General features: G+C 41.9%; 100 protein-coding genes, 4 tRNA genes, 3 rRNA genes and 2 pseudogenes (1 of these 109 cut by a window edge). 51 read left to right on the top strand and 58 right to left on the bottom strand.

Annotated features, from left to right (window positions below):
• Positions 1-288, top strand: the 3' portion of a protein-coding gene (gene eif1A, locus PBV53_RS01425) for a translation initiation factor eIF-1A (protein ID WP_270095404.1). Its footprint begins 33 nt before the window's first position; only the last 288 of its 321 coding nucleotides appear in the window; its start codon lies off the left edge, out of view; its stop codon occupies positions 286-288.
• Between the two features lie 264 nt (positions 289-552).
• On the opposite strand, the gene thrC is transcribed toward eif1A, so the two are convergent.
• The 3 genes from thrC to PBV53_RS01410 form a co-directional block, all read right to left on the bottom strand.
• A complete protein-coding gene (gene thrC / locus PBV53_RS01420) occupies positions 553-1896 on the bottom strand; it encodes a threonine synthase (protein WP_270095403.1) in 1344 nt (447 codons plus the stop codon).
• Positions 1897-2390: 494 nt separating this feature from the next.
• Positions 2391-3956, bottom strand: a complete 1566-nt coding sequence (locus PBV53_RS01415; RefSeq protein WP_270095402.1) for an SIR2 family protein — start codon at positions 3954-3956, stop codon at positions 2391-2393.
• Positions 3957-4039: 83 nt separating this feature from the next.
• Positions 4040-4177 (bottom strand): hypothetical protein, encoded by a 138-nt coding sequence (locus tag PBV53_RS01410; RefSeq protein WP_270095401.1) that lies wholly within the window; start codon positions 4175-4177, stop codon positions 4040-4042.
• 957 nt (positions 4178-5134) lie between these two features.
• Here PBV53_RS01410 and PBV53_RS01405 point away from each other — a divergent pair.
• The 3 genes from PBV53_RS01405 to PBV53_RS01395 are packed head-to-tail and all read left to right on the top strand — an operon-like array spanning position 5135 to position 6954.
• On the top strand, positions 5135-5656 hold the full coding sequence (locus PBV53_RS01405; protein WP_270095400.1) for a DUF4116 domain-containing protein: 522 nt from the start codon (positions 5135-5137) through the stop codon (positions 5654-5656).
• 54 nt (positions 5657-5710) lie between these two features.
• Entirely contained in the window at positions 5711-5980 is a 270-nt protein-coding gene (locus PBV53_RS01400) for a winged helix-turn-helix domain-containing protein (protein ID WP_270095399.1), read from the top strand.
• A 41-nt stretch (positions 5981-6021) separates the two neighbouring features.
• Positions 6022-6954, top strand: a complete 933-nt coding sequence (locus PBV53_RS01395; RefSeq protein WP_270095398.1) for a nucleoside recognition domain-containing protein — start codon at positions 6022-6024, stop codon at positions 6952-6954.
• Between the two features lie 38 nt (positions 6955-6992).
• Here PBV53_RS01395 and PBV53_RS01390 read toward each other — a convergent pair whose 3' ends face one another.
• Positions 6993-8177: a hypothetical protein gene (locus tag PBV53_RS01390; protein ID WP_270095397.1), complete on the bottom strand. Its 1185-nt coding sequence runs from the start codon at positions 8175-8177 to the stop codon at positions 6993-6995.
• Positions 8178-8469: 292 nt separating this feature from the next.
• Here PBV53_RS01390 and epsC point away from each other — a divergent pair, with 292 nt between their 5' ends.
• The 3 genes from epsC to PBV53_RS01375 are packed head-to-tail and all read left to right on the top strand — an operon-like array spanning position 8470 to position 10722.
• A complete protein-coding gene (gene epsC / locus PBV53_RS01385) occupies positions 8470-9429 on the top strand; it encodes a serine O-acetyltransferase EpsC (protein ID WP_270095396.1) in 960 nt (319 codons plus the stop codon).
• 46 nt (positions 9430-9475) lie between these two features.
• A complete protein-coding gene (gene cysK / locus PBV53_RS01380; protein WP_270095395.1) occupies positions 9476-10405 on the top strand; it encodes a cysteine synthase A in 930 nt (309 codons plus the stop codon).
• A gap of 5 nt (positions 10406-10410) precedes the next feature.
• The gene (locus tag PBV53_RS01375) at positions 10411-10722 is read left to right on the top strand and encodes a cupin domain-containing protein (protein WP_270095394.1); all 312 of its coding nucleotides are present in this window, start codon (positions 10411-10413) and stop codon (positions 10720-10722) included.
• A gap of 58 nt (positions 10723-10780) precedes the next feature.
• Here the strand turns inward: PBV53_RS01375 and PBV53_RS01370 are convergent, their stop codons facing one another.
• The 4 genes from PBV53_RS01370 to PBV53_RS01355 all read right to left on the bottom strand — a co-directional run bounded on the left by PBV53_RS01370 (position 10781) and on the right by PBV53_RS01355 (position 16101).
• Complete coding sequence (locus PBV53_RS01370; protein ID WP_270095393.1) at positions 10781-10987, bottom strand: hypothetical protein; 207 nt, start codon at positions 10985-10987, stop codon at positions 10781-10783.
• A 310-nt stretch (positions 10988-11297) separates the two neighbouring features.
• Positions 11298-11418: ribosomal RNA gene (rrf, locus tag PBV53_RS01365) — 5S ribosomal RNA — on the bottom strand.
• 69 nt (positions 11419-11487) lie between these two features.
• A 23S ribosomal RNA gene (locus PBV53_RS01360) occupies positions 11488-14413 on the bottom strand.
• Positions 14414-14625: 212 nt separating this feature from the next.
• A 16S ribosomal RNA gene (locus tag PBV53_RS01355) occupies positions 14626-16101 on the bottom strand.
• The 16S, 23S and 5S rRNA genes sit together here, the layout of an rRNA operon.
• A 665-nt stretch (positions 16102-16766) precedes the next feature.
• On the opposite strand from PBV53_RS01355, the gene hisS reads away from it, so the two are divergent.
• The 15 genes and pseudogenes from hisS to PBV53_RS01280 form a co-directional block, all read left to right on the top strand.
• A complete protein-coding gene (hisS, locus tag PBV53_RS01350) occupies positions 16767-18002 on the top strand; it encodes a histidine--tRNA ligase (RefSeq protein ID WP_270095392.1) in 1236 nt (411 codons plus the stop codon).
• A gap of 7 nt (positions 18003-18009) precedes the next feature.
• Complete coding sequence (locus tag PBV53_RS01345) at positions 18010-18492, top strand: hypothetical protein (RefSeq protein ID WP_270095391.1); 483 nt, start codon at positions 18010-18012, stop codon at positions 18490-18492.
• Positions 18489-19085, top strand: coding sequence for a hypothetical protein (locus tag PBV53_RS01340; RefSeq protein WP_270095390.1), 597 nt, complete (start codon positions 18489-18491; stop codon positions 19083-19085). Before PBV53_RS01345 ends, PBV53_RS01340 begins: the two co-directional genes overlap by 4 nt.
• Positions 19072-19557, top strand: a complete 486-nt coding sequence (locus PBV53_RS01335; RefSeq protein ID WP_270095389.1) for a hypothetical protein — start codon at positions 19072-19074, stop codon at positions 19555-19557. The genes PBV53_RS01340 and PBV53_RS01335 overlap by 14 nt, the downstream gene beginning before the upstream one ends.
• 4 nt (positions 19558-19561) lie before the next feature.
• Entirely contained in the window at positions 19562-20569 is a 1008-nt protein-coding gene (locus PBV53_RS01330) for a DUF7284 family protein (protein WP_270095388.1), read from the top strand.
• Positions 20570-20725: 156 nt separating this feature from the next.
• Complete coding sequence (locus tag PBV53_RS01325) at positions 20726-21184, top strand: 30S ribosomal protein S15 (protein WP_270095387.1); 459 nt, start codon at positions 20726-20728, stop codon at positions 21182-21184.
• A gap of 268 nt (positions 21185-21452) precedes the next feature.
• Positions 21453-22670: a bifunctional sugar-1-phosphate nucleotidylyltransferase/acetyltransferase gene (gene glmU, locus PBV53_RS01320; protein WP_270095386.1), complete on the top strand. Its 1218-nt coding sequence runs from the start codon at positions 21453-21455 to the stop codon at positions 22668-22670.
• A gap of 11 nt (positions 22671-22681) precedes the next feature.
• Positions 22682-24526, top strand: coding sequence for a glutamine--fructose-6-phosphate transaminase (isomerizing) (gene glmS, locus PBV53_RS01315; protein ID WP_270095385.1), 1845 nt, complete (start codon positions 22682-22684; stop codon positions 24524-24526).
• Between the two features lie 19 nt (positions 24527-24545).
• Positions 24546-25847 carry a phosphoglucosamine mutase gene (gene glmM / locus PBV53_RS01310; protein WP_270095384.1) on the top strand — a complete coding sequence of 434 codons (1302 nt, stop codon included), beginning with the start codon at positions 24546-24548 and terminating at the stop codon, positions 25845-25847.
• Entirely contained in the window at positions 25844-27034 is a 1191-nt protein-coding gene (gene glmU, locus PBV53_RS01305) for a bifunctional sugar-1-phosphate nucleotidylyltransferase/acetyltransferase (protein ID WP_270095383.1), read from the top strand. Before glmM ends, glmU (PBV53_RS01305) begins: the two co-directional genes overlap by 4 nt.
• Positions 27035-27089: 55 nt before the next feature.
• A complete protein-coding gene (gene recJ, locus PBV53_RS01300) occupies positions 27090-28403 on the top strand; it encodes a RecJ family nuclease (protein ID WP_270095382.1) in 1314 nt (437 codons plus the stop codon).
• Between the two features lie 9 nt (positions 28404-28412).
• A complete protein-coding gene (locus PBV53_RS01295; RefSeq protein ID WP_270095381.1) occupies positions 28413-28652 on the top strand; it encodes a KEOPS complex subunit Pcc1 in 240 nt (79 codons plus the stop codon).
• Positions 28649-29203 (top strand): uracil-DNA glycosylase, encoded by a 555-nt coding sequence (locus PBV53_RS01290; RefSeq protein WP_270095380.1) that lies wholly within the window; start codon positions 28649-28651, stop codon positions 29201-29203. The genes PBV53_RS01295 and PBV53_RS01290 overlap by 4 nt, the downstream gene beginning before the upstream one ends.
• A 173-nt stretch (positions 29204-29376) precedes the next feature.
• Entirely contained in the window at positions 29377-30885 is a 1509-nt protein-coding gene (locus tag PBV53_RS01285) for a serine--tRNA ligase (RefSeq protein ID WP_270095379.1), read from the top strand.
• Between the two features lie 169 nt (positions 30886-31054).
• Positions 31055-31657 (top strand): annotated as a pseudogene (locus tag PBV53_RS01280) (30S ribosomal protein S3ae); the annotation flags it as partial.
• A 240-nt stretch (positions 31658-31897) separates the two neighbouring features.
• On the opposite strand, the gene PBV53_RS01275 reads toward PBV53_RS01280, so the two are convergent.
• From PBV53_RS01275 to PBV53_RS01245, 7 genes are all read right to left on the bottom strand, one after another.
• Positions 31898-32230 (bottom strand): hypothetical protein, encoded by a 333-nt coding sequence (locus tag PBV53_RS01275; protein ID WP_270095377.1) that lies wholly within the window; start codon positions 32228-32230, stop codon positions 31898-31900.
• Between the two features lie 63 nt (positions 32231-32293).
• Positions 32294-34003, bottom strand: coding sequence for a glutamate--tRNA ligase (locus tag PBV53_RS01270; protein ID WP_270095376.1), 1710 nt, complete (start codon positions 34001-34003; stop codon positions 32294-32296).
• Between the two features lie 67 nt (positions 34004-34070).
• Positions 34071-34370: a hypothetical protein gene (locus tag PBV53_RS01265; RefSeq protein WP_250868443.1), complete on the bottom strand. Its 300-nt coding sequence runs from the start codon at positions 34368-34370 to the stop codon at positions 34071-34073.
• Positions 34370-35107, bottom strand: a complete 738-nt coding sequence (locus PBV53_RS01260) for a fumarylacetoacetate hydrolase family protein (RefSeq protein WP_270095375.1) — start codon at positions 35105-35107, stop codon at positions 34370-34372. The genes PBV53_RS01265 and PBV53_RS01260 overlap by 1 nt, the downstream gene beginning before the upstream one ends.
• A gap of 121 nt (positions 35108-35228) precedes the next feature.
• Positions 35229-36152, bottom strand: coding sequence for a mechanosensitive ion channel family protein (locus PBV53_RS01255; RefSeq protein WP_270095374.1), 924 nt, complete (start codon positions 36150-36152; stop codon positions 35229-35231).
• A 55-nt stretch (positions 36153-36207) separates the two neighbouring features.
• Positions 36208-36624, bottom strand: coding sequence for a hypothetical protein (locus tag PBV53_RS01250; protein WP_270095373.1), 417 nt, complete (start codon positions 36622-36624; stop codon positions 36208-36210).
• A 104-nt stretch (positions 36625-36728) separates the two neighbouring features.
• Positions 36729-37064 carry a Rieske (2Fe-2S) protein gene (locus PBV53_RS01245; protein ID WP_270095372.1) on the bottom strand — a complete coding sequence of 112 codons (336 nt, stop codon included), beginning with the start codon at positions 37062-37064 and terminating at the stop codon, positions 36729-36731.
• Positions 37065-37241: 177 nt separating this feature from the next.
• On the opposite strand from PBV53_RS01245, the gene msrB reads away from it, so the two are divergent.
• Positions 37242-37670, top strand: a complete 429-nt coding sequence (gene msrB / locus PBV53_RS01240; protein ID WP_270095371.1) for a peptide-methionine (R)-S-oxide reductase MsrB — start codon at positions 37242-37244, stop codon at positions 37668-37670.
• Between the two features lie 12 nt (positions 37671-37682).
• Positions 37683-38144, top strand: coding sequence for a peptide-methionine (S)-S-oxide reductase MsrA (gene msrA, locus PBV53_RS01235; RefSeq protein WP_270095370.1), 462 nt, complete (start codon positions 37683-37685; stop codon positions 38142-38144).
• Positions 38145-38219: 75 nt separating this feature from the next.
• Here the strand turns inward: msrA and PBV53_RS01230 are convergent, their stop codons facing one another.
• From PBV53_RS01230 to PBV53_RS01220, 3 genes are all read right to left on the bottom strand, one after another.
• Positions 38220-38387, bottom strand: coding sequence for a hypothetical protein (locus tag PBV53_RS01230; RefSeq protein WP_172368414.1), 168 nt, complete (start codon positions 38385-38387; stop codon positions 38220-38222).
• A gap of 246 nt (positions 38388-38633) precedes the next feature.
• The gene (locus PBV53_RS01225) at positions 38634-39017 is read right to left on the bottom strand and encodes a hypothetical protein (RefSeq protein ID WP_270095369.1); all 384 of its coding nucleotides are present in this window, start codon (positions 39015-39017) and stop codon (positions 38634-38636) included.
• A 140-nt stretch (positions 39018-39157) separates the two neighbouring features.
• Positions 39158-39481, bottom strand: a complete 324-nt coding sequence (locus tag PBV53_RS01220) for a DMT family transporter (protein WP_270095368.1) — start codon at positions 39479-39481, stop codon at positions 39158-39160.
• A 172-nt stretch (positions 39482-39653) separates the two neighbouring features.
• Here PBV53_RS01220 and PBV53_RS01215 point away from each other — a divergent pair, with 172 nt between their 5' ends.
• The 3 genes from PBV53_RS01215 (at position 39654) to PBV53_RS01205 (ending at position 41887) form a co-directional block, all read left to right on the top strand.
• Positions 39654-39953, top strand: coding sequence for a carboxymuconolactone decarboxylase family protein (locus PBV53_RS01215; protein WP_270095367.1), 300 nt, complete (start codon positions 39654-39656; stop codon positions 39951-39953).
• A 100-nt stretch (positions 39954-40053) separates the two neighbouring features.
• Positions 40054-40284 carry a ferredoxin gene (locus PBV53_RS01210; RefSeq protein ID WP_270095366.1) on the top strand — a complete coding sequence of 77 codons (231 nt, stop codon included), beginning with the start codon at positions 40054-40056 and terminating at the stop codon, positions 40282-40284.
• A gap of 178 nt (positions 40285-40462) precedes the next feature.
• Positions 40463-41887: a ribulose-bisphosphate carboxylase gene (locus PBV53_RS01205; RefSeq protein ID WP_270095365.1), complete on the top strand. Its 1425-nt coding sequence runs from the start codon at positions 40463-40465 to the stop codon at positions 41885-41887.
• A gap of 139 nt (positions 41888-42026) precedes the next feature.
• On the opposite strand, the gene PBV53_RS01200 is transcribed toward PBV53_RS01205, so the two are convergent.
• Positions 42027-42104: transfer RNA gene (locus PBV53_RS01200), tRNA-OTHER, on the bottom strand.
• 242 nt (positions 42105-42346) lie between these two features.
• Here PBV53_RS01200 and PBV53_RS01195 point away from each other — a divergent pair.
• On the top strand, positions 42347-44014 hold the full coding sequence (locus tag PBV53_RS01195) for an Ig domain-containing protein (RefSeq protein WP_270095364.1): 1668 nt from the start codon (positions 42347-42349) through the stop codon (positions 44012-44014).
• A gap of 340 nt (positions 44015-44354) precedes the next feature.
• Here the strand turns inward: PBV53_RS01195 and PBV53_RS01190 are convergent, their stop codons facing one another.
• Positions 44355-44945, bottom strand: coding sequence for an ATPase (locus PBV53_RS01190; RefSeq protein ID WP_270095363.1), 591 nt, complete (start codon positions 44943-44945; stop codon positions 44355-44357).
• Positions 44946-45073: 128 nt separating this feature from the next.
• Positions 45074-45307 (bottom strand): hypothetical protein, encoded by a 234-nt coding sequence (locus tag PBV53_RS01185; protein ID WP_270095362.1) that lies wholly within the window; start codon positions 45305-45307, stop codon positions 45074-45076.
• Between the two features lie 451 nt (positions 45308-45758).
• On the opposite strand from PBV53_RS01185, the gene PBV53_RS01180 reads away from it, so the two are divergent.
• Positions 45759-46889, top strand: coding sequence for a site-specific integrase (locus PBV53_RS01180; RefSeq protein ID WP_270095361.1), 1131 nt, complete (start codon positions 45759-45761; stop codon positions 46887-46889).
• 113 nt (positions 46890-47002) lie between these two features.
• Here PBV53_RS01180 and PBV53_RS01175 read toward each other — a convergent pair whose 3' ends face one another.
• Entirely contained in the window at positions 47003-47734 is a 732-nt protein-coding gene (locus PBV53_RS01175; protein ID WP_270095360.1) for a hypothetical protein, read from the bottom strand.
• 243 nt (positions 47735-47977) lie between these two features.
• Between PBV53_RS01175 and PBV53_RS01170 the strand changes: the two genes are divergently transcribed.
• The 5 genes from PBV53_RS01170 to PBV53_RS01150 all read left to right on the top strand — a co-directional run bounded on the left by PBV53_RS01170 (position 47978) and on the right by PBV53_RS01150 (position 52929).
• Positions 47978-48166 (top strand): hypothetical protein, encoded by a 189-nt coding sequence (locus PBV53_RS01170; protein ID WP_270095359.1) that lies wholly within the window; start codon positions 47978-47980, stop codon positions 48164-48166.
• A gap of 29 nt (positions 48167-48195) precedes the next feature.
• Positions 48196-48411, top strand: a complete 216-nt coding sequence (locus PBV53_RS01165; RefSeq protein ID WP_270095358.1) for a hypothetical protein — start codon at positions 48196-48198, stop codon at positions 48409-48411.
• A 202-nt stretch (positions 48412-48613) separates the two neighbouring features.
• On the top strand, positions 48614-48967 hold the full coding sequence (locus tag PBV53_RS01160) for a hypothetical protein (RefSeq protein WP_270095357.1): 354 nt from the start codon (positions 48614-48616) through the stop codon (positions 48965-48967).
• A 132-nt stretch (positions 48968-49099) separates the two neighbouring features.
• Positions 49100-50974, top strand: coding sequence for a DUF927 domain-containing protein (locus PBV53_RS01155; RefSeq protein WP_270095356.1), 1875 nt, complete (start codon positions 49100-49102; stop codon positions 50972-50974).
• Positions 50975-51975: 1001 nt separating this feature from the next.
• The gene (locus PBV53_RS01150; protein ID WP_270095355.1) at positions 51976-52929 is read left to right on the top strand and encodes a hypothetical protein; all 954 of its coding nucleotides are present in this window, start codon (positions 51976-51978) and stop codon (positions 52927-52929) included.
• Between the two features lie 134 nt (positions 52930-53063).
• Here PBV53_RS01150 and PBV53_RS01145 read toward each other — a convergent pair whose 3' ends face one another.
• Positions 53064-53849 (bottom strand): Abi-alpha family protein, encoded by a 786-nt coding sequence (locus PBV53_RS01145; protein ID WP_270095354.1) that lies wholly within the window; start codon positions 53847-53849, stop codon positions 53064-53066.
• Between the two features lie 306 nt (positions 53850-54155).
• Between PBV53_RS01145 and PBV53_RS01140 the strand changes: the two genes are divergently transcribed.
• Complete coding sequence (locus tag PBV53_RS01140; RefSeq protein WP_270095353.1) at positions 54156-54794, top strand: recombinase family protein; 639 nt, start codon at positions 54156-54158, stop codon at positions 54792-54794.
• Positions 54795-54976: 182 nt separating this feature from the next.
• Here PBV53_RS01140 and PBV53_RS01135 read toward each other — a convergent pair whose 3' ends face one another.
• A complete protein-coding gene (locus PBV53_RS01135; protein WP_270095352.1) occupies positions 54977-55735 on the bottom strand; it encodes a hypothetical protein in 759 nt (252 codons plus the stop codon).
• A 1760-nt stretch (positions 55736-57495) separates the two neighbouring features.
• On the opposite strand from PBV53_RS01135, the gene PBV53_RS01130 reads away from it, so the two are divergent.
• From PBV53_RS01130 to PBV53_RS01110, 5 genes are all read left to right on the top strand, one after another.
• Complete coding sequence (locus tag PBV53_RS01130; protein ID WP_270095351.1) at positions 57496-60282, top strand: DUF499 family protein; 2787 nt, start codon at positions 57496-57498, stop codon at positions 60280-60282.
• Positions 60279-61235, top strand: a complete 957-nt coding sequence (locus PBV53_RS01125) for a PglZ domain-containing protein (RefSeq protein ID WP_270095350.1) — start codon at positions 60279-60281, stop codon at positions 61233-61235. Before PBV53_RS01130 ends, PBV53_RS01125 begins: the two co-directional genes overlap by 4 nt.
• Entirely contained in the window at positions 61142-64792 is a 3651-nt protein-coding gene (locus PBV53_RS01120) for a hypothetical protein (protein WP_270095349.1), read from the top strand. The genes PBV53_RS01125 and PBV53_RS01120 overlap by 94 nt, the downstream gene beginning before the upstream one ends.
• Before the next feature lie 66 nt (positions 64793-64858).
• A complete protein-coding gene (locus tag PBV53_RS01115) occupies positions 64859-65359 on the top strand; it encodes a hypothetical protein (RefSeq protein ID WP_270095348.1) in 501 nt (166 codons plus the stop codon).
• Positions 65340-68126, top strand: coding sequence for a DEAD/DEAH box helicase (locus PBV53_RS01110; protein ID WP_270095347.1), 2787 nt, complete (start codon positions 65340-65342; stop codon positions 68124-68126). The genes PBV53_RS01115 and PBV53_RS01110 overlap by 20 nt, the downstream gene beginning before the upstream one ends.
• 339 nt (positions 68127-68465) lie before the next feature.
• On the opposite strand, the gene PBV53_RS01105 is transcribed toward PBV53_RS01110, so the two are convergent.
• The 8 genes from PBV53_RS01105 to PBV53_RS01070 form a co-directional block, all read right to left on the bottom strand.
• Positions 68466-68553: transfer RNA gene (locus tag PBV53_RS01105), tRNA-Leu, on the bottom strand.
• A 224-nt stretch (positions 68554-68777) separates the two neighbouring features.
• A complete protein-coding gene (locus PBV53_RS01100; protein ID WP_270095346.1) occupies positions 68778-70142 on the bottom strand; it encodes an MATE family efflux transporter in 1365 nt (454 codons plus the stop codon).
• Positions 70139-70570: a MarR family winged helix-turn-helix transcriptional regulator gene (locus PBV53_RS01095; RefSeq protein ID WP_270095345.1), complete on the bottom strand. Its 432-nt coding sequence runs from the start codon at positions 70568-70570 to the stop codon at positions 70139-70141. Before PBV53_RS01095 ends, PBV53_RS01100 begins: the two co-directional genes overlap by 4 nt.
• 52 nt (positions 70571-70622) lie before the next feature.
• Positions 70623-72026 carry a cryptochrome/photolyase family protein gene (locus tag PBV53_RS01090; protein ID WP_270095344.1) on the bottom strand — a complete coding sequence of 468 codons (1404 nt, stop codon included), beginning with the start codon at positions 72024-72026 and terminating at the stop codon, positions 70623-70625.
• Positions 72023-72607: an SOUL family heme-binding protein gene (locus tag PBV53_RS01085; RefSeq protein ID WP_270095343.1), complete on the bottom strand. Its 585-nt coding sequence runs from the start codon at positions 72605-72607 to the stop codon at positions 72023-72025. Before PBV53_RS01085 ends, PBV53_RS01090 begins: the two co-directional genes overlap by 4 nt.
• Before the next feature lie 126 nt (positions 72608-72733).
• A tRNA-Gly gene (locus tag PBV53_RS01080) sits at positions 72734-72805 on the bottom strand.
• 130 nt (positions 72806-72935) lie between these two features.
• Positions 72936-74918: an excinuclease ABC subunit UvrB gene (gene uvrB, locus PBV53_RS01075; protein ID WP_270095756.1), complete on the bottom strand. Its 1983-nt coding sequence runs from the start codon at positions 74916-74918 to the stop codon at positions 72936-72938.
• Between the two features lie 190 nt (positions 74919-75108).
• Positions 75109-75945: a hypothetical protein gene (locus tag PBV53_RS01070; RefSeq protein WP_270095342.1), complete on the bottom strand. Its 837-nt coding sequence runs from the start codon at positions 75943-75945 to the stop codon at positions 75109-75111.
• Between the two features lie 568 nt (positions 75946-76513).
• Here PBV53_RS01070 and PBV53_RS01065 point away from each other — a divergent pair.
• Positions 76514-77761 carry a proteasome-activating nucleotidase gene (locus PBV53_RS01065; protein ID WP_374708543.1) on the top strand — a complete coding sequence of 416 codons (1248 nt, stop codon included), beginning with the start codon at positions 76514-76516 and terminating at the stop codon, positions 77759-77761.
• Positions 77762-77846: 85 nt separating this feature from the next.
• Positions 77847-77924 (top strand) — tRNA-Glu (locus PBV53_RS01060).
• Between the two features lie 338 nt (positions 77925-78262).
• Here PBV53_RS01060 and PBV53_RS01055 read toward each other — a convergent pair.
• From PBV53_RS01055 to mtbC, 8 genes and pseudogenes are all read right to left on the bottom strand, one after another.
• Positions 78263-78430 carry a hypothetical protein gene (locus tag PBV53_RS01055; protein WP_270095341.1) on the bottom strand — a complete coding sequence of 56 codons (168 nt, stop codon included), beginning with the start codon at positions 78428-78430 and terminating at the stop codon, positions 78263-78265.
• A gap of 211 nt (positions 78431-78641) precedes the next feature.
• On the bottom strand, positions 78642-78797 hold the full coding sequence (locus tag PBV53_RS01050; protein WP_270095340.1) for a hypothetical protein: 156 nt from the start codon (positions 78795-78797) through the stop codon (positions 78642-78644).
• A 139-nt stretch (positions 78798-78936) separates the two neighbouring features.
• Positions 78937-79113, bottom strand: coding sequence for a hypothetical protein (locus PBV53_RS01045; protein WP_270095339.1), 177 nt, complete (start codon positions 79111-79113; stop codon positions 78937-78939).
• Positions 79114-79420: 307 nt separating this feature from the next.
• A complete protein-coding gene (locus tag PBV53_RS01040; protein ID WP_270095338.1) occupies positions 79421-79825 on the bottom strand; it encodes a response regulator in 405 nt (134 codons plus the stop codon).
• Between the two features lie 66 nt (positions 79826-79891).
• Positions 79892-80797: a GAF domain-containing protein gene (locus PBV53_RS01035; protein ID WP_270095337.1), complete on the bottom strand. Its 906-nt coding sequence runs from the start codon at positions 80795-80797 to the stop codon at positions 79892-79894.
• Between the two features lie 120 nt (positions 80798-80917).
• On the bottom strand, positions 80918-82426 hold the full coding sequence (locus PBV53_RS01030; protein ID WP_270095336.1) for an APC family permease: 1509 nt from the start codon (positions 82424-82426) through the stop codon (positions 80918-80920).
• 98 nt (positions 82427-82524) lie between these two features.
• Positions 82525-83928: pseudogene (mtbB, locus tag PBV53_RS01025) on the bottom strand ([dimethylamine--corrinoid protein] Co-methyltransferase).
• Positions 83929-83946: 18 nt separating this feature from the next.
• A complete protein-coding gene (gene mtbC, locus PBV53_RS01020; RefSeq protein WP_270095335.1) occupies positions 83947-84627 on the bottom strand; it encodes a dimethylamine corrinoid protein MtbC in 681 nt (226 codons plus the stop codon).
• 281 nt (positions 84628-84908) lie between these two features.
• Between mtbC and PBV53_RS01015 the strand changes: the two genes are divergently transcribed.
• From PBV53_RS01015 to PBV53_RS01005, 3 genes are read left to right on the top strand one after another with little or no spacing between them, the layout of a single operon-like run.
• A complete protein-coding gene (locus PBV53_RS01015) occupies positions 84909-85697 on the top strand; it encodes a helix-turn-helix transcriptional regulator (protein WP_270095334.1) in 789 nt (262 codons plus the stop codon).
• Positions 85698-85716: 19 nt separating this feature from the next.
• On the top strand, positions 85717-88224 hold the full coding sequence (locus PBV53_RS01010) for a histidine kinase dimerization/phosphoacceptor domain -containing protein (protein WP_270095333.1): 2508 nt from the start codon (positions 85717-85719) through the stop codon (positions 88222-88224).
• A gap of 13 nt (positions 88225-88237) precedes the next feature.
• Positions 88238-88630 (top strand): response regulator, encoded by a 393-nt coding sequence (locus tag PBV53_RS01005; RefSeq protein ID WP_270095754.1) that lies wholly within the window; start codon positions 88238-88240, stop codon positions 88628-88630.
• Positions 88631-88726: 96 nt separating this feature from the next.
• Here the strand turns inward: PBV53_RS01005 and PBV53_RS01000 are convergent, their stop codons facing one another.
• The 11 genes from PBV53_RS01000 to PBV53_RS00950 all read right to left on the bottom strand — a co-directional run bounded on the left by PBV53_RS01000 (position 88727) and on the right by PBV53_RS00950 (position 97595).
• Entirely contained in the window at positions 88727-88876 is a 150-nt protein-coding gene (locus tag PBV53_RS01000; protein WP_011500280.1) for a 30S ribosomal protein S27ae, read from the bottom strand.
• A 2-nt stretch (positions 88877-88878) separates the two neighbouring features.
• Entirely contained in the window at positions 88879-89187 is a 309-nt protein-coding gene (locus tag PBV53_RS00995) for a 30S ribosomal protein S24e (RefSeq protein WP_270095332.1), read from the bottom strand.
• A complete protein-coding gene (locus PBV53_RS00990; protein ID WP_270095331.1) occupies positions 89177-89758 on the bottom strand; it encodes a GTP-dependent dephospho-CoA kinase family protein in 582 nt (193 codons plus the stop codon). Before PBV53_RS00990 ends, PBV53_RS00995 begins: the two co-directional genes overlap by 11 nt.
• A gap of 1 nt (position 89759) precedes the next feature.
• The gene (gene spt4, locus PBV53_RS00985) at positions 89760-89945 is read right to left on the bottom strand and encodes a transcription elongation factor subunit Spt4 (protein ID WP_250868498.1); all 186 of its coding nucleotides are present in this window, start codon (positions 89943-89945) and stop codon (positions 89760-89762) included.
• 16 nt (positions 89946-89961) lie between these two features.
• A complete protein-coding gene (locus tag PBV53_RS00980; RefSeq protein WP_270095330.1) occupies positions 89962-90540 on the bottom strand; it encodes a DNA-directed RNA polymerase in 579 nt (192 codons plus the stop codon).
• Between the two features lie 61 nt (positions 90541-90601).
• A complete protein-coding gene (locus tag PBV53_RS00975) occupies positions 90602-90967 on the bottom strand; it encodes a PIN domain-containing protein (protein ID WP_270095329.1) in 366 nt (121 codons plus the stop codon).
• A complete protein-coding gene (locus PBV53_RS00970) occupies positions 90964-92190 on the bottom strand; it encodes a translation initiation factor IF-2 subunit gamma (protein ID WP_270095328.1) in 1227 nt (408 codons plus the stop codon). The genes PBV53_RS00975 and PBV53_RS00970 overlap by 4 nt, the downstream gene beginning before the upstream one ends.
• Before the next feature lie 221 nt (positions 92191-92411).
• Positions 92412-93548: a COG1361 S-layer family protein gene (locus PBV53_RS00965; RefSeq protein WP_270095327.1), complete on the bottom strand. Its 1137-nt coding sequence runs from the start codon at positions 93546-93548 to the stop codon at positions 92412-92414.
• A gap of 42 nt (positions 93549-93590) precedes the next feature.
• On the bottom strand, positions 93591-94694 hold the full coding sequence (locus PBV53_RS00960; RefSeq protein WP_270095326.1) for a COG1361 S-layer family protein: 1104 nt from the start codon (positions 94692-94694) through the stop codon (positions 93591-93593).
• Complete coding sequence (locus tag PBV53_RS00955) at positions 94694-97024, bottom strand: hydrophobe/amphiphile efflux-3 (HAE3) family transporter (protein ID WP_270095753.1); 2331 nt, start codon at positions 97022-97024, stop codon at positions 94694-94696. Before PBV53_RS00955 ends, PBV53_RS00960 begins: the two co-directional genes overlap by 1 nt.
• Positions 97025-97091: 67 nt before the next feature.
• Positions 97092-97595 carry a MarR family winged helix-turn-helix transcriptional regulator gene (locus tag PBV53_RS00950; RefSeq protein ID WP_270095325.1) on the bottom strand — a complete coding sequence of 168 codons (504 nt, stop codon included), beginning with the start codon at positions 97593-97595 and terminating at the stop codon, positions 97092-97094.
• A gap of 505 nt (positions 97596-98100) precedes the next feature.
• Here PBV53_RS00950 and PBV53_RS00945 point away from each other — a divergent pair.
• From PBV53_RS00945 to PBV53_RS00935, 3 genes are read left to right on the top strand one after another with little or no spacing between them, the layout of a single operon-like run.
• Positions 98101-98901 carry a mechanosensitive ion channel family protein gene (locus PBV53_RS00945; RefSeq protein ID WP_270095324.1) on the top strand — a complete coding sequence of 267 codons (801 nt, stop codon included), beginning with the start codon at positions 98101-98103 and terminating at the stop codon, positions 98899-98901.
• 30 nt (positions 98902-98931) lie between these two features.
• Complete coding sequence (locus tag PBV53_RS00940; RefSeq protein ID WP_270095323.1) at positions 98932-99567, top strand: CDGSH iron-sulfur domain-containing protein; 636 nt, start codon at positions 98932-98934, stop codon at positions 99565-99567.
• 25 nt (positions 99568-99592) lie between these two features.
• Positions 99593-101371 carry a thiamine pyrophosphate-dependent enzyme gene (locus PBV53_RS00935; protein ID WP_270095322.1) on the top strand — a complete coding sequence of 593 codons (1779 nt, stop codon included), beginning with the start codon at positions 99593-99595 and terminating at the stop codon, positions 101369-101371.
• On the opposite strand, the gene PBV53_RS00930 is transcribed toward PBV53_RS00935, so the two are convergent.
• The 4 genes from PBV53_RS00930 to PBV53_RS00915 form a co-directional block, all read right to left on the bottom strand.
• Positions 101368-101652 carry a DUF427 domain-containing protein gene (locus PBV53_RS00930; RefSeq protein ID WP_270095321.1) on the bottom strand — a complete coding sequence of 95 codons (285 nt, stop codon included), beginning with the start codon at positions 101650-101652 and terminating at the stop codon, positions 101368-101370. The two genes, PBV53_RS00935 and PBV53_RS00930, sit on opposite strands and share 4 nt — an antisense overlap.
• Positions 101653-101753: 101 nt before the next feature.
• Positions 101754-102341, bottom strand: coding sequence for a Maf family nucleotide pyrophosphatase (locus tag PBV53_RS00925; protein ID WP_270095320.1), 588 nt, complete (start codon positions 102339-102341; stop codon positions 101754-101756).
• Position 102342: 1 nt separating this feature from the next.
• On the bottom strand, positions 102343-104823 hold the full coding sequence (locus PBV53_RS00920; protein WP_270095319.1) for a U32 family peptidase: 2481 nt from the start codon (positions 104821-104823) through the stop codon (positions 102343-102345).
• A gap of 77 nt (positions 104824-104900) precedes the next feature.
• A complete protein-coding gene (locus tag PBV53_RS00915) occupies positions 104901-110036 on the bottom strand; it encodes a tetratricopeptide repeat protein (protein WP_270095318.1) in 5136 nt (1711 codons plus the stop codon).
• 132 nt (positions 110037-110168) lie between these two features.
• Here PBV53_RS00915 and larB point away from each other — a divergent pair, with 132 nt between their 5' ends.
• The 3 genes from larB (at position 110169) to PBV53_RS00900 (ending at position 112888) form a co-directional block, all read left to right on the top strand.
• Positions 110169-110948 (top strand): nickel pincer cofactor biosynthesis protein LarB, encoded by a 780-nt coding sequence (larB, locus tag PBV53_RS00910; protein WP_270095317.1) that lies wholly within the window; start codon positions 110169-110171, stop codon positions 110946-110948.
• Between the two features lie 11 nt (positions 110949-110959).
• Positions 110960-112150: a nickel pincer cofactor biosynthesis protein LarC gene (larC, locus tag PBV53_RS00905; protein WP_270095316.1), complete on the top strand. Its 1191-nt coding sequence runs from the start codon at positions 110960-110962 to the stop codon at positions 112148-112150.
• A 600-nt stretch (positions 112151-112750) separates the two neighbouring features.
• The gene (locus tag PBV53_RS00900; RefSeq protein ID WP_270095315.1) at positions 112751-112888 is read left to right on the top strand and encodes a hypothetical protein; all 138 of its coding nucleotides are present in this window, start codon (positions 112751-112753) and stop codon (positions 112886-112888) included.
• 113 nt (positions 112889-113001) lie between these two features.
• Here the strand turns inward: PBV53_RS00900 and PBV53_RS00895 are convergent, their stop codons facing one another.
• From PBV53_RS00895 to mreA, 3 genes are all read right to left on the bottom strand, one after another.
• A complete protein-coding gene (locus tag PBV53_RS00895; protein ID WP_270095314.1) occupies positions 113002-113214 on the bottom strand; it encodes a DUF8180 domain-containing protein in 213 nt (70 codons plus the stop codon).
• Positions 113215-113236: 22 nt separating this feature from the next.
• Positions 113237-114469 (bottom strand): 3-isopropylmalate dehydratase large subunit, encoded by a 1233-nt coding sequence (locus PBV53_RS00890; protein WP_270095752.1) that lies wholly within the window; start codon positions 114467-114469, stop codon positions 113237-113239.
• A 159-nt stretch (positions 114470-114628) separates the two neighbouring features.
• Positions 114629-115009 carry an MreA family transcriptional regulator gene (gene mreA, locus PBV53_RS00885; protein WP_309741271.1) on the bottom strand — a complete coding sequence of 127 codons (381 nt, stop codon included), beginning with the start codon at positions 115007-115009 and terminating at the stop codon, positions 114629-114631.
• Positions 115010-115343: the final 334 nt, after the last annotated feature.

Here is a 115343-nt window from a genome sequence, read left to right as displayed (position 1 = left end):
ACAGATGCTCCAGCTGTCACAAGAGTTAGGACTCCACGAAGAGAGAACAATGAGATACTTGCAACCGTAAGTGCCCTCCTCGGAGGAAAAAGAGTTACCCTCCAGTGTATGGACGGTATCGTAAGAATGGGACGTATCCCTGGTTCAAAGAAAAAGCGAATGTGGGTACGTGAAGGCGATATTGTTATCATCACACCATGGTCCTTCCAGGATTCAAAAGCAGAAGTAATATGGAAATACACAAGACCACAGGTCGAGTGGCTTGAGAGAAAGGGTTTCCTGAAATAAGTATATGAATAGCAATTTTTGCTTTTCATATCATCTTATTTTTTCTTAAATTTATTTTTGAGTATATTTTTCCATTTGTTGTTTTCGATACACAGAATACGTTTATTTGAGCTAGAGAACATATTCTTGTAAAACTGTTGATGCATATCTCTGAATAGGTAATTTGCTTAAAAAAGTGCTAGAAAATATTGGGATCTGACCAATCCAGAACTGTTCTGTTTCTAAAAGTAATAAAAAAAGAAAAGGAGAGAAAAAAGGAGAAGCTTAGTCAAGCTTTTCCTTCAGGTAGTTCTTGAACTGCTCATAGTCAGCTTCCAAAAATTCCACGAACTCTTCCCTTGACTCGACATCCTTGAGTGTCTGGGGTGGTTCAGGATCGACACCTATTGCAGACATCACTTCTTTAGGGAACTTTGCCGGATGAGCTGTCTCGAGCGTTACAGCCAGTGTATCGTCATTAGAAACTGCCCTGTAATCCAGAAGTCCTTTTATTCCGACTGCTCCATGGGGTTCAATGAAAATGCCATATTCCTCATAGAATTCCCTGACAATAGCCGTTGTTTCCTCATCGGTAACTGATGTAGAGAAGATATCATTGTTGAGAATATCCATATTTGGCATCTTATTTATGTGGCCGGTCTCATCCATTTCACCACCATATATCATCACCAATCTGGCAAGATTGCTTGGATGACCGACATTCATTGCATTTGAGATACAATTTCTGGAAGGTTCGATCTTGGAGTACTCACCTGTGTTGAAGAAAACAGGCACTTCATCGTTCTCGTTCACAGAAGCAAGGATCTTCTTAATTGGCACACCCATTTTCTTTGCGAACACACATCCCATCATGTTACCGAAATTTCCTGAAGGAATGGAATAGATGATCTCTTCCGGGAACTCCCGAAGCTTAAGGTAGGCATAGAAATAATAAATGGATTGTGGGATAAGTCTGCCTATATTGATCGAATTTGCTGATGAAAGGTTCAGGTGCTTAAGGTCAGGGTCTGCAAAAGCCTGTTTGACCAATGCCTGGCAGTCATCGAACTTCCCGTCCATTGCAATGGCAGAGATGTTGCCATCGAGGGTGGTCATCTGCTTTCTCTGACGGTCTGATACTTCGGTCTCAGGGAATAGCACGATCACCTTTATGTTGTCAAGACCGTAGAATGCATGGGCTACAGCACTGCCGGTATCTCCAGAAGTAGCCGTTAGAATTGTCAGTTTCTTGTCCTCTTTTTTGAGGTAGTACTGCATCAACCTTGCCATCATACGGGCTGCAAAGTCCTTGAATGAAGCAGTGGGTCCACGATCAAGCCTCATTATGTAAGTGTTCTCATCCACTTCCTCCAGAGGAACATCGTAGTTGTAAGCATCATATGTGATCTCTTTTAATGATGCTTCATCTATCTCACCTTCAAGGATCCTGCTGAGCAGCTTAAAGGCTATCTCAGGATATGGCTCATCTTTAAGGGAAGTAAGCTCTTCCTCTGAGAAATGGGGGAGATCTTTTGGCATGTAAAGGCCTTTATCCGGAGCAAGACCTTTAATAAGAGCAGTTTCGAAGGATACTTCGTCTGCTTTGAGATTGGTACTATAGAGTTTCATGTTGATCAGATCTCAATTTGATTGGCGAATATTATGTTCTTATGTTCTTTAAAGGTGTATGAAGTATGAAAAGCTTCCTTTTATAATTAATATTTCGATGGGATAGTGCCGACCATTTGAACATGCAATAGAAAATTTCTTATCATTCTAACATTTCGAGAAATGTACCAGAATCGTTATTATACCACGTCAGATAGTACCCTTTTCGATTTCCTTCTTGTTGTAAGAAATAAATGGTACATCTATCGAAACAAACATTGTGCAAATCACAACAATCGTTTCCCTCTCCTGAATCCCCAAGGATGTATTTTCACTTCTTCTGAAATATGCTGAGTTGAGATCTCAATATCCGGAAGTGTTTGAGGAGATTGAGAATCTTAATGATCGCTGACAATTTATGATACATTAAATAGATACTGGAAATGATCAATTTAACAATGTATGCCGAATTTATTAGACACGGGAAGCCAGATTAAAAAAAAAGAAGTATTAAATTACTCATCTGCCGGCACATTATCCCAACCATATTTCAGATAGTCTGCTAAGCATATTGACTTTCTATAATATGTTTTATATGAGGAGTCATTCAACAAATACTGATTGATGGATATGAAGTCTTCTAGAATAGGCAAATCGATTTCAGAAAGTGATAATAGTGGGATATAACCACATGCTTTCGAGAAAGTAAACTCATCGAGTATTTTATGGAACGTTTTTCCGTCAGCATGTAATTCATAAGACCTTTTCAATGAATTTGATTGATACTTCATGTGGTCTTCAGCAAGAAGCGTATCAAAATTAAGACCCGACATTTCATAATCTGCTTGTGAAGATATACCCATGTCTTGTAAATACTTATAGATTGGTAAATAGGACCTTCCTTTTCGTAGTTCTGGCAGAGTCTTCTCAATAATCAGAGTCGAATCATATAGGTTTGAATCATTAATCCAATCTAAAAATAAATCTTCAGCAGTAATTGACGTATAACCCAACGTGGAAACTTTGTCTGAAACAACTCCAATACCCGCAAAAAATTCAATATCATTCTCATCATCAATTAAGTCATAATCAACGACCGATAAATGACCATGTGGATCGTTTTCTTTCACAAGAGTATAAAATTGATCCTTACAATGCCGCAGAATACTTGCAGGAATTTTTCTTTCCACGGAAGCAATTGCTTCATAAACGGGGATGAAGCTATTTGTAGTAACCAATTTTATAGGAATGTGCCCATCGGGGAAAGTCATGATACTATCAGAAATACCTTCAGTCCGACCGGCTTTTAAGCGCTGAACAAAAATTAAATTTTTTCTTACTTTGTCAATGCCTTCTTGTGTGAGACATTTAACCACCGAATGTAAGAGAGCAACAACGTTGGGATCGTTTAAAGAATATCCGATGAATATTATGGGATGTTCCACAAAAAGCGTTATCAATTTAGCAGCAAGATATGTATTCCTCTCATTGAACGCTTCATAATCTTCAGCTGTTAAAACCATGCTGTTTGGATTGGAACTGCACCCATGTATTTTGTAAATTTCAGCAATTGATAAAGGTGATGAAGAAATGAGCTCCTTTTGACCAACGTAAACTTTGTATTTTGGGAACAACGTTTCTAAAAGCAGATCCCAATTGGTGGTTATGATACCATCGATATTAGAATCTAACAATAACTCAATCTCTTTTTTAAGATCTGGGTCTTCAATATCATTTGTTGAAAGATCTTTAACATATTTAGCAATCGAAAACTTAAGTGCAGATGCATTCCCAATGACGTCAGCGGTGTTTTCTTTCCTAGACCTCTCATATTCTGGTGATTCCCACCACAAATCATTGAAATCTTCCGATATCAATGTAGCAGTGCTTTCCAAACTTCCATCAGATTTAGAAACATAGTACTCATACGGTTTCAAGCCCTTGCAAAAACTCTTCAACAATTCGTCCCACTTTTCGAGTCCTATATACCTTCTAGAAAATCCAGAACCGACAAACAAAAACGGGGATGATGAAATCTGTTGAAAGTGAGCCACAAGAGTATCTTTAATACTTATATCCATTGAGAAACACCATAAATTATTTTATGATAATGTTTCTTTTTGCTATATAAATATTTGCAACTAAAATATCGATAGTGATTACCTTATTCATTGTTTGTCTGTTCATCATCATAAAAATCAAGCAACTTTGAGACAACCTCATCAAAACTATCGCTATCAAATAAAGGCATTTTAGAAACCATCCTCATGACCGTATTATGTGAAACGATTATTTCTTCCACAGACAATCTCTCCTCTGTATACATTATACGTTTGGTTTTATAAATCACACCCTCACTACACTGAACTAAAGTGATAAAGTTAAAATACAATTTTATATTCTGAAAGCTATACTAAATCGAACTGATCATTGTAACGCCACATAAGAAGACAACATCTTCGTTAATACCGTAGCATTACCGCTCATAGCAGCCTCCTTCCCTCTTTTCATTCCCCAAGGCTACATCACACCCCTGAACCACAATCCGTATTAACTTAGAAAGTAATATTCTATGTGGGAGCAGAAGCGATAATATCTTTTGTCAGTCAATTGTGACTTGCATAGTTGACAAAAACCCCAGAAAAACGTTCAATCCTACTGCTTCTGACTTCCACATCTAAATAATGTAGTTCTCTTTTTGTTCAAATTATAATTCTAATAAATATATATACAATAAAAATATTTAAATGTCTTACCGCAATGCGTTTTAACCTGTAAACCAATTTACTAAATAGGAGCAGGGAGATTATTTTCCGCCAACCGATTGTACTCGGATTTGGCACAGTACCACCACAAGCACTTCTTCACCCATCTCCTTACTCCCATCAGAATAATAATTTCTCTTTTTAATCGAATAATGGTTACAAAAATCAATATCTTATAATCGATAGAACATTCTGTCGTAACATCTTTTAACTGAGAAATCAATATATTATATGGGTATGGGAGTTATAAGCCGTAGAGCGAGTTTGGGGACTTGTGGGGGATGAGAATTCCGCTAACTGGTGGTATTCTCTGAAATGTGGCTCCCATACCCATTATTAAAGTAATCTTTTACCTCTTTTATGACCCCAAGGATGCATGACAAACCCTTCCTGCATAGTATGCTTCATTTCAATTTCATGACCAATCTCATGCATGAGGCGATTGCTAGTGCTCAAAAATGATTAAGAAATCCAGACAAGAAATAGGTGAAACCATGAAAGATTATTCAAGCATGTCGGAAGAAGAACAAATTGAACTTGTGACAAATGACCCATATGATATAAAGAATATCAAGAACCCTTCAGAACAGGTTAAACTCACAGCAGTGAGGATAAACGGAGGGCCAATAAAGTACATCGCCAACCCATCCGAGGAAATCCGACTCGAAGTTGTCAAGAACAATGGCATATCCATTCGCCATATCGACAGCCTGACAGCCCGACAGCCCGACAGCCCGACAGATGAGATGAAACTGGAAGCTGTCAGAAAATCCGGAGGATCAATTGAATACATCGACAAACCAACAGAGGAAATGCAACTCGAGGCAGTCAAACAGGACGGATTAGCAATCAAATACATCACCACCCCTACCGAAGAGATGAAACTCGCAGCTGTCAAACAAGATGGGCTCACTCTCGAGCACATTATGGACCCGACCGAGGAGATGAAACTCGCAGCTGTCAGGCAAAACGGACTCGCAGTTATGTTCATCCAAACCCCCCATCCAATATCGTAGAAATCGAAGCTGTCTAAAATAACCCTAAGGCAATTGCATACCTGGATGAATCATGTGGCTTTACTCCAAAATGAAGGTATGAACAATGGAGAGCTTTCTAATGCTATCGGACTGGCACCATCAACAACTTCATGGCATCTGAACAAGCTGCTGAGAGGACAAGTAATAACAAAGATAAAAAATGGAAGAGAAAGTCATTTTATTCTAAACGAACCTGAACGTGTGGCTGAATTACTTATCTGCTATAAGGAAAGCTTTCGTGACAATCTCCGGGACAATTTTGCTGAGATGTGGGACCTTAAGAAAGGCAGAAAAAAGGATTGAATGCGTAAAGCTCTTAACCAATATGATCAATTGTTCCGCAAATGTGGATAGATGCACTTTTTCTCGCTTTTGAATATCTTATGAAGGTCCTTCCTCCGATAATCATAGGAACACTTGCCATGGCCATTCTCGTCGAAATAGGATGGGTCAATAAGTTTGGTTTTCTTGCTTCCCCCCTAATGCACTTTGGTCACCTAAGACAGGAAATCGGGCTTAGTTTCCTCACATCATTTGGCTCTTCCACAGCAGGAAATTCCATGATAGCAAAGTTGCACTATGATGAGCACATAGACAGAAAAGAGACCATCATAGCAACAATGGTGAATTCGTTCCCCTCAAGTATCGTACTTTCAAGGGACCTTCTTCCCATAATAGTCGCACTTCTGGGAACAACAGGATTGATCTATCTGGGAATTGTAGTTCTCATAGGTTTTGTGAAAACACTTATAGCCTTAGTAGCAGCACGACTGCTCCTCACACCGAGAACATCGGGGACACTTAATGCTGATATTGAAAAGAAAACGTTGAGAGAGGCATCCTTGACCGCACTGAGAAGGTCAAAGCGAACGGTAATGAGAATGACCTTGACGACAACAGTTGTGTCAATAGCTATTTTCCAGTTAATGGAAACAGGAATATTCGATCTGATAGCAGATATTATGAAAAGCTCTTTTCTTGTCAATTATGTGCCACCGGAAGGCCTGCCAATAATTGCAGGATGGTTTGCCAGTAATATAGCCGCATATACGATCGCCGGAAATCTACTCTCTGCTCAAATGCTTAGCACAAAGGATATCATTCTCGCTCTTCTGGTGGGAAGAGTACTGGCAAGTGTTCCAAGGATAAAGAGCATGCTTCCATATTACACAGGAATATTTAGACCAGAACTGGGTCTGAAGATCATGACAGTCTCCCTCATCATGCAGAATGGTATCATGCTGGCAATTATAGGCATTATCCTATTTTTCTGGTAAGGCTTAAAAATATGTGCCTTACTTGAGATCTCCTTTTTTTAAGAGGATGTCCATTCACTAAAGATATATTCGGAATTGACGTTAGAACCCCATGCTGTAATACCCACACGATAACTTTCACCAGCAGGCACCTTCAATCCGAAGACGGAGTAAGTGATACTGCTTTCTGGAACAATTGATAGCATAGTATCACTTTTGATCTGGTCCCAGACCATTCCTTCATCCGTGCTCTCAAGAGTTGTGTGTATCACTACATCTTCCGCAGTAATTGAACCAACGTTCTCTATCGTAATCTCCAGATCTACAGAGGTCTGATAGGAATTCTTCTCACCAGCACCGGTAAATGTTAGCCGCAATTCAGGAGAAACTGATCCGATAGGGGTTATAATTACACTCTCATTTTTGTATTCATCCGGGATAGCACCCACATCCCAACCGGAATTCGTGGGTTCCAGATAGAAATATTTTGTGCCGTCATAGTTGTAATAGCTTCCAGAGAGGTCATCGTCACCTTTCACACCTACAGCCATGTGTCTGGGAAGTGCTACACCATAGCCCATATCATAGAGTAAGGATGCAAGCAGTATAGAAGAATCTTCACAGTCACCGCCACCATCATGGGCCATTTCCTCCATCTGGGAAGTAAGTTGGGATATTAACATATCATCATATGTGTCTGTTACAAACTGGTCAAAATCACGGGATCTGGTTCTTTCAGAATATACCTCATAGCTGTCTTTGTAATACTCAGCCGTCATACTGAATTTCGTACCATCGTATTCCCACTCATAATATCGAGTTATAGTGTCATTGCCAATACTAAGCTCAGGTACTTTCTGGAGATCAGCATCTGAAACCTGAATCTCTCGAGCGATAGCAGCTTTTGTCGCATAGGTAAGGTCGATGAAAAAACTGTTATCGTGGATCTTATCCACATTCACGGAGTAGACAGCGTACTCCCCGTTTGGATCTTTTATGCTATATGTGTTACCAGTGATCAATTTAGAGGCTAAATAATCCTGACCTTCTTTTCTAAAGGAGAAACGAACATAATTCTCCTTCTTGTTTATTTCCAGTAACTTCAGAGAATAACCGTTCTCAATGTCAAGAACAGCCGACTTATTGAGGCTTACACTATGAGTTTCAACATTTTGATCAGGAAGAACTTGATCGGTATACCGGTCATTATTGTTTGATGGAACATCGTCTGAGATGCAGCCCATACATGAAGCAAATAGTAAGATCATTAAAAAATATGAGAACGATCCCCACAATTTCATACTGTAATGATTAGATTTTCAACTTAAAAAGATACTGGAATTCTTTTTGAGCATTCTTGGAAACCGGCAAAATATGTCATAATGCTTAAATCAAAGTATACCACATTAAATTATAGGAGCATGGTTACCAACTTTAAATATTTAAGGTTCAATATTTAAGTACGGTTAATTCCAAATTAAGTTTTATTTTAAAATATATTAAGCCGATGAGATATTTGAGGAGTAGACACAGGATATGTCAGACAAAAAAACAGAGCGATGTTCGATGCAATATTCAATTATGGGAATGAACTATCGTTCAAAATTGCCGGTGATCATCGATTCTATTGTAAATAGCTGCTCAGATAAAGGTTGCTTCGAGCATATTGATTCCGCGGTCATACCATCAAAAGACTCCATTGTTGAGATTATCGATCTTTTTAAAGATGTGCTTTTCCCGGGTTATTTTGGTGACCAAACGATTGAAAAGAACAATCTGATATATCATATTGGAAGTGAGATCACCGAGCTTTTCGAGAAACTCTCAAAACAGGTGACGAACAGTATTCTTCATGAGTGCCGTCGCAAAGAAGAGGATTGTGTAGAGTGCATTGATAAAGGACAGGAAGAAACGATCATACTGTTAAAGAAGATACCGCAGATCAGGGCACTTCTTGCTACTGATATTGTCAACGCATATAATGGAGATCCGGCTGCGAAGAGTTACGATGAGATCATTTTCAGTTATCCGGGAATCTTTGCACTTATGGTTTACAGAGTAGCCCATGAGTTACATGAACAGGGTATTAAGATCCTTCCACGCATCATGACCGAATATGCCCACAGCGTGGTTGGTATCGATATCCATCCCGGTGCAAAGATAGGAAAAGGTTTCTTCATAGACCATGGAACCGGAGTGGTCATAGGAGAGACTTCGTTGATAGGGGATAATGTAAGGATATATCAAGGGGTTACCCTCGGATCACTGAGTTTCCCGAGGGATGAAAAGGGGCAGATCCTTCGTGACCTTAAAAGACATCCCACGATAGAAGATGATGTAGTGATCTATTCCAATTCAACGATCCTTGGCGGAGATACCGTAATAGGAGCACGTTCCATTATCGGCGGTAATGTCTGGTTGACAAGGTCAGTACCGGCAGACACAAAAGTACTGATAGAAGAGCCAAAGCTTGTTTTCAAGAAATCATCTTCCTAAAGGAACAGTGATCATTTTAAAGATTTAATGTTATGGGGGTTTTGATATGGAGAAGATTTACGAAGATATAACAAAAACTGTTGGGAAGACACCGCTTGTACGGTTGAACAGGATGACTGAAGGATGCCATGCTACTGTCCTTGTGAAAGTGGAGGCTTTTAATCCTCTGGGCTCGGTAAAGGACCGTATCGCTTTGAACATGATAGAGACCGCAGAAAGGGAAGGAGTGCTCAAAAAGGGAGTCATGGTTATCGAGCCAACTTCAGGAAATACAGGCATCGGTCTGGCTTTTGTTTGTGCTACTAAAGGTTACAGGCTTATATTGACAATGCCTGAGACCATGAGTGTTGAGAGAAGGAACATATTGAAGGTCCTTGGAGCCGAAATAGTGCTTACACCTGGTCCCAATGGTATGAAGGGAGCTATCGAGGAAGCGGAAAAGATTGGAAAGGAGACTTCAAATTCTTTTATTCCACATCAGTTCATGAATCCGGCAAATCCTGAGATCCATCGCTGTACTACGGCTGGGGAGATATGGGATGATACCGGAGGAAAGGTCGATATTCTGGTAGCAGGTGTCGGAACCGGAGGAACTATTACAGGTGTTTCAGAGATGCTAAAGTTCCGTAAGCCCGGGTTTAGGGCAGTGGCCGTCGAACCTAAGGATTCAGCAGTACTTTCCGGCGGCAGTCCGGGACCTCATATGATACAGGGGATTGGTGCTGGTTTCGTGCCGGATGTGTTGAACATGAACATCATTGACGAAATTATAGCGGTCAGTAATGAAGATGCCCTTGAGACGACACGGGAACTTGCTAAAAAGGAAGGGATCCTTGCAGGCATATCATCGGGTGCAGCTCTTTTTGCAGCTTTGGATGTTGCAAGACGGAAGGAGAATGAAGGAAAGATGATAGTTGTTGTTCTTCCTGATACAGGAGAGAGATATCTTAGTACTGCACTTGTGGAAAAGGAGTGATATTTATGGATAAAGGATTTACAAAGGACCTGAGTGAATTGATGCAGTTCCCTTCGGAGGGAATTTTCAGTACGGTGCTTGCCAAGGCAGAAGGCTATAACTATACCTTGATGTGTCTTGCTGCAGGAACGAACATTGATGAACATACTTCTACGAAGAACGGAGTTGTTCAGGTTCTAAAAGGAAAGGGTATTTTCAAATTGTTCGATAAGGATATAGAGATGAAAGAAGGTACTTTCATATTCATGCCGGCAAATGCACCACATGCCCTCCAGGCAGAAGAGAATCTGGCAATACTGCTTTGCCTGACAAAATAAGAGACAGTAAAAGAAGGTGAGAAGGAATAGAACATTCGCATCTCACCTTTTTACGGTGTCAGTCTTCAACTTCCAGTGCATTAATTATATCGTTTATATTAAGCTCCCCTTTGACAGCTCTTTTTACCATTGGATAGATATGTGAGCAATCGTCTATAGCTGCCCATCGCTTTTCTCCTACCTGTTTGATGATCTGTTCCATTATCTGTTCACAATCTGTACAATATGTTTTGTCAGTTTCAACTCCGCATACATTGCATTGCATAGTGTTACCCTCCACTGTTAATATTGATTTTAGAGAATATGAAGTTTTTGTTATTTAAGAAAATCAGGATATACATTTTTTATTGAATTAGGACTTCTGATTGCTTGTGTTTAGATCAATCATTGATATTGAGGAGGAAGAGTTTGCTGTATTAGTGCATTCCTTTTGATAGTAATATAAAAAGAAGAGCAATAAAAAGAAGTTCGATTTGTATCCGTTAGAAATGAGATCAATCTAGTTGTAAATGCTGAGAAATAGAGTCACAACTATCGAGTTTAAGATCAGTTAAGAAAAGAATTGGATAGAGTGAGTATAGCAGCGATGTAGATTTCCCGAAGACTCTCGTACTTCAGTACAGTAAACAACGTGGGTAGACTTATCTTCTGTGTTCGGATGGGAACAGGAGTGGCCCTACCGCTATGGCCGCCATACTCATTCAAATTAACGGATTGTGATCATGTAGATCATATTACATATCAGATATCGCCTGGACAAAGCGAGACGGATGAGGCACGGATATTAGTAAATGCGGACTGAACACCTCGTTGCCTTGGTGCTTACATCCCATTCCTATCGATCCGGTCTTTTACCGGAACCCTTAAAGTGGTCTCTTTTTAGGTTAGATTTCGAGCTTAGATGCATTCAGCTCTTATTCCTTAGCGCGTAGCTGCTCGGCAGTGCCTTGTCAGACAACCGATCGACCAGTGGCGCCGTTGCTCTGTTCCTCTCGTACTAAAAGCAACTTACCCTCAGACCACATACACCTCTAGTAGATAGTAACCGACCTGTCTCACGACGGTCTAAACCCAGCTCACGATCTCCTTTAATAGGCGAACAACCTCACCCTTGGCTGCTGCTGCACAGCCAGGATGGAAAGAACCGACATCGAGGTAGCAAGCTGCCGGGTCGATATGTGCTCTTGCCGGCAACGACTCAATTATCCCCGGGGTAACTTTTCTGTCATCTTTAGCCCGCACCAAGCGGGACATAAAGGTTCGCTAGAACCGACTTTCGTCTCGTGATCCACTACTGTGCTGAATCACGTCAGGCTAACTTATGCTCTTGCACTCTTCAGTAGGTTTCCGACCCACTTGAGTTAACCATTGCGCGCCCTTGATATCTTTTCAAGGGCGTCCCGCCCCAGGCAAACTGCCCACCTATCGGGGTCCTCCTCACGGAGTGAGGGTCGTAATCTTGGAAGGGTAGTGTCCCAATTGTGACTCCACCGATGCTGGCGCACCGGTTTCGACGTCTCCTACCTACACTGTACATCCAAAATCACAACCCAGCGACAGGCTGCAGTAAAGCTCCACGGGGTCTTCACTTCCCCCTAGAGGTCTCTAGACTCTGCACTAGAATGTAAGCTTCACCGGACTCTGGCTAGGGACAGTAGAACTCTCATTGATCCATTCATGCAAGTCGCCAATTAAGCGACAAGGTACTACGCTACCTTAAGAGGGTCATAGTTACCCCCGCTGTTTACAGGCCCTTCTTTCCGTTGAACCGAAGTTTCAGGTACCTGCACTGAGCAGGATTCAGAGATCGTACTAGCCCTTACGGGTTTGCGATCTCCTATGTTGATATTAGACAGTTAGAGTTCCCTGGTCACTGCGACCTGCCGTCTTCACGGCAGGCACTCCTTCTCCCGAAGTTACGGAGCCAATTTGCCGAATTCCCTTAGCCAAATTATTCCGACACGCCTAAGCCTTTTCAGCTAGGGGCACCTGTGTCAGATCTCGGTACGGATATTCAACTCCCTTTTCACGGGTTCCGGGGTGCAGCCGACTTTCGTCATAACATATTCGTCCGCTTCTCGCCATTACGGCTCTCCACAGATTTAGATGCTTAAACGGCGCGACAGCGCCGCTCAGCCTGCCCCAAAACGTCAGTTTTATTGTTGAATAGTACAGGAATATTAACCTGTTTCCCTTTTGATGTACTCGAATTACGGTACAACTTAGGACCGACTAACCCTCGGCTGACGATCATTGCCGAGGAAACCTAGCCCCTTCGGCGGTTAGGATTCTCACCTAACTATGCTGCTACTATTACCAGGATTTTCGTTTCCGCTCGGTCCACAGGACTTCACAGCCCTGCTTCTACCCAAACGCAACGCCTTCCTACGAGATTACCTTACGGTACTCCGTGGTATCGGTGGTCGACTTGAGCCCCGTCCATTTTCGGGGCCCCAAACCTCGACTGGTGGGCTGTTACGCACTCTTTAAAGGATAGCTGCTTCTAAGCTAACCTTCCAGCTGTCTAGGGCTTGGGACGCCCTTTAGTATTAACACTTAGTCGACACTTAGGGACCTTAACCACGGGCTGGGTTGTCTCCCTTACGGACTACAGGCTTACCCCAGTAGTCCGGACTCCAACTTTCTACGACGACGGTGGGTTTGGAGTTTGACAGACGGATGAGGGATTTCTCCCCCAGGACCATCAATCAGTGCTCTACTCCACCGACTATCTCCAGTTAGGTCATGCTACGACATGTTTCGGAAGGAACCAGCTGATGCCGGGTTAGATTAGCCTTTCACTCCGAGACGCAGGTCACACGAATGATTTGCAGATCAATACCGCTTGCGGTCCTCCACGTAGCTTTCGCCACGCTTCAACCTGCCCACGCCTAGATCACCCGGCTTCGGGTCGTAACTTAGTGACTCCACGCACTTGTATACGCCGCGTCTCACCCGAAGGTTGCACGCATGTTGCTTTCGCTTCGGCTTCCCAGATAAAAGGTTAGCCATCGCCACTTAGTTACACTCCCTGGCCCGTTCTTCAAAACGTATGATATGACATCGGCATTGGAACTCGTACTACAACCTCGCGGTTGATTCCTTCGATCCAAAGATCCTTTCATGCCATATCGCTCCATCACCATCAGGTTTCAGGCACTTTTAACCTCCCTTTTGGGGGTACTTTTCAGTTTTCGGTCACCCTACTATTTCGCTATCGGTCTCAAGACGTATTTAGTTTTGGAAGTTGGTGCCTCCCAAATTCTCGCGTGATTTCCAACACACGATACTCAGGAACATTTCCAATTCCTCTTTTCATTGCTTACGTGACTATCACACTCTATGGTCTAACGTTCCAGAAAAGTTCAGCTAAGAAAAGATAGGAATCTTAGAAAGTTCCTATAACACCACATCTCCCTCACATTACTGGAGGGATTCAGTTTGAACTGTGCCGGGTTCATTCGCCATTACTAACGGCATCTCTTCGATTTCTCTTCCTGCCCCTACTAAGATGTTTCAATTCGGGGCGTTCCCGATCATTACTGATCAGCACAAATGTGCTAAGAGGTCTCATTAGGAAATCCCAGGTTCATAGGTTCCATGCACCTACCCTGGGCTTATCGCAGCTTGGCACGTCCTTCATCAGCGCTTGAGCCGAGCCATCCACCTGACGGCATAATTACCAGAGTCCATCTCACTTTGTCCAGTGAGCGTCTGATATGTAATATTTATACATGATCTCATCGTACCTGATATGGGGTATCAGGCACTTCCATCCTTCCCGGGCAACATTACTTGCCTGGTGCACTTGATGATTGTGAATCATTGAATGTGGTTTGTTGAATTTGGCAGTTTATCGATTTCTGACTGATAGCGGTGATCCGCTTTGTGCGGATCTTGCTTAGGAGGTGATCCAGCCGCAGATTCCCCTACGGCTACCTTGTTACGACTTAACCCCCCTTGCGAAATTTAGGTTCGAACACGGCACTAAGTCCGTGCCCTCACCCATACCTCACTCGGGTGGTTTGACGGGCGGTGTGTGCAAGGAGCAGGGACGTATTCACCGCGCTATGTTGAAACGCGATTACTACGGATTCCAGCTTCACGAGGACGAGTTACAGTCCTCGATTCGAACTACGGTTGGGTTTAAGAGATTACCATCACCTTTCGGTGTAGGGACCCATTGTCCCAACCATTGTAGCCCGCGTGTAGCCCGGGAGATTCGGGGCATACTGACCTACCGTAGCCCGCACCTTCCTCTGGTTTAGCACCAGCGGTCCCCACAGAGTACCCATCATCCCGAAGGACATGCTGGCAACAGTGGGCACGGGTCTCGCTCGTTGCCTGACTTAACAGGATGCTTCACAGTACGAACTGACGACGGCCATGCACCTCCTCTCAGCGATTCAGGTAAAGTCTTTAGCTTGACCTACATTTTGCTGTCGCCCCCGGTGAGTTTTCCGGCGTTGAGTCCAATTAAACCGCAGGCTCCACCCGTTGTAGTGCTCCCCCGCCAATTCCTTTAAGTTTCAGCCTTGCGGCCGTACTTCCCAGGTGGTTCGCTTCACGGCTTCCCTACGGCACCAGAAGCGGTCGCACCGCCCCTGACACCTAGCGAACATCGTTTACGGCTGGGACTACCCGGGTATCTAATCCGGTTCGTGCCCCCAGCTTTCGTCCCTCACCGTCGGACCCGTTCTGGTAAGACGCCTTCGCCACTGGTGGTCCCACAGGGATTACAAGATTTCACTCCTACCCCTGTAGTACCTCTTACCTCTCCCGGTCCCAAGTCTGACAGTATTCCCCGGAAGCCTAACAGTTGAGCTGTCAGATTTCCCGAAGAACTGATCAAACCGGCTACGGACCCTTTAGACCCAATAAAAGTGATTACCACTCGGGCCGCCGGTGTTACCGCGGCGGCTGGCACCGGTCTTGCCCGGCCCTTGCTAACACATGCCGTTTACACATGTGGACAGCCAACATAAATGCTGGCACTCGGTGTCCCCTTATCGCGGTTTCCCGCATTGTAAAGTTTTCGCGCCTGCTGCGCCCCGTAGGGCCTGGATTCATGTCTCAGAATCCATCTCTGGGCTCTTGCTCTCACAACCCATATCCGTCGTAGGCTAGTAGGTACGTTACACCCACTACAACCTGATAGACCGCAGATCCATCCTTAGGCAACCGAGGTCTTTTGGCCAAAAAGCATTCCAGCATATTTGACCTATTCGGAATTATCTCCAGTTTCCCGGAGTTATGCCGAACCTAAGGGCAGGTTATCCACGTGTTACTGAGCAGTCCGCCATGTTCACGAAGAACATTTGACTCGCATGGCTTAGTCGAACACCGATAGCAGTAACCTCTGGCAGGATCAACCAGAGTTTGTTGTTAAAGCACACTTAAAATGGAAGTTAAACTTAAAAATTGTCGGAAAAGAACACTCTAAAGTGAATTAGAGAGTTACTTATTCATGCACAATTTCGATTAGTTCTCGATAGATAGATTTACACTATCAGTCAGAATTAATCGAACTGCCAAATTCAACGTCAGACCGAAAAAGCTCCGGTCTCCACTAATGATCTCGAATTGAAGGTGATTGAAATTCCACGTATTAAGTGGATTTCCTTAAACTCCTCCATGCTATATATACGTTCCGAATCGGAAAGCATAAACACATTTTTTGAGAATGTGAATCCAGTCATGAAGAGCATAAACGTTTTTGAACCCTCATCCTGATCGTACCGAAAATGGCACAAATCAGCTCAATGAGAGCACCCCTACCACTACGCTCTCGTATTTATATGTAGTGTGATAACATTTGACACGGGTTTATATATACACACATGTTTGCACATAACACAAGATATATAATTATAGAGGAGCCCCTAAACGATCGACCTCAAATATAGAAATGATAATCGAAAATATAAAATACATCATTCAGTTACTATAGACGCAAACATCATTGGTCCTACATACATATACACTAACAAAAAAGTAGTACCACCCACATCACACAATTACCATATCATTAGGATTCGATCAAAATGAAAGTTAGCAAACCAAGGGGAACAAGGGACTTCCTACCAGAAGAGACCGCTCGCAGGAGAAATGTCGAGAACATAATGAGACAAGTGGTCAACAAATGGGACTACAAAGAAGTTATCACCCCCACCTTTGAGAATCTTGAGCTATTCACCCTCAAATCCGGTGAAGGCGTTATCGGGGAACTATATAATTTCAGTGACAAAGGTGACAGGAAGATGGCACTACGTCCTGAACTTACCGCGCCGGTCATGAGAATGTACGTCAACGAAATGCAGGCAACCCCAAGACCACAAAAACTATTCTATTTCGAGAACTGTTTCCGTTACGAAAGACCACAAAAAGGAAGGTTCCGAGAATTCTGGCAATTCGGCGTAGAAGTTATAGGCAGCAACCGCCCTGACGCAGATGCCGAGATAATTGCCCTTGCAACAACCATGCTCAACGCAGCAGGCATCAAAGGAGACCTTCACGTAGGCCACCTGGGAATAATCCGCCACATGCTCAAAGAGCTCGAACCCGACCAACAAAGCAAGATAATGCGCCTCGTAGACAAAAAGGATGATACCGGACTTGAGGACTACTTTGAAGAAATAAACATCCCGGTAGAGCTTAGAAGAAACCTACTGGAGCTTATCTGCGTCACAGGCACAGATGCAATAGCAAAAGCAAGGGAAATAGTAGGGGACATCGAAGAAATAGATAAATTCGAACAGATCCTGATATTCCTCGACGCATACGATATCGATTATTCCATCAACCTTGGCATAGCAAGAGGCCTTGACTACTACACCGGAATGGTCTTCGAAATATATGCAGAAGGACTTGGCGCACAAAATCAGGTATGCGGTGGAGGCTCATACCAATTGATCCCACTATTTGGCGGCGGAGATGTACCATCCACAGGATTCGGACTTGGATTCGATCGCATAATGGAAGTGTGCGAAATAATGCCCGAAAAGCAGAAGAGCGTAGTAATAATAGCTACCGATGAAACACGCACCGATGCCATCAAGGTCGCAACAAGCATGCGGAAGGAACTGACTGTCTACCTGGACATAATGCAGCGCAACTTCAAAACACAACTATCCCATGCCAACAACATTGGAGCAGATTACGCAGTCATAGTCGGAAAGAAAGAGATAGAGTCAGGAAAACTAACTGTGAAGAACATGGAAATAGGGGACCAGTCACAACTAACACTGGATGAGGCCATTGAACTAATAAAGAACAGTTAAAGACATAATGCAACCCAAAAAAAGAACATTCACAAAGGACGAGAGGGCAGACGATTCCCTACCCCTTCGTTTTACGATAACAGCCATACTGGTCCTGTTGATAATGGGGCTTGCCATTACCGCAATAGCCGACCTGAAGGAAAAAGCGAATGAAGATATCGCACTCATAGAGATCGGCAAACTCATATCTAACTCAGAGCAGATATATTTCCGTGGCGCAGGATCCACAATATATATAGACATAGAGATACCGGATGACGTGACCATGCACATGGGAACATTAGCCGACAACACACTCTGGCCATCCAACGCCAACAATTACTACATCCAGACCGGAAGCCGTTATAAAACATACAGATCCAAAGCCCTTTTCTCAAATTTCGCCATGGACGGACCATACACCATAAATTCAGGCCCCCACACCCTAAAGCTTGAAACCCAAAAAGACACTCGGACCAGCAAAATATTTGTCAAAATATCAGAAACATGACCAACATCAAGACCCCCCACATCCACAAAGATCAGAATGCCTGGATAGACCTAACATTATCGAAAGCAGCCCTCATGATCGCAAGCATAGTGATACTTAGTGCATTCTACCAGCTTTCAACAGATTTCAATGACTTACAAGCCCAGGACCAACTGGATGCAGAAGCATTCGGACTTAAAAATGCCATAGATGACATTGGAAGCAGTTCATTGAACAGCATACGTAAGAACGCAACATACACATTCAATGACAAGAACATAGCCAGAGCCATAGTTACAGGCGAATATGTGCGACTGGAAAAAAACCGCAACGGAATTGTCTTCTACTCGGTCAAACCCCTGACATTCAAAACAATTCCATTGAAAGAGGAAGACCTGAGAAACATACTTGCAACCAACTTCAATGGCAATGACGGAAACGAAGATCACACCATTGATGTAAAAGCTGCAACTGTTCTGGAAATACTCTCCATCAAAGGAAGAGAAGAATTAATATTAAATACAGGAAAGAGAGTACATATTGAAAAAACTCCAATTTATCTAAAAAACAATACAGAGGTTAATAAAATTGAACTTGTGCTTGTTTATCAGTGACGAGCGTGCAATACTCGAACCTCATAACGATATCATTGCAACCGCATTGGTAGTCATTGGATTTGTGATCTTTGCCGCAGTCATGTCAAAAGCCTACCTAACATATGATGAGCAAAGCAGTTCCATCGAGAACTATGAAGAAGCATCCAGAATAGCTGAAAGTGTTGCCTCATGGGATGAACTTAGAGGAAGTCGACCTGACATAATATCTGCCAAAGAATTAGACCTTATTGCAGAACCGATCACAGATGCAGAGATGCATAAACGCTTTTTTGGCAAGTTCACATCGAATAACCATTTTTCAGTAGATATTAGAACAGATGACGGAAAATACCACTGGGAAATAAAAAAAGAAGAATATCCAGAAACAGGTAATCTCATTGCGGCATCAATACCTATCATCATCGAAACAACTCCTGCTCAGCACATAACAGGAACAGTGACTGTTCGAACATGGGGACATCAATGGTGAGAACATGCCAAAAAAGAACATAATACATGATCAGCATGCGTTCTCGACCACAATGGACGCAATATTCTTCCTTGCACTGATATCCATTGCAACAGTAATACTAATGCCATCCATCATGGCAGAAAGACAGTACGATTCAGCAGAATATACTGCAAAACAGGATCTCACAGCACACATATTAAGTTCACTCCTAAATACCAAGATCGACAAATTTTATTATGAGGCAGAACATTCCGGCATCAACGGAACGAGTAGCCTGATAGACACCCTGATAAATGGATCATCCGCCAACCCATTTAATAAACAACACAATCACCGCACATTTGCAGAAATAATAGCGGAAGATCTGATCCTCACCCTATCATTCAATGATAGCGGTACCACACAAACGATCGAACCAATAGTCGACCCTCACAAAGAACAAACAACTATCGCCATCACCAACTACCTTGACAAAAGAATAGGCGGACGATATAACTACCAACTTCATACCACATGGGAGCCAGTTGAGGGATATCCGCTCAAAAGCTCGATGTCGGTCGGCATCAAGCCGCCAATAGATGCAGTAAAACAAAGTTCAAGGGTGACACTGCCAACAAATAACAGACCATCAAAAAGCTACTTGCTGGATACAATTAACGACACGACCCTCACGACATATATCAACTCCTCGAACACAACTAAATTCGGCACATATTATGATAGTTTCAACAATACTATCGATGTTGCCGCACTATTATCAGCACAAATGATACCCCATACAGCGTACCCTTTTGAATTCAACAACAACAACACAATAATAATTACAGAACAAGAGATGGTCCGAGCCAACCAAAATAATATTGCGAACTACCTAAAAAGCAGCATGGCAGAGGAGATAAATAACACAGTATACCAAATGGCAAATACCAGTGATATCAATAAGACCAGACAACTCAGGGATGATCAGATAGAGTCCATTTATAATAAGGTCAATAAAGGATATGTTGATATCACCCTCTCCATATGGTGAGCAAGACAATAACCTTTATATTAAATGTCAAGCGTATAAAGGTCACTTCGCCACAGTACCGATTCAAGTTAATGTTCCCAACGTTCCTTTAACTTGAGCACAAACTCAAAACAATAATATATAGAATATAACATTATAATCATCAGGAGGAACGCTATGGCAAAAATGCATACCCGTACAAAAGGAAAATCCGGTTCAACAAGGCCGATCAGATCAGAATCACCAGCATGGTCCACAACAACAACAGAAGAGATCACAAAGGTAGTACTTGACCTCTGGAAACAGGGCAAATCTACAAGTGTTATTGGAATGGTACTCAGAGACAACTATGGTGTACCTGATGTCAAACTCGCAACAGGAAAGAAGGTAACAGAAATCCTGAGAGACAACAGCGAGGAACCAAACGTACCTGAAGACCTCTACAACCTTATTGTAAAGGCTATCGGATTGCGTAAACACCTTGTAGTTAACAACAAGGATGTACACAACAAGAGATCATTGCAGTCAGCTGAATCAAAGATCAGAAGGCTCGTCAAATACTACCAGTCCGCAAAGGTACTCCCTATTGACTGGAAGTACAAACCAGAAACAGCAGAAATGTTGATCACAAGATAAGTGGCCTGGCCACTCTTGTGAATTTATTGATGTTCGGCTCATGCCGATCATCCATCTACTTTTTTTACATTTATTGACATTCTTTCAACTACTAATACCAGCATAACGTCCTATTCATATCACTATTCCTGTAGACAGACCCTCATATGATCCTTAGTACTCTTGCCATTAACATAGATCCAGCCATACGAATTCAGTTGAATCCTTAAAGATTCCTATAAATCCCTAAAAGGCAAGATATAAATTCTTAGAATGACCTCTAAAAGTCATGAAAGCTGTAATCTTGGCTGCCGGAGAAGGACTACGTTGCAGGCCACTCACACTGACACGTTCAAAGGTCATGCTGCCCGTTGCAAATAAACCAATAATAGAGCATGTAATAGACTCACTCGCAAAAAACGGGATAAAGGACCTCATCATTGTAGTAGGCTACGAAAGAGAACGTATAATGGACTATTTTGAAGATGGTATTGATTTTGGAATAAACATAACATACGTCCACCAGAAAGCACAGCTTGGAACAGCACATGCTATAAAGCAGGTTGCAGAACTTATGGAAGAAGAGGACGAAACATTCCTGGTCCTCAACGGCGACAACGTAATAGAGACAAGCACCATCAAAGACCTTCTGGAAAATCACAAAGGAAATGCGACCATATTAACAGCGAGAAAAGAACATACTCGCGGATATGGCGTCATCATTTGCGATGGCAAAAAAGTAAAGAAGATAATTGAAAAACCCACCTTTGAGATCAGCCATGTAGTAAACACAGGCATATACATGTTCGACCAGGAGATTTTTGAAAGGATCGAGCAAACCCCCATATCCCAAATGGGAGAATACGCAATAACAGATACATTGCAACAGATGATCGATGATGGCATCCAGGTAGAACATGTGATAACAGATTCACTATGGCGTGATGCCATCTTTTCATGGGACATATTAAAAGACAATTCAATGGTCCTTGACAGGTACAAAGAACATGAAATAAAAGGTACTGTTGAAGAAGGTGCCATAATTCGCGGAAACGTCAGTATTGGAAACAATACGATAATAAGATCAGGATGCTACATCGTAGGACCTGCCCTTATCGGAGACAATTGTGAGATCGCACCAACCGTTGTGATCCTCCCATCCACCACAATAGGGGACAACGTAACCATAAGCTCATTCACCCACATACAGAACAGCATCATTATGAACAATACACGGATAGGAAACCATTCAAACATAGCCAACTCCGTAATAGGAATGAACAATTTCATTGGACCTTACTTCATCACAGAGGACAAAGAGAATCTCAAGATCGAAATGGAAGAAGAGATACAAACTGCCGATAAACTTGGGACCATCACAGGTGATGACAACATAATAGGCCACCGGGTGCTTGTCAAAGCTGGAGCAATGATATCATCGAACTGCAATATCGATTCAGGAAAGATAATATCCCGGAATTTGCCTGAAAATTCCATTGTGGTCTAAGAGGTATTAAAATGTGCGGAATTATAGGATATGTAGGAACGCGGGATGCTGCCCCCATATTAGTAGAGTCATTGAAAAAACTTGAATACAGAGGTTATGACTCCGCAGGCATAACACTACTAAATGAAAATATAACTACATACAAGACCATAGGCAGAATAAAAGATCTTGAAAAAATACTTAAGGACGACATAAAGGGAAACATCGGCATTGGACACACACGCTGGGCCACACATGGAGTACCAAGTACCGTCAACTCCCACCCACACAACTCAGGTGATATATCCGTAGTCCATAATGGGATCATTGAGAATTACCTGAACATAAAAGAACAATTACAAAAAAAAGGATATAAATTCCTCTCTGAAACTGACACAGAGGTCATTGCACATCTGATGCATTCAAAATTATATGGCAGTGCAAACAATACCGAAAAGACATGCGACCTATTCACTGCACTTCAACAGACATTAAAAGAATTAGAAGGATCATATGCCATCACCACCGTTTGTGGCAGTGAACCTGATACCATGCTGGCAGCCAGAAAAGATAGCCCTCTGATAATAGGTATAGGGGATGGTGAATACTACGCAGCATCTGACGTTACAGCTTTTCTAAGTCACACAAAAAAAGTCGTTTTTGTAGATGATCTGAACCTCGTTAAAATGCAACCAAGTGGAGTTGAATTTTACGACATCGACGGAAATGTGATAGAAAAGGAAACAACTACCATCGAATGGGATATCGAAGCAGCAGAAAAAGCAGGCTATGAGCACTTCATGCTTAAAGAGATACACGAGCAAGCGACTTCTGTGCATGACACGTTCGCAGGAAAGCTGTCCGAACTTGACGGTTCGGTCAATCTGGAAGAATTGAACATATCCGACGAAGAGATCAGGAATATTGACAGGATAGAGATAATTGCCTGCGGAACATCATGGAATGCAGGACTTCTAGGAAAATACTTTTTTGAGAACCTTGCCGGAATACACACTGATGTAGACATCGCCTCAGAGTTCCGATACGGCAATCCGATAATGAGACATAATGTCCTCTCAATTGCTATAACGCAATCCGGTGAAACAGCAGATACCCTTGCAGCCGTCAAAAGCTGCAAAGCTTACGGTTGTAGTTCCATTGCTATTACCAATGTTGTTGGTAGCAGCATAACAAGAGTTGTCGACAGCGTCCTATATACAAGAGCAGGGCCAGAGATAGGGGTTGCCGCCACAAAGACGTTCACAGCCCAGCTTATAGTGCTTTATTTACTTTCCATACGCTTTGCAAGAGCCAGAGGAACCATCAACACAAATGAAGCAAAGGACCTGCTGATAGAACTTAAAAGGATTCCGGGAAAGATACAGAAGATATTGAACCACAAAGCGGAGATCCGTGAATGTGCTGAGATCTTCGCAGAAGAGAGGGATTATTTCTTTGTTGGAAGAAATGTGAACTATCCAGTTGCACTGGAAGGTGCACTAAAGCTCAAAGAAATATCATACATACATGCCGAAGGCTTTGCCGGCGGAGAATTAAAGCACGGACCACTGGCCCTTCTTGATAAGGGAACCCCCGTTGTCGCAATTGCTACAAAGGGGCATGTCTATGACAAGATATTGAGCAACATAAAGGAAGTAAAGGCAAGAGAAGCCATGGTCATTGCCGTAGCAGAAAAAGGTGATACGGAGATAGAGAAATATGTTGACCATGTGCTGCGCATTCCACCGACACATGAGATGCTTGCACCAATACTGTCATCCGTTGTACTGCAATTGCTTGCATATTATACCGCCCTTGCAAGAGACTGCTCTATAGACAAACCGAAGAACCTTGCAAAAAGCGTAACTGTTGAATAAGGAAAAATGGAGCTATCATATGAAATTATTCGGATCATCTGGAATAAGAGGAATTACCAATAAGGAAGTTACAACAGACCTTGCCCTGAAGGTAGGTCTTGCACTCGGTAAAACAAAAAGGAGTGCAGTTGTAGGTCGTGACCCCCGCATTGCAGGAGAAATGATAGAACATGCCATAATTTCCGGGCTTCTTTCAGCAGGCTGTGATGTTGTACGTATCGGAATGGTCAGTACGCCAACCCTTGCATATGCAACAAAGGACTATGATTGTGGAGTAATGATAACTGCATCCCATAATCCCGCAGAATATGTAGGAATAAAGTTATGGAACCCTGATGGAATGGCCTTTGATTCCAGCCAGCAGGAAGAGATAGAGGACTGCATAGAAATAGAAGATTTCGAACCTGTCAGTTGGGACAAAATAGGCAATGTGTCAGAAGATGCGAATGCAATCCGCCAGCACACCAACATGATATTGCAGAATGTCAAAAGGTCATCAAAACGTGTTATCATTGACTGCGGATGCGGTGCAGGTAGCACGATAACTCCATATGTGCTCCGTAAAATGGGCTGTGAGGTCATCACCCTTAATTCCCAACCTGACGGTTACTTCCCGGCACGCAATCCCGAACCCAACGATGCGAACCTTACCCTGCTCAAAACAGCCGTAAAAGAATTCGGTGCAGATATTGGCATTGCCCAGGATGGCGATGCAGACAGGATGATGGCGATCGACGAGAAGGGAGAGTTCATTACCGGCGATGAGATGCTTGCACTTTTTGCCAGACATGAATGCGATGAAGGTGCTAAAATTGTCGTACCCGTGGATACCTCGATGATGGTGGACGATGCCCTGCCCAGCTCAACTGTGATTCGTACAAGGGTCGGAGATGTCTACGTTGCAGAAGAGATCAAAAAATGCAACGCAGATATTGGAGGAGAACCTTCCGGAAGCTGGATCTTCCCGAAGATATCCTATTGTCCGGATGGGATATTCGCTTCTGCAAAGATAATGGAGCTTATAGAGAGCAGAACATTGTCAGAGCTTAAAGAAGAATTACCCCATTATCCAACATATCGCGGCACAGTGAAATGTGACAACGAAAGGAAAGCGCATGTTATGGAAGTTGTCCATTCAAAACTCGATAAATGCGGGAATATATCTGACATCGATGGAATACGCGTGGAAATGGATAACGGATGGGTTCTTGTGAGACCTTCAGGGACAGAACCGAAGATAAGGATCACAGCCGAAGCAAGAGAAGGTGCTGATAGATTGTTCAGCATGGCAGAGAACATTATCAAGGAGGCCCTTAATTGAAAGCTGTCATACTTGCGGCGGGAGAAGGCACCCGAATGCGCCCTTTGACATCATCCATTCCAAAGGTCATGCTTCCTGTCGCCAACAAGCCCATGTTAGAGCATATAGTGGATTCTGCCATCGAAGCAGGAATTGACGGATTCGTTTTTATCACAGGATATCATGAAGAAGTCATCGAGCAATATTTTGGAAATGGCGATAGATGGAATGTTATAATTGACCATGTCCATCAGGAAGAGCAACTTGGCACTGCAAACGCTATCGGATATGCAAAGGGTCATGTCAAAGACAAGTTCATAGTCCTGAATGGCGATGTACTGGTCAGTTCCGACCACATCAGCCACATGATCGAAAGGAAGGAAGATGCAGTAATAACTGTAAAACGTGTGGACAATCCATCGGATTTTGGCGTTATTGAAACTGATGGGAATAAGATCATAAATATTATAGAAAAGCCAGAGTTCCCACCAACAGACCTTGCAAATGCCGGAATCTATCTTTTCAGCGAAACCATCTTCGACCTTATCGAACAAACGACATTGTCACCAAGAGAGGAATACGAGATAACCGATTCCCTCCAGATGCTCATCAACAGTGATGCAGATGTCGGATATGAGATACTGGAAGAAGAGTGGATAGATATCGGAAGGCCTTGGGACATGCTGGATGCGAACGCAGTCCTTTTAAACCGAATGGAACCTACCGTAAAAGGAGTCATTGAACCCAATGCCACCCTTATCGGGGATGTGAGTATTGGCAGAGGAACTCTGATACGCAATGGCGCATACATTATCGGACCGGTGATAATCGGAGATGATTGTGACATAGGACCTAATTGTTTCATACGCCCTTCAACTGCCATTGGAAATGATGTGCATATCGGAAATGCCGTTGAAGTGAAGAACAGCATAATAATGGATGGTACGAATATAGGACACCTCACGTATCTGGGAGACAGTATTATAGGCCGAAAGTGTAATTTCGGTGCCGGAACTAAGGTTGCCAATCTACGCCATGATGGTAAGAACATCAAGGTGAAAATTAAAGGCAAACTAACGGATTCTGGAAGAAGGAAACTTGGGGTCATAATGGGTGATGACGTTCACACAGGAATAAATTCCAGTATCAACGTTGGAACCGTTATGGAAAGTAGAAGCTATACCAGACCCGGAGAGGTCGTTCGATAACGCCGGATCTGTGTTGTTATTTATGTATTTAAGGTTGTACATACGGGTGATCTGATTGATAGAAATGCAAAAAATAAGCGAACTTGCAGAGCAGATAGCAGATATTATAGAAGAATACAGCCATGCACGTGTTATTTCCCATAACGATGCGGACGGAATATCATCTGCTGCTATCATCTGCCAGGCGCTCCTCAGGAAGAACATACCATATCACCTTACGATCGTAAGCCGGCTCGATGACAGTGTTGCCGAAATGGTCAATGAGACAACTAATGAAGGAGATATCGTTATCTTCTGCGACATGGGCAGCGGTCAGCCAGATATCATTGGAAAGGTACTGCACGATACAATTGTCATCGACCACCATAAACCGGTCGGAGATTCACCTGCCAAGGCCATGATAAATCCGCATATGTTCGGCATCGATGGTGCTGTCCACCTATGCGGAGCTACCACTACATACCTAGTAGCAAAGGGGCTTGATCATGAAAATGTAGACCTTGCCGGCATTGCAATTGCAGGCGCAGTTGGGGATAAGCAGCTTTTTGAAACGGCGAACAAGATAATACTGGACGAGGCTGTGGAAGCTGGAGTCGTTTCCATCAAGAAGGGATTGAAAGTAGGCAGTGGTGACATTGCAGAGATACTTGAGAATACACCCGAGCCTTATCTTGACATCACAGGAGATCGTGAAAAGATAGACAGTTTCCTTGACATGCTCGAGATACATGGCGACATCGAATCAATGGACAATGATAAACTGCAAAAGCTGATATCGACCATTGTATTGAAGCTTACAAAAAGAGCAAGTCCTGAAGCTATCGATGCTGCTGTGGGTGACGTTTATGTTCTGAACAATGAAGTTGTGAAGAACGTCTATGATCTTGTTGCCATAATGAACACTTGTGGAAAACAGAAAGTTCCAGGACTGGCACTCTCTCTTTGCATGAGAGACGATTCCACCCTTGACGAAGCAAAGGAAATGACCATCCAGAGCCAGAAAGCAATTGTCAATGATATAATTAAAGCTGAAGGACTATTGCAAAAGGGGAAGAGTATCTATTATCTGATAGGTGATGACCTCGAGTCCACAGGGATGATAGCAAGCACTGTCATACGATACATCCATCCCGATATGCCTTTTGTTGCCATTAACAAGGTGGAAGGTAAAGTGAAGATATCATCAAGAGGGACAAGAGAACTTGTTAGCAAAGGGCTTGACCTTGCATATGCCATGCGAACAGCGGCTGATGCGGTTGGCGGACAAGGTGGCGGACACAATATCGCATCCGGAGCTTCTGTAGAACCGGAAAAGATAGAGAAGTTCATTGCTCTTGTGGATGACATCGTTGCTGAACAGCTTTCCTGATGTGAGAACATGAAAATATCCACCACTCTTGAGTTTATCAGTACTGATGCACCCAGCATCGCTGAAAAGGTCGCCCTTTCATTGAAACCGGACAATCTCTCGAACATGGGAACTGAGATCGGAGAGGGAAAAGCTGTTATTACGATCAGGACCGAGAAGATATCATCCCTGATAGCAACTGTTGATGATCTCTTGATGAACGCAAAGATAGCTGAAGATGTGATATGTGAGATAGAGGACAAAGAATGAAAAACGAATGGACAACATTAGAGGATGTGGAGAAGGACATCCTTGATTGTACAGCATGCCCTCTTTCTGAAACGGTCATTAACAAGGTCGTACGCAAAGGTTCGGATGAGCCGAAAGTGCTTTTCATAGGTGAAGCACCAGGGAAGAACGAAGACGAAACAGGCGTGCCTTTCTGTGGTCGTGCAGGGAAGATACTGGATGAGCTTATTGAATATATGGGACTTGAAAGTTCTGACTGGGCTGTCATCAATACTATCAAGTGCAGGCCACCAAATAACCGCAATCCCAACAAAAAGGAGCTGGATTGCTGTAAACCTTTCCTGACCAGACAGATCCAACTGCTTGACCCGAACCTTATAGTCCTGCTTGGGAACACTGCAGAGAAAGCATTTTGCAGTGGCCATAAGATGGACTGGGGAGCTGTTGAGATGCTTGAAGGCAAGAATGTACTGAAGATATTCCATCCGGCAGCATTGATCTATACAAGGTCAAGGACAGAAGACCAGCATAGATTCCTTGATGAGAATCGCCATCTCTGGGAAAATGAATGATCATATTCATTCCAGTATCCACCTGCTTTTGTTGGAAAAATTATTAAATCTAAAGCCTATTTCATAACTGTTCGTTAGCGATCAGATCCAATTAATTAGACCACTATTTACTAATTATCAGAAATAGTATGAGTGGTCCATCTTATCACGGTCAGTTTCAAGAGGAAAAATGTATGGAACTTAAATTCAATCTTAAAGGAGCATTCAAAACCAGTGCCGACCCAACCGGTGCAAAGGAAGTTATTGCCCAGTATTTTGATGAGGCAAACAATACCATCCTTAAAAAAGGAGCACCTGAAGGACAGGGAGCGAAGATAACACAATGGGATATTGTGGACGGAAGTATCGAGCTCACCATTGAATCCGGAAGGTATGTCAGGGCACACGATGCAATAATGCGCCTGAAAAAGCCACTTGCTGCCAAGCTTGGAAAGGATTTCCGTATCGGCATTCGCGGTGTCGATGTCAAGGAGTTTACTATAACAATGCCATCGGAAGGGGAAATTGGCAATATGAACATCCCTCACGTGAGCAATATCTCAAAAGTCGAGGGTGGCCTTATTCTTGAGCTGGATGTTGGAGAATCCGAGCTTGAGAGACGTATTCCTGACAGGATACTTACCCTTATGGAAGAGAAGGTCAGGGCAAAGGATTATGGCGGCAAAGCGGAACACTGGCAGATCCTCTGGGAAAGTGACAAGAAGGAACACACGTTCGCCGGAGACCCTACTCAGGAAATGATGAAACATGGATGGATCAAGCGGGGTGCAAGCCGTGGTCAATGGATACACGGCCCGCAGTCCACAAAGATGTTCAGGACATTTGAGAAGATAGTCTATGATGAGCTTCTTGAACCTCTTGGATACAGAGAAATGATCTTCCCGAAACTTGTTCCATGGGAGGTCTGGCAGAAATCCGGTCATGCAAAGGGTGTCTACCCTGAGATATACTATGTATGCCCCCCAAAGACAAGGGACCCTGCATACTGGGAAGAGGTATCCGACCATTACAAGGTCACACATGAAGTGCCTACCGAGCTTATCAAATCAAAGATCGGTGACCCCATCGGTGGCCTGTGTTATGCACAGTGCCCACCTTTCTGGATGTATCTGCAGGGAGAGACCATACCTACCGAGGAGTTCCCAATAAAGGTCTTTGACAAGTCCGGAACATCACACCGCTATGAGAGTGGCGGAATTCACGGCATGGAACGTGTGGACGAGTTCCACCGTGTAGAGATAGTATGGCTCGGTACCAAGGAGCAGGTCATTGAGACAGCCAAGAAGCTGCATGAGAGATACATGCACATATTCAATGAGATACTTGACCTCGAATGGAGAAAGGCCTGGGTAACCCCATGGTTCATGGCACAGGAAGGGCTTACAGGGCTTTCTGAGCAGGGTGAGGCAGGTACCACCGACTATGAGGCACCAATGCCATACAGAGGAGATGACGGGGAATGGCTGGAGTTCCAGAACGTCAGTATCAATGGCAATAAGTATCCATCAGGTTTCAATGTGAAATCCCAGACCGGTGAAGAACTGTGGTCTGGTTGTTCAGGTGTAGGACTTGAACGCTGGGCATCTGCGTTCTTTGCACAGAAGGGACTAGACCCCGTAAACTGGCCAGAGGAGTTCAGAAAAAGGGTAGGAGAGGTACCAAAGGGAATTCGCTTCCTGTGATATCCCTTTCATGTACCGATTTATTTATATATAGACGCCTACAGTATAGGCACGCTATTAATTAACCTATCAAACGGGAATTTTACCGGTCAGAATCACGAACATCATATCTTCGTTCGATCAAGGAATTGGTCGAACACATCAATAATAATCACACAGGAGGAATTACTTGGCTAAAAAGAGAGTACAAAGGAAATTAGATAAGTGGAAATTAAAACAGTGGTATAACATCGTAGCACCAAAGTTCATTGGTAGCAACCACATCGGTTTAACTCCAACTGACGATCCGGAAAGTCTTATTGGTCGTATTGTAGAAACCACCGTTGGCGAACTTACCAACGATTTCTCAAAACACAACATAAAACTTAAGTTAGAGATCGACAACGTCACAGGCGATGTTGCAAATACAAGGTTCATCGGTCACGAGATCACAACCGACTACCTCCGTTCCATTGTAAAACGCCAGACATCCAGGATCGACACTAACCTTAATGTCAAGACAAAGGATGGCTACAAGATCAGGGTTAAACCTATCTGCTTCACTGTAAAGAGAGCAAGGACAAGCCAGATCAAGGCACTCAGGGACATCATGACCGAAACAACAGCAAAGCGCGCATCTGAACTCGACTTCGAGCAGTTTGTCGAAGAGGCTATTGTCGGTAAACTTTCCGCAAACATATACAGGAAAGCAAAGTCCATTTATCCACTCAGAAGAGTAGAGATCAGGAAGACCGAAGTTCAGGTAGTTCCTCCACATCGCATGGCAGTCGCATCTATTACACCTGTTGAACCAGTTGTAACTGAAGCACCTGTTGAAGAAGTTGTAGTTGAAACACCTGTTGAAGAAGTTGTAGCTGAAACACCTGTTGAAGAAGTTGTAGCTGAAACACCTGTTGAAGAAGTTGCACCTGAAAAACCTACTGAAGAGTGATCTTCAAAATATATATGGTGGCCTTTCGGTCACCGCTTTAACCTTTTTTGACTTCTTATAAGTTATTTCAATTCGGACACATCAGATCAATAGAATGATGATCCAGAAAATGCATCCGAAAACTGCTGTAGCATAAGCTTTTTTCAGGAAAGAGAATAACATTTGACGCCCTTCCAGCTTTTCCATAATAACATTCTGGAATTTCACAATTGAAATGATAGCTGAGAATATTACAAGCTTTATCCCAATTGTAAAAGTCATTGATCCTGTAACCATTTCCAAACCTAAGAGCTGCTGCTCAAAATGTGACCCGAAAATAGAAACAAAAAGAAGGAACCAGCCAATAATACCAAAAATGAATGCAGCGACCCTAAGCTTTACACCATAATACCTTTTCCACTTACCCCAATCCATACTACCACTCAAAATTAAAAAGCAAGAGACCGGAAAGACCGGTCTCGTTCATACACTTTGAACTTACTTGTGGGTGAAATAAGCGACAACGCCATCATCCACAGAATCGATACGGCAGAAGCCAAATCTTTCGAACTGAACAACATTGTCAAGTTCATCCACGATCTGCTTTTCACCTATACCGATAAATTCACCTTGTGGAGCAAGTACTTTCACAGGAATACCATCTTCAGGCACCCAGTGGATTATACGCATCTTGTTGCTCTTTGCATCTTCCATTGAATCACCGATACATTTACATTTCAACGGTGATACAGAAGTGATCTCGATATTATACAGGTCTTTCATACGCAACATATCGCCCACTTCAGCAGACTCGATATCGCTCTTGCATACCAGCAACTTTGAACCGATATCAATGCAACGCACTCCCCTATCCTCAGAAGGATGAAGGGATGGATTCACAGTGCAACATACCGCATCCTCGACATCAAGCTCCACAGGGTCCCACACAAAGAAGTACCTGTTAGCAATAGTGTCGATGATCTTCCTGTTCTCCGCATAGAGAGTGTCCATGCTGAGACTGACATCAGTTTCACCAACGCCCATATCGATCATGAACTTACGGATAGCTTCAGGCTTGATACCCCTTCTTCTGAGAGCACGAAGCGTAGGCAACCTTGGATCATCCCAACCGGAGTATTCGCCATCCTCGATGGACTGGCGCAAACCACTTGTGCTGAACTTACCGAACTCATGCATTTTCACACGGCCCCAATGAGTTGTCTTCGGATATTCCCAGCCCAGATAATTATAGATATAGCCCTGACGTTTTTCACTGTCCATCAGGTCCTTACCACGGATAATATGGGTCATACCAAGCACATGGTCCTCGATTGCACCCTCGAAATCAAGCAATGGCCATACGACATATTTATCGTCAACTTCAGGCCGGGGATGAGCTGTCTTTACTATCCTGAAAGCACCAAAATCACGTATTGCAGGGTCTTTATGTTCGATATCGGTCTTTATCCTCACGACCGCAGCCTTCTCCTCATATTCGCCTGCAAGCATCTTGTCCCAGTGCTCAAGATTCACTTCCGGTGCATGGTCCCTATGAGGACATGGCTCCTTAGCATCCTTGAACTTCTTGAAGTCACCTCCTTCACAGAAACACACATAAGCGTGTCCCATCTCGAGGAGCTGTCTCGCATAGTCATAATAGACCTCCATATTGTCAGAAGCGATGACCACCTCATCCGGTTTTGCATCAAGCCACTCGCAATCCTCGAGGTACCAGTCATATGCTTCAAGCATAGGACGCTTGGTCTGAGGATCTGTGTCATCAAATCTAATGATGAACTTGCCACCATACCTCTTGACATATTCCGAGTTCACAACGATACCACGGGTACTACCAAGAGTTGGCGGTCCATTCGGATTCGGTGCAAACCGCATTACAACGCTCTCGCCTTCCTTGACATCCAGAGGCTTAAGCCCTTTATCAGGCTCCTTTTTCGTGTTCAGCTCCTCAATAAGTTCAGGCGCTATCACTTCAAGTCTTGCCTGCCATTCTTCAGGCCCCTCTTTCATGACCTCATCAAGGACATGCTGAATAACAGGACCAACCTCTTTTGAAAGAGGACGAAGATGAGGACATGAACCCATGACCTTTCCCATAACAGCTCCAAGTTGAGGTGCTTTTCCATATTTAACAGCGTTTTGAAGCGCAAATTTCTCGATAGTAATCTTATCTTCATCACTTAAGGTCATCTAAATACCCTCATAGGATCAAATGAATTATTGAACATAATAAATTATAATTAAAAGCAAAGATCGATCAGAACTTAAACCCGATCTGCCTTATCTGTGTTAGCTTCTCCAGTATATTACCTATATTATCCTCGAACTTCCCAATGAAATCTTCTGCAAGATCTCCGGCAGTAGCACCATGAGATGATGGCTTTATGAGATGTTCCTGTTCAAGGACACGCAAAGAATATCTGACCTTATGCGTAGGCATCCCTGTCTCTTCAGCAAGTTTTAATATACCGATAGGCCCCTTCTCAATGACCTTTTTAAGAACAAGCAAATGTCGTTCAGTAAGCTCAAGTTCTCTGTTGATCTGGTCAAATAGCATTATATTACCTCATTCACCAAAGTGCCTATACCTTCGATCTCGACTTCAACAACATCCCCGCGCAGCAGTTCCCCCACACCAGGTGGAGTACCGGTAGAAATAACGTCACCTATCTCTAATGTCATTATATCCGATATAAACTCTATCAGATGCGGTATGTCAAATATGAGGTTCGAAGTACTGGAATCCTGTCGTACTTCGCCATTCACCCTGCATTTAATAGAAACATCACTGGGATCGAAGTCCTCTTCCGGAACAATGAACGGACCCAGAGGAGCAAAAGTATCAAAGCTCTTTGCACGTGTCCACTGCCCATCTTTCTGCTGCAGGTCCCGAGCAGTCACATCATTAAAGCATGTATACCCCACAATGACATCACTTGCATCCTCGTGATCGATGTTCCTGCACCTCTTCCCAATAACGACTGCAAGCTCCGCTTCATAATCCACACGCTGACTCATTGCAGGATATACTATTTTATCGCCAGACCCTATGACCGAAGAAGGTGGCTTCATGAATATGACAGGCTCGGTAGGAACATCCATGCCAAGTTCGATAGCATGGTCAATATAGTTCAGACCAATGCAGACTATCTTAGAAGGTTTAGCAGGTGGAAGCAAAGCAAGCTCGGACATCTCAAAAGTTCCGCCATCGTGAGATAGGGAAGTCACAAGATTCCCATCACTGCTCAGTTCACCGTAGAAAATATACTCATCGTGTTTAAATCGACCCATCATAATTGCACATTCTCTGTTCTAATTGTACTAAAGAACAGAATTGTAGTATAAAATATTTATCAGCCAATGCCTTACAAAAATATTATGATCCGCTGCCAGCTATTCAAAAAAGATCAGAGATTTAAGCCGCAGGTCCTTCCCGCGACATTTCAAGGTCCTCCTCATGTGACTGTTCAATATCTTTCTTATATACGATCGTCCTGTAAGGGAACGGGATTTCAATACCTTCAGCATCAAACCTCTTTTTGATGGATTCCCGAAGATCACAACCCGTAGTAAAGCCCACCGAACGGTCCTTTATCCATACATAAAGCCTGAGATTTACTGCAAAATCTCCCAGTTCGGTCAAAAGAACAGAGATCTCATCACCCTTTTTTTCATGAGAGTTATGTTTTTGGAGATCAGCATATGACATTACATTTTTGTGTTTACGGCCCTCCTCGATCATGATACTTCTTGCAAGATCAATATTGGAATCATAACTAATACCAATATCAACGGTCCAGTTGACCGTTGGATCATCGATGGACCAGTTGATGATGGCTTCATCACTGATCACGTGATTGGGGATGTTCAAACGCCTGTTATCCCAGGTCCTGATCTTAGTGTAACCAAGAGTTATGTCAGTGACCCTCCCATATTCACCATGAATTGTTAACAGGTCACCCACACGGAAAGGTCTGAAAGTCGCAAGCGCGATACCTGCAATGATGTTCGAAAGGGTGTTCTGAGCAGCCATACCAACGACAATACCCGCAAATCCGGCACCTGCAAAAAGAGCAATCGAAATATCACGAAGTCCGGGGATGGAGAAGACGATAACAATAATGCCAAAAAAATACACAAGTCCCACTATGATACGCCTGACAAGCCCATAGGTCGTTTCATCGATCTTCATCTTTTTACTGGCGAACTGAAAATATGCTTTTAAGAGCCTATCTACCATTTTCGCTGAAACGAAAGTTAATATGACTATTAAAAAAACGAATAATATAGTAGCAATATCCCACGAGATCCACGAAGGGACAATGTCCATAACTTCCATAACCAATTATTAATGCAGAACTAATATAGATATTTAGTCATTCAAGAATATGCAATTATATCAGACCATAAAGATAAACAAGACTGAAAAGCACAGTTACACCCAGAATAAGCACACTGATGGTGAATACAATGAACACCCTCTGTAACCTCGCTTCGTCTTCTGTCAGTGGACGAATGTTCTTTACATGTTTTTTCTCAAGCACGTAACCTATCACAGTACCAAAGCCTATCCCAAGTGCAGGACCAATAGCAATACCTATCGCGACATTTCCGAGATATATTCCGATAGCAATACCTAAAGGCATCCCAAGCAAAAGACCAAAAGCTATACCCATGCCAAACCAATAGCCTTTCGGATACATACCACCATTTGCTGTGTCAGCTACTCGTTTCTTTACAACATTAGCTAAGAAGATACTAAGTACACATAGAACAAAAGCAAGGAATACCGCGGCTAGAACAAGGCTCATATGTAAAGGATTATGAGAACTTTATTTAAATATTTGCAGTAAACGGGATCCAACAATGTAACAAACGTCATCAGAAGTTGCACATTCAATAAAAGGACACGGATTCAGATATCCACATAGACCTTACCGCCTTCAACTTTTGTAGCATAAGATTTCTGGTCATTACATTTCCCGGAAAATGCCTGCACAAAAAAACCCGCTTTTTTTTTGATCTTACCCGATGTCACATCATATTCGCACTTGTGACGAGGACATATCACGATATTATCCTTAAGCTTACCATCCACAAGTTTACCACCCATGTGATTACAGATAGCATCGATGGCATAGAACTTGCCACCAAGATTTACTACCAGTATCTTATTGTCACCTGGATCGAAACTGCGCATTTCCCCATCCGGCACATCATCTGAACTGCATAGCTTTGCATATCCGGTCATTTAAACTACTCCATATGGTATTGGACACGTTTGCATAAAAATATTAGTGTTACATAGGTTCCAATCGAAATAGGACATTCAAATGAAATTAATATAAAACCCAAGAGTTACAACCGAAATTATTTAAGTGTGTATTAATAACTTTTATATGGGAGCTTTTGTAAGGAGGTTGTGGAATTGAAACAAAAAATTAACCGTTCTGAAGAAGAATGGAAAAAATTACTTACACCTGAACAGTATGCCATCCTCAGGGAAAAGAATACCGAAATACCATTTACAGGCGAGCTGTTACGCAACGATAAACCCGGCGTATACAGCTGTGCAGCTTGTGGCCAGGAGATCTTCAGTTCAAAGAATAAATTTGACTCCAGTTCAGGTTGGCCAAGTTTCTATGAAGTGCTCTCCAGTGATAGTGTGGAGCTGGTTATCGACGATAGCTATTTTATGAAAAGGATCGAGATACAATGTTCAAACTGTGGAAGCCATCTCGGACACGTTTTCGATGACGGACCTCAACCTACCGGAAAAAGATATTGTATAAATTCGGCATCATTGGGTTTTACAGAAGGCTCAGAGAAGGAAAAGGAAGAAAAGAACGATAAATGAGAGGGATCGAAAATGGAAAGAGCAACATTTGCAGCAGGATGTTTTTGGGGTGTTGAAGCTGCGTTCAACAAAGTCGAAGGTGTGACCTCAACAAAAGTGGGATACACCGGAGGCACATTGAAAGAACCAAGTTATAATGATGTTTCCACGGGACAGACCGGGCATGCTGAATCCGTAGATATCGTTTTTGATGAATCTATCATCACATACGAGGAACTTTTAGAGATATTCTGGAGCACACACGACTCTACGACAAAGGACAGTCAGGGACCTGATCATGGTTCACAGTACAGATCTGCCATATTTTACCATAACGATGCTCAAAGGGAAGCTGCACTCCGATCCAGGGAACAGCAGGAGCGTTCAGGAAAGTATGATAGTGGCATTAAGACAGAGATAGTAGAAGCATCTGAATTCTACCCTGCAGAAGACTATCATCAGAAGTATTTCCAGAAACTTCAGTTCAAACGATGATACCAAAAATAAGAGGAAAATAAAGAAAAGCAAGATAAATAAGGGAGTTTACCGGTAATTCCGGTATCCCCCCATTCAAAAGAGGCTGCTATAAGATGAAACCCTCATGAGGACCATAAGTGCAATGGACCCGGCCAGTGTAGCAAAGAACAATCCGTTGCCATCAATGTTTAAGCCGCTGGTTCTCCATTCAAAAAGCTTCTCTTCTTCTTCCATCATCGAACCTGTGTAATATGTGTCCATATATGTATTCCTCCTTGTTGGTGCAGTGCAATTTATCATGATTAATGATTGCACATATACATAACGATTAATCATTTATAAGTGTTTCGTCGAATGCTTCCAAAGAGGAATGGGAACACAAAAGAGCACTAATATATGTATAAATTCACACAAGCCTTTAATGAAGCCATAAGAAAAGGATTGGAGATCAGGAACAGTTGAGAGTGTTATATGGGAAGAAGCAGAACACAAAAAAGAAAAGCGATATCATAAGATATCATGAGAAATCAAATAGACACCAATTCCCATCAGCAAGGACAAAGTCCAGCATACCGCTACAATATCCATATGGACCTTCTTTTTGAACCTCCATCTGTTGGTCACAAAAAGAATTATGAAGATCAGAACTATTGAGCCGAGAAGCCGGTGCAAACCAAGTATGATCCCATATTCGGGCAACCTAAAGCCCAGACTGATAGAATAGAACATATACAATATCGTAGGTACCATAACATATACCGCAAGGGAAGACGCCCTCCCATGCTCTGCAAGACCCACTTTTTTAAGATTGATAGCATACAGAAGCATTACAAAAGCTATCACTTGAAGAGTAAGTGATAGGTCAGCAAGGACCGAGATTACAGATATCAATAGATTACCCCCAATTATTTATTATATATTAGATGGGAGTAGAAATTATTTAGCTGTTGCTACAGGTAACTGCTTTTAAGACCTATATCCATCTGCCATGATCAATATATGAAAATAGTCATAAGTAGATTCCTAGTGTATCATGCCAGCTTATCACTGAGATTTAATCCCAGAACACCGACCATGATAATGAATATGGAAACCATCTTTATGGCTGTTGCAGGCTCTTTGAAATAATATATCCCGATCAAGGTCATGGATGCAGTTCCCACTCCTGACCAGATGGCATAGGCAAGGCTTACATCAATGTTCTTCAAAGCAAATGGGAAAATACTAAAACTTACTCCATAGAACACGAATATCATCAGAGATGCCGGAATGTTCGAATAACCATCGGATATTTTCATGCAAACGGTACCGCATATCTCAAAAAAGATAGATATTGCCAGAAGTGAATAGCTCATATTAATTCCCCGGATCACAAGATATGTCTGATATTTATGGAAGCTATTTACAGATAAACATAATGACCATGAAAAGAGATAATGTTCTACATGAGCAACGATAAATGAATGCTATGGAATCACCATAAATAGTTAGCTCTCAATAAATGATACACATAAGGAGATAATAAAAATGCCAGAAGACCCACTTCAGATAATAGCAGATAACGACCCGGAATTCGTCAAACTTTTGGATGATACCCTTCATAACGCATTCCCGGAAAATGGAATACCTTACAAATACAAGCTCCTGATGGCATTGTCCCTTGATGCATCAAAAGGTACTGTTAATGGAGTGCGCTCTCTTGCATTGCAAGCATTGGATGCAGGTGCTACAAAGGAAGAGATCATGCAGACCATCAGGATCACACAGTACATCTGCGGGATCGGCAGTGTTTACGTAGCTGCTAATGCCCTTAAGGATGTTCTCTAAATTATCACAAATATCTGCACATAAGTTGTCCAGAAATTTATAAATACAGAGCTTTACAAAGTTAAAGAGTATTCTAGATATTAGTTTGGGGGACTTATGTATGGCAGATGTAAAAAATAAAGTGGCTGAAAATGTAGAAGGAGCTTATTACGTGGATGATCAGTGTATCACTTGTCAGAGATGCATAGATGAAGCTCCCAATAATTTCAAGATGAATGAAAACGGTTCGAGTTCTTTTGTATATAAGCAGCCCGAGAATGATGCTGAAAAGAAGAATTGCGAAGAGGCCATGGACTCCTGTCCTGCGGAAGCGATCGGAAATGATGGATAAGTGCATAACTTATTTTTAAAGCATATTTTTCCTTTTCTTTATTCTATTTTAGAACTATTAAATTAACAGATCATAGAATACCACCGCTTACAAAAACGGTGATATCGAACAGCATTTCCTTTTTGTCCCACATGACGTATTCAAAAAACTCAAATAGATTGCAAACTGTTATTTCTATATGAGTTTGATCTATGAGGACCTGGTAAAATCGCTCGATTCCAAACAACAGGCATATGTGGATCTGGAACTACCTGATCCGACCAATGGGGAATACCTTCTCGGAGTATTTCACTTGATACCGGGAGGAGATCTGAACGTACTACAAGCGGCTGCGGAGATCGCTGCAGAATCATCAACGGGTACAAATATCAAAGTGAATACAGAGACTGCATTCTCCAGAACCATGAATGCTCTGGTGTATCAGCTTGATCTGGAAAGAGAGCTGGTATGGGTAGCTTATCCGTGGAGACTTTTTGACAGGGGAGGAAATGTCCAGAATATACTGACCTACATTGTCGGCAATATCCTTGGAATGAAAGAGATCCAGGCATTGAAGCTTATGGATGTATGGTTCCCGCCATCCATGCTGGAACAGTATGACGGTCCAAGCTATACTGTTGACGATATGCGAAAGTACCTTGATGTTCATGACAGACCGATCCTCGGCACCATAGTTAAACCAAAGATGGGACTTACTTCTGCGGAATATGCGGAAGTGTGCTATGATTTCTGGGTAGGCGGAGGAGATTTTGTCAAGAACGATGAGCCCCAGGCAAATCAGGATTTCTGCCCGTATGAGAAGATGGTCGCTCATGTGAAAGAGGCTATGAACAAGGCTGTGAAAGAGACCGGTCACAAGAAGGTCCACTCGTTCAATGTTTCAGCTGCTGATTTCGACACCATGATAGAAAGGTGTGAGATGATCACCAATGCAGGATTCGAACCCGGAAGCTATGCTTTCCTTATAGATGGTATCACGGCCGGATGGATGGCGGTACAAACCCTCAGAAGACGATATCCCGATGTGTTCCTGCACTTCCACAGAGCTGCACATGGTGCTTTTACAAGACAGGAAAACCCCATCGGGTTTTCAGTTCTGGTACTGTCAAAGTTCGCACGCCTTGCCGGTGCTTCAGGGATACACACCGGAACAGCTGGTGTCGGCAAGATGCAAGGTACACCTGCGGAAGATGTTGTTGCCGCCCACGGCATCCAGTATTTGAAGTCACCCGGACACTTCTTCGAGCAGACATGGTCAAAGATAATGGATACCGATAAGGATGCCATCAACCTTGTCAACGAGGACCTTGCTCACCACGTCATCCTCGAAGACGATAGCTGGAGAGCCATGAAGAAATGCTGCCCCATAGTTTCCGGCGGCCTTAACCCTGTGAAACTGAAACCCTTCATAGATGTAATGGAGAATGTAGATTTCATCACGACCATGGGTTCAGGCGTACACTCCCACCCAGGGGGAACCCAGTCAGGTGCAAAGGCACTGGTTCAGGCATGTGATGCATATCTTCAGGGAATGGACATTGCAGAATATGCCAAGGACCATAAGGAACTGGCAGAAGCGATCGAGTTCTATTTGAATAGATAATTGTACGAAAATAATCTCTACACGGATATCTGAACCTGTAGAGATTTAAACCTTTTTAATTCCGATATTTAAGGGGTTGATACCTCTTGCTATTTCGAAGTGTTTATGAAATAGCAAAGCTGATTATTTTTAAAAGTAGTGCGGGAGGTGCGATTCGAACGCACGAACTCCTACGAGACAGGGTCCTGAGCCTTTGGCCAGGCTGGGCAACCTCCGCAAAAAGGAACAATCTCTAAACTCATTTTTCGTATTCTGTGTAAGTATATTCCATGGACTTGCACATTTTCTACCATATATATGCAATGCATAAGCTATGCTCAGAGTGGTGCCAGTAGTCTTGAAAAAAGATTTACGCTTTTAAAGCGAAAAGCTAATTGATAATCTCCAATATAGATGATATTACTACACCAATACTTAAATAATCAAACATAATAATATATTAATGGGGGTATTGTTCAAATGAGATTATATGTAATAATTTTTGTAATACTTTTAACTTTAGTTACCACAGGGGCTTCAGCTGCCGTAGGAGTTGTTGAAGACTGGAATGTTACTTTTGACGGCGGTTATGATGATGTGGCAACTTCTGTCCAGCAGACATCCGACGATGGGTATATTGTAGCCGGTTACACAAATAATAGCGCAAATAATGACATGTGGCTGCTTAAGACCGACGACACAGGTTCCGAGGAATGGAATGTTACCTATACCTGCAACGTTAGTGATGATGATATTATATATTCTGTACAGCAGACATCCGACGGATATATTGTAGCCGGTACCACGGAGACTGGCGATGATCGGGACATGTGGCTTCTTAAAACCGACTCCACAGGTTCCGAGGACTGGAACGTTACCTTTGACAGCGGTTCTTCTGATTATGTAACTTCGGTCAACCAGACATCTGACGACGGGTATATTTTGACCGGTTACACAAATAGTAGTGCAGATTGGGACATATGGCTTGTTAAGACCGACTCCACAGGTTCCGAGGAATGGAATGTTACCTTTGACGGCGGTAATGATGATTATTCAAGATCTGTCCAGCAGACATCCGACGGGTATATTGTGACCGGATCCACAAATAATAGTGTAGATTATGACGTATGGCTTATTAAGACCGACGACACAGGTTCCGAGGAATGGAATGTTACCTTTAATGGCGGTTATAATGATCATGCATATTCTGTCCAGCAGACCAACGACACAGGATATATTATAGCCGGTTACGCAGATAATATCGCAGATCGGGACATGTGGCTTATTAAGACCGACTCCACAGGTTCCGAGGACTGGAACGTTACCTTTGACGGCAGCGTTGAAGATGATGGGGCATATCCTGTCCAGCAAACATCCGATGAAGGGTATATTGTAGCCGGTTACACAGAGAATGAAGATAATCGAGACATGTGGCTTATTAAGACCAATTCTACAGGTTCCGAGGACTGGAATGTTACCTTTGACGGCGGTAATCATGATTATGCATATTCTGTCCAGCAAACCTTAGACGGCTACATTGTAGCAGGTTCCACAGAGAATGGCGCAAATAATGACATGTGGCTTGTTAAAGTAAAAGAAAACCAGCCTCCTGTGCTGTCCCCAATCGGTGATAAAAGTGTTAATGAGAATGCCCCACTAACCTTCACGGTCATTGCCATAGACCCTGAAAACGACACCCTTGTCTACTCCGGCACCAATCTCCCAACAGGTGCTACATTGAATGACAGTACAGGTGTATTTTCGTGGACACCTTCCGAATCCCAAGCTGGAGCTTATTCGGTTAATTTTACAGTTTACGATAGTATCCTAACCGATTCAGAGACAATTAACATCACTGTCAATAATGTTGACACCGGTGGCAGCTCTTCTGGAGGTAGTGGTACTGGCAGTGCGGTAATCATGCCAATTCAAGAAGAAACTGAAGAGGAGGAAGCAAATAACACTTCCAGTTCAAATGCTACCGATAATGCAGTCGTAGTAGTTTCTGAAGAGGAATCATCCGAAGAAGAAATTGTTGAAGAAACCCCTGAACTACAAGAAGAAAGTGAAACAACTCCAGGATTCAGCATGCTTCCAGCAATCGGTATGTTGCTGTCAGTGTATATTATTTACAGAAGGAAGGATTGATTGATTGATAAACAATCTTTCTAATTTTTTTTGTATTCATCACGACCATAGGTTCAGGCGTACATTTCCAACTCGGAGGCACACAGTCCGGTGCAAAGGCACTTGTCCAGACATGTGATGTATATCTTCAGGGAATGGACATTGAGGAATATGTCAGGACCATAAGAACTGGCAGAAGCAATCGTTATATTTGATAGATAATTGTACAAAAATGATCTCTACACGGATATCTGAATGTGTAGAGATCAAACCTTTTTTATTCAGAAATTTAAGAATCTAATATCGGCTTTGTAGAAATCCTCAGTTTTGTTTCAATTGAATTCAAATATCGACATAACCATCACTCAATTAATTTGGAGAGAACACACTCATTAAACCAACTTGGAGTAAGATAATCCACCAATAGATCCAATGAACCATCAGGATTTTTTTTAGCTATTAATTCCATTTCTTCAGAATTGTCGAAAATATATGCCCTACGACAGTGCTTTAAAACCTCAAATAAATTATTGTTGGCCTTTGTGTACCGATCATATATCTTTTCACGAGGAACATCGTGACCACCCATTTGCACTCGTTGTGCCACACGAACACAATTAATTTCAAGGTCGTTTGTACTTACATAATACAAATAGACATCCCAACCGAGTTTTTTTGCATCCTTGAGAAAATCTATTTTTGATGGGTGTGATAAAACTGTTTCAAACGAAAATAAACGTTCGTTTGTTTTTATGAGGCACTGTCTAAGATAATCCGATAACATTGCACCCATATATGAACTTTTTTTATTTATGTAAAAACAGTTGTCTTTAATTTTAAGATCTTGAATGGTAATGCCAAGTTTTTCATAAAAATGATACTGGAGTACAAAATCTCGAAAATCGCCCTCGTCAACTTTTACTCCAAAGCTATCAAAATTGAGAACATCCAATAAATTAAGTTCATCCGGATTAACATGCCGATTAGGATCGATCAGTTCATCCCTTTTTTCAATAAATTCACTAACAATTGCAGTTTTACCAGATCAATTTGGTCCTGCAAATACCCTCATACGTTGCTTCATATGTAGTATCGTTTTTTGTTTAGTGTTACAGGACTATTTTCAATTCTCTTAATGACATCAGTACTTCCATCTGGATGCAACATAACAATGTTTTCACCCTGTTGTCTTGCTACTGATATCCCATGACTAAATGCATTTTGTTTCGCACTAGAGGATGCTGCCCTCGCGACTTTCACGATATTATCAACTTCCCGTGTTCTGCGGTTCCTTTTATTGATCGACAGTCGCATTATTGATTCCTCCATCTAGCTAATTGGTCATGTATAATCATCATACACAATTGTTACATAAATACATTTGTGTGTTGATCCATATTTCCACTATAGATCAATTCACATCCATTGAGGCAGCTAATTTATACTTGTGAATGATCTTACCTTTCTTTGATAGGTACCAATACACTACAAAAGTCAGTAGTGAATCTACTGCTATTCCTGCCAGTGTCGCTCATGTCCGAGCTATCAGGAGGATTTGAGCTCATAATAATAGCTTTAATTCTAATAGCCATATTGAATGTAATATACATATTCAGATGTGATCTTGCTACAAACATCTAAAACAAAATAGTGCGGGAGGTGCGATTCGAACGCACGAACTCCTACGAGACAGGGTCCTAAGCCCTGCTTAGAGGGTCACGTAATATTGCAAAATATATATATGTATTTAATACATATTAAATGTATGAAATATGCACCCGATTTTACAGGAAATAATGCTGAAACGTTTAAATCATATAAAAGGCACCTTAAGCTCAACAATTTTAAAGATAGTACTATTAATACTAAACTTTGGAAAGTTTATACGTTTTTAAAATTCCATGAAGGAAAAAATTTAGACAAAATTACAAAATCTGACATTGAAGATTATATCCTATACCGTCGCCAAAATAATAAACCTAAGACTGTCCATAATGATGTCGTTGACCTAAGGCTTTTTTTTAAGTGGTTCTCTCCTGACAATGATTTTTTTGATGGAATTAAAACAAGATCTCCTAAAAACAATCTACCTGTGGATGAACTTATTGTGCAGGAAGATGTTAAAAAACTGGTCGAAACCTGCAAAACACAACGCGATCGTGCAATAGTTATGATGCTGTGGGATAGTGCAGCTCGTGCTAATGAGATTCTTAGTTTAAATATAAAAAACGTTCAATTTGACAGACATGGCTGTTCTATAATCGTTAATGGCAAAACTGGGATGAGAAAATTGAGGCTTATTGATTCGGTGCCTGATTTACAAGCATGGATCAATCAGCATCCATTCCGTGATAACCCTGATGCACCTTTATTTGTCACAAGTCGCAATTATGGGGCTGAACCTAAAAGTTTAGATATACGCACAGTTCAAAATATGCTTAAAACAAATGCGGAGAATGCAGGTCTAAAAAAGAATGTTCATCCTCATGCTCTGAGACATGGAAGATTAACTGAATTGGTGAAACAAGGGTTTAAAGAGATGGAGTTGAGAATTTTTGCAGGATGGGAAGCCGATTCTAAAATGCCTGCAGTTTATATTCACTTGTCAGGTGATGATGTTGAGAATAAATTATTGGCAATAAATGGGATTATTGAGGATGATGTGGAAAAGAAGAAGGAAGTGCTTAAACCAATTAAATGTCCTCGATGTAAGACGAAAAACCCACATGATGCAAAATATTGTAGTAGTTGTTCAATGGTATTAGATATGGATACTGCAATAAAACTGGATTCCGAATTTAAACTGACTGATAATAAGTTGTCTAAATTTGTTGAAGCACAGGTTAATGAACTAGTTGAATCACGAATTAATGAAATGCTGCAAAATATGAAATAATTTTAGGTAATTGGTTTGGACAATAAATCAATATTAATTCTAAATAACGGTTTTTGTTTATATTGTGTAAAATCCAAACCTTAATTTTCTTATAGGTTCATATATCATTTTAATTAATGTGGAAGTATTTTTTCAATATCTTGATAGCCATATTCATCTTTATATTTGTATTCAAGCATGATTTCTATATTACTCATTTTTTCTAGCTTACTTTGTAGATTTGCTTTTGACTTCCAAGATGATGAATTTACTATCATATTATTAAGTTTCGTAACATACAGATTTTCATACGATTTTTCTCTCATTGAAAAATCATGGTCTCCAAAAAGACAGCGATATACATCATCGTTCATTTTATTTTCATTTTCCACATAGTTAAGTAGCTTCATAAGACGGGGGAGTATATCAACAGATAAATACATACTATAGCGTTTCTTATATACGATTTCATCATTATCTTTTGAATATAAATATAACTCTTTTATCAGATTTTTAATTATGTTACTTAATTCCATGCTTATCATAAGGTATTGCGATTCTTCTACATTTTCTGGATTAACTCTTCTTTCATCTTCGTCATAAAAATCATATTTTTTATTTCGCCTGTATTCTACAGGATTTCCTCTTATTCCCTTTAGCTTCTTTTTTTCTACAAGGTTTATATTAATTATTTTTTTCAGACAATCTGATAATGTTGACTTACTCATTGTTTTTTTTATTTCATTTTGAGACTGGAGTTCTTCTGTTATTTTTTCATGTAATCGGTTATATCTAATTGGAGATCCATCCTCAGGTATACAACTATAGACCATCTCACACTTTTTTGTGTATATTTTATCAACCATACCTACATCTCTTTTTTTATTTAGTACAGTTATAGTACTAAATATATGGTATAAATACCTTATTATTTTTGTTTAATTCTAACTATTTGAATGGAGGGATTTGATGAACTAACAGAAAAAAACAATTGGACTACAAGTGCCCGATCATTGAATGGTTAAGGTACAATTTACAATTTGAATCAAAAAAACAGTCGAAAAAACATAATTAAAATTGAATTTAAATAATATACAAAGAGAGATAATATGAAAGAGATTAATTTAAATGAATCATTGGAATTTGATGAGGAAATCTATAATCATATGCCCAAATCATTTCAATTGGTGAAGAAGATTGAACAAAAAGCGCAATCACAATTCAATGAGATTATGAAGGATATAAAAGACGGTAAAATCTCATTAGAAGATGTGAAAAAGAAAAGAGGATTAGTTTAACGTTAAAAATACAAAAATAGGTGAATAAAATGAGTAAACAAAATGAGAAAGTGTTATTTTCAAATGATGTAGAAATAGAAATAGAAGTATCAATTTCAAATGACGTTGGTCAAATATCTAAATGCAATGGTTATGCTAAAGTTTGTGTTCCTTGTAAGAAAGCATTGGAGCTATTCTTAAAACATATGATTTTAGAAGTGCATTCTCAAAAGATAGATGAACTGCTAGAAGACGTGGTAGAATAATTTAGCTTGTAAATAAAGAATAAAAGAAATATTTAAAAAACCAACACTAGTAGACCTGAGGGTTTTAGAAATAACATTTCCTTCTATTTGAGTAGCATCTTATAGTTAGTAATATCTTGTATATAATATTTTTGATATGCCTGTAATTTCTAAAATCCATCAATGGTCTTGCTAGTTTTAAAAAAAATAAAAAGTGATAAAGATGGATATTAAAAGTGATTATCTAATAGAAAGAACAGCAAAGCCAGAAGTTTTAAATCTAATTGATGATGTAGCAAATATTTTTGATGATGTTGTTGAGGATATTTTAAAGTATAAACATAAGATAACTTTGATTGAGAATGCAACTGATTTACAGGATTCAGAACGTAACGAAATAATAGAAGTATATAATGACTTTATTGATGAGTGTTATTCGATATTGGACAGGTGTGATCAATTGATATTTTATCTTGATCAGTCTGTTACCTATGAAATAATGCCTTGTTCTGATTTAGAAGATGGAGATGACATCGGTACTAATCAAATAATTAAAAAAGGTGAATTTGATGAGTAATAGTAATAATAAACGATATCCAGTGACTTCAAATCCACCATTATTTTTTGATAATTTTACATCCAAGTGTATCAAAATCGGTGCAATTAGCCATATCCATTCTGGATTAAGAGATCTTGGGGAGGTGATTCAATGAATGATGGACATGTTTCCAAAACTGAAACTACAAAGGAAGAAGGAAAATCATTTGAGGTAGACATCATAGTTGAAAGCACTGATGAAAATGCTCTCACTCATCTGGATTACTCTCCAAAATCTCAGATATATGCAGGCAAGTTACTCCCTTCTGATTATTTAACAACGGATTTCGAAGGCAAAGAAACAGGTCTATTTAAAATAAAATACAATAAAAAATCAGGAAACTTCACATCAAGAATTTCACATTCTCCATGCACAATCACAGGAATGGGTATGAATATAGATGATGGAAATAAATGGCTTGAAATTACCTTTGCTGAGAGACTACGCGACGAATGTAAGATATTACGTATGCCACAAGTCAAGGCTCTTAGTAATGATGGTATAAAAGAGTTGATTAACAAAGGATTCATAATAACTCTGAAGTTTATTCCTGATTTAAATGAATATCTCGCTGAGTGCTTGAAGTTCAACTATGATGAATTGGACAAAATAATAGTTGCTCAAAAAAATGGATGGAAGCCTAAAACCAAAATTATTGATGAATGTTTTGTATTCGGTGATAGGGCATACACAAAGGATTCCACACACCTTGTAGAAATGGTTGAAGGAGCTGCCTTAAAAGGTTTGACAAAAAAAGGGACCTTTGAGAACTGGATCAAAGGTATGAACGGAATTTTAAGTGAACCAATCGTCCGATTTAAAATATATGCAGCCATGTCTGCAATGATTCTTAATTTGGTCGGCGTCGATTCCTTTTTTGTAGATGACAGTGGCGAATCATCAACAGGTAAAACAACCACCTCCAGTGTAGCGTTTAGCGCTATTGGAAATCCAAAAGATTTGAAATGGAGTGCTGATACAACAGTAGTGGGTGCAGAAAAGATGGCAGAATTGTTCTGCGACTTACCTTTTTATCTAGATGAAACAAGCGTGCAAAAAAATCAGGATATGCTCACAGCTCTTATTTACATGATATCAAACGGAAAGGGCAAGTTAAGGGGAAAGAAAGAAGGTGGCCTGCTTATAGGTGGTTCTTGGAATTCAGTTGTTCTAACGACAGGTGAAAAAGCCATCACTGATAACGATGGTTTTACAGGTCAGTTGGTTAGAGTAATCGAACTGCATTGTGATATGAGATATCTGCCAGACGAGGTAGAATTAGCAAAGCGTACTATGCAGGATAATTATGGGCATCTTGTAGAACCATTCATAAAAAAGATTTTCGATTACAAGGACAACATAAGGGACGAAACATTTTCAGATTTAAAGAACCAATTCACCAAAACGAATACAAGTGTCGGTGATAGACTTTCTAACACTTTCGCAGCTATTACGACAGCAGGTGTCTTAATTGAAGAAATATTTGAAGAAATTGGAGTTGAAACTGTCGATCCATTTGCTATAACAAATAAATACTTCGAAGAAATTGTTGAAAATGCGCCTATTGAGTCGTATTCACACAGAGCATTACAAAGTGTCTACGACTGGATACAAGTCAATATTAAAAATTTTGTAGATAGTCGATCTAATCGTCCAGACTTAAGCTTAGGTCAAAAACAGCTACACTCCGGATGGATCTCTGATGAATATATTGATCTAATTCCTTTAGAATTGAGGAGAGCAATCAGAGAATCTGGTTATAATAGTACAACTGTACAAAAAGAATGGGCTGATGAAGGTATCTTAGTTCATCGTAAGGAAAACAAAAAAGATGGTAGTGTTACAAGGAGATTTTCAACTAAAGTGAAGTATGATGGAACACAACAAGATGTTTCACGCTTGAACCTTAAAAAAGTACATGAGATATTAGGTTTGAAAAGTATGGAACCAACGTGGCCCACAATAAAAGTACCAAAAGAAGATTGAATGATTGTGATTTTAAATCATACATTCAATTTTTTAGATATATATCTCCAAAAATGAAATGTCTAGGGATCTATACCACTTTTACACATCAAAAATTATACACATAAATGACTATACCACTTTTCTATTTTATTAATCCCACTTTAATCTGACCAGAAATTGTAGATGAAATACATTAATACCACTTATACCACCTATACCACCGAAAATAAGAAACAAATATTTTTCATCGATTGCAAAAACTAAAATTAACCTTTTTTTATATTTTATTATCTTTTTAGTGGTATAAGTGGTATTAGTGGGATAATTAAACATCGTTATTTCATTTTTTGATTTCAAAACAGTGGTATATTTCCAGAAAAAGTGGTATAATTTTGAAAATGATTTATTCTTGTTGCAATCATTAGTGGTATACTTGAATCCGTATTATTTGTTCAGTTTCAAGAAGTTGTGATATTTACGAATATTATTGAGTAATCACTTTGATCGATATCTTACCTATTAATTTTAGTTCAAAGCAATTTAGAGCAGTTTTAAGAGCATTTTGGGTTAAAAGGGTACATTTATTGCCTTCTAAATGATCTCTTGACTATGGGGTAATATGCCACCAATTTTTTGATTCCAGGCGTTGACTACTATTTTAATTAGAAAATTAGAGTTTTACTATCTTGTAATCTCGTATATTTTGTATACTTAATACACTTGTTAGATCTATTATGATTGAATCACCTAGTATATTTCATAGACAACATTCCTCTACTTTTAAGTGAAAATTAATATTATGATTATTACTACTAGATTTCTAAAGAACATTGTTACTTCTATTATTTATTGAGATTTTACAAAACATATCAATAAACTCTTGAGGGATCCTGTTGCTTTTTCTCGGAATTAACCATATGAAATATTGAGAATGTTTATATAATTTCAAAACAATTTAAATATGAGGGTTAACAGTTAGTGTTAACCTATCAAATCTAAAAGGTGATAATATCAAGAAAATGAAAGATTGTCAATTGAAAGGATTAATTTTGAAATCAATACTAACAGGAAATAACACTAGTAGAGCTATCTTCGAATCAATTCCATATGAAAATTATCAGTCATTCAAGGTTGAACTTGTAAATCTGCGAAAGCGAGGATACATCATTAAAAAAGGACAAAAACAGCCATTTCATTATCAATTAACGTCTCCAAAAGGCATAGAACACGCTAAAAATCCAAATATCAATAAAGAAAAGTTCGATGCATTAGTAATGAGTCAAGCAAACCCGATTGCAGTTGAAATGGTGGATGTAATTCTCAATAATAAAGAATTGTTTAACCAAGCTGTTGATAACAAAATACGTAGCAAAGGATTATTTGAAGGTGGAATTGCTGTAGTTCAGGAGGCTCATTCAAAGCCAAGTAACTTTGTTTCAAGTAACGATAAAAATTACGAAGGCCAGGATAGTTCCGAAGAAGTCAAAAAATTAAGAAAATTGCTTGGTGAAAAAGATAAGAGAATTTCTGATTTAGAAATTGAGTTGATGGATATACAAAAGCCTGTTGTTACAATGCAACTAAAGCAAGAATCTGCATCTGAAGGTAATCAATCAAAACGTAAATCGCAACAATTACTTAAAAGTGAAAATAACCATAAGAAACTTGCTGAATCTCGCTATAAGCTATGCAAACGCTTCTATGATAGCAAAGTGTATCTGACCGGTGATTTTTTCAGAAAATATCAAAATATGTTACCGATTTTGCTGAGTGGAAAAACACTATTTAACAGGGGCAGTGTTGAGATCTTGAGTCATGCTGAATTTAAACGTGAGCAAGAGAGAAAACATGCAAAGGCACCATTAAAAGATAAAGATATATTGAGATATCATTTTAAAATTACTAAATTAGGGAAGAATAGTATCACTGTCGAGAGTGACAAAATGTTGAAACCAAAAGTGATGATATTTTGACAATTAAGAATTATATGAAAATATTTGGCATTCTGGTTTTTGTGTCAATTAATAGTGTTGTTGTAGCCAAAAAAATAAAATAAAATTCTGGTTTTTTGTGGCTTTGGGGATTGATTCAGTAACCCTTTAGTAAGTCACATAATTATGCACGCTTCAACAAATACTATTCCTAAAGGGGTAAGACTATAATACCCCCTCGGAACCATAAGATTAAGGTCACCAAAATCATCAAAATCATCAATAGTCTCGAAAGCAGAAAGTGCATCTTCTAAGGAAGAATCATTTAAGCATTGGACTCTAAGCAAATTATGAATAGAAACATCTAATAATTCGCCTGTGCAGCCCAATTTATGTTTAATAACTACTTTGCTCATGAAATAAGATTGCATACGTTCTTTACGAACAACATAATCAGTTTCATTGTCAAAAACATCATCATCTTCAGCAAAATTCCTTGATGGTATAGAGGAATACTTTGATGCACCGCGATAAACAAGACTCAAAATTTGAGCATCTAAAGATGAAAGACTTTTTATCATTTCAATGAAAGCATATCTGATTTCAAAATCAAAATTTGCATCCATACTATTCGCAATAAGTCTACACCAAATATCCTGCAAATCATCATCCTCTTCCAGACCTGCATTCATAATCATGGGAATTGCAAATTTAGGAGAAATCGGTCTTACTGGAGGAAAGCCTTTTTTTTCATGATACTGATTTACTATTTCCACCATCCTAGTGCGTCTTTCCCATTGGATGAAATCAATTTGATCTCCTACAATACCATAGGCATCTTTGGCAGGAGTTCCAAAAATCTTCGAGAGAAAACCACCAAATTGACCAACGACATCAAGCGATTTTGTAGCCAATTTAGCAACTTCACCAGCAGTTTTAACTGTTTCATCGTATGAGTCCATGAATACAATTTGAAGATTTGATTATACTTAACAATATCTTTAATCACGCAAACGGGATTCAGGAACCAACAGCTTTCACTGCATCGAACACTAGGAAGATTAACCTGGTCAAATCGTTTCTTTATTCATTTATCTAGCTTCAACTGAACAAACAGCTCCTATTTGTTCCCGGAACACCAGAAATATTCCTTTTTCCCATCCTTTTTCTATTTATTAAGCTTCAGCTTTTTAATATTACAAACAAAATATATATATGCATTCAGAAATATATAATCTTCTTGAAAATAAAAAAAGAGTTGATTTAAAATGAAAAATAATACTATAAAAAAAGCTGGGCTTTACATTCGAACTTCAACAGACAATCAACAGGATTCGATACATTTGCAAAGACAAGAACTCCGAAATTATTGTCACTCAAAAGGTTGGGTTGTTCATGAGGAATATATCGATTTTGGATTTTCAGGTAAAGACACTGAGAGACCTGCCTTTCAGAATATAATGCAAGATGCAGAGGATGGCAAATTCCAAATTCTGCTTGTAACAAAGATTGACCGATTTGCTAGGTCCATAATCGATTGTCTCGTCAGTGTTGAAAAGCTTGAGTCATATTGTGTATCCTTTGCAGCAACAAGCCAGCCAATTGATACATCTTCTGCAATGGGAAAGTTGACATTACAGATAATGGCTTCATTTGCGGAATTTGAAAGATCCATCATTAATGAAAGAATGACAGCTGGGCGAAGAGCTGCGGAACAAAGAGGGGTTATTTGTCACAGACCAAAGAAAGAAATTCCTAGTAAGAAACTCGAAGAGCTTATCGAAAAAGGTTTATCAGCAAATGCATGTGGGAAATATTTTGGGGTCACTGCATCAACTATTACAAATAGATTGATAAATTATGGGTATGTATACGAAAATGGAGAGTGGAAAAAGGAAGAACATTAATTATTAAATTATTGTTTTATGACAAATATTTTAATAATTGTTAAGACCCATTATTTGTTTCCCTTTTTTATCATATTTCGGCTTTGTGGAAATCCTAGTACTATAGTTTAATTGTTGTAACCATAAAGGATTTCTACAAAACCATTTTTTCATAAACTAAAGACAATTTAACATTAAATTGATTAAAGTTTCTTGTTTAGCTCTGCAAGGCTTCTTTTGTAATAGGTTATATCCTCATTTACTTTGTCTACAATTTCATCATATAATTTGCTAATCTTCTCTTTATTTTGTACTATATGGTGCATTAAGTACTGTTCATCTTCTGGAATCAACAATATTGTACGGCTAAACATTAGATTTCCGATCATTCTATCGTCAGTTTCTCTTGAAATTTGACTAGTCAACATCTGATGGTGTCTTCTTTTTAAAATAGCTGAATTCGGTTCAAAATAAGATAGGAAATCTTCTAATTTTAAATTTAAATCATCTGAAGCTAAATGTGAAAATTTATTTATTTTAGCTAAATTTGCTTTGATTTTTAAAATATCAGTGGATTCTAATGTTATATAGGTTGAATTACTATCGTAGTTTATTTTGAAATCATTATTTAAAACATGTTTTAGGGGATAATACATGTTTTCAAGTTTTTTTTCTATATTGCCCATTTGTTGTATTACAGATGTTTGTTTAATGCTATGTTCCGACTGTTGAATTGCACGATAAGTATAAGTTACATACAAAAAAGTAGCAGCTGCAATAAACGCATTAATATATACACTTAAAGATCCAGATGTATCTAACGGATCCACTGTGTACATTTTATTTAATATCGATGTCAGTATTACTACTATTAATGCTACAAATGTTGCAAAAATAGTTATGATAACTCCATTTGCAATTTTGTATGAGAATTCTTTATTTCTTTTAATAAAATCATTCATTTTTGAAACCCCATAAGATAATGCAGGCCATAGCAAACAGATGCATGAAATATATGCAATAAACCAAAAAATAAAGATTACTACTAAAAGACCAATTGAATAGTATAAGGTTATAATATTTATTGTGAGATCTCCTTTATTGACTTTTATTTTTTATATGGACTGTTAGCATAAACTATTCATGATAATTTACAATTTTCTATATATACTTTAATATACGTTAAATTGCCACACAAAAATTATAATAATAAAATAGCATTCATCAATTTCTACTATCAAAAAACAGGTGGTCTTGTCACCACTTTCTTTGAGCTTGATTATGTTACCTCTGAACCCTACTTTGTTCATATCTTGGACGACAAACTCACACTTGGTGAATTAATGCAGTTAACCTACAAGACCACCCAAGTATCATATTTTACCGTAGAGAACCAAAACGGTGACGAGGTCCACCGCTCACTCGTAAATTCTACAGATGCCATGGACTATTTAAACTTATGTAGAGGACATGGCGAATTAGTATAAAAAGGTATAAAGCATAAAAGAACACCTGCTGAAAAATGCGGAATTGTTGAAAATAATTGGACATAGAGGAAACTATTGATTTTTAAGTGTTACAAAACATCAACAATTTAATACTGGACTACAGAAGTCCTAATGCCTTCTTAATATTCTAAGCATGGATTTGAAAAACAAAAGATCCAAAAGTCTGCAATGATTATAGCTTCAGATTTCTTACTTTTTGATTTTGAATAAATTTACTTCTCTATGTATGGTACTGAAGATACCAACCATGTAAACATGATTTGGCTGATGAAGTGAAAGACGTTTTAAGAATTTAAATTGGAAATGAGCGAAGTGTTTGGAATATGATAGAGGTTCTGTAACAAAGCGGTAAGAATATCAAATCAAGTGAATCTTGAGGAGATGCTCGGATCTTTCCATATAGTCTGAGAAAAAGAGTTTGCACAACACTGCCAGAATCAAAATTAAGGTAACGTTTGCTCAGTTGGTTCCACATGCGAACTTTGTTTTTCAGAGATCTTTGTCATCAATGTTATGGAAGCAAAATCTACCCGCTTTGCTTCGATGTTAGAGTGAATGCGGAGCAGTCTATAATACTACGAATAGGAACAATTTGTAGAATCCTTTAGACTGTGCCTTCGAAGACATGTGTGAATGCTCTTCTAAGTGAAAGGAAGTCCTCAAGCCTGAAGCAAAGGTCGTAATTGTCATTGGAGACGCAACGTAAATAAGGAGCCTGTGGCAATCGGAACTTATAGATAATCCACAATTCAGACAACCTTTCAAAAGATTATACTATAAATTATTATTACCTGCATTATATCTAGTTGGTTTGATCTTAATGATTCTATCCCTCTCATCAAATACCACGTTGGCAACTTTACTTAGTATAATTATAATAGGGATTTTCATAATAGATGATATTGCTGTTTATAACAATGCAAGAATCTTAACAGTACCACAAAATCAGAAGATATAAATATTCATAGAATATACTGATTAAATATTATTATAATCGAATTGGAAAAACAAATAAGGTGGTAGAATTTAAATATAGGATACTGATGCTAGAGAGAAACATAAATAATTGTTGATGTGTACCAAGGGAATATAAATGACAAAGAGATTAAGTTGATTGTTAGCCATATTTTGGTGGTACTACACTAAAATAAAAGGTACTATAAGAAAGATAACTATTGAATATACATATAAATATGAATCAACAGGAGATTACCATGCTTAATCTTAAGTTAAGAGATGAATTCCTTGGAGCACAGATGCCTGGCACAGCAATTTCTTTGTGCACTTCCGACAATCAAGGTGCTGTACAAAAATCCGCAAATTATATTCTGTCCATTACTTACCCTACAGCAGATATACAAACTGCTCTCAAAGCCATAGGCAGCAAACGAAGTGGAAGCCCCATCGTTTTAATGGGCGACCGAGGACGTGGTAAATCTCATATAATGGCTGTTATGCACCATGCAATCAACTCTCCTAGTACTGTTGAGAGTTGGTTATATGAGTGGGGAGAAAAACTCGATGATAGCGAAATGAAAAATTTCAAGATGGTTCAAGGATTCTTTCCCATCTCCGAACCCGTGCAAAATAATGAATATCCTTTACTGTGGAATCTCCTTTTCGATCGCCACCCTAAGGGAGACTTCTACCGAGGGAAGTTCGAGGGTATGGAACAATCATATCCACCCCGGTCATTGCTCGAAGAAATGTTTGAGGACTGCCCCACATGTTTGATTCTTGATGAATTTCAGACCTGGATTACCGGTTTGCCTGAGATAGATCCGAAAACAGGATTCATGCTTCGACAATGGGCTTTTAATTTTGTCCAAAATCTTTCAGAAATAGCTAAGGATAGTCCAAAGATTCTTATTTTCGTAACCTCTCTTCTGAACAACAATAATGAGGCTTTCCAACAGATTCATCGCCAAGGTCCTGTGCTGATTGACTTTAGAGGCAATACAGCAAAACAAGACCGTAAGAGACTTCTTTTGCATCGCCTCTTCGAGAACAGAAGGAATATTCCAGATTGCGACATCCAAGCTACTGCAAACGTTTATGCAAGTGAACGTTTTCGTCTTCTTCATCCCAATAAATCAGAATCTGAAAAGGATCAAAAACGGCAAGAGGTATTTGAATGCTGGCCTTTTAGCCCGGAACTGATTGAACTTTTGGAAGACCACATTCTGCTTTCCCAGGTAGCCCAAGAAACACGTGACATGATTCGTATCCTTGCTCATGTATATCGAAGTCATGGAAATTATACACCAATTATTACCCCGGCACATTTCTATGTCGATGGTGATTCAGAAGAAGTTCAGACACTTGTTGATTCCATTGCCAATCAGGCAGGCCAAGAAAAACTAAGAGAAATTGCTCAGCATAATCTGGAAACCGTCAGAGAGGCAGGGGTAGAAGTTCCCGATGCCCGTGAACTTGTCAGCTCAATTTGGATGCGCTCAATGTCTCCAGGCAAAAACATAGGTGGAACACCTGCTGAGCTGCATCTTGATATCACCAGTCAACATGTGATAGATGATAATGCTTTTCAGGCAGAGATTACGCTCTTGGTTGAAAATAGTGTAAACATACATACAAGCGAGGAGCCTAGAGGAGCTTTCTGGTTCGGCCTCCATGAGAATCCGCGCTCCAAGGTACGTGCATTCGCTAAAAATGATAAACTGTGGCAAGTAGGTGCAGACACTGACACTGGTCAGACAGTTCATCCGGGAAAAGATATCGAGCACATCCGTAAAACTTTGCGGAGTATATTTGTTCCTGAAAATAAACAGCAGACTTCCAGAGTGATTGTTCTTGGGACAAAATGGAAAGATGACCCCTGGAGTGAAGTTATCAACGAAGCTGATATGCCTGCCAAATGGAATCAACCAGTGTTGCTGGTTATCCCCGAAAAAATAGGGGACAGCAATGCAGATATCAACGCCTGTCTTGGTACTTGGCTTGTCAAACATGTGCAGATTCGCCACAATACTGTTCGGTTTCTACTTTTGAAAAGTGGTACAGAAGGGCTCTACAATGACAAGGAATTAATCCATTTGACACGTTGTAGTTATCTCTGTTCCCGTGAAGCATGGGGTGGGGACACAACCTACCGTGCCTTACACCACGGGTTTGACAATCCTTTGCGAAGTAGTCTGAAAAACCGTTTTAATCGATTTGCGATTCTGCATAAGTGGGATTTTCAAAATCCTAAAAATTGTGTATTCCATATCGAAAAAATATATAAAGAAGGTGAAGAGATACCTGGTGATGTAGAATCAAAAATTCTCTCCAACCTTTTTGAACCGGAGGATTTTAAGACATTTGTAGTTCAACAAGCAAAGGACTCCAATTTTGTCGGATCACTGGTGGATGATCTCACCAACCCACCAGTTCCCAATACAGGTGAAGCCATCCCCTTCCTCGGAGAGACAAAGATATATGAACGCATTTTGGATATTGTTGCCCAGGGAGATATTATACTTAATGTGGCTGGAACCTGGATTGGACGACGTCCTGAAGACCAATCGGATAGTGATGCGCTTCGTTATGTTAATCAAAAAGCCTTCCGAACTGGTCAAGAGATGCGGCAAGTTGAACTCGGACTTCCAGGAGCTATTGGAGGTACCACAATCGCACCCAAAGAACAAACTGGAGGAAACACTTCAATAGATCCTCCAGGAAGTCAAGCTGTTGAAGTGACACCGTTTGGTGGGGGCGATGATGCAGTAAATAATGGTTCGGTAAACATCAAAAAAATACCAACACTACCAGCAACAACAGTAGCAATAACTCGAACCAAGCAGTCTGACGAAGAGGCAACTGGTATTAATCTTATGGGGAATTTTGAAAAATGGGGCATTGCTTCAACTCATACCATTGATTCAGCCAAAATAGAGCTCATTGGGATGACAGCACAACAGATCAAACAGATTTTGCAACGCATTCCGTCCACTTTCAAAGCTAAGCTGGAAATCACTTACAAGGAAGGAGATGAGCAATGAGTGCAGATTGGCCCTCCATCATTCTTGATACACCATCTAAGGCTGATGCATGGGAAAAGATTTTCGATGCTATGTTGGATCTTGCTCAAAACATCCGGTCTCCTGCTGCTTTACATGAACAAACGGTCATTCCAGATCGTTTGCTTTCGGAAGCAGCATGGGATCTCTGGGAAGCCTATCCAAAGCGGGCAAAGCTTACTTCGGCAGCTCTTGGGGAATGGTGTGGAGATTCAGCGTCCAATGGTCAAGCAGTATTGATTCTAGATGCTTTGTCGCTTAGGGAGCTTCCTTTACTCCTTGACGGAGCCAAAAAGCATAATATTGAAATTTCTGGGGTGAAAGTTACTGGTTCGGAATGTCCTTCTACCACTAATCAATTCGCTAAAGCATTGAATCTGTCTTCACGGAGCACGCTGGCAAATGATAAAAAACCCGGTACTTTCAAGCTTTTCGATAAAAGCGTTTACACCGATGTTTTCAGCATTCCTTTTGAAGACTGCGCTGTGCCATCAAACCCAAATCTGTTTATCTGGCACAGCTGGTTGGATGACCTTATTCACATGCAAAACAAGAATCATGAAATCGAAAAAATAGTCTCCAAGGAACTGCTTGGTGATGGTTTCTGGAATTTCATAAACAAATTGCGCCAGGGGCGCAAACTTGTTATAACCTCTGATCACGGTTATGCAGTCAGCAAATTATTCTCATCTGAGGTAATTGACAAACATGCTGTAGAGATTCTTAGAAAAACTTTTGGTGCATCCCGAAATAAAGCCGCAGCCAATCCATGGCAAAACCAGTTCATGCCTCCTATTGTCATGACTGAAAACAACCAGCATGTTGTTTTAGGGCAGCGCAAATGGAAAATCCAGAGTGGATTTCCGCAAATCAGCCATGGCGGAATGAGTCTTCTGGAAGTTGCCGTGCCTTATATGGAGTTGCCATCATTATGAATAGTAATCAAACAAAATTAGATGGAAACGTAGCGGAGCCTAACAGTGCTCTAAAAAATAAAATAAAAAACAAGACAACGGCTGACAAGATGGCCGATTTTCTTCCCGAAAAGCTTGGCAAAGCTATCCGACTACCAGTACCAGATTTTTCTAATCCAAACCGCAAATTGACTTGTCTTGAAGCAGATTTCCCCATAGCTCACATCAATGCCCTGTCCAATCTGGAAGGTAATGCTGGAAAACCAATATACCAAATGTCGAAATGGTGGGCAAGAAGACGGTCAAGTGTTTTTCGCTCCATGCTGATTGCTGCAGCTACCGAAGCGCCAGACGACCCAAATGAGGCTGCCAAAAAAGTGTGGGAGCATTATTATTGTAACCACCAGAAGGCAGGTTCCTTCAAGAAGTTGCGAGTGTTGGACCCGTTCATGGGAGGCGGTACCACCCTAGTAGAAGGTTCCCGCCTTGGTATGCAGATGACTGGTATAGATCTCAATCCGGTTGCCTGGCTTGTTGTGAAAAATGAACTTGCGTGTAGCAATCCCGAACAGGTGCAGGCACTATTTGACCACATTGAAGCCGAGGTTAAACCACAGATTCAGCCCTTTTATACCACCACTTGCCCGCGTGGGCATGAAGGTCGCTGGCTAGACGTGCAGACTGGTGAACCTGTCGATATCGATCCTCTGGAACTTGAGCCAGAAACACGTAGCCGTTACCGCTGGGAGGGACCTGAGATAATCTACACATTCTGGGCCAAGCACGGTCCATGTCAGGTAGAGGGTTGTGGGCATCGCACACCGATTTTCCGCAATCCTGTGGTGGCTGTAAAAAAACTGTCCACATCTTATATCGAGCTAACATGCCCTGATTGTAATCAGACATTCCATGCCGAGTTGGGTGAGACCCGTATGGCACCTGAATCTGAGCGTGTGGTGCTGAAGGAAGAAATGCCTTTTACTGAAATGACTCAGGATTTTGCACAAATTTTGAAGGATTACGACAAAGGTAAAAGTGCTGATACAATTGAACGGATGTGGGCACTAAAGGAACAAGTTGATGATGAACCGGGCCTACGGTGCCCGGCATGTGGCGGATTTGCAGGAAAGCGAGTGGCCCGTATTCTCGAAAGACATGCCAAATCGAATCTTAAGGCATCTGCGCGTAAAAAGAAGGATTTTGAAATCCAGAAAAAAAAGGTAGAGATGGCTTTGCTCATACATCCTGAGTGGATTAAAGGAACATCTGGCTTTGATGGTGATAAAGAATTGGGTGGCTGGGCTGGCGCTTCAGCTGTTGATTCTGCTCAATGGTTCGAGCGAAGAATGGATAATCTGTCTATTATAGAGGTACGAGGTGAATCTCTACCAGATGAGGTGGAACTTCTTGATGGCATAGTGATTGATACGAAACGGGGAACTGTGCCGAAGAAAGCTACTTTCACCTGCGGAAATTGTGGTCGCCCAGCAGATTTTGCTTCGACTGAGCGTGAGGCACAACATCACTCACCTGTATTTCCTTACACATTACAATGTCATTGTCCACAGTGCAATGCCGAAGGTTTCAACTATGGCGGTCGTTACTTCAAAATACCTACCATCGAAGACATCAGGCGTCTCAATGCCGCTGAAACAGAATGGACAAATCGTCGAGAAAAAGACCTGAACAATTATTGGCCTCGCTCTGAGCTGCCATTTGCATGGGAAACTCATGTTCAAAAAGGCAACCTAACAAAAAGAGGGTACACACATTGGTGGAAAATGTTCAACCCTCGACAGCTTCTGGTTCATACTCACTTGCTCAAAGCAATCATGGAGGCACCAGAAGAATCTTGGCCACTGGATGTGCGTGAACAGGCGTTAGGTACATTCCAGCAATACCTGCGAAATCAAAATATGTTCGTGTTCTGGAATTCAATTGCTGACAAGATTGAACCTATGTTTTCTAATCCAAATTTTCACATTAAGATGCAAGTTGTCGAAAATTCGGTATTTTCTAATCTTGGGCGAGGCAACTGGGCATCTTCTTCAGATAAAGTAGTGAAGGCAATGGAATGGTGTAGTGATCCTTGGGAACTCGTCGTTATAGACAATGGAAAAGTTAAATCAGATAAGTGTAACCCCGGTGATCCACTTGTTCCTGGTTGTGAACAATATTGTGGCTCATCTACCGATTTAACTATTTTGGGTGATGAAAATTTTGATCTCGTTATCACTGATCCACCGTTTGGTAACAACCTATTTTATGCCGATATGGCCGATTTCTTCTATGTTTGGCTACGAATTCCTTTGCAGAAATGGTATGTAGGGCTACCAGAGGGAGAGTATTTCAAGCCAGAATTCACCCCAAAAGCACTCCAAGCCATTGATGACCCTGCCCAACACCCTGATGACAGAGAAAATTACGAAAAATCAATATTCATTGAAGCAAAGCATCTTAAGCAGATTCGGGACTTGAGTGGTGACGAAGAATTTAATGAAAATTATCCAAACCCATTTTACCGGCCGAAACCATCCTCGGATTTCTACTGCCAGACGCTGAGCGCATGCTGGGCAGAAGCAGGCCGACTGCTCAAAGACGGCGGCATTATGGCCTTTACCTTCCATCACAATGAAGACAATGCGTGGATTGACATTCTTAAGGCACTTTTCGATGCTGGATATGTCCTAATTTCTACATATCCTGTTCTTAGTGATGAAACAAAAGGGGATGATACTAATGCCGCTTTCGGTTCTAAAAAGATTGAATACGATATTATACATGTCTGTCGGAAAAGGCTAGGTGATGTGGAGCCAATAAGCTGGGCGAAGATGCGCCGCTGGGTCAAATCCGAGGCCCAGCAACTCAAGGAATTGCTGGAACATACACATGGCAAGGGACTGCCTGAATCCGACCTGCGCGTCATTCTGCGTGGCAAATCGCTGGAATTCTACAGCCGCCATTATGGAAAGGTTTTCACAGGTGAGGGGGAGGTGTTGGAGGTGCATGATGCATTGCTTGGTATCAACCAGCTTCTGGATGACCTGATTGAGGATACTGATAAAACGGGAACTCAGCATCCGCCAGATATTGCCGAACCTGCAAGCAGGCTATACCTGCGCATTTTCCGTAATAATACGGAAATTCCCCGTGACGAACTCCACAAAACCCTGCGAGGCACTGGTGCCAGTCAGAGTGATCTGGAATCTCGTGGCTGGATTCGTGTGGAAGGTAAAGTAGTGCATGTGGTTCCAATTAGCGATAGGTTTGCTTACTTCACAGGACCTGGTCGCAACCGAAAAGTCATCAAGACCGACCTTGACCAGGCCCATTTCCTGATTGGTGTAGCATTCCAAAATTCAGGTGTGAAGATTGAGAATGAACTGAATAATCCCAATTTCCGGATTAAAAAATCAGTGGATGATATCCTGAAGTGGTATCTAAAGGTGGGAGATTCAATGGAGATACGGAAATCTGCACAAACAGCACTACAACTAGTCGAGCACTGGCGCACCCACAAAGATAAGCAGGTCAATGTCCAGCCAACCCTGTTTGATTATCTGGAGGAGAATGAATAATGGCTGAAAATGATGATATTAAAACTAAAACCAGAATTATTTTGTGCCATATAGTAGGTGGTCAAAATGGATAACATATCTTCCACAGTCTGGCAACGCAAAGGTTCTTGTGTGGTTTTTGATCCGCAGAGTATGGCTAAATTCATTGCAGAGGATTCCATGATTTCCCTTCGCGAGGTTCTTAGCTGGAAAAATGCTATCCCCTCAGAACCACCGATACCAAAAAAGACAATTCTAATCTCCGGTCTGGAGACAGTCATAGAAACAATGTCGCAGATTGAGGCGGACGAGTTTTTGAGCAGGCGCATCCGTCCACTTCTTATTCAGATACAAAATAGCTGGACTGATTGTGGTATTGTATTCGGCTTTTCGTCCCATAAAAAGGCTTTTTCGGAAGTGTCTCTTGATGAAGAAGTGCATTTTCATCGGCGCGACAAAAAAACAATTCGTCTGTCTGAAGGACTTTGGGATGGTAGCGCTACAATGAATATGAAGCGTATAACACGTGACGATGCTGAAAACGGAAAAGAGATAACAGTTGGGTACTATGTCGCTCGCATCTCATGAGATTCAACTTGGGCTGAAAGTTCTGCACTCCGAACTTGGTGAAGGCGTTGTCATTGGCATTGAGCCAACCGGCTACATCACAGTATTTTTTCTTGCATTAGGAGAACGCCAAGTTTCAGCTGAAACACTATCTTTATCCACAGACCGCTTCAACCGAATAATTGATGGATTCTCTTCAGCCTCATCTGAGCGCCTGGAACATCTCTGGCTGGCTTTGGAGGCTGAAGAGATTCCGCTCATGGAGAGCGCTGCTACACTCACTTCGGCTAAAGTTGACTTGTTACCACATCAGGTGACACTCGTTCATCGAATGGCCAATACACGTCCCAAACGGTTTCTCATTGCTGATGAAGTGGGCCTAGGCAAAACGATTGAAGCAGCCCTCATACTGCGGGAAATGGCATCAAGAGGTGAATTACAACGAGCTATGATGGTTGTACCAGCGGGACTCGTTGAAAATTGGAGAAGAGAATTGAATGATGTTTTCAATCTTGATTTTGAGGTGTTCGGATCAGAAGGTGACGTAACAGACCGCAAATCGAATGCCTTTGCGAAACATAATCTTCTAATCGCCTCAGTTGATACTCTGAAGCGTCCTACCAGAATCAAAAAAATACTTGAAGCTCCACCCTGGGATTTGGTGGTGTTCGATGAAGCACATCATTTGAGCGTTTATCAAAACGGTAATCGCGTTAAAAAAACGGAAAACTTCAAGCTGGCTGAAGCCCTGCGTGACCACTGCCGGGATTTGCTTTTACTTTCTGCGACTCCGCATCAGGGTGATCATTTCCGATTCTGGATGTTGATTCGCCTGCTTAGACCTGAACTTTTTGAAAGCGAGCAGGACATGGTCAATAACCGCCACCGTCTTAATGCAGTGGTAATCCGCCGGACAAAAGCCGATGCCTGTGCTCAGGATGGTAGTTCTCTTTTTGCCCGCCGAATGGTCCATACAGAAGGATTCAATCTCTCAGAAGAGGAAATGGAGTTTTACAACGCACTGCTTGAGTATTTACGTGACGGGTACAATCTGGCAGCTCAACAAGGAAATAAAGGACGAGGACTTGGCTTTGTGATGACCATATTTCAAAAGATTGCAGCCAGCAGTTTTGCAGCTATCCGATCTACTTTATGGCGTCGGCTCCTTATGATAACAGTACAGGAAGCCATCGAACGTGACGGATTGCTTGATGTGGATGGTAGAAATAAAGTTTTGCAAGAGGCTCGGCAACTTATTCATGAGATATACAATCTACCATTCGATTCTGTAGGAAATGCTCAGGTTGATCAAATTCTTGCCGATACGAAGGTAAATCTTCTCAAAAAGAGCAAAGAAGCGAAAGCATTCTTGAAGAGCACCGATAATTATTCAGATACTGAATTAGCAGCCAGTAGCGAAGAATCTGCCGCCATGTTAGTTGCTTTGGGTGTACCGGAAGAACGGCAACGTATAAGAGAACTGATGACAAAATGCCCAGAAGGCATAGAAACAAAGACTGCGGTTCTCATAAATGCCCTTAAACAAATTTGGGCTCAGAATCCTGATGAAAAAGTAGTGATTTTTGCTACCTACTTAGGTACTGTAGAAACAATCAAGAGCAATCTTAATGAAGCTTTTCCTGACAAAGGTGTGGACGTGCTAAAAGGCGGTGACCACGGAGCAAAGACTGCTGCACAAAAACGCTTTCGCCAAAAAGGTGGCTCACATGTACTTGTTTCTACAGCCGCTGGTCGTGAAGGTATCAACCTGCAATTTGCCCGGGTTCTGTTCAACTATGACCTGCCATGGAATCCCATGGACCTTGAACAGAGAATCGGTCGTATTCATCGTTATGGACAATTGTCCACAGCACAGGTTTATAACCTCATTTCAGCAGACACTATCGAAGGCAAGATATTCCTTCTGCTTGAAGAGAAACTTAACGACATTGCCTATGCACTTGGTAAAGTGGATGAAAAGGGCCAGGTCACAGAAGACCTCCGAGCTCAGGTACTTGGACAGCTAAGCAATTGCTTAAGTTACGATCGGCTTTACCAGGATGCTTTAGCCGATCCCACATTAAAAAGAACTCGCCAAGAACTTGAAGTGGCAATGAATAATGCCAACTTGGCTAGGGAGGTTGTGTTTGAACTTTTCCAAGTTTTGGATCGATTCAATCTGGGCGACTACCAGAAATTTGATGACGATGGACGCGGCATGCAACGTCTGATATCTTTTGTTTCACGAGCTGCAAGACTTGCCGAAAAAGATTTTATGAAAAAGGATGAAGTCATGTGGACATTGATCGAAGATGGACAGCACCCCATTCAGTTCACTTCCGACCGTGAACGTGCACTAAGTGATGAAAATCTGGAACTTGTCGGTCTGGAACATCCGGAAATCCGGAAAGTGATGCAAAGCTACATTGAATTGGATGAAACAAATCGTGCGGTGTTTGGTAGACTCAAAGGAATTACAGAAGGAGGCTTGTTGACTGTCTGGAAAGTAAATACTCAAACAAAGGATGGCCAGACTGCACACCACATTGTTCGAATCGGTATGACTACTGATGGAGATCGTGCACCATGGCTTGAACAGCTTGGCGAGGAATTAATTGGCATAAGGCATTCAAATTCAAAAGATATTGATTTTTGGAAGAGTACTGCAACTCGGCAACGGCAGAGGATCCAAGAGCTTCTACACCGGGAATTGCTTTATTCAGGAATCATCAATGAGGAGATATCATATTCGGCTCCCCTTCTGGCAGTATTTGGAATAGACAATTGAAGGATATAAATCGGAAAAATAATATATTCATGTCATAAAAAGTACAGACTACTTCAATGAAAACCAATATTATTCAATAGTAAACTACCAGTCTTCATCTACGTATGCGGGCTCTTCATTTTCAATGCAAATATTAAACAACATTGAACGCAAAATGATATCATACCAAAATCATACCTAATATTCGATATCGAACCCAGCTATCTTCAGAAAATTTTAACACAATCAGTGATTAGGACCAATAGAAATTATTTATTAGTCCTAGGTGGATGATATAAATGCAGTTAAGGAGCCAAAACTAAAAGATGCAAACATCAATGTTTTAAGAATAAATGTGAATGGTGCGAGAGGTGTGATTCGAACACACGAATTCCTACGAAAATGGGTCCTAAGCCCATCGCCTTTGACCTGGCTGGGCAACCCTCGCACTGAGATATATAATTAAATGTTTTTTGCATATTAATGTTGCGCCTTCTATTTTGCGAGTTTCTCTGAAATATTGCGAAGCCCTTTGAATATGGTCCTAAGCCCTGCGCCTTTGGCCAGGCTGGGCAACCCCCGCAAAAAGGAACAATATCTAAACTCATTTTTCATATTTAATCTTATGCAATGATGCGACAAGGCATATCGCAGCATGACTGTATCGCAGCATTACAAAATTTGTTCGTTGGCCTCTGCCGGAGGGTGTTTGAGAATTTTTACTTCCTTAATGAACATGAACGCTACAACTATTAACATCAGATATATCCCCACAGGGGCGGCCATCCAGACACCCGTAAGACCGTAGTATCTCGGCAGTATGAACAGCAAGGGAAGGATGAAGATGAAGATCTTGCCGAAATGGATGAACAATGACGGTTTTATCTTGTTCACTGACTGGTAATACACAGCCACGGATATGATGACACCTTCAACGATGATACCGAATATGAATATCCTCATACCTTCGACCGCTGTTACCAGCAACTCGGGATCATTGCGATTGAAAAGCTGGATGATCGTTTCCGGGAACGTGTATAGCAGAGTGAATCCTGAAAGGCCTACTAAAAAACAGGATAGTATGGCCATTTTGGTAGCACTGTAAACCCTGTCGTAAAGTTTTGCGCCGTGGTTGAATCCGATTATCGGCTGCACACCAGCTGAGATGCCCTCGAAGACCATGTAGAAGATGGCGAACGAATACTCGATGACACCATAAGAGGAGACCGCAATCTCAGAACCGTATTTCAGGAGCATATAATTATAGCTCAGCACAAGCACTCCAAGGGACGCCTGCATGACGAATGCCGGAAAACCGGTCTTCAATATGCCTGCAATGATCTCAAGGTCAGGGCTGATGTCGGAAAGGTAAAGCCTCAACTGTGCATGCCTGCTGAAGAAATAGGATACGAATGCGATCATGGAAACTGCAAAAGCGATAACCGTAGCAATGGCCGCACCCTGCATCCCCATACCCCAGCGCATGACGAAAAGATAATCAAGCACGATGTTCGTCACAGCGCCCACAACCATCATCTTCATGGCAAATGAAGGGCGACCGTCATTACGCACAAGAGGATCAAGCCCTATTCCTGCAATGAGACAGATCGAACCTATGAACATTATACGAAGATAGTCGCTGCCCATAACGAAAACAGTGCCTGTAGCACCCACCATCCTGAGCAACGGTTCAGTGAAGAACAGCCCCAGGATAGCAAAGAATGTACCCACCACAAACATCAAAGGCAGCAGGTCAGAAGCGATCCGATGGGCACGCTTGCGATTGCCCTTCCCAAGCTCAATGGCCACGAGGGAAGCACCACCCGTGCCTATAAGCATGGCTGTTGCGATCATACCAATGAGCAAAGGATATACAAGTGTCACCGATGTGAGCCCAAGAGTGCCGACGCCATTGCCGATGAAATATCCATCAATGGTTATCTGTACACCACCGATGATGAATCCCACGACCGCAGGAAGGGCGAATTTTCTGAATAATTTCCCTATACTTTCAACTGCTAATTCGTCTTCGCTCATTTCCCACCATCAACTTCAAGATTGGAAGTTATCTTTTCCCACAAACCCGCAAATGTCTCGAACTCATTGTCGTCAAGGACCTCCTCGACCTTCCCAAAGAACAGATCATCAGCAGACCGACCCAGTTCGATCACTTCATTACCTTCTGCAGAGAGAGTTAAATTGCAGACACGTTTATCGCTGATCGAGCGTTCGACCTCCAGCAGACCCATATCAACAAGTTTCTTCACCATGGTACTTGCAGAAGGTTTCTTCACATCCATTGCAGATGCAAGCTCCGATATTGTGGGATTGACGAGGGATCTGACCACCGCAAGATAAGAGAAGGAACTATAACTCACATCAGCATATTTCTCAAGCTTTTCATTTTTTGTCAGGATCTTCTGGTAGTACTTATCGACCTTTTCAAATGAAAGTTGCACGGGCATAATGGTTAGTTAGGCTAACTAATATATAAGCCCCACGGGAAATCATCTAACTTCAGACATCCGTGCTCAGACCTGCTGCCTTGAACATGAACAATGCAACATCCCTTTCTTTGCTATGGTCAACGATTGGTCCCGGATATCCCGGAATATCCATATCGCCCTTTTCCAGTTTGTGAATACGTTGTGACTCGATTTCTTCCAATTCAAGTATCCATTTTTTGATATATTCACAGTCTTTATCGAACTTCTTTTGCTGTAGCCAGGGATTGAATATCCGGAAATAGGGCTGTGAATCAGCTCCTGTAGAAGCAGCCCACTGCCAGTTACCATTGTTCACACATGGATCATAGTCCACGAGTTTGCTTGCAAAATAACGCTCACCCCACTTCCAGTCGATATGAAGATCCTTCACAAGGAAGGAGGCTACGATCATCCTCACACGGTTGTGCATATATCCTGTTGTGTTCAGTTCCCTCATGCCTGCATCCACAATAGGAAAACCTGTTTTACCCAAACACCATGCATCGAAAAGGACGCGATCATTGCCCCAAATGAGATTCTCAAACTTGCTTTTGAACGCATGCTTGAAGACCTCAGGAAATTCGAAGGATATTTGGGTGAAGAAATCACGCCAGTACAATTCATTGATAAGTGTATGACCCCTACCAAGTTCATCAAGTACCGAATAGTAGAACTCCCTTATGGATATGGTACCAAGCTTATTGTGTGCAGAAAGACCCGTAGTGCCCTTGAGGAAAGGCAGGTTCCTTTCTTTATCATAGTTCACGAACTGGGAAAGGGACTCCAGTACAGCCAGTGCATTGGCCCTCCCGCCATGCACGAATATTTGTTCATTCCTTTCAGGTAATGGCCTTTTCAGAAAACTACCCTCACCTACCTCATCAACTCCGCAGTCCCCAGTAAAGAAACTGCCTCCACTGAACATTGAAGGAATAACAACATCCCTTTTCGAAGCCTCCCTGAAGAACTGGGTGAAGACCTTGTACGGAGTTCCTTTTTTCGTGCGTATGGTCCCGGGCTCATGGAGCAGGCAGTCATTGAATTGAAGCATGTCCACACCTTTATCAGCACATATGCTGGCTATTTGCATGTCCCTTCTGATGCTGAAAGGAGTATAATCATGGTTCACAAGAACAGCATCAATATCCAGGATCCCCAGAAGCTGACCAATTACCTCCTCGGGAAGACCTGAAAAGAGATAGAGCCTGCCATTCACTTTTCTGAGCTGCCCTTTGAGATCATCAAGCGACTCCAGCAGGAACTGCAAGGCATTGCTGTTGAAAGCCTTCCTTCCAGGATCGCATAGACGCGGATCTAGTATGAAGCAGGGAATGACCTCATCGGACATGTCAAGAGCTGCCAGAAGAGCAGTATTGTCATCCACCCGCAAGTCCCTCCTGAAAACAAAGAGGGATCTCTTGAACCGGGATGTCATTCTACCTCAACTGCAATTTCATTCCGCATGATCATGGGAGGTACCCAGGGCGGATTGTACCGCATAAGGAAAAATTCCCCTTTTGTACTCAGCCCGTGCTCTGAAAGTTTCTTTTCAAGTATGAGCCTCCGAGATCCAATTTTATTATCGGTCACATATCCGGAAAATCTAATTACCGCAAGCTTTCTGGGAGAAACATTGTGAATTGATATGGCTTCGTCCAGAGGATGAGGAGCATTGTCTACACCATATCCTTCCGGCAGGATGAAAGACATATGCAGGACATGTTCCTCCTGTTGGGATATCACAGGAGCTGTCATCGCTATCTTTACATCATTTTTGTTCTTGCCGAAGATATAACCCGACAGTGTCCTGAACCCGGAGTTCGAGTCCTTTGCATCCGCAGATATGAATGTACTTCTGTCATACTGCCTTATCTCAACACCATCACCAAGCTCTTCGATCACCGTATAATTAAGCTGTTCAGTACTCATTGAAACTTTGACCCCCACCAGGAACCATATTGCAACAAGAACTAAGATCAGTACCGCTATCACAAATAATGCCCCCATTTGCTTCATAGGTAAATATGCTAGGGGGAACTTAATAAATATTTTGCATGAAAAACACACCTTTAATAAAAAACAAAGTGAACACTATTAGAAAAGTTAGAGATGAGAAAAGTTAGAGATGAGAAAAGAATATGATGCGCCAACCGGGATTTGAACCCGGGTTTAGGGCTTGGAAGGCCCCAGTCATAGCCACTAGACCATCAGCGCACTTACAATCCTTAACTGGCATTTTTAGCATATAATCCTTTCGGCTAAAGCCACCATCCGAAAAGAAGTATTGTACTGAATGCAATACGTAATGAAACATCGCCCTTGTGTCGCTGTGACAGAGCAGATATTAAAGAGAATACGTGCTACGGAGTTCCTTTATGTTGTCACGCAACGCCGCTGCCCTTTCAAATTCCAGATTTTTGGCAGCCAGGTGCATCTCCGCTTCAAGTTCAATGACCATATCAGCGATCTCGATATCAGAAAGATCTTCTGCAACCTCAAGAACTTCAGATACGACCCCATCATATTCTGTTTCAACAAGCTCTCTTTGGAGAGCTTTATGGATGGTCTGCGGAACTATGCCATGTTCTTCATTATACACAAGCTGTATCTGTCGCCTTCTGTCCGATTCCTTCAGAGCAGCCTCCATGGAACCAGTAACTTTGTCAGCATAAAGGATCACATATCCATCCGCATTCCTTGAAGCTCGTCCCATTGTCTGTATAAGTGCCCTTTCCGAACGCAGGAAACCTTCCTTATCAGCATCAAGGATAGCTACAAAGGCCACTTCAGGGATATCCAGCCCCTCCCTTAAAAGATTGATACCCACCAGAACATCGAACACGCCCTTTCGCAGATCACGGATGATCTCTGCCCTCTCGAGAGTATCGATATCAGAATGCATATAACGCACCCTAATACCCATTTCCAGCAGATAATCGGTCAGGTCCTCGGACATTCTTTTGGTAAGCGTTGTGACAAGGGTGCGATAACCTTTCTCAGTGACCTTATTAACTTCACCGATAAGATCATCGATCTGATTCCCCACCGGACGAATGAACACTACAGGGTCAACAAGACCTGTAGGCCTGATTATCTGCTCTACGACAGCACTGCTGATCCCGAGTTCATAATCCGCAGGTGTAGCTGACACATAGATGGCCTGGTTTATCTTATGATGGAACTCGTTGTAGGTCAACGGCCTATTATCGTAAGCAGAAGGAAGACGGAAACCATAATTGATGAGTGCCTCCTTTCTGGCACGATCCCCATTATGCATTCCCCTGATCTGAGGAATGGTCGCGTGGGACTCATCGATAACAAGCAAAAAATCATCCGGGAAGAATTCGAGCAGGGATGAAGGAGGATCACCTGGCTTGCGTCCGTCAAAGTGACGGGAATAATTTTCAATGCCGCTGCAATATCCAAGCTCGCGGATCATCTCCATATCGAACTTTGCACGCTGCATAAGTCTCTGTGCCTCAAGAATACGGTTCTCAGACTCCAGTTTCGCAACCTGCTCCTCAAGTTCCTTTTCAATTGAACCAAGTGCCTTGACCATTTCTTCCTGCGGCATAACGAAATGTTTAGCAGGATATATGACAATGCTGTTGCCCTCTTTAACCTCGTCGATCGTCTTTCCAGTCACGGGATCAAAGGAAGATATCCTATCGATCCCGTCCCCAAATAGTTCTATACGAACGCCATGGATATCCTGTGCAGGAAAAACCTCAATAGTATCGCCTTTGGATCGGAAGGAACCTTTGGCAGGTTCAATGTCGTTACGCTCATAGTGTATATTGATGAGTGCGGTAAAAAGCTCACTTCTACCCACCTCATCACCCGGGCGGAGAATAACAGACATTCGCCTCCACTCATCAGGAGAACCGATGTTGTAGATGCTTGAAACACTGGAGACGACGATAACATCCTTGCGTTCAATTAGAGATTTTGTGGCTGACAGACGCAGACGATCGATCTCTTCGTTCACAGAAGAATCTTTTTCTATGTACGTATCTGTGGTGGGAAGATAAGCTTCCGGCTGGTAGTAATCATAATAACTTACAAAATATTCCACTGCATTATTAGGAAAAAATTCACGGAACTCAGAGAAAAGCTGTGCAGCAAGTGTTTTATTATGTGCGATCACAAGAGTCGGTTTCTGCACATTCTGTATCACATTCGCAACCGTGAAGGTCTTTCCGGAACCTGTAACACCCAACAATACCTGATGTTTAAGACCTTTGTTCAGCCCTTCGGTTAGCTTTCTGATAGCTTCCGGTTGGTCACCTTTAGGTTCATAGTCAGATACAAGATCAAAACCACTCATCACTCTGTGAGTATGTATGTGAATAGCTATAAACGTATGCGTGTGTCACTGTTGCAGGTTTCACAGAATAACAGGAAGTGAATACACCATCCCAAGAAAACAACAATTATCAGATTGATAAACAGTAGAATTATAAGAATGATAACAAAAAAGCAGAAGATAAAACATTACCAGATGATCTTTATCAGGATCATACCCTCTGTGTCTGCCAGGCAGAATAACCTTGTGCAATAGGCTTACCTACAGCTTCCACACGATCACCAATGTAGAGATATTCGCGCTGAGTACGGTTTCCACGGCGTTCAAGAAGGTTCTTTCGATACATACGGGAAAGATATGTGGATACTGTGCTCAATTTGATCTCACCGTAGATACTTTCGTAGTGCTCCTGTATCTTTTGTGAAGTTGACCATTCGCGTGAATGCTCGTATTTCAGGAACATTTCGAGTCTTTCGCTGATCGTCAGAGAAGTGTCCATTATCCTGTCATGGAGTGATACGTTCGGAACGATCTTGTTGTTAACCTGTAGAACTTGTTTTTCTGTGACAGTGGGCTGAGCAACATTTGGCATAACCATATTAGGATGTGACATAGCCTGTTGCTGCTGTTGTTGTGGTGGAATATAATTAACGGACTGATTCACAACAGGATTAACAGATGTATTCACATTTTGCTGGTTCACAGGAACGTAGTACTGTGGGTAGTGAACCTGTGTTGCTGGAACCTGCATGCCAGGATACATCGGTGGTACAGGTGATGTTACCGGCATAACAGACACTGTATAAAATTGATCTTGTCCACCCTGTTGTGGTTGTAACACTACAGGTTGTGGATTTTGTTGCAAAAAAAGTTGTTGGGCATTCTGCCCGGAATGCAGATTGGCTGATGAAGATCCAGTCGAGTGAGTTTGCGTTTCATCTAAAGTATCAATAAACTTGATCACTCGTTGTTTCACATTCTCACCAGCAAATTCAATGCTGGTGGATTCTTTCCCTTCGTCATCGAGTACTTCGATCCGAATCTTCATCTTATGCGCTCCTGCTAGCGTATCCATCCATCCCCTCAGATCGGTGGATTCACAAACCATTCATCCCCTCAGATTATGGTTTAATTTTTGTGCGAATGCAGTCAGATTCAATCACATTGTGGTGATTATATGCAATTGATACATGCTGCAATATAATAATAGTGTGTGATTATATATAAATGTACTCTTGAATTCGTGTTATCATGTGTTTTATAGTGAATTAAAAGGTTTTAAAGCATTATTTTTAGAAAAAAACATATAATTACAGATTAAAATTGAAACAACTCGTTTTTTTAACCTCAATAAAGAGAAAAAAAATTGTGCATATGAAACAAATAAGATTGAAAGGCAGAAAACGCTTGTAAACTCGAGATACATTATTATAATTATGAGGATGAGGGGGTGATTGGAAAATAGTGACCCATTGCTATTTAAAAGCATAAGTCCCCCTTATAAATACAAATAAAACAAAAAAAGGCGTACCCAATAAGGATAAAAGAATCCTTAAGGATGAGACATTTTCTAACACGCAGTTGCTTTATATTACATGATGTTATAAGAAGGCAACATGGCCGAAGTAAGTGAAGGATCAACAGCAGGAAATAAGTCCACTGAGATGGATTCTAATAGTGATGACCACAATACTGATGAGATGCAGAAAATGGACATCAAAGAAGTGATCAGTGAGAACGAGGTCCTAAAGGTCCAGAACGAAACAATGAAAGCAAAGCTTCTTGAAAGCAATATTATGGTGAACAAATGCATGTCAGAGATGGATCAGCTTAAGGACCAGCTTGACCACTTGACGACACCACCACTGTTCATTGCCAGCGTCATGGAAGTAGAAGATAGCATGGCACTCCTGCGCCAGCATGGCAATAATCAGGAAGTTATGACGATGATACCATCTGAACTGGAAGGAAACCTCGAACCGGGCATGCGTGTAAGCATCAATGCCGCGTTCGCGATCATCGACATCATCAGCAGAGCAGCCGATGTTCGTGCACAGATGATGGAACTTATCGATTCACCTGGAATAGATTATGATATGATAGGTGGTCTTGATGAGGTGCTCAAAGAAGTCATTGAGTCAGTTGAGCTGCCACTTACAGAGCCAGAGCTGTTTGAGAACCTCGGTATTGAACCGCCAAGTGGCGTTCTTATGTATGGCAGCCCTGGAACAGGAAAGACACTTATTGCAAAAGCAGTTGCATCAAGAGCACATGCGACATTCATTCGTATGTCAGGCTCAGATCTTGTACAGAAGTTCATTGGAGAGGGCGCAAGGCTCGTAAAGGATGTATTTCAGCTTGCCAGAGAAAAGTCCCCATCCATACTGTTCATCGATGAGATAGACGCAGTAGGTGGGATGAGAACCCACGATGGAACGACCGGTTCAGCGGAAGTTAACCGTACGATGCTCCAACTTTTGGCTGAGATGGATGGTTTCGACTCCAGTGGCAATGTGAAGATCATAGCTGCGACCAACAGGATAGACCTGCTTGACCCAGCTCTTTTGCGCCCAGGAAGGTTTGACCGTATAATCGAGATACCCATACCCGATGAAAAAGCAAGAGAGGAAATATTGAAGATCCATACAAGGAAGATGAATCTTGAGAAAGATCTCGACCTTGCCAAGATCGCAAATATGACCGATGGCCTCAGTGGTGCAGACCTTAATGTAATAGTTAAAGAAGCAGGCATGTTCGTACTCAGAAGAAGAGGCGACATGATCACCATGAAAGACTTCCTCGATGCTTTCGAGAAAGTAGTTTCCGAGGAAGATATCAACACCCCGGCCGGAATGTTCGCATAATGCGAACTTCCAATTATCTTTTTCGACGAAAGTTATAAATAGAATAGGTTGCTTTTAGGGGATGTTAAAAGCAACAAAACCGTGTGCTCCGATAGTGTAGCACGGCCAATCATACAGGACTCTCACTCCTGCGACTGGGGTTCGAATCCCCATCGGAGCACCATTAACTCTTTTTTATAATTATACTAAGTTTGTAGTAATACACATGGATCTTTAATATTAAAATTGCGTTTGATCTTATAGATTACAAATTGTTTAAGAATTTGTTGACGTAAGTAACATACAACTGGTGCTTACTGAAAAAGTTAAATTTCAGGACATCATAACGGTTTAAAACAGTAAGAATAGCATCAATACTTGCAGGAATCAAGTAAACTCTAGGAACCTGAATAAACTTCTAGAGCATGCCCCCAGAAGAGAGAGAGTATTTCAATCCTCAGTGGATCTTGCGAAGGATGACACATTCAATTAAAAAAAGCAAAGGAGCATTCCCCTTTTACTTCAATTTGCGAAATACCAGAGAAGTCCCAGTGCGATACCGATCAGTACCCACATTTTAAAACTGCAGCAACTGCCAGAGCTGCAGCAACTTCCACTCCTGCATGCCTCATCAGCTTCATTGACATCAGACCCTTTAATTTCATCGTTATTTAAAGTATTATCATTCATGAATATTCACTCCTATTTTTTACTTTTAAAAAGCATCATAAAATTACAACAATTCATTAAAATACCCGCATTCGCAAAACACAGATCATACAGACCATTTCACTTCTGGTATGATAGCTATATTTTCGAATTACCACATTATTTTCAATTACACTGCTTTGATGAGACCATTTCAATATATGCAGAGCGGCAACTTATACCCACCCTTGCGTCACGCATCACCAACTACCTTCCGATACTCCATCTCACAGGCATACAAACAAGCAGCAAATCTCTTCTTATCTCCAAGAACATCAACCGTCTGGTTCAGCCCAAGTTTTGAGCATTCCCCATAGACCTTACAGATATCACAACAGTTCCGACCCATAACACACCCCCTTAAGCTCAAAAATACGCATTCATCAGCATTAAAAGGATTAGATGAAGAGATTCAAGAGAACAAAAACAAAGGCATCAAGCATTCCAAATTGATTCCCTAAAAATGTAATAAAGGGAGAAAATAAACTTTAGAAACTTGACAAGAAACCGACCTTACTGAATACGAACACAGCGACAGAGCCCACGGCAACTTCCTGAAGATTGAAAGAAATAGATCCACCAGGGTTTGTGAGCATATAAAGGATCAATGTAGCAATTCCTGCAAAGGCGAAAGCACCAATGATAACATCTTCCATTTCTACCATTTTTTCACACTCTATATGAAGTTGAGTATTCAATTTAAGCTACGAGAGTAACTATTATTGTATATACACCAAATTCGATTCGTTTTTAAGTGATAATGTGATTTCCCTAAATGAGAATGTCACATATAAACTTTATGCAATAAAAATTTACAAATGCCTTTATAGGAAAAAATATAGACATCGACTAGAGATAATTAACCTCGCATGAGAAATACAACCCCTCGACGTTGTAACTACAAAAAAAGCGATGAAGCAGAACATTACATGAAAATAGAAGAAGACGCCGGCTAAGATAACTTATGCCAGATCAGACATTCCCGGGTACCGCCCTTGCCCCCTCCGCAGAATTAGATAACACAGAATCAACAATAGACCCAAGTTCTTCGTCCATAAATGGTTTGAGCAAAAAGCCCTGAGGATTGGCAAGTTCTGCCATCTCCCTCGTTTCACGGGAAGAATCGGCAGTAATGAAAACGATAGGAGTATTTGACATTTCCCTTATCTTCATCGCGGTCTCCACCCCATTGATACCGCCTTTTAAACGGATATCCATGAGTACCATATCAGGTCGGACCTCCTCGACCATTGCAATAGCATCAACCCCTCTTGAAGCCAGGCCTGACACACAGTACCCCATTTTCGCCAGCTTCAACTTAATCATCATACCGACGATAAGTTCATCCTCAACTACTACGATCTGCGCATCTTTCATAATACAGTCCCCAAACAAATATTCCAGCCCAGGATCATACCCATGTTACCCCAATAACAAAGAATATCAAGTAAGGTCAAACCGAATTCCATCCACCTTTACAGACAGATTCACATTATTTATCATAAGACCCGTAAGCGACTTGATCACATCAAGAGAATCACGGTCATTCTCAGGAATAACGCACTCAGAAAACGATGCTGCAAAAAGCATTCCCATAAAATGCCCCTCGTGATGGATAGGAATTATCGCAGTACCCTGAAGACCCTCATCATTAAGGCACGAACCTGAAATAAAAGGGTAGATCTCCGAATAATGCTTGTATATAGGAAAACCCTTCTCCGCAAAATTGAACTGAATAGAATTATGATCGAAATAGGAGATACAACTCAAAAAACCATCCGAGAGACCTTTATGCCTTACGAGGACAAGTCCGCCAGTGACATCATCCAGCATATAGAGAGCACCGGCATTAATAGCATCTAACTGAGTTGTCAATTTAAGAAGAGAATCCATTGACTCCTCAAGATTGCCAGACCAATTCATGTCGGTTCCCATTTCCCTTTGAATAAACATGAAATCAGTTATCTTCTTTTCATCGCTAATATCAACGATACTGCCTTCCAGACGTTCCATCAACCCGCGCTCATCATAAACGATCAGCATCTTTTCGCGAACCCACCTGACATCACCATTAGATGTAAAAATACGATACTCCTGTACAAATACCCCATCAGGATCAACAGGACCATCAGAATAAACAGACAATGCCTTCCTAACCATTTCCAGATCTGCAGGATGAATAATATCTTCATAATTCAACCCTTTGGACATGAAATCATCTGCATCATAGCCAAACATGCCAACATTATCAGAAACAAACTCAATAGGCCACCCATACTCAGACTTCCAAACAAAGACCACTTCAAGATCCTCATATGAAACATCAGATACCCCTTCGACCATAACCATAGAACCACCCATAATTTACACAACACTCATTAGATAATCAAAGCTCAACAGCTGAATAAAAAAGAAAAGTACCCGGAAAGATCCGGGACCTTTGGACAAATAAAGGAGCTGTTTATACCATCACTTTTTCCTTGAAAGTTCCGGAATCATGCTGACGTTTATAGCTGCCATCTTGTCAGTATGTGCCTCGTGCTGTGAATAGAACCACAGTGGGACATACAGAGCAAGTACACAAATACCGACAATTGTTGAGAACCAGCTTCCTTCAACACTGTTAAGGTAGATCACACCGATCAGACAGAGAGGAAGGTTGAAAAGACCAAACATCAATGCAACGTTCTTCCATCCGGTAGGTGCCTTGAATGGCCTGTCAAGACCAGCAAGGTCCGGCCTTGATTTTGCCTTTACGTATGCAAAAAGACTGATACCGTTAGCACAAACATATCCGATTGCTGATGCAGCAAGGATAGCTGATGGAGTACCCATTGAGATCAGTACAAGATTGAAGAGACCGATAACGACCATTGCGAGTACAGGAGTACCATGTGGGTTTGTCTTTGCAAATACTTTAGGAAGATTTCCTTCAGTTGCCATTGAGTGCATTGCCCTTGATGCACCAAGGTATGCAGTCTGGATGATCAATACCATTGCTGCAATGAGCATGACAATAGCAATTGTTGAACCGAAGTCACCGAGCGCTGCCTGTGCAAGCGGAAGCATTGGATCAATTGGTGCAGCTGCAATACCATCGATTCCCAGTACACCAGTAATGGTCATCTGTACAAGGATGAAAGCTACCAGACAGATAGCACCACAAGAGAACAATGCCTTTGGCACATCGGAGCCAGGTTTCTTATATTCCGGACCATAGATAGCTGCAGTTTCCCATGCGCAAGCACTCCACTGAGCCATTGCAAAGATACCGAGCAAGATCAGGATATGATGGAGATCCCATGCCCAGTCAGTTGGCAACCATGTACTGGTGATATTAGTCATTACGAAGTCACCGGTCACATAAGGTGCCAATGTAATAATTGCCATTGGGATAAGTGAGAAAGCTGCGAGGATATAACCTACAACAGCACCACTCGAAAGTCCACGATAATTGATAAGTATTAATCCACCGAATATCACAACACCTGCTATCATTGAAAGCTGGTACTGGCTGAAAGTTGCTGCAAGTGAAGGGAACAAACTGTGAAGATAAAAACCAATAAGAATTGCGAAGATAGCAAGTACAGGGTTCCATGCGAACCAGTAGCTCCATGCACTGAATCCACCGATAAGTTTACCCTTGTCGTACTTTCCTTTATGGTCAGGGGACTTGAAAACATTCTGTGCAAATCCAGGCAGACCGGATGCATTAGGGAATGTAGTTGCGAGTTCACCATAAGCGAGGTTCTGCATAAAACCCTGGAATACAGAAAGACCCCATACAATAATAGCAGCGGACCATAAATAGCTGGCAAAATAGCCAATCGAAGGTAAGATCAATAAAGGTACACCAATAGCAATAGCCAATCCTTGTTTCCAATCGATCGATCGTTCAAGCTCACCGGTTTCACAGACGACCTTTGCACATTGCTCTGCGTGCTTCCAGTCTACACCCGATTTCTTTTCCTCAGACATATTACATCACTCCTTTTCTAATAAATACTACCCATCATATCAAAAAACTGAAAAGGGCCTGACAAATGCCAGGACCCTTATATCAGTGCAGGTAGAACTTAACCTGTAATTTCCCTGAACTTATCACAGCAGTTGATGTCTATGCCGAGAAGTTTCTCGATGTTCATCTTAGCTGCAATACCCTTTGCACATCCTGGCACAGAGGTGATTACACCGATATCGAGCTCTTCTCTGATCTCCCTCATGACAAACTCGTCAGAAAGATCAGCATTTGAAACACCGAGTTTCTTTGCAACGAAGTCCTTTGCTTCACCGATCCTCATACTCTTGTCAAACTGCATCCTTGCAACAAGGTCACCAGCTGCCCTCATACCAGTCATACCGGAAGCCATGATGTGTGAGATTGGCATACCCATTGGGTCACCAACACCGATCTATATCCCATCGACGCCTGCGATCTCGACCATTGCTTTGCTTGCCCTTGTGACAGCATCGATTGGCGGAGTCTCAAGCATTGGGATACCACCTACACCCATACCCATATCTGCGTGACATGGAATTGGTGATGCCTCAACAGCTGCCTTTGTGAATGTTACTGAACGACCAAGATTCCATGCGGATGTCCTGCTGGTATTGGTATTACATACAGGACCGAATATGTTTGCTCCTGCCTTTGCTACAAGTGGTGCCTGCTGGTGTGGCCACAGACCTGCAAGTACTGTACCATCGTACTCAAGCTCTCCGTGCATACCGAGAACAAGTTCTCCTGCCATACCTGCTTCAATGTAGATTCCCGGGAATTCTTTCCTGAGTGCTTCGATAGCATTAAGTGATGCATACATGTCACCGTCACCGGCTGCACCGATGGTATCGAAGTTGACACCGTCACTACCAACATGCTGGAGTTTTTGCATGATCCATGTCATGTCGCGGATACCGTGCTCTGCAGCATGGAAAATAGAATCCTGTGCTTCGGAGATCTTGAATGCTTTCATAAGATCACCAGGGTTCTCGAATGGACCATCAGGAGTGTAGTACAGACCCATGTTTGGCATTGCGCCATAGAGCATAGGAATGATCATGTTCTGCTGACAAACTTCCATTGTCTGGCATTCATGTGAGATCACAGGTTTGACAGGCTTGTAGCTGTAGTCGATGTGACCAAGTTCCATTGTGTCTGCACCAAATGCACGCTCGTGGACCATTGAACCAACGAGTCTGCTTGCAGGAATACCTACACCACTGTTACCCTGGTCACCATCGATCCTGATAGCACCGATGTCGTGTGTTACCGGAACTTCAAGGCCTGGCTCCACACCAACGATCCTGCCGGGTGAAGTGATGATATCAAGCATATGATCCATTTCATTTTCAGACATTGCGGGGATTTCACCAAGGTCTGCTGCATCTGCACTACCTGCTTCGATGTCAGCTCTGATGTCTTCCTTTGTCATGAAGATCTTCTGACCGTCACCCATTCTTAAGAAATATTCTGTTGCCATATTATACACCTCGATCGATCAGAGAAGTAATTCTTTTGCTTTTGCTACAGCTTCACTTGCATTTTCTGCATAGCAGTCTGCGCCACATTTCTTTGCCCATGCATCAGTTGCTGGTGCGCCACCGACCATGACCTTTACCTTATCCCTGAGTCCATTCTCTTTGAGAAGTTCAATGACTTCTTTCTGGCCCTGAAGGGTTGTTGTCATAAGTGCGGAAAGACCGACCATATCTGCGTTGGTTTCCTTGATCTTGTCAATGAAGTTCTGTACAGGAACATCCCTGCCAATATCGTGGACTTCAAAGCCTGCTGCCTGAAGCATTGTTGATACGATTGCTTTACCAATGTCGTGAACGTCACCCTCAACGGTACCGTTTACAATAACACCGAGCTTAGAAGATGCGCCTTCGCTTCCACCAAGCTCGTCCTGAAGTAATTCAACACCAGCGGACATTGCGTCTGCTGCCATCATAACGTGTGGAAGGAAGAGTTTTCCTCTTTCGAAGAGTACACCAACTTCATTCATACCTGCTGCGAGACCGTTGTCAATAAGTTCTACTGCTGGAGCCTTGCCTTTTGCTTTACCTACTGCAGCGATCACATCATCTTTCTTGCAACTTACTACCGCATCGGATAGTGTTTTAAATAATTCTTCGTTTGCCGTGTTACAACCTCCTTTACATCCATGTGGAAAAACCACATTGACGTGGCAGCAGGATATTACTCCGCACTACCATAGAATGAAAAACAAGTATGACATATAGCATAATGTGAGTTGTAAGTCCTACTGACATCGGAAATTGCAAAAGGCATTAGAAATGACCAGTGGCATTGGATATTCCAAAGGCTTTGGTATATATACTGATAAAATATGCTTATTCTTGGTACGATCATGAAAAATGCAACTCCCTAAAGACCTATCTAGTATAGACAACCGAAAGGGTCATTACTATTGATACAGGATTTTATAGAAGATAACAGATGAGATCGTCGCTAAGTGATACAATATGGCTTTCTGAAAAAAGAAAGAACCTTTTATTATTATTGGTTGAAGGTCCAAGGAACATCGACCAGATCAAGACATCACTTAATGTCACTTCAAAGGCCATGATGCCACAGATAAAGATACTCAAAGAACAGGACATGATAGTCCAGAACGAACTTGATGATTATGAATTATCCGATGTCGGTCGCATTATAGTAAAGAACATGTCCCCCCTGTTAAAGACACTTGGTGTTATTGAAGAGAACATGGAATACTGGGCAACCCGTAACCTTACATCCATCCCCAAATCCCTTTCATACCGCATAGGGGAACTCGGGCAATGTATGTTGATAGAACCTGATCTTAATCACATGTTCGACCTGCCAATAGAATTTACCGAGAACATAATACGTTCAAATAATGTGAAAATGTTCATCTCCTACTTCCATCCCCTTTATCCCAGATTGTTCATAGACCTCCTTTCAAAAGAGATCGATTTTACACTTATATTTACAGAGTCGGTATTCAATCGTATGAGAACAGACTGTTCAAAAGAATTAGAGCTTCTAACAGGATCAGGAAGTGCTGACCTGTACATTTGTGATGATTCCATTAAACTTACCACAATAACGGTAACTGAAAGATTTACATATCTCTGTTTCTTCAACAAAGAAGGAATGTATGATCACAGAAAGATCATGAGCTTTGATGAAAGTGCCAGTAAATGGGGAGAAGAGCTTTTCACTCACTATCAGAACCTTTCGAGAAGGATCACAGAGCTCTAAACGCAAGGGAGTGAAACAAATGGACTGGAAGAACACATCCCTTAAATCAAAGCTTATACTCTTCATCGTAGTCGGCGTTCTATTAGTATTGGTAACATCAACATCCGTAATTATTTCAACGGTCACATCACAGGAAGAGACCCTCGCTTATGAGCAATCTATCGAAAAAGCAAGGGGATTCGCAAACTATTTTGATAGCGATATGCGCAAGAATCATGCCATTGGTCAGACCATTGCCAATTCCATGAACGCTTATAATTCAGCGAACAGAGATGAAGTGAATGATATACTCAAGGAAGTGGCAGTACGCAACCCAAATCTTCTGGGAACATATGTATGCTATGAACCAAATGCCTTTGATGGCAATGACCAGCTTTTCATAAATGCAGAAGGACATGATGAGACCGGACGCTTCATACCATACTGGAACAGGATCAATGGAGACCTGACAATTGATCCATTATTGAACTATGAAGAATCAGATTATTACCAGTTACCAAAAATGACAAAGGTCGATCATATCATTGACCCCTATTTTTACGAAGGTGTTTTCATAGTAAGTTATGTTACGCCTATTTTCAAAGATGATGAGTTTGTCGGCATAGGCGGGGTCGATGTATCCCTCACATACCTTGATGAAGTTGTCAGTGAAGTGAAGATATTCGACACCGGATATGCGTTCATGACCGGAAATACTGGCATCCTTATATCTCAACCTGAACAGAAGGACTGGATCGGTTACAGAACACTTTATGATTTCGATGTCCCTGAGATCACCGCCATGGCAGATGAGATCAAAGTAGGCAACTGTGGATTTATCGATACGATCGACCCTACAACAGGAAAGACCGTGGTAATGTTCTACGAACCTATCAAAACAGGGAATTTCTCTTTTGTTCTCGTAGTACCAAAGGATGAAATGCTTGCTGGCGTTACTGAATTGCGTAACAACCTCATTGTGATATCCACAATATCGATTCTTTTCATGACAGGACTTGCGGCCATAATCGCCGGATTTGTCACAAGACCCATCAATGAGATAGTTGCTGATTTTAAGGACCTGTCAGATGCCGCTGTGGTCGGAGAACTCCATGCCAGAGCTGATACCGACGTCGATATCGATTTCAAGAACATACCATTAGGTTTGAATGAGATCCTTGATGCATTTACACAACCTATGACAGAGACCATGAGGGTTACCAATGAACTGGCAAAGGGTGAACTCCAGACACGTGTGGCAACTGACCTGAAAGGAGAGTTCAAACATATTGGAGATACCCTCGATAGTTTCGCAACAATGATCAATGCCATTATCGATGAATCGAACGCTGTTCTGACAGCATTCCAGAATGAGGATTTCACCCGTAAGATCAAACTAAAGGGAGAAGGGGATTTCAGGATACTTACAGACGGCATCGAGAAGACAAGAAAGTCCCTTTACAGTGCGACCACCGAGCGGCAGAAAGCGGAAGAAGAGCTTATACGATATTCAAAGGAGCTTGAACAGTCCAACCAGATGAAAGAAGAGATGGAGAGGGTTGTTGAGAATAGTCCTATAATTGTTTTCAAGTGGAGAGCAGAGAAAGGATGGCCTATTGATTTCGTATCAAAGAACATTTCACAGTTCGGATATTCAACTGAGGATTTCGCATCCGGCAAAGTAACTTATGCAGATATCGTTTACCCACAGGACCTTCCAAGAGTTGAGGAACAGCTACAGAAAAAATGCGATGAGGGAGCAAATGAGTTTACCATTGAATATCGGATACTGACCAAATATGGCAAAATCGTTTGGGCCGATGAGAGGACCTTTATCCGCCGTGATGCAGAAGGAAATGTGGATTACCTACAAGGCATCATTGTAAATATAGATGAAAGGAAACGTGCAGAAGAGGCATTACTAAAGGTAGAGGAAATTCGCAAGAAAGAGATCCATCACCGTATCAAGAATAACCTGCAGGTGATATCAACGCTGTTGTACCTGGAATCAGATAAGTTCAAGGACAAAAAAGTAAGAGATGCTTTCAAGAACAGCCAGGATAGGGTCAGGACAATGGCACTGGTCCATGAGAAGTTATATCAGTCAGAAGATATGGAAAGTATCGATTTTGCAGATTATACAAAGAATCTTATTACATACCTTTCCCAGTCCTACGTAGTAGGTAACAGGAATATCGCCATCGAACTTGATGTCGCGGATGTTTTCCTTAACATGGATACTGCAGTTCCACTTGGAATTATTATCAATGAGCTTGTTTCTAACTCACTTAAGTATGCATTTGAGGATAAGGACGAGAACGAGAAAGGTATCATATCCGTGGATATTGAGCACCGCGGAGACGATTTTATGCTAACGGTCAGCGATAATGGCAGTGGCATACCAGATGATATAGATTTCAGAGATACCGAATCCCTTGGATTACAGCTTGTGACGAACCTTGTTGAGCAGATCGATGGAAACATTGAACTTAAAAAGGACAATGGAACAAAGTTCATAATTCAATTTACAGAAGAAAAATACAATTGAAAGAGGATAAATGATGAGCCAGACCAAGATACTGATAGTGGAAGACGAGAAGATCGTCGCATTAGGTATTAAGAAGATGCTTAAGAACCTTGGATACCTTGTCCCCAGTATCGCGTCGTCGGGAGAAGAGGCGATCAGTAAGGCGGAGATCACATTTCCAGACCTTATATTGATGGACATTATGCTAAAAGGTGATATGGATGGACTCGAAGCTGCAGACAAGATACGAAAAAGCTTCGATGTCCCAGTAGTTTTCCTCACTGCCTATTCGGATGATAAGATATTAGAGAGAGCTAAAAGAACAAAGCCTTACGGATATATTATCAAGCCTTTTGAAGAGAACAGTCTTCATATGACCATTGAGCTTGCACTTCGCAATTACAGAGAAGAGAAAGAGCTTGAATAACCTTAAAGAGCCCGAGGCAAAAGCTGTTCTGCCTGATTATTAAAAATAAAAACTAAAAAAAGGGCATCACATCAAAGGTGATGCCATTTATCAATATTATTTCTTGAACTCAGTGTATCCGCATTTGCCACAGGTAAGTCTGTCCTTGTGGTCTGCAAGATAGACACCATCACCACAGCGTGGGCAGAACTGCCTTAGCCTTTCAATGGATTCGCCGTTTACTTTATAGTAGTCTTTGACAGCCATGTTTACTCACCTGCTTCTTCTACAACTTCTGCCTCAGGAAGTGCGTTCCTTTTGAGGACATATTCTTTCTCTACGACATTCATGCGAACTGCATCTTCGTAGATCTTTGCATAGCCATTTGCTGCAGACATACCGTAGCTGTTCTCGAACTTCTGAAGGATGACAAGTTCAAGGGGTACGTTAAGCATTGCAGCCAGTTTGCCCCTGACATCGATCCTTGAAGGTGTGGAACCCTCGAATGTTGCATCGAACATCATTTCACGCCTGTTGAGAAGCGCATTATTTTTGTCTTCAGTAATATTAATATCCATTTAATTTCCTCCGCACGTTGTATAACTGTTCTTTATGATCCTGTTTTTCAAGGATCTTATCAAATAGATCCTTAAGTTCTGCTTTTATGGATTCTGTAACCCTTACAAGCATCACACCTTTATCCGGTTGACCATAAAGGACCACCGAATTCAAAGGTGCCATTAGTATCGCAGGCAAAGCTGCAAGATCTTCTTCGCCTTGTACGAAAATTCGAACATTTTTATCAGACAATATCGCATCGCTTATCACACCGATCAAATCCTCGGTTATTACCCCGGGGGGATTATCTACTGTTATCTCAGCGAATCCCTTATGTTTTGTTCCATACACGACCTGTGATGAAGCTGGTGCCCTTTTTGTCCTATCATCCACGATGAGAATATCTGGAATGATATTTGAATCTAGCAAGTGAAAAGTAGTAACATCTCCCACAGATATAAGTTTTGTGGGATTATCGAGATCATCTACAAGACTTCTGACAGCATCACCGCCAGTACCTGTGTACAAGACCCCGAAAGGTTTCCTTAAAAGAGGCCGAAGGCTTTCTGGTAAGGAAATATGTAAACCCAACTTACCGCACCTTCAAAGCGTATTTATCGGCAACTTCAACGCCGATCATTTCTGCTATTATGGAACGTTGAGGATCAACGATAATGACAAGTCCGCTCCAGTCATCACTCAAATTGCTTGAAGCGCAAACAGGACATGTCTGACCTGTAACGATCCTGTGACATTCACGGCATACCTGATCTACCATTTAGAAACACCTCGGTTTATTCATCTTTATTTTTAGATTCATCGGCCTTAGGCTTGCGTGCGTCTTCAAGCCATTCGAACCTGCCCAGAGCATGCTGACGCATTGTCAGGCCGATCTTACTGTCCCTTGGTTCTCTCTCATTGGTACTCACAGCAACGATACGGGCACGCACTTTGTCACCTTCTGAGAGAGTACGGTTTCCGACCTTGCTGATAAGCCTACCATTCTTACCATCGTAGGACATGAAATCATCAGTAATCTGGCTAACGTGTAAAAGACCATCCATAGCACCAATGCTGACAAAAGCACCGAATTCTACGGTCTCTACTACCAGACCTTCCATGACCTCCTGAAGTATTGGGACGAATACAATAGCATCAAAGGTCACATCGTAATAGACAGCACCGTCTCCTACAAGGATATGCCCTTCACCTATCTCTTCAATATCAGTGACAGCGACAATGGAGCCCAGCGCCTTATCGACCCTGCCCTCAAGCTTCTCCTTTAACGCATCCTTTACGCTAACTCCTACATCTTCGCCCAACAGACGGGGAGCTACACGGATCGTGTCCTTAAGTTTCATCCTTTTATACATATCTCGATCTCCAATATGCCCTGCATTAATTTAAACTGTTACTAAAATTATAATATGATGGTCACATTATATCCAAACGGTTCTTCTGACGCAAACGCACAACGGTAACATTCGCATCATTAAGACGCTTTACCAGACCAACATCATTGGTCAGCACTGCTGCATCTGTATCAAGAGCAAGCTGGAGGATGATATCGTCCGCAATTCCTGCCCTTTCCACGAGAGTACATCGATCTGATAACGAAAGTCCAACCTTTGCTGCAGTTCGGTTCTCGCCCCTGTACTTCTTGACCAGTGCCTTGAGCTCATTGATGACCGCCTGGGGCGCAACGAAATCATCGTACCCGAGGCGCTCCAGTTCACCAAAGATGTCTACTTTGAACTGAACTGGTATCATAAAACCGTTCGTATCGATTATAACCTTCAATCTTTGATTACTCCAACACCAATAAGTCGCCAGCGTGAACCAATACGTCTGCTGATAGCTACCATGGAACCGACCTCAGCACATACCGGGCGCTTTAACTTTGCCTCTGCGACATCCTCACGTGCACTAGTAACGATACCTACAGTAGTTGCAGTACCGACATTGAGCATAAGAGGTTCACTGGTCTTGATCTTACCAATGGATTCCTCATCGGACACACCCACTACACGTTCAAGTAACTTCAGTTCAAGAGTGAACAAGTCACGTGTTGGCGGCAATGTACCAGGTACACCTGCAACCTGTCCCGTAAGGGAATCACTCTTTGTGATACTTGGGTCCAGACCGGTACCCAATGCAAGCAACCCACCAGGAGTTGCCTCATCGGCCTTTTCCTTCCCTGCAATTATAAGATTGACATTGGTGAAGATGGGCTCCCATCTAACAGCATTCTCGCTCTCGACCTTACGTCCTGGACGTATCTCAATATCATCACCTGCTTTTAGTGTACCTGCTGTAAGGGTTCCACCAATAACGCCACCTGCGATCTTATCAATAGGTGTTCCAGGTTTGTTGATATCGAAAGACCTTGCAATAAGCAAGTGTGCAGGCTTGTCAAGTTTCTGCACTGGAGTTGGGATCATTTCGTTCATCGCACCGATGAGAACATCGATATTGATGTTCTGCTGTGCGGAGATCGGAACAATCGGTGCATCCTCTGCAACCGTTCCTTTAACGAATTCCTTGATCTGATGATAATGTTCAATGACCTTTTCCTTTGGAACAAGATCTATCTTGTTCTGCACGATCACGATATTCTTGATACCGATGATGTTCAGGGCCATAAGATGTTCCTTAGTCTGTGGCTGAGGACATTCCTCGTTCGCAGCAATGACAAGAATAGCTCCATCCATGATAGCAGCTCCAGAGAGCATTGTTGCCATCAAGGTCTCGTGACCAGGAGAATCTACAAATGACACGGTACGGACCTCTTCCGTTTTAGTCCCACAGTGCTCACAGGTCTTAGCAACGCTAAGGCCCTGAGGCTCCGGGCAGGTAGGACACTTCCGGAAAGTAGTATCTGCATACCCTAATCTAATAGATATACCACGCTTCATTTCTTCACTGTGCGTATCTGTCCATACACCGGACAGCGCGCTTACAAGCGTCGTTTTTCCATGATCGACATGACCTACCATACCAATATTAACACAAGGCTGACTCAATTTTTGATTTCCCTCCCGATCGGGCTAAAATAAAAGTGTGATGTAATATAAGTATCTAGATTAAATGTAACTGCTTTAAAGTTTGTGATACCATGTCATTTCTAATATATAAGTGATTTCAACCATAATAATATCATACTATACTTATTACTTATGTTATATCAAACAAAACATCAAAGCATAACAATAAAAAAGCACTTAAAAAAATAAAGGCGATAAGATCACTCATCGCCAACTTTCTTTGAAGACCTGCTTCGATAAACAAAATATCCCGCAACTGCAAGCACTATTACCACACCTGCACCAATTATCACAAACATATTGGGACCATCACCATTTGCAGATGCCGGAAGTACATCGGTCTTGATCTTCACCGTATCCGAGATCTGGTCATGTCCATCGATATCCTCATACTTGACCTCACTGTTCAAAGCGTAAGCCTTTGGAACTGCAAGATCATCGACCTTGAGCTTGAAAACTGCAACTGTGCTCTCACCGGATCCAAGTGTACCTAAAAATGCCTGATCATCAGTAGTACTGAACGGATCAGCCGCACTTATCCTTACAGTAGCATCCTTTGCTGGAAGGTCACCTACATTCTCATAAGTAACATAGATCATACTTTCCGAATCAGGATATAGTTCACCCGTAACATTGGTCACCTCGAACCTTGCCTCATCCTTCACATATATGTCAAAGGTCGTGTTCTGTGTGCCCATATCATACCAGAGTCCAACCTCCATATTTGTAATACCAAGGTCAGTTTCATTGTCACCATTTATCTGGACATTCTTCTGGTATCCATAATAGAGATCAAGGCGCATGGGGTAGCCGCCTGCCTCTGTATTATCCGAGATCTCGATGTTAAAGCTGACAGGCGACTCGGTCATCTGCCCTGATACAAGAGTACCTGCTTCCTGAGGACCGGATTTAACTTTAACAGCAGGATCCAGAGGTGTCAGGACAGCAACAATACCGATAGCTGTTGTTCGCTGGGCTTCATAGGACATTTCAGTGTTCTGCAACTTCTGTTCCAGCTGAGTAAGGTAGAAGTCATCTTCCTCGGACCTGAAACCTGTGATCAGACCTTTGTTCATTAGATCGAGGTTCAGTGTGACAGTATCACCACGTTCGAACTCATTGTCGCCGAGGAGAGTCGCTGTCACATCGGGACCACCATATACTGTATAATAGTTCTCATCAAAATTGAAGAAATCAGGTAGTTCCGCATTAGCTGCCGTGAACTCACCATTCGATGGCAGTGTAGACGCTGCATGTACTGGTGCTATAAAAAGCAACAATACAGCAAGTGAAGCCATAATTGGCAAAGCGTATCTGGAATCTGTCATTTTAAACATAATTAGTCCTCTTGATATTGTAAATTAGATAATTTCAAAACATTACTTAGCTTTTTTAGCCTTCCTCAAAGTATTGTATCCCATGTAAGCTACCATCAGGAGAATTCCTGCAATTGCCAACGTAGTGATGCTTATACCTGCATCCCTTGACTTGAGCGGGACCTCAACAATAATGTTATCCGAGAACTGCAGATCTCCGTCCTCATCACGATACTTGATCTCACTGTCAATTCCATAATCCTTCTCCACCGCAGAGATATCTGCAGCAAGGTCGAATGATGCGGTCTTGCTCTCACCCGGTGCAATATTACCCAGGTTCACAGCTGACTTGTCGGAACTCAACGGTTTCATCACAACTATCCTGGCAAAAGCATCAGATGCTTCGATCTCACCTACATTTGTGTAGGTCACATTGATGACACCTGACTGCCCGGATGTAAGTTCACCTTCCACATCGGATACTACGAACTTTGCTGCCGGTTCGACGATCACCGGGATCTGAAGGGTCGTGTTCCTTGTCTTATAGAATGTTGTATGATCAAGGTCAGGCAGACCAAGTCTGACAATACTTCCATCAGTCATCTCAACCTCACTCTGGAACTCATAACTGACAGGAAGTAAGAGCATATAAGTGCCAGCAGGTGCGTTATCGGAGATGGTGATGGCAAAGGACATCGGGTCATCCGGCAATACTCCCGGGTACAGACTCTCGAGTGTCTGGATACTTGTGATCGGATCGACCTCTATATAATCTGTGGTCGAGACCATCTCAGTCTTTAAACCAAAAGCAGTGGTCCTCAATAACTCATATTCGAGCTCTTTCAGGGACTTTGCATGATCTCCATTTTCCGTATCAACATAGGTCTTGGCCTTAAACCCATACAGTACACCCCTGTTTGAAAGGACAACGCGTACCTGTGCAGTCTCGCCCCTCTCGAACTCAGTGTCCCCAATAACGGAAACATAGAGATCAGGTTCACCGTAGGCATCATAATAATTGGTTGAGAACTCATAGGTCGGCTGTACGAACTCTTTTGCTCCTGCTACAGGAGATGCAGTAACCGCGAACAATGTCGCGGTCAGCAGGACAGCCACTATGACCACTGAATTCACATATCTGTTCTTTTGTTTGTTTTTACAGTTCATCAAAAGGCATCAGCCTCCGGGTCAGTGCTATATTTTGCAATTTCGATCGTTTCTATATTATCTTCGAATGCTTCAGGCATTATTTTTTTTGCATTCCTTTTTTCGCGGAAATTGTCGAGCAACACCATCACAGGTGGGAAGATCACAAATGTTGCGAATAAGGCAAGCCCTACATCTATTACAGTGATCATACCGAAGCCGCTGATCATACCGAAATCTGATGCAATCAGTGCAGAAAAACCGAACAATGTCGTAAGTCCGGAAATGACTATCGCTTTTCCGATCTTTACTCCTGCTTCGGTCATTGCTTCTTCAGGACTGGCACCTTTTTCCTTTTCCTCAAAATATCTCTCCATCATAAGTACAGCATACTCGGAACCCACACCAAGGATGAGTGCTCCCAGTGTAGCTGTCATTGGATTGTATTCCATACCCAGCAGGTACATCAGCCCTCCAGACCACCCAATTACCATGAACATGGTAATAACGGGAACAAGCGCTTTGAGGAGATCGCGGTAGATCAGAAACAGTCCACCAAATACCAGCCCCAATCCCAGGTATGTCATAAAGATACGTCCGGACGTAAGGGCTCCGATAACTTCTATGAACACAACGTTGCTTCCGGTTATCGTAGCTGTCATTCCGGGAGGAGGGGACATCCACAGCACATCATCCCTCACAATATCCGTGAGGACTTCAAATCCTTCCATCCCAATACTTCCCATTACGTCACCAACGTTCAGGTTAAGCAGGAGCATGTTCTCACCGTACATGAAACGGTCTTTTTGCTGACCAGGTATCTGTTCATACAAAGATCTGATCTCAGACTCACTTTCAGGGATTATACCGCCATTCATCGACTTAATGACACTGGCCATGCTTTCCGCCCCGATGATATTGTTCCGGCTATCTACTTCATGAGAGCTGAACTCATCCATCCATTTCAAAGTGTCAGGATCAGCAACATTGTCAGTCTTGATGATAATGTTCAGCTGGTCCTCACCACCTGTAATATCAGAAAGATGGCCTAGTTGGATCAATGCCGGCAGGTCCTGTGGGACAAAGGTTTGCGTATCTGTCTGAATCCCTACCTGAGTATCAGCCACCAAGCCGCCGGCACAAAGCAGAACAGCAATTGATAGGATCATGAAAGGATGTTTTATGGTGAAACGGGTAGTAAGACCCAGCATCCTGTCCAGAATATCCGGCTTGGGTTCTCCAGGACCGGGAGATGATGTCTTTGATTTGTTTTTGCCACTCAGGGACAAGTGTCCGAACTTCTTCTTGCGTATAGATTGCATGTTGTCAAGGCCATATATCACAGTCACACCTACGAACAGGGAAGCAAGGAAACACATCGCAATACCTATGAGAAGCAGTTTCGCAAAATCCTGTATCATAGGTACGCTTGATGTCAAAAGGGAAAAGAATCCCAGTGCTGTTATTATAAGTGCGATCAGGACAGCAGGACCGGTGTGCTTGATAGTCTCCACCACTGCCTCTGCCGGTGTCGCACCACGTCCAAGCTCCTCTTCTATACGATTATGGAACTGGATGGCATAATCTATACCCAGACCGATCAGTACAGGGAATGCGGCCATTGAGACCATGGTCATTGGAATCCCCAGATAGCCCATGGCACCAAATGTGTATATTATACCCAGCAGAACAATAGCAAGAGGCATTAACCTCCACCTGACATGACCGAACACAAGATACAGGACAACGATCATCAGGACAACTGAAAGCCCAAGCAATACACCCATACTTGACATCATGGCATTGTTCATGGAGACCATGAAAGCCGGTTCTCCTGTTACTATTACATTATAGTCAGGAGGGAATTCTGCAAAGGTTACAGATGTTTCGACCTCCCTCAGTATCTCCTGTTTCTGGTCATCAGTTAACGAACCTGCAATCTCGACATAAACAAGTGTGTGAGTACTGTCAGGCATCAGTTGTTCAGGAACATGATTATCTATCAGAGACTGTAGTTCTGCCTTGTCTTCAGGCAGTGATGCATCACCGGTAAGACCGAAATTAGCATCTTTAACAACTGTTGCGACACTTTGAACATCCACTACACCGGGCAGCGACGAAGACATATGATCAAGCCGGTCCATCGCCTGCAACAAAGCGGGATCATTTACCTGACCGTCCTCTATAATTATAACAATGGCTTCCGTACCGAAGATGTTCATATAAAGGTGATCAAAATCCTGATACAACTGGGAAGTTTTTTCAACAAATGTATCAGTTCCAGATTCCATAGTAATGTTCTGTGCACCCTGGACAGAGACAAGGACGAGCAATAAAGCTACTAATAGTATAGGGATAGTATTGTTCTCAATAAAGATTCCCAGTTTTTCGAATAAGTTCTTTATGATGACTACCTCCTTAATTATTATCCGAACGTTTTTCCCGAGCTATCTTCTCAAGGATCAAAAGAGCATGTGAGTGCATATGTTTATGGAATTTGATAAGGACCTTCTGTGCATTTAGTGCTTCATCAATATCCTCATCGCTCAGATCGGACATACATTCTGATGCGACACTGCACATTTTATCGAGCATATATTCAGATCGTTCCAGCCCTTTTTCAGTGAGACCCAATAATGTTTTTCTGCGATCAGACGGATCGTCATTTCGATAAACGAGTCCCTCCGCTTCAAGAGAATAGATCAGGCTTGTGGCACTACTCTTCTTGATCTCCAGATATTTTGCAAGATTGGAAGGCATGACCTCCCCTTCACGTTTTATAAAATGAATAGCCATATTTGCGGTTTTGTTCAAACAAATATCATCTTTTTCAACGAACTGACCGACAAGGTTGCTTTCCATTTTTCTTTTCAGATAGTCAATTTCAAGATGCAACTCTACCATTTGTTTTTTTTTATCCACAATGCACCTCCGTAATTTTTAAGATCATAACTTGGCCACATAAGATTCGATAATCGTATAATTCGATAATCGAATGGTTAGATTTTCTAATATTCGCACCAATATATAAAGCTTTTGTTTTGAATGGCTTGTATGAATATTAAAACAGCTGTGTGTCGATAAATCGCCCTGCATAAAAGAGAGGATTTCCAAGAAAAAAATTAATTGAACACAAGATAGAAAACATGACTTTGAGACACATTAATAGAATATGGAACAGAAAAATTAATGCTATGAATGAGTTGGAGGAGGAGTGGAATTGGACACACCCCCTCGTTTGGAGTCAGCCCCTACACATAATTTATTATATAAAAACATTTTGTCAATTATTATTAAGGATAGATCGAAGAAAATATTCAAATATTGATTTATTTAGAAGAAGAAGCATTTTGGAAGTGGAAAGGTACTATATATCTACCATGAAAACAGAACATTAGTTATTAAATAAAACTGGGGAGTTGGTCTAATGTTATCGCAAAATATACCATACATGGAATTGACCTATTTTGACCTTTTATCAGCATTGATAGTACTCGTATTAGGAATCATTGTTGCAAAGGTCCTCATAAAAATATTCAAGAACGGATTGCAGAAAACAGATCTACCGGAACTTATCGTAGAGTTTCTGTCAAAATTCATCCTTGCACTTCTCTATGTCGCAGTCATCCTTGCAACAGTATCAATGCTTGGATCTGACATTAGCTCGGTCATTGTCGGACTTTCAGCAGTTATCGGCCTGATTCTTGGTTTTGGAATGCAGGACACATTGACGAATATTGCAGCAGGTGTCTGGATAGCCACACTTCGACCTTTTGATAAAGGCGAGTTCTTAATGGTAAGTGGGCATTCAGGAACCGTACATGAAGTAGGTATAATGGCGACCGACCTGCTCACACCTGACAACAAGCTCATCACAATACCAAATAAACTGGTGTGGGGAAGCCCCATTGTCAATGCGACAAGAATGCCCACCCGGAGAGTCGATGTTGATGTGGGAGTCAGTTACGATACCAAACTCGAGGATGCATTAAAGGTTGCCATGGAGCTTATGAAAGATAATTCAATGGTGCTTACAGATCCAACACCAGCTGTTGTAACCACTGCACTCGCAGATTCATCAGTGAACCTGCAACTTCGCGCATGGACAAATACAGCGAATTACTGGGGCGTCAAAGGTGCATTGACGAACGGCATCCTGAATGCATACAAGGAAGCAGACATTGAGATACCATATCCACAACTGGACATCCATATGGACAAACAGTGAAATTATTGATATTGAAGGGGGAACTAAGAAATGACAGACAACAAAACATCCATCCAGCCATCAACGAATGGGCCATACATTGTAAAAGAGCTTAAGGACCTGAATAACTCAAAAGGAGATACATTCGAGCCGCAGCCCATGGTAGCTCTTTGCCGCTGTGGCCATTCCTCGAACAAACCGTTCTGTGACGGAACACATTTGAAAGTGGGATTCACAGGCGAAAAGGTCGAAGGCAGACAACCTGATAAAGTCGATAACTATGTTGGAGAAGGGATCACGATCCATGACAATAGGGGAGTATGTTCCCATCGTGGATACTGCACAGATAATCTGCCAACCGTTTTCAGAATGAAAGAAGAACCATGGATCGACCCTAATGGTGCAAGTGTTGAAGACATAATCAGGGTCGTAGAGATGTGTCCATCCGGTGCTCTTAGTTACACAAAGGACGGAGTCCTGCACAAAGATGTTGACCGAAAACCAGGCATAACTGTCACAAAGGACGGACCCTACGATGCTGTCGGTGGTATCGAGTTCGATGATCCTGAAGGAAACACTCCCGAATCAAAAGAACATTTCACCCTTTGCAGATGTGGTGCTTCGAAGAACAAGCCGTTCTGTAGCGGAGAACACTGGCACATTGAATTCAAAGACGAGAAGAACTAAAATACACTTTCTGTGAGGATATAACATGGGAAAATATAGATGTTCCGTCTGTAACTGGGTCTATGATGAAGAAGCGGAAGGGCAGGATTTCGAGTCCCTGCCTGACGACTTCACATGTCCTGTCTGTGGCGCTCCAAAGTCTGCATTTACTTCAGAGGTAGGGGGCAAAGATAAGGAAGGTATAAAGACAACTGTTGCAGAGAAGATCATTGAGCAACTGGAGGTCTTTGGCGTAAAGTATGTTTACGGAATACCAGGAGATTCCAATTTGCCGCTGATAGAAGCCATCCGAAAGAGCGAAAAGATAAAGTTCATCCTTACAAGACATGAGGAAACAGCTGCTTTTATGGCATCAGCTCACGGGAAGATGACCGGAGAGCTCGGAGTATGCATGTCCATAGCAGGTCCGGGTTGCACTAACCTGATAACCGGATTGATGGACGCTGCCACTGACAGAAGTCCGGTACTTGCATTTGCGGGACAGATCCCGGAAGTGTACCTTGGAAGTGAGGCGTTCCAGGAAATAGACCAGATAGAACTGTTCAAACCATTCACGGAATTCGCAGAGACCATTGCAAGGGAGAATCAAGCCCTTAAGCTTGTCACAATGGCGACTAAATATGCTTTCAAGAAACCCGGCGTATCAGTATTGAGCACACCAACAGACATACTTGCAGAAAAACTTGATGAGAAGGTTTATTCCATCGAAAAAAGAGTATTTTCCAACAAAACATCTCCAAAGGATGCTGACGTTCAAAAGGCTGCAGACCTTATCAATGAATGTCAGAAGGTCACTCTTTTTGCAGGCTGGGGATCCAGGCACAGTGGAAAGCTGATAAAAGAGCTATCTGGAAAACTGAACGCACCTGTTGCAACCACATCAAGAGCAAAAGGTGTTGTACACGAAAATGATAGATTTAGCCTTGGAGTACTGGGATCCATCGGTTCGAAACACGCTGCAAAGGCAATAAAGAACTGCGATCTGATAGTTATAATGGGTTCCGGTTTCAGGCAGGCTAACCTTGTACCTTCGGGAATAAAGATAGTACAGATAGATATCGATCCGACAAAGCTCGGTAAGACCTTTGACGTTGATGCGGGGATCGTCGGTGATGCGGAACTTGTTCTCCAAAAACTTCTGCCACTTATTGAGAGGAAGAGAGAGAACACCGAATTCCTTGAATATATCGACAGAATGAAACAGGAACACCACGAAGAACTTGAAACTGAATCGAACGACCTTTCCATTCCGATAAATTCCGGTTATGTGATACAGGCCATAAAACGCCATGCAGACAAAGATGCGATCATCTGTGTCGATGTTGGGGACCATACATACTGGTTCTACAAGAAGTTCATGTGTGAAGGACAGAGAACGTTCATGTCCGCAAATATTGCAAGTATGGGATTTGCATTGCCAGCGGCATTGTCAGCAAAACTTGATTATCCGGATAAGCAGGTCATCTGTGTGACAGGTGATGGTGGCTTTGCAATGTTAATGGGAGATTTCACTACCGCTGTAAGAGAAGGCCTTGGCATTAATGTCATAGTCTTTAACGATGGTAAGCTCAAGAACATAAAGAAAGAACAGCTACGGGATAATTATCCCGAATACGGTGTGAGTTTCCCGAATCCGGACTTCGCGGAATTTGCTAACTCTGCCGGAGGTGAAGGTTACAGGATAGAAGACCCGAAAGATCTCGATGCTGCACTTAAAAAAGCATTCTCATCTGAAAAGGCATCGCTTATTGAAGTTGTAGTTGACCCGGATAAGATGGCTGCAAGCACAAAAAGGGTAGATTAAGGGATTAACTCAACCCCATTCCCAAAAGCAAAATGACCCGCAATCTCTTTTGCTGCCTCTTTCGGTTCAAGATAGGACCAGGCAGCGTCCTTATTTTCTTCCTCGTTGACAACTATATCGAAATAATATGCCAGGCCTTTCCAGGGACATTGGTAACGAGTATCCGACTCCCTAAAAAGTTCTTTGTTCACTGACTCAGGTGGAAAATAAAGATTTCCTTCGATCACTTTTACCGAATCACTTTCCGCAAGTAAAACCCCATTCCATTTTGCTGTTGCCATGATAACCACTCCTTAAAAATAGTTGAAGAACATCGCTTATGTCTTTTTCGGTGAACTGTAATTTAATAAAATTGAAAAGGGTCTGACAGGAGTATCGAACATCAACCATCATCAAAGATAGAGATACCCATTTCCTGAAGAATTGTACCAAGCCTGAAAAGGGGAAGACCAACGACATTGAAGAAATCCCCATGGATACTTTCAACAAGTACAGCCCCTTTCCCCTGTATTGCAAAAGCTCCAGCTTTGTCAAGCGGTTCTCCTGAATTCACATAGGATACGATCTCATCAGAGGACATCTGTTTCATATTAACATCCGTACTCACGTATTCACTGACACATTTACCGGAATCCATATCGAGAACGGTCATTCCGGTGATAGCCTGAACAGACTTCCCACTTATACTTTCAAGCATTTCTTTTGCCTTTTCCGGAGTATGTGGTTTCCCCAGAGCGGCTCCTTCACAGAAAACAACAGTGTCCGCGGAGATGATGATGCCCGAATCGAAACTTAAGGCAACATCCTTTGCTTTCTCCAAAGAGTGAAAGACCACCAACTCCTCAACTGTCATGTCATGGCGATGAGTTTCTTCGTACGAGCTAACGCATACCTCAAAATTATTCCCGATCAACTGGGAAAGCAGCTCTTTCCTGCGAGGAGAGGCGGAAGCAAGTACGACCTTTCTCACATCACACACCTTTGAAATAGTGACCGGAAGTGAAATCAGAACCCCGTTTGGAATAGATGACCGCATCCTTACCATCCATGACCCGGCGATATGCAGATGTAATTTCCTGAACATCCTTTTTACCATAAAGGGAAAGGTCCAGACGTATCACATCGATCCTGCATTCTTCGAACTTGTCCACATGGTCCAGCATCTCAATGACCATTGAATCATAGATAAGCGTCCTTTCCCCGACACGCTTAACAGGATATTCATCACTCTTCGAATCGACAAGAAGGACCTCACTGCCTTCAATGGTGATCCCATTATCGATAAGAGGTTTTAGCAGATCATGTTCGGTTATGAGCATAAGTTCCCGTCCATGTGCAACCGCTTCGAGCTGGTGAGACTTACCGCGGCAGGAGATATCATCTGCCACATCTTTCATCTCATCCATATTGAGTTCACTGGAAAGGGTCACACGGAATGCCCCTGCCCTGTAGAACTCATCCGAAGTATAGGAATTGAATGTGTTGAACTCCTTCTGCACAACAAAAGGAATGCTCATCTTTCTTGCCAACTCGACCTGTCCCAGAGTATAACAAGCTATACGCAGACCTTCCTCTTTTACGGTCTCGAACATTGGAACAAGTGCATTCAGCTCAGCTTCATGGGATATACGGGGAGCCAGCACAACGATCTCCACCGTTTCCTTGACATCCCTGAACATTTCAGCATACTCCTCTGAAAGCAATTCAGAAAATTTACTGATCGGCAGATAAACAATGTCGGCACCACATTCCACAGCATCAAAAAGAGCACCGCTGTTCTTTACTTCCACACTTAGGAGAGGGATAGTAATTTCAGATCCAACGGCAGCCTTATCATCGCAGAAATGTGTCATATCGGACAACTTCGGATGCTTTTCTTCCCTTCGGTAAGATGCCAGTATCTTTTCCAGCAGCATATCCGCAGCCTGTCTTCTGGCATTTGTGAGCACTCCCATGGGAATGAAAATATCACCATTTATATTCACATCGACGTCCTTTGCCTCAAATGAGGTATCACCGAGCTTCTCCATTGCCTCAACGATCTTTTCCTTTGACATCGGTGCCTTCTGGGCCTTTTGTACTACGAAATCATCAACGAACTCAGCACTAAAAGAAGTAGAAGATATCCTAACCTTCAGAACCTCATCCACACTTGCATCCACTTCAATGGAAACCGGCAACCCCTGTTTCCGTGTTCGCTGCAAACGTTCCAGAAGTCTTTGATCTGTAGTCAGATAAACCTCATTGCCAACGGAAACAGCCTTACCGGTCTTCGAGCTTATCTCAAGAGTAACAGTATCCCCTTTATTTGCCTCTTTGATCTCCTCGCCATCTGCATCAAAAAGCTTATTCACAGCTGATCCCAGAACACCGGCCTTTGTATGTATGCCCACACCATCTTTCAGACGAATATCCTCGTCCAATGTCAGAGTAATGCTTGTATTGTACTTGAAATCCTTCACATTGGTGATCTTGCCTAAAAATACACCATAACTTGAACTGTATTTCGGATGTGCGACATCCCTGTCACCAAGAACGAAACCTTTGGTAAATCCTCTGTAGAACAACTGCGCAAGGTCTTTTTCGAATCCCTTGATCTCATCCTCACTAAGTTCCTTAGAACCACAGAAAGCTTCCACGACCTGCTTATAAGCCTGAGAACTTTCGGTCACATATTCCGGTCTTTTCATCCTGCCTTCTATCTTCAAGCTTTTCACACCGGTTTTGACAATATCACCAATCTCGGAAAGAGTGCAGAGCTCCGCACAACTGATAGGGAATCTACCTGTTATCTTCTCATTCACGCTCCGACCGTTCACAACAAAAACATAAGGTCGTCTGCAAGGCTGTGCACACGCACCACGATTGGCACTGCGGTCATTAATGAAACTGCTGAAAAGACATTTACCGGAATAAGAATAGCACAACGCACCGTGTACAAATATCTCGATCTCAACATCGGAATTCTTAACGATGTCCTCGATCTCCCGGACCTCAAGTTCCCTCGAAACAATGACACGGACCGCACCGGCATTTGCTATAAAGTTCACACCTTCGATCGTATGAATGGTCATCTGTGTGCTTGCATGCAACGCAAGGTCAGGATAGCTCCTGTGAAGGATGCTCAAAAGCCCGAGGTCCTGAAGGATGATCGCATCGATACCAAGCGAATATGCTTTATCCACAACATCAAGGGCATGTTGGAGCTCATTCTGTTTCACAGGTATGTTCAATGCAAGGAAAGCCTTGATACCATGAGAGTGAAGCAGATCGATGGTTTCCTCAAGATCATCTACGGAAAAGTTCTTCGCGCCTTTTCTTGCATTAAGGTCCGTAACACCAAAATAGACAGCATCGGCACCGCCTTTAATTGCACCTATCAATGCATCGACATCGCCCGCCGGAGCCAGTATTTCCGGAGGAGTATTACAGACCGTATTATCATTTTTCAAAATATCAACTCATCAATTTTAAGGGAGGTATCTTACTTTCCGTAAGAAATACCTATCCCTATAAAAGAACTTCCTGTTCAGATCTCGCTTCTTAATTCCTGTGCTGCCTCATGCATACGGATAGAATCTTCGCCCCTTCCCATCTCACCAAGCAATGAACCAAGATTATCAAGGGTTATGGAAGCGTGTTTCTTGTAACGAACATTCTCCGGGTCAGCATTAAGCAATTCAACATATGCCTCAAGTGCTGATTCATAGATGCTCTTTGCATCTTCATCGCGACCCATATCCGCGAACAGTTTTGCAAGATTGTTCAATGTAAGAGCAGCACCGTACTGATATGCTGCATCCTCTTTATCCCTGTCAAAAAGATCGACATACGTTTTAAGGGAAGCCTCGAACATTGCTTTGGCTTCTGCAAACTCACCATCCTGTGCAAACATCGTACCAAGATTGTTCCTGATAGAAGCTATCCCGAACTCCTGCAGCATTGGCGATTCACCTTTCTCAATAAGTATGTTCCTGATGCTTAATGACATATCATAACTTGAACGTGCATCAACATTCCTACCAGCATTCATCAAAAAACTGCCCATGCGGTCATAGAGATCAGCCACCTTCGCATGATGCGAAAGATCAGATGGATCAAGAAGAGAAAGCTTCTCGTACATAGAGATAAGGACATTGAGATCCGCTTCTTTTTCACTGTCATCACAGTCAATTTCAAGAAGACTTTCCATATCCGACAATACATTACGGAACATAGAAATGAAAGTGACGTTTTCAGGCTCCTCTTCCATCAATTTCATCAGGATATTAAGAATAGAACCATACCTTGAACGGACATCATCGATAAGACCAGCATTCATCAAAAGACCGATCATTGGCTCATTGAGTTCTACGATCTTTATATGATACGAAAGGTCGGAAGGAACCAGAGTGGAAAGCTTCTCATACATCGAGATGAGGAAATTGAGATCCGATTCCTTTTTACTGGCATCAAATTCCGTATCAAGAAGAGATTCCAGATCAGTCAATATCGTATGGATCATGGAAAGGAAAGTGACATTATCAGGCTCCTTTTGCACCAGGTCCATAAGAACATCAAGCGTGGAATCAGACCTTGAACGGGCATCATCAAGACGACCAGCATTTATCAAAAGAATTATCATGCCCTCATTGAGTCCAGCGATCTTTGCATGATAAGAGAGATCAGATGGATCAAGAGTGGAAAGCTTCTCATACATCGAGATCAGGAAATTGACATCAGCTTCCTTTTTACTGGCATCACCTTCAGTTTCGAAAAGAGATTCCATGTCATTCAGTATCGTATGGATCATGGAAAGGAAAGTGACATTATCAGGCTCCTTCTGAACCAGGTCCATAAGAACATCAAGCGTGGAATCAGACCTTGAACGAGCATCATCAAGACGACCAGCATTTATCAAAAGAATTATCATGCCCTCATTGAGTCCAGCGATCTTTGCATGATAAGAGAGATCAGATGGATCAAGAGTGGAAAGCTTCTCATACATCGAGATCAGGAAATTGACATCAGCTTCCTTTTTACTGGCATCACCTTCAGTTTCGAAAAGAGATTCCATGTCATTCAGTATCGTATGGATCATGGAAAGGAAAGTGACATTATCGGGCTCCTTCTGAACCAGGTCCATAAGAACATCAAGCGTGGAATCAGACCTTGAACGAGCATCATCAAGACGACCAGCATTTATCAAAAGAATTATCATGCCCTCATTGAGTCCAGCGATCTTTGCATGATAAGAGAGATCAGATGGATCAAGAGTGGAAAGCTTCTCATACATCGAGATCAGGAAAGTGACATCAGCTTCCTTTTTACTGGCATCACCTTCAGTTTCGAAAAGAGATTCCATGTCATTCAGTATCGTATGGATCATGGAAAGGAAAGTGACATTATCGGGCTCCTTCTGAACCAGGTCCATAAGAACATCAAGCGTGGAATCAGACCTTGAACGAGCATCATCAAGACGACCAGCATTTATCAAAAGAATTATCATGCCCTCATTGAGTCCAGCGATCTTTGCATGATAAGAGAGATCAGATGGATCAAGAGTGGAAAGCTTCTCATACATCGAGATCAGGAAATTGACATCAGCTTCCTTTTTACTGGCATCACCTTCAGTTTCGAAAAGAGATTCCATGTCATTCAGTATCGTATGGATCATGGAAAGGAAAGTGACATTATCGGGCTCCTTCTGAACCAGGTCCATAAGAACATCAAGCGTGGAATCACATTTTGAACAAGCTTCGTCAAGACGACCAGTGGTTAGCAAAAGGATGATCATACGGTCATTGAGTTCGGCGAGCTTTGCATGATACGAGAGATCGGAAGGATCAAGAGTAGAAAGCTTCTCGTACATAGAGATGAGGACATTGAGCTCAGCTTCCCGTTCAGTGTCAGAATAATCAGTCTCAAGAAGATATTCCATGTCACTAAGTATCGTACGTATCATAGAAAGGAAAGTGACATTATCAGATTCCTTTTGTAACAGGTCCATAAGAACGTCAAGGGTAGAATCATATTTTGAACGGGCATCGGCAAGACGACCAGCATTTATCAAAAGGATGATCATGCCCTCATTGAGTTCGGCGAGCTTTGCCAGATACGAGAGATCGGAAGGATGAAGAGTGGAAAGGTTCTCATACATAGAAATGAGGACATTGAAAATATATTCTTTTTCAACGTCATTATCGTTCATTTTGATAAGAGACTCCATGTCACTAAGTATCGTACGGACTATAGAAATGAAAGTGAGATTCCCAGGTTCCTTCTGAATAAGCTTTATCAGATCGTTAAGTGTGGACTCATATTTTGAACGGGAAGCAGAGAGACGACCGGCGTTCATCAGAATATTGCCCATGCGGTGATCGAGTTCGGCGATCTTCACATAATGGGAGAGATCGGAGGGATACAGCTGGGAAAGTTTCTCGTACATAGAGATAAGGACATTGATATCAAATTCCTTTTCGCTGTCAGCACAATCAACCTCAAGAAGATGTTCCATATCTGCAAGTAAAATACGGAACATAGAATGGAAAGTGACATTATCAGGATCCTCCTGAATAAGATCCATCAGAACAGTGAGTGCTGAATCATACTTTGCACGGGCAGCATCGAGGCGTCCGGCGTTCATCAAAAGGTTGCCCACCCGCTCATTGAGTTCGGCGATCTTCACATGATGAGAAAGGTCGGAGGGATCAAGAATGGAAAGGTTCTCATATATAGAAATAAGAACATTGAGATCAGATCCTTTTTCACTTTCATCATCGTTCATTTCAAAAAGAGCTTCCATATCGTTCACTATTGTACGGAATATAGAAAGGAAATTGGTATTATCAGGTTCTTCCTTGATCAATTTCGTCAGAACATTAAGTGTGGAACTATACCTTGAACGAGCGTCATCAAGACGACCAGCATTCATTAAAAAACGACCCATACGCTCATTGAGTTCAGCGATCTTTACATGATGAGAGAAGTCGGAAGGATCGATATTGGAAAGCATCTCGTACATAGATATCAGGGCATTGAGGTTAGATTCCTGTTTGCTGGCATCCATGTCAGTTTCAAGAAGAGATTCCATGTCATTAATGATCGTATGGATCATGGAAAGGAAAGTAACATTGTCAGGCTCCTTCTGAACCAAGTCCATAAGAACATCAAGCGTGGAATCAGACCTTGAACGGGCATCATCAAGACGACCAGAATTTATCAAATGACGTATCATGCAGTTATCGAGATCGGAGATCTTTGTAACATAAGATACGTCAGAAGGATAAATATCGGAAAGATTCTCGTACATATAGATGAGGGTATTGAGATTAGACTTATGTTCGTTGACATCACGATCAGTGTCGAGAAGAGATTCCAGATCATCCAGCATCTCACGGATCATAGAAAGTAAATTGACATTCTTAGGATCCTCCTGTATCAGATCCATGAGGTCGTCAAGAGTTAGAGCAGCCTTTGCACGAACATCATCAAGGCGACCAGCACCTATCAGAAGGTGCACCATGCGGTCATTGAGTTCGGAGATCTTTGTAGCATATGAGAGATCAGAAGTATCAAGAGTGGAAAGCTTCTCGTACATAGAGATGAGTATATTGAGATCGGCTTCCTTTTCGCTGACATCATTATCAGTTTCAAGAAGAGATTCCAGATCAGTAAGTATCGTACGGACCGTTGGAAGGAAAATTGCGTAATCAGGCTCATCCTGTATAAGATCCATAAGAACAGTAAGTGTGAACTCATACCTTGAACGGGCATCGGCAAGCATTCCCCGATCCGCATTGTCGCGGGCAAGATTTACCAGTCCGAAAATAGAATCAGTGATTCTTTCAAGGAAACGTGGTTCATCCTTTGCGAGACTTTGAAGCATATCCAACAGTTCATGAAGCTTTTTGCTGGAAGCATCGTATTCCTGCATATCAAGAAGGACATGGACCTGTTTATCCAGTATATCTACTAGGTGGTCACGGAACAAATTGTCAGAGGTATCGTTCTTTAGCAGTCCGGAATATCCGCCATAAGCACTTTCAAAATTCATTCTTGCATCTTCCAGAATTCCCATATCATAGAGAAGATTGGCAAGATTGGTCTGAATGGTCAGAGCTTTAATACCATTGGAATTGTTCAGAGGATCGAGTACAATGAGCTTAGTTGATAACTTAAGGGCTCTTTCGAACCTTTCTTTTGCATCCTTTTGCTGACCTATTTCAGCAAGGATGGTAGCAGCATCATTGAGCGCAGATGAAGCAGATGAACAATTAACAACATTATTCGGCTCTTTTGAAAGCAGTTTATCATATGCTTTTATCGTTTCCTCAAAGAAAGGTCCGGCATGCTCTGTATCACCTTTATTGACAAGAAGAGTAGCGACCTTGTTCATAGCCAGGGCTTTGTGCTCTACAAAAGTGGGGTCGGACTTTGCAAGATCATCCAGTAGCTCAGATGCTTCCATATATCTCTCAAGAGCTGCATCAATTTCCCCTCTGGATTCCATTATTTCTGCAACAGATTGAAGAGTATTTATTAGCAGATCGATAGAATCTGCATCCTTTGCTTGCTTTTCAGCAACAAGCAGTAACTCAAGAGCGTCTTTCTGCTGTCCGGCATCTAAAAGGGACATCCCTTTTTTGAAATTACGAAGTGCCATATCTTTTGATCTTTGTGACATGATCTCTAAACCTGTGATTAGTACCTGATTTCCACGCTATCAGACTACATTTAAAGCAAGCTATCGTTATTAGTCTTTGCCTAAAAGGGACTTTTATTTATATAGTCCAGTCCATTGGTAAAAGGATCGAGCATGGAATTGAAGAATATATTGCGACAGGTGAAAGAAGGAAGTACAGACCTTGTGAACGCAGAAAGCCAGATACGTTCCATGGGATACGTTCCGGTCTCCGATATCGCAAAACTGGACACGTTTCGCAAATACCGTACAGGGTACATGGAAGCTATCCTTGCAGAAGGAAAGGAGCCTGAAGACATAGTAGAGATAGTGAAAGCACACAATGAAGCTGTGGGAAGAACACTTATTACACGCATTAATGAAGAACATGCATCAGCCATTAGGAATGCATTCAAGCCGGAGAATATTGAATGGGACATGCATTCAAGAACAGCGGTAGTGCATGACAGCACCCCTGTACCAAGGACAGGAGGCACTGTGGCCATCATTACAGCCGGTACTGCTGATATCGATGTTGCAGAGGAAGCACGCATGACTGCCTCAGAGATGGGGTGCAGTACAATTCAGATATACGATGTGGGCGTGGCAGGGTTCCAGAGGCTGATATCCGAGATGAGTGTCTTTGAAGAGAACAGACCTGACGCTATAGTTGTGGCAGCCGGAAGAGAGGGAACTCTACCAACGGTAGTATCCAGCCTTATAGATGTACCTGTGATAGGGCTACCCGTATCGATCGGATACGGTGCCGGTGCCAAAGGAGAAGCTGCACTCCTTTCGATGTTGCAGTCATGTTCCATATTATCAGTAGTCAACATCGATGCTGGATTCGTTGCAGGTGCTTTTGCCGCAAGGATAGCAAATAGTGTTGCAGAAGCGAGAAAGAAAGAGTTTTGAGGCGGGATACTATGAGAACACTTGTATTTGAACCATTTTCAGGTGCCTCCGGAGATATGATACTTGCAGGACTTATCGACCTTGGGGCAGACAGGAAAGAGATAACAGAAATTATCGAAGCCTCCGTGGATGTTTCCGTAGCTGTTGAAGATGTCACTAAATGCGGCATACGTGCCACAGATGTTCATATCCATACAAAGGACAGGGCAAGGATACGGTCATTCGAGGAACTTATAGACATAATAAAGGATGCGAAACTTCCCGAAGAAGTGGAAAAAAGTGCCATTGCAGTATTCAGGATCATTGGAGAAGCAGAGGCAAAGGTTCACGGCATGCCTCTTGAACAACTACATTTCCACGAGGTAGGTCAGGATGATGCACTTGCAGATGTCATAGGTTCTTGCTATGCTATTCACAAGATGAAGGTAGAGAATATATTGTGCACCCCTATCAATGTCGGAGGAGGAAGTGTTAGAAGTGCACATGGTACATTGCCTGTGCCAGCTCCTGCGACCACCGAGATACTCAGCGAAAGTGGTCTGGAGATACATAGCAGCGGCGATAGGGAACTGCTCACCCCAACGGGAGCTGCTTTACTTACTTATTTTGCAGACCCCAGCGACCAACTCCCCCCTGGAAAGATAATGACCACCGGATATGGTGCAGGGGATGCGGAGACTGCAATGCCCAACGTTCTTCGTACAATGCTAATGGAGACCAAAGGAGTCCTTTCACGTGACCACATGGAAGTCCTTGAGACGAATGTGGATGATGTTACCGGAGAAGTGCTTGGTAATCTTTTTGAGGCACTCATGGAAACCGGTGCCAAAGATGTCACCATAACACCTGCCACCATGAAAAAAGGACGCACTGGCCACATCATACATGTCATCGCACATCCCGAGGACAGCGAAAGGATTGCAAGGGAGCTGATAAGACAGACTGGGACCCTCGGAGTTCGTATCCTCCCAACAAAGCACCGTTTTATTGCAGAACGCAAGATGGAGAATGTGAATATAACGATAGGGAAGCAGACCTTTCAGGTAGCTGTCAAGATAGCACATGACACTTCTGATGAAGTTCTCCATATTTCAGCCGAATTCGAAGATTGTAAACGAATAAGTCAGGAATGCGGGCTTCCATTGAAGGAAGTGATAAGGCGTGCTGAGGAGAACGCCTGGAACGGGATTCTGAAGAAATGATTTTGGGATGTTAGTTGATAACGGCCGTATAAATTGACAGGTTTTCAAAAATTAAGCCACTAAGTTGCATTTATTAAGAAAGTGTATTTCAAAACAAACCTGCTTGTTATTAAAAAAAAGGCAGTTAGTACGTGAAATTCATCTTATCTTTTTCAATATTGGCACTCAGAAAAGGATACTGACATCAAAAATAATCTTTTTCTACTTTTTTTAGATAATATTAGATAATAACGTCAGTAGAGATTGTTTTTGAGAGACAAAATAAAAGATCCTCAATTATTAGAAAATACGTTTTATTGGAATCCCTGTAGACACGAAAGAGTAATACATCCAACAGGTGTTGATTTTTTCTAATAATAAAGTTATTAAAGCACATATTGCAAATTGTAGAAAACTATATATAGTTAAAGTTTAGCACAAGCAAATTTGTTTATAAAAAAATTGCAGATAAATATCAAATTTAGCATATTCACAGGAGTGAGATATAAACAAATGCATAAACTATAAATAGTAGTAGATTAGTCTATGATTGCCGATTGAATAACAGGCGATCGGCAAAAAGGAGTCTAAAAACGATTTAACTAAAAAGGAGAAACAGCTATGTCTGAAAAAATAGAAGTGCGAGTAGTCAATACTTCACCAATGGCACATGTATTGCATGGATTCAAATTGAGCGATGTTAAACCTGAAAACAAAATGCACGCGATCCCAGATATTCATGCGTCCATTGCAGAATGATAGTTGTTCTTTTGTCAGGCCTCGATATTCATTACAGATATCGTGCCAACTATCTTTCCTTTAATAATTGGCCATTTGGCCAGAACTAAAATTAAAAGGTTGTTCGTGAGGGATCATTTACTCACGACATCTTTTGCTTGTTTTAAATGTCCGGTACACTCATCCATTTTCGTGGCTGCCGTACGGATATGACCTGCAACTTCCTCGAACCCTGCAGCATCCAGCTTGGAGATCCAATCGTTAAAGCTCTTGCTATGACTTTCACTATGTTCGATCCAGTGTTCAAGAAGATGTTCCAGTTTACCTTCATCAAGTTCTTCTGCCATTATACTACCTCCACTTCTAAAATTACACAATTCTTGGATCGGTTATCTCACCTGTGATAGCTGATGCCGCTGCTGTTGCAGGAGATGCAAGATAGATGAAACCACCTTTGCCCATCCTACCCTTGAAATTACGGTTCGCTGTCGAGATACAGACCTCACCTTCACCGATAACACCCATGTGACCACCAAGACATGGACCACATCCCGGAGAACCCAGTGTGACACCAGCATCGAGAAGTATTTCTGCAGTTCCATTGCGGACAGCCTCAAGCATTATTGAGCGAGATGCAGGAATGACGATAGTCCTTACAGCAACCTGCTCGCCTTTGAGAAGCTCAGCCGCCACTTCGAGGTCTTCCAGTCGTCCATTGGTACAGGTTCCGATGAACACCTGGTCCACCTTTTTACCCTCGATCTCCGATACATCACACACATTGTCCACCTGATGCGGAAGCGCCACCTGCGGTTCGAGATTTGCACAGTCAATATCATATTCGGCACAGTATTCAGCATCCTCATCTGCATAGACTGGCTCATACCCTTCCACAGCCCTGCCTTCAAGGAAATCGAAGGTCTTTTGGTCAGGCGGTACGATACCTGCTTTAGCACCCATCTCAATAGCCATATTTGATAAGGTCATCCTGCCGGATATCGACATGTCGGTTATTGTATCGCCATAGAATTCAGCAGCCTTGTAAGTAGCACCGGATGCGCCAACCGTACCGATCACTTTGAGTGTTACATCCTTGGCAAGAACGTTCTTCTTCAGTTCTCCGGAGGCAGTCACTTTAATGGTCTCGGGCACCCTGAACCAGAGTTCACCGGATGCGAATATCTCGGACATGTCAGTTGCACCGACACCCGTACCAAAAGCACCAAAAGCACCATAGGTGCATGAATGAGAATCAGCCCCGACAACTAGCTTTCCAGGCATTGCAAAACCGTTCTCAGGAAGGACCTGGTGACAGATACCCTCACCCACATCAAAGAAGTTCGGTATACCCTGCTCCCCGATCCATTCCCTTATATCATGATGTAAAGCCGCAGTCGTTTCCGTGTTTGCAGGCGTTAGATGGTCAAAAGGAATAACAATGCGCTTTGGGTCCCAAACATTTTCAAGGCCCATGTTCTTGAACGAACGTACCGCAAGCACACTTGTGCCATCGTGAGCCATTGCATAGTCAACTTTTGCCATGACGAACTCATTGGCCTTTACATCCTTTCCACTTGCTTTGCTGAAGATTTTTTCACTGATGGTACTCAAAAGATTAACTCCTTGTGTCGCTTGCTTAGTGTATAATACAATGAACAGGTAAATATTTGTATCCGTCCCCTGATCAAAATAGATTTGCAACTAAAACTGTTGCAACAATAAAAAAGATTAGACTAATGACCTGAAAGAAAGAAAAGGAGATCAAGAAATGCTTTTGAGCTTTTCGATATTCTCCAATAGCATTTTGTTTTCAGACAATACTTTTGTCTCAATTGTCTCGATGATCTCATTCATTGGAACAATGAGCGAATATACTTTTATTGGCCTGCCTTTGCCCTGTTTCTTCTTTAGTTCTTCGACATCTACCCAATTGTTCTCTTCAAGGTAGTTCATAGCGATGCTGACTTCCGGCTGTCTCAGACGGGACATCCTCTCAACCTCGCGAGAAGTGATCCGCTCAGTACTGAGTAAACAGGCAAGCGCTTTTGCAACCGGTTTTGATACATTAAGCTTCTGAAGAAGTATTACCATTTCGTGCTCTTTGTCATCCATATACGGATCTCCATCATTCATACCTACCATTATATCACCAATTTTATAAAGAGCATATTATCTTTGTAGTTTATAAGATTTATGGTGTGATTTTTATAATAGTTAGAATATTGCATCTGAATAGACTTTGCCAAGGACATAAATAAAATTATACGTTGCTGAAAAAACACACACATGGACCCATAAAACATTCATATGACCAAGATACAAGTTGTGATATTCGCTGCCTGAGATCACAGCATTCTTCTCAGAATATTGTAATAGTAGTGTATCAGAAGAGATAACAAAGATAGAAAGCAAAAGCTTTTGATCGAAACTATTAAGAAAAACGGGTAAGAGAACAAGAATGGTGGGCCCGAGGAGA

Source organism: Methanococcoides alaskense (assembly GCF_027594145.1).
GTDB lineage: Archaea > Halobacteriota > Methanosarcinia > Methanosarcinales > Methanosarcinaceae > Methanococcoides > Methanococcoides alaskense.
This window is presented reverse-complemented; position numbering and strand designations above follow the sequence as displayed.

Coding starts and splice junctions, on each gene's coding strand:
- thrC (WP_270095403.1), bottom strand. CDS start 1,896: ATGAAACTCTATAGTACCAATCTCAAAGCAGACGAAGTATCCTTCGAA.
- PBV53_RS01415 (WP_270095402.1), bottom strand. CDS start 3,956: ATGGATATAAGTATTAAAGATACTCTTGTGGCTCACTTTCAACAGATT.
- PBV53_RS01405 (WP_270095400.1), top strand. CDS start 5,135: ATGAAAGATTATTCAAGCATGTCGGAAGAAGAACAAATTGAACTTGTG.
- PBV53_RS01395 (WP_270095398.1), top strand. CDS start 6,022: ATGTGGATAGATGCACTTTTTCTCGCTTTTGAATATCTTATGAAGGTC.
- PBV53_RS01390 (WP_270095397.1), bottom strand. CDS start 8,177: ATGGGCTGCATCTCAGACGATGTTCCATCAAACAATAATGACCGGTAT.
- epsC (WP_270095396.1), top strand. CDS start 8,470: ATGTCAGACAAAAAAACAGAGCGATGTTCGATGCAATATTCAATTATG.
- cysK (WP_270095395.1), top strand. CDS start 9,476: ATGGAGAAGATTTACGAAGATATAACAAAAACTGTTGGGAAGACACCG.
- PBV53_RS01375 (WP_270095394.1), top strand. CDS start 10,411: ATGGATAAAGGATTTACAAAGGACCTGAGTGAATTGATGCAGTTCCCT.
- PBV53_RS01370 (WP_270095393.1), bottom strand. CDS start 10,987: ATGCAATGCAATGTATGCGGAGTTGAAACTGACAAAACATATTGTACA.
- hisS (WP_270095392.1), top strand. CDS start 16,767: ATGAAAGTTAGCAAACCAAGGGGAACAAGGGACTTCCTACCAGAAGAG.
- PBV53_RS01345 (WP_270095391.1), top strand. CDS start 18,010: ATGCAACCCAAAAAAAGAACATTCACAAAGGACGAGAGGGCAGACGAT.
- PBV53_RS01340 (WP_270095390.1), top strand. CDS start 18,489: ATGACCAACATCAAGACCCCCCACATCCACAAAGATCAGAATGCCTGG.
- PBV53_RS01330 (WP_270095388.1), top strand. CDS start 19,562: ATGCCAAAAAAGAACATAATACATGATCAGCATGCGTTCTCGACCACA.
- PBV53_RS01325 (WP_270095387.1), top strand. CDS start 20,726: ATGGCAAAAATGCATACCCGTACAAAAGGAAAATCCGGTTCAACAAGG.
- glmU (WP_270095386.1), top strand. CDS start 21,453: ATGAAAGCTGTAATCTTGGCTGCCGGAGAAGGACTACGTTGCAGGCCA.
- glmS (WP_270095385.1), top strand. CDS start 22,682: ATGTGCGGAATTATAGGATATGTAGGAACGCGGGATGCTGCCCCCATA.
- glmM (WP_270095384.1), top strand. CDS start 24,546: ATGAAATTATTCGGATCATCTGGAATAAGAGGAATTACCAATAAGGAA.
- PBV53_RS01295 (WP_270095381.1), top strand. CDS start 28,413: ATGAAAATATCCACCACTCTTGAGTTTATCAGTACTGATGCACCCAGC.
- PBV53_RS01290 (WP_270095380.1), top strand. CDS start 28,649: ATGAAAAACGAATGGACAACATTAGAGGATGTGGAGAAGGACATCCTT.
- PBV53_RS01285 (WP_270095379.1), top strand. CDS start 29,377: ATGGAACTTAAATTCAATCTTAAAGGAGCATTCAAAACCAGTGCCGAC.
- PBV53_RS01275 (WP_270095377.1), bottom strand. CDS start 32,230: ATGGATTGGGGTAAGTGGAAAAGGTATTATGGTGTAAAGCTTAGGGTC.
- PBV53_RS01270 (WP_270095376.1), bottom strand. CDS start 34,003: ATGACCTTAAGTGATGAAGATAAGATTACTATCGAGAAATTTGCGCTT.
- PBV53_RS01265 (WP_250868443.1), bottom strand. CDS start 34,370: ATGCTATTTGACCAGATCAACAGAGAACTTGAGCTTACTGAACGACAT.
- PBV53_RS01260 (WP_270095375.1), bottom strand. CDS start 35,107: ATGATGGGTCGATTTAAACACGATGAGTATATTTTCTACGGTGAACTG.
- PBV53_RS01255 (WP_270095374.1), bottom strand. CDS start 36,152: ATGGAAGTTATGGACATTGTCCCTTCGTGGATCTCGTGGGATATTGCT.
- PBV53_RS01250 (WP_270095373.1), bottom strand. CDS start 36,624: ATGAGCCTTGTTCTAGCCGCGGTATTCCTTGCTTTTGTTCTATGTGTA.
- PBV53_RS01245 (WP_270095372.1), bottom strand. CDS start 37,064: ATGACCGGATATGCAAAGCTATGCAGTTCAGATGATGTGCCGGATGGG.
- msrA (WP_270095370.1), top strand. CDS start 37,683: ATGGAAAGAGCAACATTTGCAGCAGGATGTTTTTGGGGTGTTGAAGCT.
- PBV53_RS01230 (WP_172368414.1), bottom strand. CDS start 38,387: ATGGACACATATTACACAGGTTCGATGATGGAAGAAGAAGAGAAGCTT.
- PBV53_RS01220 (WP_270095368.1), bottom strand. CDS start 39,481: ATGAGCTATTCACTTCTGGCAATATCTATCTTTTTTGAGATATGCGGT.
- PBV53_RS01215 (WP_270095367.1), top strand. CDS start 39,654: ATGCCAGAAGACCCACTTCAGATAATAGCAGATAACGACCCGGAATTC.
- PBV53_RS01210 (WP_270095366.1), top strand. CDS start 40,054: ATGGCAGATGTAAAAAATAAAGTGGCTGAAAATGTAGAAGGAGCTTAT.
- PBV53_RS01205 (WP_270095365.1), top strand. CDS start 40,463: ATGAGTTTGATCTATGAGGACCTGGTAAAATCGCTCGATTCCAAACAA.
- PBV53_RS01195 (WP_270095364.1), top strand. CDS start 42,347: ATGAGATTATATGTAATAATTTTTGTAATACTTTTAACTTTAGTTACC.
- PBV53_RS01185 (WP_270095362.1), bottom strand. CDS start 45,307: ATGCGACTGTCGATCAATAAAAGGAACCGCAGAACACGGGAAGTTGAT.
- PBV53_RS01180 (WP_270095361.1), top strand. CDS start 45,759: ATGAAATATGCACCCGATTTTACAGGAAATAATGCTGAAACGTTTAAA.
- PBV53_RS01175 (WP_270095360.1), bottom strand. CDS start 47,734: ATGGTTGATAAAATATACACAAAAAAGTGTGAGATGGTCTATAGTTGT.
- PBV53_RS01170 (WP_270095359.1), top strand. CDS start 47,978: ATGAAAGAGATTAATTTAAATGAATCATTGGAATTTGATGAGGAAATC.
- PBV53_RS01165 (WP_270095358.1), top strand. CDS start 48,196: ATGAGTAAACAAAATGAGAAAGTGTTATTTTCAAATGATGTAGAAATA.
- PBV53_RS01160 (WP_270095357.1), top strand. CDS start 48,614: ATGGATATTAAAAGTGATTATCTAATAGAAAGAACAGCAAAGCCAGAA.
- PBV53_RS01155 (WP_270095356.1), top strand. CDS start 49,100: ATGAATGATGGACATGTTTCCAAAACTGAAACTACAAAGGAAGAAGGA.
- PBV53_RS01150 (WP_270095355.1), top strand. CDS start 51,976: ATGAAAGATTGTCAATTGAAAGGATTAATTTTGAAATCAATACTAACA.
- PBV53_RS01145 (WP_270095354.1), bottom strand. CDS start 53,849: ATGGACTCATACGATGAAACAGTTAAAACTGCTGGTGAAGTTGCTAAA.
- PBV53_RS01140 (WP_270095353.1), top strand. CDS start 54,156: ATGAAAAATAATACTATAAAAAAAGCTGGGCTTTACATTCGAACTTCA.
- PBV53_RS01135 (WP_270095352.1), bottom strand. CDS start 55,735: ATGAATGATTTTATTAAAAGAAATAAAGAATTCTCATACAAAATTGCA.
- PBV53_RS01130 (WP_270095351.1), top strand. CDS start 57,496: ATGCTTAATCTTAAGTTAAGAGATGAATTCCTTGGAGCACAGATGCCT.
- PBV53_RS01125 (WP_270095350.1), top strand. CDS start 60,279: ATGAGTGCAGATTGGCCCTCCATCATTCTTGATACACCATCTAAGGCT.
- PBV53_RS01120 (WP_270095349.1), top strand. CDS start 61,142: ATGGAAAATCCAGAGTGGATTTCCGCAAATCAGCCATGGCGGAATGAG.
- PBV53_RS01115 (WP_270095348.1), top strand. CDS start 64,859: ATGGATAACATATCTTCCACAGTCTGGCAACGCAAAGGTTCTTGTGTG.
- PBV53_RS01110 (WP_270095347.1), top strand. CDS start 65,340: ATGTCGCTCGCATCTCATGAGATTCAACTTGGGCTGAAAGTTCTGCAC.
- PBV53_RS01100 (WP_270095346.1), bottom strand. CDS start 70,142: ATGAGCGAAGACGAATTAGCAGTTGAAAGTATAGGGAAATTATTCAGA.
- PBV53_RS01095 (WP_270095345.1), bottom strand. CDS start 70,570: ATGCCCGTGCAACTTTCATTTGAAAAGGTCGATAAGTACTACCAGAAG.
- PBV53_RS01090 (WP_270095344.1), bottom strand. CDS start 72,026: ATGACATCCCGGTTCAAGAGATCCCTCTTTGTTTTCAGGAGGGACTTG.
- PBV53_RS01085 (WP_270095343.1), bottom strand. CDS start 72,607: ATGAAGCAAATGGGGGCATTATTTGTGATAGCGGTACTGATCTTAGTT.
- uvrB (WP_270095756.1), bottom strand. CDS start 74,918: ATGAGTGGTTTTGATCTTGTATCTGACTATGAACCTAAAGGTGACCAA.
- PBV53_RS01070 (WP_270095342.1), bottom strand. CDS start 75,945: ATGAAGATTCGGATCGAAGTACTCGATGACGAAGGGAAAGAATCCACC.
- PBV53_RS01065 (WP_374708543.1), top strand. CDS start 76,514: ATGGCCGAAGTAAGTGAAGGATCAACAGCAGGAAATAAGTCCACTGAG.
- PBV53_RS01055 (WP_270095341.1), bottom strand. CDS start 78,430: ATGAATGATAATACTTTAAATAACGATGAAATTAAAGGGTCTGATGTC.
- PBV53_RS01050 (WP_270095340.1), bottom strand. CDS start 78,797: ATGGGTCGGAACTGTTGTGATATCTGTAAGGTCTATGGGGAATGCTCA.
- PBV53_RS01045 (WP_270095339.1), bottom strand. CDS start 79,113: ATGGTAGAAATGGAAGATGTTATCATTGGTGCTTTCGCCTTTGCAGGA.
- PBV53_RS01040 (WP_270095338.1), bottom strand. CDS start 79,825: ATGAAAGATGCGCAGATCGTAGTAGTTGAGGATGAACTTATCGTCGGT.
- PBV53_RS01035 (WP_270095337.1), bottom strand. CDS start 80,797: ATGGTTATGGTCGAAGGGGTATCTGATGTTTCATATGAGGATCTTGAA.
- PBV53_RS01030 (WP_270095336.1), bottom strand. CDS start 82,426: ATGTCTGAGGAAAAGAAATCGGGTGTAGACTGGAAGCACGCAGAGCAA.
- PBV53_RS01015 (WP_270095334.1), top strand. CDS start 84,909: ATGAGATCGTCGCTAAGTGATACAATATGGCTTTCTGAAAAAAGAAAG.
- PBV53_RS01010 (WP_270095333.1), top strand. CDS start 85,717: ATGGACTGGAAGAACACATCCCTTAAATCAAAGCTTATACTCTTCATC.
- PBV53_RS01005 (WP_270095754.1), top strand. CDS start 88,238: ATGAGCCAGACCAAGATACTGATAGTGGAAGACGAGAAGATCGTCGCA.
- PBV53_RS01000 (WP_011500280.1), bottom strand. CDS start 88,876: ATGGCTGTCAAAGACTACTATAAAGTAAACGGCGAATCCATTGAAAGG.
- PBV53_RS00995 (WP_270095332.1), bottom strand. CDS start 89,187: ATGGATATTAATATTACTGAAGACAAAAATAATGCGCTTCTCAACAGG.
- spt4 (WP_250868498.1), bottom strand. CDS start 89,945: ATGGTAGATCAGGTATGCCGTGAATGTCACAGGATCGTTACAGGTCAG.
- PBV53_RS00980 (WP_270095330.1), bottom strand. CDS start 90,540: ATGTATAAAAGGATGAAACTTAAGGACACGATCCGTGTAGCTCCCCGT.
- PBV53_RS00965 (WP_270095327.1), bottom strand. CDS start 93,548: ATGTTTAAAATGACAGATTCCAGATACGCTTTGCCAATTATGGCTTCA.
- PBV53_RS00960 (WP_270095326.1), bottom strand. CDS start 94,694: ATGAACTGTAAAAACAAACAAAAGAACAGATATGTGAATTCAGTGGTC.
- PBV53_RS00945 (WP_270095324.1), top strand. CDS start 98,101: ATGTTATCGCAAAATATACCATACATGGAATTGACCTATTTTGACCTT.
- PBV53_RS00940 (WP_270095323.1), top strand. CDS start 98,932: ATGACAGACAACAAAACATCCATCCAGCCATCAACGAATGGGCCATAC.
- PBV53_RS00935 (WP_270095322.1), top strand. CDS start 99,593: ATGGGAAAATATAGATGTTCCGTCTGTAACTGGGTCTATGATGAAGAA.
- PBV53_RS00930 (WP_270095321.1), bottom strand. CDS start 101,652: ATGGCAACAGCAAAATGGAATGGGGTTTTACTTGCGGAAAGTGATTCG.
- PBV53_RS00915 (WP_270095318.1), bottom strand. CDS start 110,036: ATGTCACAAAGATCAAAAGATATGGCACTTCGTAATTTCAAAAAAGGG.
- larB (WP_270095317.1), top strand. CDS start 110,169: ATGGAATTGAAGAATATATTGCGACAGGTGAAAGAAGGAAGTACAGAC.
- larC (WP_270095316.1), top strand. CDS start 110,960: ATGAGAACACTTGTATTTGAACCATTTTCAGGTGCCTCCGGAGATATG.
- PBV53_RS00900 (WP_270095315.1), top strand. CDS start 112,751: ATGTCTGAAAAAATAGAAGTGCGAGTAGTCAATACTTCACCAATGGCA.
- PBV53_RS00895 (WP_270095314.1), bottom strand. CDS start 113,214: ATGGCAGAAGAACTTGATGAAGGTAAACTGGAACATCTTCTTGAACAC.
- mreA (WP_309741271.1), bottom strand. CDS start 115,009: ATGGTAGGTATGAATGATGGAGATCCGTATATGGATGACAAAGAGCAC.